This is a genomic window from Pseudoalteromonas sp. SWXJ133, from assembly GCF_015864365.1.
GTDB classification, from domain to species: Bacteria; Pseudomonadota; Gammaproteobacteria; order Enterobacterales; family Alteromonadaceae; genus Pseudoalteromonas; species Pseudoalteromonas arctica.
In genome coordinates this window covers 173,015-287,588 of sequence record NZ_JADYXJ010000002.1, presented here as the reverse complement: position 1 = coordinate 287,588, position 114,574 = coordinate 173,015, and the positions used below count along the sequence as shown (strand labels likewise).

106 protein-coding genes, 6 tRNA genes, 1 rRNA gene and 2 pseudogenes (1 of these 115 only partly in view) are annotated in these 114,574 nt (G+C 39.3%); 78 read left to right on the top strand and 37 right to left on the bottom strand.

The genetic code is table 11. The annotated features are described in order from the left end of the window. Positions 1–5 precede the first annotated feature (5 nt). Positions 6–120: ribosomal RNA gene (rrf, locus tag I6F40_RS02885) — 5S ribosomal RNA — on the top strand. Positions 121–472: 352 nt separating this feature from the next. Here the strand turns inward: rrf and I6F40_RS02880 are convergent. From I6F40_RS02880 to uvrD, 3 genes and pseudogenes are all read right to left on the bottom strand, one after another. Beyond that, a pseudogene (locus tag I6F40_RS02880) lies at positions 473–1,305 on the bottom strand (chemotaxis protein). Between the two features lie 100 nt (positions 1,306–1,405). Further along, positions 1,406–3,478 (bottom strand): GNAT family N-acetyltransferase, encoded by a 2,073-nt coding sequence (locus I6F40_RS02875; RefSeq protein WP_166376353.1) that lies wholly within the window; start codon positions 3,476–3,478, stop codon positions 1,406–1,408. Next, positions 3,456–5,621, bottom strand: a complete 2,166-nt coding sequence (gene uvrD / locus I6F40_RS02870; protein WP_007586555.1) for a DNA helicase II — start codon at positions 5,619–5,621, stop codon at positions 3,456–3,458. Before uvrD ends, I6F40_RS02875 begins: the two co-directional genes overlap by 23 nt. A gap of 303 nt (positions 5,622–5,924) precedes the next feature. On the opposite strand from uvrD, the gene I6F40_RS02865 reads away from it, so the two are divergent. From I6F40_RS02865 to I6F40_RS02855, 3 genes are all read left to right on the top strand, one after another. After that, complete coding sequence (locus tag I6F40_RS02865; RefSeq protein ID WP_002963009.1) at positions 5,925–6,149, top strand: hypothetical protein; 225 nt, start codon at positions 5,925–5,927, stop codon at positions 6,147–6,149. Positions 6,150–6,265: 116 nt separating this feature from the next. Next, positions 6,266–6,634: a YacL family protein gene (locus tag I6F40_RS02860; RefSeq protein ID WP_024592461.1), complete on the top strand. Its 369-nt coding sequence runs from the start codon at positions 6,266–6,268 to the stop codon at positions 6,632–6,634. 105 nt (positions 6,635–6,739) lie between these two features. After that, complete coding sequence (locus tag I6F40_RS02855; protein WP_007586550.1) at positions 6,740–7,363, top strand: dUTP diphosphatase; 624 nt, start codon at positions 6,740–6,742, stop codon at positions 7,361–7,363. Between the two features lie 15 nt (positions 7,364–7,378). Here I6F40_RS02855 and yrfG read toward each other — a convergent pair whose 3' ends face one another. Then, complete coding sequence (gene yrfG / locus I6F40_RS02850; RefSeq protein ID WP_166376354.1) at positions 7,379–8,026, bottom strand: GMP/IMP nucleotidase; 648 nt, start codon at positions 8,024–8,026, stop codon at positions 7,379–7,381. A gap of 61 nt (positions 8,027–8,087) precedes the next feature. On the opposite strand from yrfG, the gene nudE reads away from it, so the two are divergent. The 8 genes from nudE (at position 8,088) to I6F40_RS02810 (ending at position 12,657) form a co-directional block, all read left to right on the top strand. Beyond that, on the top strand, positions 8,088–8,660 hold the full coding sequence (gene nudE, locus I6F40_RS02845) for an ADP compounds hydrolase NudE (protein WP_007586548.1): 573 nt from the start codon (positions 8,088–8,090) through the stop codon (positions 8,658–8,660). Beyond that, complete coding sequence (cysQ, locus tag I6F40_RS02840; protein WP_166376355.1) at positions 8,653–9,456, top strand: 3'(2'),5'-bisphosphate nucleotidase CysQ; 804 nt, start codon at positions 8,653–8,655, stop codon at positions 9,454–9,456. Before nudE ends, cysQ begins: the two co-directional genes overlap by 8 nt. A gap of 136 nt (positions 9,457–9,592) precedes the next feature. Further along, positions 9,593–9,669 (top strand) — tRNA-Met (locus tag I6F40_RS02835). A 77-nt stretch (positions 9,670–9,746) separates the two neighbouring features. Further along, positions 9,747–9,823: transfer RNA gene (locus I6F40_RS02830), tRNA-Met, on the top strand. Between the two features lie 77 nt (positions 9,824–9,900). Further along, positions 9,901–9,977, top strand: a tRNA-Met gene (locus I6F40_RS02825). Positions 9,978–10,039: 62 nt separating this feature from the next. Then, positions 10,040–10,116 (top strand) — tRNA-Met (locus I6F40_RS02820). Between the two features lie 380 nt (positions 10,117–10,496). Continuing rightward, positions 10,497–11,111, top strand: a complete 615-nt coding sequence (locus I6F40_RS02815) for a trimeric intracellular cation channel family protein (protein ID WP_197192454.1) — start codon at positions 10,497–10,499, stop codon at positions 11,109–11,111. A 34-nt stretch (positions 11,112–11,145) separates the two neighbouring features. Next, positions 11,146–12,657 (top strand): YifB family Mg chelatase-like AAA ATPase, encoded by a 1,512-nt coding sequence (locus I6F40_RS02810; RefSeq protein WP_166376356.1) that lies wholly within the window; start codon positions 11,146–11,148, stop codon positions 12,655–12,657. Here I6F40_RS02810 and I6F40_RS02805 read toward each other — a convergent pair. Both I6F40_RS02805 and I6F40_RS02800 read right to left on the bottom strand, forming a co-directional pair. Continuing rightward, positions 12,654–13,358 carry a response regulator transcription factor gene (locus I6F40_RS02805; RefSeq protein ID WP_197192453.1) on the bottom strand — a complete coding sequence of 235 codons (705 nt, stop codon included), beginning with the start codon at positions 13,356–13,358 and terminating at the stop codon, positions 12,654–12,656. The genes I6F40_RS02810 and I6F40_RS02805 overlap by 4 nt on opposite strands. Positions 13,359–13,574: 216 nt before the next feature. Further along, positions 13,575–16,070: an alpha/beta hydrolase family protein gene (locus I6F40_RS02800; protein WP_197192452.1), complete on the bottom strand. Its 2,496-nt coding sequence runs from the start codon at positions 16,068–16,070 to the stop codon at positions 13,575–13,577. An 84-nt stretch (positions 16,071–16,154) separates the two neighbouring features. Between I6F40_RS02800 and I6F40_RS02795 the strand changes: the two genes are divergently transcribed. Continuing rightward, the gene (locus I6F40_RS02795) at positions 16,155–17,231 is read left to right on the top strand and encodes a hemolysin family protein (RefSeq protein ID WP_166376359.1); all 1,077 of its coding nucleotides are present in this window, start codon (positions 16,155–16,157) and stop codon (positions 17,229–17,231) included. A gap of 32 nt (positions 17,232–17,263) precedes the next feature. Here I6F40_RS02795 and I6F40_RS02790 read toward each other — a convergent pair whose 3' ends face one another. Further along, positions 17,264–18,475 (bottom strand): EAL domain-containing response regulator, encoded by a 1,212-nt coding sequence (locus I6F40_RS02790; protein ID WP_166376360.1) that lies wholly within the window; start codon positions 18,473–18,475, stop codon positions 17,264–17,266. A gap of 166 nt (positions 18,476–18,641) precedes the next feature. Here I6F40_RS02790 and I6F40_RS02785 point away from each other — a divergent pair, with 166 nt between their 5' ends. Next, complete coding sequence (locus I6F40_RS02785) at positions 18,642–19,658, top strand: metalloprotease (RefSeq protein ID WP_166376361.1); 1,017 nt, start codon at positions 18,642–18,644, stop codon at positions 19,656–19,658. A 55-nt stretch (positions 19,659–19,713) separates the two neighbouring features. Here the strand turns inward: I6F40_RS02785 and I6F40_RS02780 are convergent, their stop codons facing one another. After that, positions 19,714–21,024 (bottom strand): short-chain fatty acid transporter, encoded by a 1,311-nt coding sequence (locus I6F40_RS02780; protein WP_166376362.1) that lies wholly within the window; start codon positions 21,022–21,024, stop codon positions 19,714–19,716. Positions 21,025–21,193: 169 nt separating this feature from the next. On the opposite strand from I6F40_RS02780, the gene I6F40_RS02775 reads away from it, so the two are divergent. Further along, the gene (locus tag I6F40_RS02775; RefSeq protein ID WP_166376363.1) at positions 21,194–22,261 is read left to right on the top strand and encodes a potassium channel family protein; all 1,068 of its coding nucleotides are present in this window, start codon (positions 21,194–21,196) and stop codon (positions 22,259–22,261) included. Further along, complete coding sequence (locus I6F40_RS02770; RefSeq protein ID WP_166376364.1) at positions 22,261–22,458, top strand: PLDc N-terminal domain-containing protein; 198 nt, start codon at positions 22,261–22,263, stop codon at positions 22,456–22,458. The genes I6F40_RS02775 and I6F40_RS02770 overlap by 1 nt, the downstream gene beginning before the upstream one ends. Before the next feature lie 36 nt (positions 22,459–22,494). Here I6F40_RS02770 and I6F40_RS02765 read toward each other — a convergent pair whose 3' ends face one another. Beyond that, positions 22,495–23,529 carry a cytosolic protein gene (locus tag I6F40_RS02765; protein ID WP_165736102.1) on the bottom strand — a complete coding sequence of 345 codons (1,035 nt, stop codon included), beginning with the start codon at positions 23,527–23,529 and terminating at the stop codon, positions 22,495–22,497. 69 nt (positions 23,530–23,598) lie between these two features. Further along, positions 23,599–24,057, bottom strand: coding sequence for an EVE domain-containing protein (locus I6F40_RS02760; RefSeq protein ID WP_166376365.1), 459 nt, complete (start codon positions 24,055–24,057; stop codon positions 23,599–23,601). A 77-nt stretch (positions 24,058–24,134) separates the two neighbouring features. Here I6F40_RS02760 and tesB point away from each other — a divergent pair, with 77 nt between their 5' ends. After that, positions 24,135–24,992 (top strand): acyl-CoA thioesterase II, encoded by an 858-nt coding sequence (gene tesB, locus I6F40_RS02755; protein ID WP_002957902.1) that lies wholly within the window; start codon positions 24,135–24,137, stop codon positions 24,990–24,992. A gap of 21 nt (positions 24,993–25,013) precedes the next feature. On the opposite strand, the gene plsB is transcribed toward tesB, so the two are convergent. After that, positions 25,014–27,452, bottom strand: coding sequence for a glycerol-3-phosphate 1-O-acyltransferase PlsB (plsB, locus tag I6F40_RS02750; RefSeq protein WP_166376366.1), 2,439 nt, complete (start codon positions 27,450–27,452; stop codon positions 25,014–25,016). 422 nt (positions 27,453–27,874) lie between these two features. Here plsB and rpsJ point away from each other — a divergent pair, with 422 nt between their 5' ends. The 21 genes from rpsJ to I6F40_RS02645 all read left to right on the top strand — a co-directional run bounded on the left by rpsJ (position 27,875) and on the right by I6F40_RS02645 (position 44,080). Further along, a complete protein-coding gene (gene rpsJ / locus I6F40_RS02745; protein ID WP_002957900.1) occupies positions 27,875–28,186 on the top strand; it encodes a 30S ribosomal protein S10 in 312 nt (103 codons plus the stop codon). Between the two features lie 27 nt (positions 28,187–28,213). After that, on the top strand, positions 28,214–28,849 hold the full coding sequence (gene rplC, locus I6F40_RS02740) for a 50S ribosomal protein L3 (protein ID WP_002957898.1): 636 nt from the start codon (positions 28,214–28,216) through the stop codon (positions 28,847–28,849). A 17-nt stretch (positions 28,850–28,866) separates the two neighbouring features. Continuing rightward, positions 28,867–29,472, top strand: a complete 606-nt coding sequence (gene rplD, locus I6F40_RS02735; RefSeq protein WP_002957897.1) for a 50S ribosomal protein L4 — start codon at positions 28,867–28,869, stop codon at positions 29,470–29,472. Continuing rightward, a complete protein-coding gene (gene rplW, locus I6F40_RS02730; RefSeq protein ID WP_002957896.1) occupies positions 29,469–29,771 on the top strand; it encodes a 50S ribosomal protein L23 in 303 nt (100 codons plus the stop codon). Before rplD ends, rplW begins: the two co-directional genes overlap by 4 nt. 15 nt (positions 29,772–29,786) lie before the next feature. Next, positions 29,787–30,611 carry a 50S ribosomal protein L2 gene (gene rplB / locus I6F40_RS02725; RefSeq protein ID WP_002957895.1) on the top strand — a complete coding sequence of 275 codons (825 nt, stop codon included), beginning with the start codon at positions 29,787–29,789 and terminating at the stop codon, positions 30,609–30,611. 15 nt (positions 30,612–30,626) lie between these two features. Continuing rightward, on the top strand, positions 30,627–30,905 hold the full coding sequence (gene rpsS, locus I6F40_RS02720; RefSeq protein WP_004588689.1) for a 30S ribosomal protein S19: 279 nt from the start codon (positions 30,627–30,629) through the stop codon (positions 30,903–30,905). Positions 30,906–30,918: 13 nt separating this feature from the next. Next, positions 30,919–31,251 carry a 50S ribosomal protein L22 gene (gene rplV, locus I6F40_RS02715; RefSeq protein ID WP_002957892.1) on the top strand — a complete coding sequence of 111 codons (333 nt, stop codon included), beginning with the start codon at positions 30,919–30,921 and terminating at the stop codon, positions 31,249–31,251. A gap of 11 nt (positions 31,252–31,262) precedes the next feature. After that, positions 31,263–31,964, top strand: a complete 702-nt coding sequence (rpsC, locus tag I6F40_RS02710) for a 30S ribosomal protein S3 (RefSeq protein ID WP_002957891.1) — start codon at positions 31,263–31,265, stop codon at positions 31,962–31,964. A gap of 12 nt (positions 31,965–31,976) precedes the next feature. Then, the gene (rplP, locus tag I6F40_RS02705; protein ID WP_002957890.1) at positions 31,977–32,390 is read left to right on the top strand and encodes a 50S ribosomal protein L16; all 414 of its coding nucleotides are present in this window, start codon (positions 31,977–31,979) and stop codon (positions 32,388–32,390) included. Beyond that, on the top strand, positions 32,390–32,581 hold the full coding sequence (rpmC, locus tag I6F40_RS02700) for a 50S ribosomal protein L29 (protein WP_002957889.1): 192 nt from the start codon (positions 32,390–32,392) through the stop codon (positions 32,579–32,581). Before rplP ends, rpmC begins: the two co-directional genes overlap by 1 nt. After that, on the top strand, positions 32,581–32,838 hold the full coding sequence (gene rpsQ / locus I6F40_RS02695; protein WP_002957888.1) for a 30S ribosomal protein S17: 258 nt from the start codon (positions 32,581–32,583) through the stop codon (positions 32,836–32,838). The genes rpmC and rpsQ overlap by 1 nt, the downstream gene beginning before the upstream one ends. Positions 32,839–33,350: 512 nt before the next feature. Beyond that, entirely contained in the window at positions 33,351–33,818 is a 468-nt protein-coding gene (gene tsaE, locus I6F40_RS02690; protein WP_007586392.1) for a tRNA (adenosine(37)-N6)-threonylcarbamoyltransferase complex ATPase subunit type 1 TsaE, read from the top strand. A gap of 27 nt (positions 33,819–33,845) precedes the next feature. Next, positions 33,846–35,189 carry an N-acetylmuramoyl-L-alanine amidase gene (locus I6F40_RS02685; protein WP_166376367.1) on the top strand — a complete coding sequence of 448 codons (1,344 nt, stop codon included), beginning with the start codon at positions 33,846–33,848 and terminating at the stop codon, positions 35,187–35,189. Between the two features lie 36 nt (positions 35,190–35,225). Next, positions 35,226–37,073: a DNA mismatch repair endonuclease MutL gene (mutL, locus tag I6F40_RS02680; RefSeq protein WP_197192451.1), complete on the top strand. Its 1,848-nt coding sequence runs from the start codon at positions 35,226–35,228 to the stop codon at positions 37,071–37,073. Positions 37,074–37,083: 10 nt separating this feature from the next. Further along, positions 37,084–38,001, top strand: a complete 918-nt coding sequence (gene miaA, locus I6F40_RS02675; RefSeq protein WP_007586400.1) for a tRNA (adenosine(37)-N6)-dimethylallyltransferase MiaA — start codon at positions 37,084–37,086, stop codon at positions 37,999–38,001. A 78-nt stretch (positions 38,002–38,079) separates the two neighbouring features. After that, a complete protein-coding gene (gene hfq / locus I6F40_RS02670; protein ID WP_007586402.1) occupies positions 38,080–38,343 on the top strand; it encodes an RNA chaperone Hfq in 264 nt (87 codons plus the stop codon). A 15-nt stretch (positions 38,344–38,358) separates the two neighbouring features. Further along, the gene (hflX, locus tag I6F40_RS02665; RefSeq protein WP_007586404.1) at positions 38,359–39,648 is read left to right on the top strand and encodes a ribosome rescue GTPase HflX; all 1,290 of its coding nucleotides are present in this window, start codon (positions 38,359–38,361) and stop codon (positions 39,646–39,648) included. Between the two features lie 100 nt (positions 39,649–39,748). Beyond that, positions 39,749–40,918: an FtsH protease activity modulator HflK gene (hflK, locus tag I6F40_RS02660; protein ID WP_010554352.1), complete on the top strand. Its 1,170-nt coding sequence runs from the start codon at positions 39,749–39,751 to the stop codon at positions 40,916–40,918. A 5-nt stretch (positions 40,919–40,923) separates the two neighbouring features. Further along, positions 40,924–41,802: a protease modulator HflC gene (hflC, locus tag I6F40_RS02655; RefSeq protein ID WP_010554353.1), complete on the top strand. Its 879-nt coding sequence runs from the start codon at positions 40,924–40,926 to the stop codon at positions 41,800–41,802. 214 nt (positions 41,803–42,016) lie between these two features. Continuing rightward, complete coding sequence (locus I6F40_RS02650) at positions 42,017–43,330, top strand: adenylosuccinate synthase (RefSeq protein ID WP_166376369.1); 1,314 nt, start codon at positions 42,017–42,019, stop codon at positions 43,328–43,330. A 111-nt stretch (positions 43,331–43,441) separates the two neighbouring features. Continuing rightward, entirely contained in the window at positions 43,442–44,080 is a 639-nt protein-coding gene (locus I6F40_RS02645) for a tetratricopeptide repeat protein (protein ID WP_007586412.1), read from the top strand. Positions 44,081–44,150: 70 nt separating this feature from the next. Here I6F40_RS02645 and I6F40_RS02640 read toward each other — a convergent pair whose 3' ends face one another. Continuing rightward, positions 44,151–45,998, bottom strand: a complete 1,848-nt coding sequence (locus I6F40_RS02640) for a cation:proton antiporter (RefSeq protein ID WP_007586413.1) — start codon at positions 45,996–45,998, stop codon at positions 44,151–44,153. A gap of 871 nt (positions 45,999–46,869) precedes the next feature. Between I6F40_RS02640 and proB the strand changes: the two genes are divergently transcribed. After that, entirely contained in the window at positions 46,870–47,976 is a 1,107-nt protein-coding gene (gene proB / locus I6F40_RS02635) for a glutamate 5-kinase (protein WP_024610440.1), read from the top strand. Then, complete coding sequence (locus I6F40_RS02630; protein WP_166376370.1) at positions 47,973–49,220, top strand: glutamate-5-semialdehyde dehydrogenase; 1,248 nt, start codon at positions 47,973–47,975, stop codon at positions 49,218–49,220. Before proB ends, I6F40_RS02630 begins: the two co-directional genes overlap by 4 nt. A gap of 71 nt (positions 49,221–49,291) precedes the next feature. On the opposite strand, the gene I6F40_RS02625 is transcribed toward I6F40_RS02630, so the two are convergent. The 4 genes from I6F40_RS02625 to I6F40_RS02610 all read right to left on the bottom strand — a co-directional run bounded on the left by I6F40_RS02625 (position 49,292) and on the right by I6F40_RS02610 (position 56,293). Continuing rightward, positions 49,292–51,499 (bottom strand): two-component system response regulator, encoded by a 2,208-nt coding sequence (locus I6F40_RS02625; protein WP_166376371.1) that lies wholly within the window; start codon positions 51,497–51,499, stop codon positions 49,292–49,294. Positions 51,500–51,558: 59 nt separating this feature from the next. Continuing rightward, positions 51,559–54,777 carry an ATP-binding protein gene (locus tag I6F40_RS02620; protein ID WP_166376372.1) on the bottom strand — a complete coding sequence of 1,073 codons (3,219 nt, stop codon included), beginning with the start codon at positions 54,775–54,777 and terminating at the stop codon, positions 51,559–51,561. Further along, the gene (locus I6F40_RS02615; protein ID WP_197192450.1) at positions 54,777–56,039 is read right to left on the bottom strand and encodes an ABC transporter substrate-binding protein; all 1,263 of its coding nucleotides are present in this window, start codon (positions 56,037–56,039) and stop codon (positions 54,777–54,779) included. Before I6F40_RS02615 ends, I6F40_RS02620 begins: the two co-directional genes overlap by 1 nt. 178 nt (positions 56,040–56,217) lie before the next feature. Continuing rightward, positions 56,218–56,293 (bottom strand) — tRNA-Ala (locus tag I6F40_RS02610). 166 nt (positions 56,294–56,459) lie between these two features. Here I6F40_RS02610 and I6F40_RS02605 point away from each other — a divergent pair. Next, positions 56,460–56,855: a hypothetical protein gene (locus tag I6F40_RS02605; RefSeq protein WP_024592478.1), complete on the top strand. Its 396-nt coding sequence runs from the start codon at positions 56,460–56,462 to the stop codon at positions 56,853–56,855. Position 56,856: 1 nt separating this feature from the next. Beyond that, positions 56,857–57,357, top strand: a complete 501-nt coding sequence (locus I6F40_RS02600) for a prolyl-tRNA synthetase associated domain-containing protein (RefSeq protein WP_166376374.1) — start codon at positions 56,857–56,859, stop codon at positions 57,355–57,357. Here I6F40_RS02600 and I6F40_RS02595 read toward each other — a convergent pair. Next, complete coding sequence (locus I6F40_RS02595; protein WP_166376375.1) at positions 57,324–58,472, bottom strand: MFS transporter; 1,149 nt, start codon at positions 58,470–58,472, stop codon at positions 57,324–57,326. The genes I6F40_RS02600 and I6F40_RS02595 overlap by 34 nt on opposite strands. A gap of 198 nt (positions 58,473–58,670) precedes the next feature. Between I6F40_RS02595 and I6F40_RS02590 the strand changes: the two genes are divergently transcribed. The 4 genes from I6F40_RS02590 (at position 58,671) to I6F40_RS02575 (ending at position 61,852) form a co-directional block, all read left to right on the top strand. Continuing rightward, the gene (locus I6F40_RS02590; protein WP_002957867.1) at positions 58,671–59,210 is read left to right on the top strand and encodes a DUF2058 domain-containing protein; all 540 of its coding nucleotides are present in this window, start codon (positions 58,671–58,673) and stop codon (positions 59,208–59,210) included. A gap of 183 nt (positions 59,211–59,393) precedes the next feature. Next, positions 59,394–59,717: a c-type cytochrome gene (locus I6F40_RS02585; protein ID WP_002957866.1), complete on the top strand. Its 324-nt coding sequence runs from the start codon at positions 59,394–59,396 to the stop codon at positions 59,715–59,717. 165 nt (positions 59,718–59,882) lie between these two features. Further along, positions 59,883–60,650, top strand: a complete 768-nt coding sequence (locus tag I6F40_RS02580) for a class II aldolase/adducin family protein (protein ID WP_166376376.1) — start codon at positions 59,883–59,885, stop codon at positions 60,648–60,650. A gap of 26 nt (positions 60,651–60,676) precedes the next feature. Beyond that, positions 60,677–61,852: a mandelate racemase/muconate lactonizing enzyme family protein gene (locus I6F40_RS02575; RefSeq protein WP_166376377.1), complete on the top strand. Its 1,176-nt coding sequence runs from the start codon at positions 60,677–60,679 to the stop codon at positions 61,850–61,852. A 95-nt stretch (positions 61,853–61,947) separates the two neighbouring features. On the opposite strand, the gene I6F40_RS02570 is transcribed toward I6F40_RS02575, so the two are convergent. The 8 genes from I6F40_RS02570 to I6F40_RS02535 form a co-directional block, all read right to left on the bottom strand. After that, on the bottom strand, positions 61,948–62,319 hold the full coding sequence (locus I6F40_RS02570; protein ID WP_166376378.1) for a hypothetical protein: 372 nt from the start codon (positions 62,317–62,319) through the stop codon (positions 61,948–61,950). Between the two features lie 49 nt (positions 62,320–62,368). Further along, positions 62,369–63,208 carry an amidohydrolase family protein gene (locus tag I6F40_RS02565; RefSeq protein WP_166376379.1) on the bottom strand — a complete coding sequence of 280 codons (840 nt, stop codon included), beginning with the start codon at positions 63,206–63,208 and terminating at the stop codon, positions 62,369–62,371. Between the two features lie 10 nt (positions 63,209–63,218). Next, positions 63,219–63,947 carry an SDR family NAD(P)-dependent oxidoreductase gene (locus tag I6F40_RS02560; protein ID WP_166376380.1) on the bottom strand — a complete coding sequence of 243 codons (729 nt, stop codon included), beginning with the start codon at positions 63,945–63,947 and terminating at the stop codon, positions 63,219–63,221. Between the two features lie 21 nt (positions 63,948–63,968). After that, a complete protein-coding gene (locus I6F40_RS02555) occupies positions 63,969–64,457 on the bottom strand; it encodes an FKBP-type peptidyl-prolyl cis-trans isomerase (protein ID WP_166376381.1) in 489 nt (162 codons plus the stop codon). Positions 64,458–64,523: 66 nt separating this feature from the next. Next, the gene (locus I6F40_RS02550; protein WP_166376382.1) at positions 64,524–65,993 is read right to left on the bottom strand and encodes a LysM peptidoglycan-binding domain-containing protein; all 1,470 of its coding nucleotides are present in this window, start codon (positions 65,991–65,993) and stop codon (positions 64,524–64,526) included. Between the two features lie 55 nt (positions 65,994–66,048). After that, positions 66,049–67,071, bottom strand: coding sequence for an MBL fold metallo-hydrolase (locus I6F40_RS02545; protein WP_166376383.1), 1,023 nt, complete (start codon positions 67,069–67,071; stop codon positions 66,049–66,051). 63 nt (positions 67,072–67,134) lie between these two features. Beyond that, on the bottom strand, positions 67,135–67,440 hold the full coding sequence (locus I6F40_RS02540) for a cell division protein ZapA (RefSeq protein ID WP_166376384.1): 306 nt from the start codon (positions 67,438–67,440) through the stop codon (positions 67,135–67,137). After that, positions 67,440–67,670, bottom strand: a complete 231-nt coding sequence (locus tag I6F40_RS02535) for a cell division protein ZapB (protein ID WP_166376385.1) — start codon at positions 67,668–67,670, stop codon at positions 67,440–67,442. The genes I6F40_RS02540 and I6F40_RS02535 overlap by 1 nt, the downstream gene beginning before the upstream one ends. A gap of 238 nt (positions 67,671–67,908) precedes the next feature. Here I6F40_RS02535 and I6F40_RS02530 point away from each other — a divergent pair, with 238 nt between their 5' ends. Beyond that, entirely contained in the window at positions 67,909–68,748 is an 840-nt protein-coding gene (locus tag I6F40_RS02530) for a 23S rRNA (adenine(2030)-N(6))-methyltransferase RlmJ (protein ID WP_166376386.1), read from the top strand. Between the two features lie 105 nt (positions 68,749–68,853). On the opposite strand, the gene I6F40_RS02525 is transcribed toward I6F40_RS02530, so the two are convergent. Together I6F40_RS02525 and I6F40_RS02520 are read right to left on the bottom strand one after the other, a co-directional pair. After that, positions 68,854–69,672 (bottom strand): META domain-containing protein, encoded by an 819-nt coding sequence (locus I6F40_RS02525; protein WP_101164326.1) that lies wholly within the window; start codon positions 69,670–69,672, stop codon positions 68,854–68,856. A 121-nt stretch (positions 69,673–69,793) separates the two neighbouring features. Next, entirely contained in the window at positions 69,794–70,360 is a 567-nt protein-coding gene (locus I6F40_RS02520; protein WP_166376387.1) for a PhnA domain-containing protein, read from the bottom strand. Positions 70,361–70,551: 191 nt separating this feature from the next. On the opposite strand from I6F40_RS02520, the gene I6F40_RS02515 reads away from it, so the two are divergent. From I6F40_RS02515 to I6F40_RS02485, 7 genes are all read left to right on the top strand, one after another. Next, entirely contained in the window at positions 70,552–71,817 is a 1,266-nt protein-coding gene (locus I6F40_RS02515; protein ID WP_166376525.1) for an EAL and HDOD domain-containing protein, read from the top strand. A gap of 2 nt (positions 71,818–71,819) precedes the next feature. After that, a complete protein-coding gene (locus tag I6F40_RS02510; RefSeq protein WP_166376388.1) occupies positions 71,820–72,434 on the top strand; it encodes a paraquat-inducible protein A in 615 nt (204 codons plus the stop codon). A gap of 94 nt (positions 72,435–72,528) precedes the next feature. Further along, positions 72,529–72,891, top strand: a complete 363-nt coding sequence (locus I6F40_RS02505) for a hypothetical protein (protein WP_308304262.1) — start codon at positions 72,529–72,531, stop codon at positions 72,889–72,891. A gap of 114 nt (positions 72,892–73,005) precedes the next feature. Continuing rightward, the gene (locus I6F40_RS02500) at positions 73,006–74,373 is read left to right on the top strand and encodes a TolC family protein (RefSeq protein WP_166376389.1); all 1,368 of its coding nucleotides are present in this window, start codon (positions 73,006–73,008) and stop codon (positions 74,371–74,373) included. Next, positions 74,363–75,904, top strand: a complete 1,542-nt coding sequence (locus I6F40_RS02495) for an efflux RND transporter periplasmic adaptor subunit (RefSeq protein ID WP_166376390.1) — start codon at positions 74,363–74,365, stop codon at positions 75,902–75,904. Before I6F40_RS02500 ends, I6F40_RS02495 begins: the two co-directional genes overlap by 11 nt. Before the next feature lie 8 nt (positions 75,905–75,912). Then, positions 75,913–79,032: an efflux RND transporter permease subunit gene (locus I6F40_RS02490; RefSeq protein ID WP_166376391.1), complete on the top strand. Its 3,120-nt coding sequence runs from the start codon at positions 75,913–75,915 to the stop codon at positions 79,030–79,032. A 200-nt stretch (positions 79,033–79,232) separates the two neighbouring features. Further along, the gene (locus I6F40_RS02485) at positions 79,233–79,688 is read left to right on the top strand and encodes a hypothetical protein (RefSeq protein ID WP_166376392.1); all 456 of its coding nucleotides are present in this window, start codon (positions 79,233–79,235) and stop codon (positions 79,686–79,688) included. Between the two features lie 178 nt (positions 79,689–79,866). On the opposite strand, the gene I6F40_RS02480 is transcribed toward I6F40_RS02485, so the two are convergent. After that, complete coding sequence (locus tag I6F40_RS02480) at positions 79,867–80,373, bottom strand: glycine cleavage system protein R (RefSeq protein WP_007586460.1); 507 nt, start codon at positions 80,371–80,373, stop codon at positions 79,867–79,869. A 361-nt stretch (positions 80,374–80,734) separates the two neighbouring features. On the opposite strand from I6F40_RS02480, the gene I6F40_RS02475 reads away from it, so the two are divergent. The 7 genes from I6F40_RS02475 (at position 80,735) to I6F40_RS02445 (ending at position 89,376) form a co-directional block, all read left to right on the top strand. Beyond that, the gene (locus tag I6F40_RS02475) at positions 80,735–82,969 is read left to right on the top strand and encodes an ABC transporter permease subunit (RefSeq protein WP_197111559.1); all 2,235 of its coding nucleotides are present in this window, start codon (positions 80,735–80,737) and stop codon (positions 82,967–82,969) included. A 15-nt stretch (positions 82,970–82,984) separates the two neighbouring features. After that, positions 82,985–84,634 carry a phosphate ABC transporter permease PstA gene (gene pstA / locus I6F40_RS02470; RefSeq protein WP_197192449.1) on the top strand — a complete coding sequence of 550 codons (1,650 nt, stop codon included), beginning with the start codon at positions 82,985–82,987 and terminating at the stop codon, positions 84,632–84,634. 27 nt (positions 84,635–84,661) lie between these two features. Next, positions 84,662–85,489 carry a phosphate ABC transporter ATP-binding protein PstB gene (gene pstB / locus I6F40_RS02465; RefSeq protein WP_007586464.1) on the top strand — a complete coding sequence of 276 codons (828 nt, stop codon included), beginning with the start codon at positions 84,662–84,664 and terminating at the stop codon, positions 85,487–85,489. Between the two features lie 46 nt (positions 85,490–85,535). Then, positions 85,536–86,237 (top strand): phosphate signaling complex protein PhoU, encoded by a 702-nt coding sequence (gene phoU / locus I6F40_RS02460; protein WP_007586465.1) that lies wholly within the window; start codon positions 85,536–85,538, stop codon positions 86,235–86,237. A 150-nt stretch (positions 86,238–86,387) separates the two neighbouring features. Continuing rightward, complete coding sequence (locus I6F40_RS02455) at positions 86,388–87,065, top strand: TIGR00153 family protein (RefSeq protein WP_024600191.1); 678 nt, start codon at positions 86,388–86,390, stop codon at positions 87,063–87,065. Positions 87,066–87,104: 39 nt separating this feature from the next. Next, the gene (locus I6F40_RS02450) at positions 87,105–88,373 is read left to right on the top strand and encodes an inorganic phosphate transporter (RefSeq protein ID WP_197192448.1); all 1,269 of its coding nucleotides are present in this window, start codon (positions 87,105–87,107) and stop codon (positions 88,371–88,373) included. An 82-nt stretch (positions 88,374–88,455) separates the two neighbouring features. Next, positions 88,456–89,376, top strand: coding sequence for a hydrogen peroxide-inducible genes activator (locus I6F40_RS02445; protein ID WP_166376397.1), 921 nt, complete (start codon positions 88,456–88,458; stop codon positions 89,374–89,376). 24 nt (positions 89,377–89,400) lie between these two features. On the opposite strand, the gene I6F40_RS02440 is transcribed toward I6F40_RS02445, so the two are convergent. Both I6F40_RS02440 and I6F40_RS02435 read right to left on the bottom strand, forming a co-directional pair. Beyond that, complete coding sequence (locus I6F40_RS02440; protein ID WP_002957835.1) at positions 89,401–89,613, bottom strand: hypothetical protein; 213 nt, start codon at positions 89,611–89,613, stop codon at positions 89,401–89,403. 181 nt (positions 89,614–89,794) lie between these two features. Continuing rightward, positions 89,795–92,326, bottom strand: coding sequence for a two-component system response regulator (locus I6F40_RS02435; protein WP_197192447.1), 2,532 nt, complete (start codon positions 92,324–92,326; stop codon positions 89,795–89,797). Positions 92,327–92,513: 187 nt separating this feature from the next. On the opposite strand from I6F40_RS02435, the gene queA reads away from it, so the two are divergent. The 6 genes from queA (at position 92,514) to I6F40_RS02405 (ending at position 99,184) form a co-directional block, all read left to right on the top strand. Then, on the top strand, positions 92,514–93,545 hold the full coding sequence (gene queA, locus I6F40_RS02430) for a tRNA preQ1(34) S-adenosylmethionine ribosyltransferase-isomerase QueA (RefSeq protein ID WP_197192446.1): 1,032 nt from the start codon (positions 92,514–92,516) through the stop codon (positions 93,543–93,545). Between the two features lie 182 nt (positions 93,546–93,727). Further along, positions 93,728–94,855 carry a tRNA guanosine(34) transglycosylase Tgt gene (gene tgt, locus I6F40_RS02425; protein ID WP_197192445.1) on the top strand — a complete coding sequence of 376 codons (1,128 nt, stop codon included), beginning with the start codon at positions 93,728–93,730 and terminating at the stop codon, positions 94,853–94,855. Positions 94,856–94,880: 25 nt separating this feature from the next. Continuing rightward, positions 94,881–95,216, top strand: coding sequence for a preprotein translocase subunit YajC (yajC, locus tag I6F40_RS02420; protein ID WP_197192444.1), 336 nt, complete (start codon positions 94,881–94,883; stop codon positions 95,214–95,216). A gap of 19 nt (positions 95,217–95,235) precedes the next feature. Next, complete coding sequence (gene secD, locus I6F40_RS02415) at positions 95,236–97,095, top strand: protein translocase subunit SecD (RefSeq protein ID WP_197192443.1); 1,860 nt, start codon at positions 95,236–95,238, stop codon at positions 97,093–97,095. Positions 97,096–97,104: 9 nt separating this feature from the next. Beyond that, on the top strand, positions 97,105–98,052 hold the full coding sequence (gene secF / locus I6F40_RS02410; RefSeq protein WP_007586474.1) for a protein translocase subunit SecF: 948 nt from the start codon (positions 97,105–97,107) through the stop codon (positions 98,050–98,052). 322 nt (positions 98,053–98,374) lie between these two features. Further along, positions 98,375–99,184, top strand: coding sequence for a substrate-binding periplasmic protein (locus I6F40_RS02405; protein WP_165741554.1), 810 nt, complete (start codon positions 98,375–98,377; stop codon positions 99,182–99,184). Positions 99,185–99,237: 53 nt separating this feature from the next. On the opposite strand, the gene suhB is transcribed toward I6F40_RS02405, so the two are convergent. Beyond that, complete coding sequence (gene suhB / locus I6F40_RS02400; RefSeq protein ID WP_002957826.1) at positions 99,238–100,041, bottom strand: inositol-1-monophosphatase; 804 nt, start codon at positions 100,039–100,041, stop codon at positions 99,238–99,240. Positions 100,042–100,317: 276 nt separating this feature from the next. Between suhB and I6F40_RS02395 the strand changes: the two are divergent. Continuing rightward, positions 100,318–100,734, top strand: a pseudogene (locus I6F40_RS02395) (VOC family protein). 38 nt (positions 100,735–100,772) lie between these two features. Here I6F40_RS02395 and I6F40_RS02390 read toward each other — a convergent pair. Then, on the bottom strand, positions 100,773–101,441 hold the full coding sequence (locus I6F40_RS02390) for a LiaF domain-containing protein (RefSeq protein WP_007586484.1): 669 nt from the start codon (positions 101,439–101,441) through the stop codon (positions 100,773–100,775). Between the two features lie 328 nt (positions 101,442–101,769). Here I6F40_RS02390 and I6F40_RS02385 point away from each other — a divergent pair, with 328 nt between their 5' ends. From I6F40_RS02385 to I6F40_RS02370, 4 genes are all read left to right on the top strand, one after another. Further along, positions 101,770–102,336: a BON domain-containing protein gene (locus I6F40_RS02385; RefSeq protein ID WP_007586486.1), complete on the top strand. Its 567-nt coding sequence runs from the start codon at positions 101,770–101,772 to the stop codon at positions 102,334–102,336. A gap of 72 nt (positions 102,337–102,408) precedes the next feature. Continuing rightward, the gene (locus I6F40_RS02380; protein WP_002957822.1) at positions 102,409–102,567 is read left to right on the top strand and encodes a YqaE/Pmp3 family membrane protein; all 159 of its coding nucleotides are present in this window, start codon (positions 102,409–102,411) and stop codon (positions 102,565–102,567) included. A gap of 376 nt (positions 102,568–102,943) precedes the next feature. Beyond that, positions 102,944–103,441, top strand: a complete 498-nt coding sequence (locus tag I6F40_RS02375; protein ID WP_197175835.1) for a hypothetical protein — start codon at positions 102,944–102,946, stop codon at positions 103,439–103,441. Positions 103,442–103,696: 255 nt separating this feature from the next. Then, positions 103,697–103,773 (top strand) — tRNA-Ile (locus I6F40_RS02370). Positions 103,774–104,092: 319 nt separating this feature from the next. Here I6F40_RS02370 and I6F40_RS02365 read toward each other — a convergent pair. Continuing rightward, on the bottom strand, positions 104,093–104,422 hold the full coding sequence (locus I6F40_RS02365; RefSeq protein WP_002957818.1) for a 5-carboxymethyl-2-hydroxymuconate Delta-isomerase: 330 nt from the start codon (positions 104,420–104,422) through the stop codon (positions 104,093–104,095). A 207-nt stretch (positions 104,423–104,629) separates the two neighbouring features. Between I6F40_RS02365 and I6F40_RS02360 the strand changes: the two genes are divergently transcribed. The 6 genes from I6F40_RS02360 to I6F40_RS02335 all read left to right on the top strand — a co-directional run bounded on the left by I6F40_RS02360 (position 104,630) and on the right by I6F40_RS02335 (position 109,686). Beyond that, entirely contained in the window at positions 104,630–105,115 is a 486-nt protein-coding gene (locus tag I6F40_RS02360; protein WP_010553378.1) for a CreA family protein, read from the top strand. A gap of 29 nt (positions 105,116–105,144) precedes the next feature. Next, the gene (locus I6F40_RS02355) at positions 105,145–105,918 is read left to right on the top strand and encodes a hypothetical protein (RefSeq protein WP_165725125.1); all 774 of its coding nucleotides are present in this window, start codon (positions 105,145–105,147) and stop codon (positions 105,916–105,918) included. Between the two features lie 11 nt (positions 105,919–105,929). Further along, on the top strand, positions 105,930–106,568 hold the full coding sequence (locus tag I6F40_RS02350) for a LysE family translocator (protein ID WP_165727125.1): 639 nt from the start codon (positions 105,930–105,932) through the stop codon (positions 106,566–106,568). Positions 106,569–106,594: 26 nt separating this feature from the next. Further along, the gene (locus I6F40_RS02345; RefSeq protein ID WP_007586500.1) at positions 106,595–107,089 is read left to right on the top strand and encodes a gamma-glutamylcyclotransferase family protein; all 495 of its coding nucleotides are present in this window, start codon (positions 106,595–106,597) and stop codon (positions 107,087–107,089) included. Positions 107,090–107,104: 15 nt separating this feature from the next. Continuing rightward, on the top strand, positions 107,105–108,646 hold the full coding sequence (locus tag I6F40_RS02340; RefSeq protein WP_197192442.1) for a serine hydrolase: 1,542 nt from the start codon (positions 107,105–107,107) through the stop codon (positions 108,644–108,646). A gap of 122 nt (positions 108,647–108,768) precedes the next feature. Beyond that, a complete protein-coding gene (locus I6F40_RS02335; protein WP_166376403.1) occupies positions 108,769–109,686 on the top strand; it encodes a histone deacetylase family protein in 918 nt (305 codons plus the stop codon). Positions 109,687–109,699: 13 nt separating this feature from the next. Here the strand turns inward: I6F40_RS02335 and I6F40_RS02330 are convergent, their stop codons facing one another. The 4 genes from I6F40_RS02330 to purD all read right to left on the bottom strand — a co-directional run. Next, positions 109,700–109,993: a hypothetical protein gene (locus tag I6F40_RS02330; protein ID WP_197175838.1), complete on the bottom strand. Its 294-nt coding sequence runs from the start codon at positions 109,991–109,993 to the stop codon at positions 109,700–109,702. A 6-nt stretch (positions 109,994–109,999) separates the two neighbouring features. Then, complete coding sequence (locus I6F40_RS02325) at positions 110,000–110,809, bottom strand: DUF2797 domain-containing protein (protein WP_010553372.1); 810 nt, start codon at positions 110,807–110,809, stop codon at positions 110,000–110,002. A gap of 22 nt (positions 110,810–110,831) precedes the next feature. Then, on the bottom strand, positions 110,832–113,372 hold the full coding sequence (locus I6F40_RS02320; RefSeq protein ID WP_010553371.1) for an EAL domain-containing protein: 2,541 nt from the start codon (positions 113,370–113,372) through the stop codon (positions 110,832–110,834). A gap of 112 nt (positions 113,373–113,484) precedes the next feature. Further along, positions 113,485–114,574 carry the 3' portion of a phosphoribosylamine--glycine ligase gene (purD, locus tag I6F40_RS02315; RefSeq protein WP_165725127.1) on the bottom strand. It continues 194 nt past the right edge of the window, so 1,090 of the gene's 1,284 nt are visible here — the last part of the coding sequence; its start codon lies beyond the right edge, outside the window; it ends in the stop codon at positions 113,485–113,487.

The following is a 114,574-nucleotide window of genomic DNA, read 5'->3' as shown; positions in this document are numbered from 1 at the left end:
ATTTGCTTGGTGACAATAGCGTTTTGGACCCACCTGATTCCATGCCGAACTCAGTAGTGAAACGAAACAGCGCCGATGATAGTGTAGCATTTGCTATGTGAAAGTAGGACATTACCAGGCTCCAAATTAAAGAAACCCGTTACAGCAATGTGACGGGTTTTTTGCTGTTTAAAATTTAATAAATAGCCAAGAGCCCAAGCCGAACTCAGTAGTGAAACAAAACAGCTCGAAGGCGAGCCCCGGCCGATGATAGTATCCCATTTGCACTGTGGCTCTCCATCGCTGTGGGCACTACGACATTACACAGGCTTCAAATTGTAGAGAGTCCGAATCTAACGATTCGGGCTTTTTTACGTCTGCAGAAAAGTGAATTTGGACTCAGGACGCTAACTCTGTTCAATTACGATCTACCCAAAACGATCAATAGTTACCCTACTTTAGCATTTAAATTATAGAACTAAGTTTAAAGGTTTTAAAATAGCCCGTAGGCTTCAGTTTTTTCGCTTGCGTGCTTTTCTAATTGAGCAGGTTTAAATATTACGCTTGGATCAATTAATACACTGTGTTTTTCGGCGAGTTTGATTAGCCCACGCATCATATTTTTAGTTTGTGGATCTATATCAAAACCAATTTCAGTAAGCTTATCTAGTGGTTTTATGTCTTCTTTTTTATAGTCGATATTATCTTCGACCTTATCTACTAATAATCCAACATGCGGGTTTAAACCGTCCTTAGTGGTAAAAAGTCTAGGGTTATCTGTTCTTTGGCTGACTCAAACAAGCGCTCGAGCTGAATGAGGCTATTACGCTTAATTTTTTCGAGCAGAGCTGATACTTGTTTATAATCGCTTTGATTATGAGCTGATATAGCTTCTTTTACCGTTTCTAGCAATGATTGGAAAGGTTCGTTAAGTCGAGACATTGTTAGTTTTAAGTCTTCATTATCGGTGTTGAACTCTTTGTAAAACAGAACAAAATCTTGTAGTTCTGCATCATTGCTTGAAATAGAAGCCGAGCTATTTGATAAGTTACTTTGAAGGGTATTGAACCAGTTTAATAGTTTTTCTTGCCATGTTCTTAGTTGTTTTAGTACATGCGCATTACTTTGTTCGGTTGAGATATTATTTAAAATAATACCTAAATCAAACACAGGCGTTGGTATATCCATATAATCTTTAACACCAATAAAGCTTTTATTATTGTTGGGTAAAGTTGTTAGATTATTGTCAAAGCGCTCTGTTAATAAAATATCGAGTATTTTAAGTGAAATTGTTTTGCAGCCCACTTTAAAGTTTATTAATTCCATGCCTTTATCTTAATTTACCTGTTAATGCTTTAAGGATAGAACAAATTAAATAAATAGCTTAAAGATGGATAAGATTTAATAGAGATAAGGTGACTAGGGGTTATTTTAAGGCACTAGTGAAGTTTTTTACGACACGTTTAAATTGATTTTCAAGCTCCTTTTTTCCTAATAAATCTAACTGTTGAATCACTTTTTCATCGCTTTCGTTTTGAAGCACTAACTTTATTAGAAGTTGTTTATCAGGCCCTGTTAATAGAGATATACAAGAAGGAGACTGGTTTACTACCTGCCAAAGAGTCGCAGAGATACTAAATTGAGTGAAGTTACTGTTTACGAGCAAGGCTATTCGTTCGCGAGTCTCGGGGCTTACTAACTCATCGCTAAATCCTTCAATTAAAATACTTACAAGTTGCCAATCTAGTGTTTTAAAGTGTGTTAAAAGAGCATAAAAAAAGTCGTTTTTAAACTGCTTTTTCAAAGGTCTAATAATTGCACTTTTGTTGCTTAAGCATTTAACCACAAGCGCTGAATGTTCAGCTGTGCTTTTATCGCGTTGATAACCCAGTTTTACGGTATCAAACCCTTGTTTTTGCCAAAAGTTAAGTAGCTGCGCTGTTGCGCCAAAGCTTGCACCAAACCAACTACATTGGCTTTTTACTTGCGACTCGCAATAGCTAAGTAGCTTTTTACCAAAACCCATAGTGTGAGAACTCGGATCAATCGCTATTCGTACAACGCGAGCGCTCAACTGTGTTAAGTAGTCATTATTAAAACTAAGTTGTGAGAGGGTTTGAGCCATTAAATGACCCTGTGGGCGGCGCTCTCCGCTTATAACCTGTAGAGCAAGTTCTTCACTTAAACCACCTTCTATTGCGATTAAACATACACCAACTAATTGATTGTTAATTTTACTGATGAATATTCGTTGCGATGGTGCGTCTAGTAGTTGGCGTAAATCGTTTACACTACTTTGATAGTGAGCCAATGCAAGCAGGGCAATAACTTGTTGCAGTAAAGGCTCATTGTTTACAAGGGATTGCTGAGTTATTTCGCTATGAACTGGCTGCTCTAATTGCTCACTACTTAACTCTTTATATTGTGCACCGAGTGCAAGCAAGGTGCGAATGTGCTTCTCGAGGGGATCGTGTTTAGCAAAACGCAGTGGCTCATCAAGCGTTACAACTTTAGAGGCTTTATAGTGCGCTTTTATATAGTTACTAAAGCGAATGGTATAACCCCTACCATTGCCCTCATACCCAACCAGTGTACTTGCAAAGACTATACGAGGGTAATGAGCTAGCATTTTTAGCAGTAACGGTACAGGGATCGCGGCAGCTTCATCAATGAGTAATAAATCGCACTCAGGTAATGCATTTAATAACGCGTCAGGTGCAACGTAGTGCAAGTTGGCAAGCTGTTTATGTTCAGCGTTGTATTGAAGGCTCAGCTCGTTGGCTAAATGTTTAAAGCTACTATGGGTCGCTTTAAACTGAGTGCTGCAAATAATTACTTTTTTATCAGCTAATTTTGCGGCTGCTAAGCCAAGTGCTGCCGACTTGCCTCTACCTCTATCAGCATTAATGAGTAAAGGCCTGTTGGCGCGACCATTAGCTATTTTTACTATTTGTTCAACGCAGTTTTGCTGTGGTACATAATCAATTTTATTATGCGTAACAGAGCTGACGAGATTACTAATACAGCCATTTTTTTCACTAAAATGAAAAGCGGGTAATTGCTTAATAATAGCCGCGAAACGTTGATTAAATAAACTGTAGTCAATACTCTGACCGTGTGATTGCACTGTACTTAATGAGGGGTCTTGCCAAGAGGCTAAATCATTTAATTCGGGCAGTAATAAAAACAGTATACCGCCTGCTTTAACGGTGCCGGTAAGTGCTGCAAGTTTATCAGGGTGTAAACCACTAAAACCATCGTAAACAGCATGAGCAAATTCTTGCCCTAAAATTTGGTGAGTGCGAGTAGGCCAGTACGAATTTTTAATCGCGCACTGCTTTGATACAACAAGTGTATTGTTTTCATCTATTAATGAGTTAAGTAATTCATAACACCAAGCAGGGCTGCCCGTAATCAACACTAGCTGACGATGATACGCGCCAGCTAGTTGTTGTTCTAACTCATTTAGGTGAGCTTTATACAGCTTGTAATCGTGCATAGGCCGTTACTAACCATTTACTGCCAAGGTCGTCAAAGTTAACTTGTACGCGAGATTGCGCGCCACTGCCTTCGTAATTAAGTACGGTACCAACACCAAACTTAGCATGCAAAACTCGTTGCCCTAAGTTAAAGCCACTGTCTTCAAATGCGGCATGGCTAACTGATGCGCTAAAACGCCCGGCGGCAGGCGGGCGAGAAACCTGTGTTTTAATACGAATTTCTTCAACGCAGTCCTCAGGTATTTCGCGTAAAAAGCGTGATGGGCTATGGTATTTTTCTTGCCCGTATAAACGGCGACTCTCAGCATGGCTAATGTATAACTTATCCATTGCTCGTGTCATGCCTACATAACAAAGGCGGCGCTCTTCTTCCAAACGACCAGACTCTTCGTTACTTTGCTGAGAAGGGAACATGCCTTCTTCTACGCCCACCATAAACACTAACGGAAACTCTAAGCCTTTAGCTGAGTGAAGTGTCATCATTTGAACGGCATCTTCGTGCTCTTCTGCTTGTCCTTCACCTGACTCAAGTGATGTATGTGCTAAAAAGCCTTGTAAAGGCGAGCTGTATTCTTCGTCTTCAGGAAGTTCGTACTGGTCACATGCGCTAATTAGCTCTTCTAAGTTTTCTACGCGAGCACGGCCTTTTTCACCTTTTTCAGCTTGGTACATTGCCATCAAACCTGATGTTTGAATTGTGTACTTGGCTTGCTCATGCAAAGTTAGATCGCTAATTTTATCTTCTATTTGTTCAACAAGTTCTACAAACTTACTTACTGCACCAGAGGCACGACCAGATAAGTGCTGTTGTTCTACAATTGCTTTTGCGGCATACCAAAGCGGTAACGATTCTGCTCGTGCACAATCTCGTATATGGCTCAATGTTTTATCACCAATACCGCGTGCTGGCGTATTAATTACACGCTCAAACGCGGCATCGTCTTGACGATTACCTACTAGGCGTAAATACGAAAGCGCATCTTTAATTTCTTGTCGTTCGAAGAATCGCATACCACCATAAATACGGTATTTTAAGCCTTCTTGCAGCATGGCCTCCTCAAGTACACGAGATTGCGCGTTACTACGGTATAAAATTGCGGCATCTTGTAGGGCATTACCTGCATTTAACCAGCTTCGTAGTTTGCTACTTACAAAGCGTGCTTCGTCTAACTCATTAAATGCTGCATAAATAGAGATTGGCTCGCCGTCGTTACCGTCGGTCCACAAGCTTTTACCCATACGTTCTGAGTTATTTTGAATTAATGCGTTAGACGCTTTCAAAATAGTCGCTGTTGAGCGGTAGTTTTGTTCAAGGCGAATGGTTTCTGCACTGAAGTCAGTTAAAAAACGTTTAATGTTTTCGATTTTAGCACCACGCCAACCATAAATGCTTTGGTCATCGTCGCCTACAATCATAATGCTGTTAGTATCGCCAGCAAGTAACTTTAACCAAGCATATTGAATGGTATTTGTATCTTGGAACTCGTCTACGAGCATATGTGCAAAGCGTTGCTGATAATGACGTAGTAACGTAGGGTTATTTTTTAACACTTCGTAGCTGCGTAGTAATATTTCAGCAAAATCAACTAGGCCCGCTCTATCACAGGCCTCTTGATAGGCGGCATAAACACGCAGCATCATTTGCTCATTAATATCGTAGGCTTGAATATCTTTAGGGCGAAGTGCTTCATCTTTTTTGGCGCTTATGTACCAGCCAAATTGTTTAGCAGGCCATTTTTTATCATCAATATTCATCGATTTTAATAAGCGCTTGATCATCCGAAGCTGATCGTCAGAGTCTAAAATTTGAAAGGCTTCTGGTAAATTAGCTTCACGGTGATGAGCACGTAAAATACGATGCGATAAACCATGGAAAGTACCAATCCACATACCACCTACAGGCGCTTTTAGTGTTTCTTCAACGCGGCCACGCATTTCTTTAGCGGCTTTATTAGTAAAAGTAACTGCAAAAATACTGTAAGCGGAGGCTTGCTCAACTTGCATAAGCCACGCAATACGATGAACTAACACTCGTGTTTTACCAGACCCAGCACCTGCTAATACCAGCATGTTTTGTAGTGGGGCTGCAACGGCATCGCGTTGTTTGTCATTTAAGCCATCGAGTAATTGTGAAACGTCCATCGTTACGCCTTTTTAATCAATATTGTGGCCAGTATAACAGGTGTTTTTGTTAGGCTAAATAAAATACTGTTTTTATAAACAGCTATTTATAAAATAGTGTTCAAAACGAGTAACTTGCTAATTAATTGAGCGAATAGAAAAGTGCAAACACATAACAAAAATTGCTAATTTGACCTAAAGTTAGCAAAATTTACTAACTCTCTAAATCTAGACTAATTTAACTATTTGATTTGTAAGCTTTAATAAATTGGCATAGAGTGTGTAAGTAAATAATTATAAAATCAAATAAATACAGAGGTTAGTATGGCAGATCAAGGTTCTGGCGGTAACGTAATCGCAGCATTATGTAATATATTTTTTCCTGGTTTAGGGCAGTTAGTGCAAGGGCGTATTTTAGCGGCTATATTTTTTGCACTCGCTATTATAATAAGTTACGCACTAATTTATGTGCTTGTAGGCTTTGTACTTGTGCCTATTATTTACTTATGGTCGATTATTGACGCAGCGCGTTATAGATCGCGAAGTTAACGGTTTTCAAGTTGAGTAAAATAGCGCCCATGTGGCGCTATTTTACTTTATATGTCCTGTGGTTTACGGGCGTTTACGTATATAATTACCCAATTAAAGATTTACAGGCAAACCCTATGGAATATCAATTTATTCGCGACCCTATTAGTGGGCTACGTATTAAAATAAGCAGTGAACACGCTATTATTGGTCGCTGGCTAAACGAAGAAATAGGCAAAGACAAAGTAGCCATGGTGCAAGCGCTTATTGCATCGGTGAGTTCAAGCTATGAGCCGCTAACGCTAAAAGGCCAAGAAATAGATTTAATATTAACGAAAGACGAAGCATTATTTGAAGCCCATGCGCTTCATCAAGACAGCGAAGACCTAATAGCGTATCAAGATGACGATTTAGCGCTTGAAGAAAATGGTTTAAGTAGTGGTTGTGGCTTTGAAGATTTCATTGATTTAATTGATTCATGGCATGAGTTTACGACGTCACGATAAACATAACTAGCACACTAATAAAAATATACAGCAATGCACAATCAGCATTTTATCTGTATTATTACACCAACGAACATTACGCCAATCAAAACGACAGGAACTGATATGTCTGCCAATTTAAACAAGCTAGTAGTGATGCTAGAAATGCAAAACGCCATGAATACTAAAGTACATGAGCAATGGTTTACTCAAGGGTTTGAATGGTACCGCGCTATTTGGGTTGAGTGTGCTGAAATGTTGGATCATCATGGTTGGAAATGGTGGAAAAAACAAACACCAGATACTGAACAAGTTATTTTAGAGTTGGTTGATATTTTTCATTTTGGTCTATCGCTTAGAATTGACGGTGAAACTAGCTACGAAGACTTAGCAAAGCAACTTGAAACTGAGCTTAGCAATGCTCAACAAGCTGATGACTTTAAACAAACACTAGAGATATTGGCGGCGTCTGCTGTTGCTGATAAAACGTTTAATGCAGGTGCCTTTGCCGGCTGTATGGCGCAAATGGGTATGGATATTGATGATTTATATCGCGGCTACGTAGGTAAAAACACGTTAAACTTTTTCCGCCAAGATCACGGTTACAAAGATGGTAGCTATATTAAAGAATGGAATGGGCAAGAAGATAACGAGCATTTAGTTGAAGTAGTTAAAAGCCTTGATACAGAACATGCAGATTTTGCAAAGTTAGTATATCAAGGGCTAGAAGCGCGTTACCCAAAAATTTAAGTCACGTAAGTTGAGTTAGATAATCTTACGATAGTCGGTAACACTCAGGTAATCGGCTATTTCGTTATGCGGTTGTTGGCTATCAGGGTTAGCAACTGCAAGTAAGTGCTCAATGCCGTATTCTCGTGCGGCATTCAAAACCGGCACACTGTCATCTACAAACAAAGTGCGCTGCTTATTAAACCCTAAGTCTTTTTGTACTTGGTGCCACAAACTTTGTTGCTCTTTACTTACTCCATATTCATGAGTCGACACTACGCCATCTAGGTAGTTATCAATCGCTGTATGCTCAAATTTAAGCATGATACTCTCAGGGTGGGCGTTGGTAAGTAAAATTAACTCTTTGCCTGCTTTTTTAAGCTCAGTTAAAAAATGAGGTACGTCTTCGCGCATTTTAATTAAATGCTGAGATTCTCGTTTAAGCTCCATTATAGGCAAGCTTAATTGCTGCTCCCAATAATCTAAACAATACCACTGTATTTGACCGCTCACAGCTTGATAGCGTTTTAAAATATCTGCTTTAGCTGCATCTAGGCTAATGCCCCTTGCTAATGCGTGTTGCGCAGGAATAACGTTAAGCCAAAAATGACTGTCGTAATGTAAATCGAGTAATGTTCCATCCATGTCGAGCAAAACGGTATCGATTTTTGACCAATTTAACATAGGAATTTCAACTTATAAGGTTTATTATTGAACTAACTGCCATGATAGCAAATTAACGCCAATGACACAGAAAAAGCACCCAACACCACCACAAATCCTCAGTAACAATGTTGTCGCTAAAAGCCGCCTGTTTACTGTGGAGTCTTTAGAGCTAAAGTTTTCTAATAACGAAGAGCGCCAGTATGAGCGAATTCGCGGCGGTGGCCGGGGAGCAGTGATGATTGTTCCGTTAAGTGCAGACAACGAATTACTACTTGTACGTGAATACTGTGCGGGCACAAACGATTACCAGTTAGGTTTTCCTAAAGGATTAATCGATCCGGGCGAAACGCCAGAGCAAGCTGCTAACAGAGAGCTTAAAGAAGAAATTGGCTTTGGTGCTGAGTATTTTAAACCATTAAGAACAGTAACAATGGCGCCGAGTTACTTTAATGCCACTATGCATATTTTATTTGCTAAGCAATTATACCCACAAACCCTTATTGGCGACGAACCAGAGCCGCTTGTTGTTGTTAAGTGGCCATTAACTCAGTGGCAGTCATTATTAGACCAAGAAGATTTTACCGAAGCACGCAGTGTTGCAGCTTTGCTATTATTAGATAAGTATTTAGCATCTGGAGCTGCCGATGAATAAATTAATCGAACCGTGTATTGAATTAGCTGAGCGTGCTGGCGATGCAATTATGGCCATTTATAAAAAAGGCGATATTGGCCAACAAGAGAAATCAGATAACACGCCTGTTACCAAAGCTGATTTAGCAGCAAATGACGTACTGGTTGCTGGATTAAAAGTCTTAGCGCCCGATATCCCAATTATGTCGGAAGAAACACCTATACCTGCACTTGCCGACAGACAAGATTGGCAGCGTTATTGGTTGCTCGATCCGATGGATGGTACAGGCGAGTTTATTTTAGAAAGTGGCGACTTTGCAGTAAATATTGCATTGATTGAAAATAACCACCCAGTGCTTGGTGTTATTCATTGGCCTGCAAAAGGTGTGACCTATTTTGCTACAGCTAAAAATGGTGCCTTTAAACGTGAAAACTCAATTGATAAGCAAATATCTGTAGCGCCGCCAGAGAGCTTGACGCTTGCAGTGAGCCGCCGCCAAAAAATAGAAGCGGTGAGTCAGTATTTAAATAGTCAGTTTACAACTATTGCTATTGGTTCGTGTTCTTTAAAAGCTTGTACTGTTGCAGAAGGCAAAGCAGATTGTTTTTTAAGAATTGGTCCAACGGGAGAGTGGGATACAGGTGCTTCACAAGTTATTGTTGAAGAAGCAGGTGGTTGTATTACCGATGCAGAATTCAATCCGCTAACGTACAACCAACGCGAGAGTACTGAGAATCCTGACTTTATAGTAATGGGACATCCAGACTGGGAATGGCAAAAAATGATTAATCCGCATCAAAGATTGAGCGCAGAATAGTAATTTGATTGCTTTTTGTTCGGTTGAACAACTTTAATTAGTTTAGGCCTTGCATTAAATGTTTATTCCTATATAGTAGCGCTCTCTTCAAGGCAGGCTCGTAAATATTACGAAAATGTTTTAAAGAAATTACAGGCGCGGGATGGAGCAGTCTGGTAGCTCGTCGGGCTCATAACCCGAAGGTCGTCGGTTCAAATCCGGCTCCCGCAACCAATTTTCTAATGTTGGTTACTGTAATAACTCTAGCTTAAGAGATAAAAAAAGTAGTCGATAGACTTAAAATATACAGGCGCGGGATGGAGCAGTCTGGTAGCTCGTCGGGCTCATAACCCGAAGGTCGTCGGTTCAAATCCGGCTCCCGCAACCAATTTTCTAATGTTGGTTACTGTAATAACTCTAGCTTAAGAGATAAAAAAAGTAGTCGATAGACTTAAAATATACAGGCGCGGGATGGAGCAGTCTGGTAGCTCGTCGGGCTCATAACCCGAAGGTCGTCGGTTCAAATCCGGCTCCCGCAACCAATTCTTTAATTGGAAGCCAAGTTGTAATGTAAGCAACTTTAAACAAGTTTACAAATTTCAGGCGCGGGATGGAGCAGTCTGGTAGCTCGTCGGGCTCATAACCCGAAGGTCGTCGGTTCAAATCCGGCTCCCGCAACCACTGAAATTAAATATCTAAAAATTCAAAACAAAATCGCACTCTTTATTGAGTGATTTTTTGCGTCTGCAGTTTAATGAATTCCTATAATTATAAAACTCACCGTTACTACGCAAAACACTTTGCACAAGTAAGCGAAGGTCGTCGGTTCGCTTTTTACAAACTCAAGCTCCCGCAACCACTGAAATTAAATATCTAAAAATTCAAAACAAAATAGCACTCTTTATCGAGTGATTTTTTGCGTCTGGAATTTGGTAAAATACCTTATATTCTGCTTTATTTAATGACTTCCCTCTAATACCTATGACGTTTTACAAATAACTTATTTTTTAAAAAGAGTGTTTTATGTTAAAACGGTTAAAATATTTTAAGTAATAATACACATGACAGAACTTTATCACTGGTTTGATTTAATAGGCATTGCGGTGTTTGCTGTGTCGGGCACTTTGTTAGCGTACGAGAAAAAAATGGATGGCTTTGGTGTCGTCGTTTTAGCGACGGTAACTGCTATTGGTGGTGGTACAGTGCGAGATCTAATTTTAGATGTTCCTGTGTTTTGGTTACACGATCAAAGTTACTTTTTTGCCATACTAGCTTCAGTATTTGTTACAACACGCCTTATAAATAAACAAAAACCAATACCTCATTATATTTTACAAACAGCCGATGCGTTTGGTTTGGCTTTTTTTGCCGTAATGGGTGCACAAAAAGCGCAACTTGCTGGTATGCCGGATATGACAGCTGTAATTATGGCTGTAATTACAGGCTGCTTTGGTGGATTAATTCGAGACGTACTTGCCCGCGAAATTCCTATGCTATTAAAAGGCGAGCTTTACGCTATTACCTGTATTGCTGGTGGTACTGTTTACACGCTAAGTATAGGCTTTTCGTTAGTAACTGAAATGGCAATGGTATTAGGCATGCTAATGACCTTGTTGCTTCGTTTAGCTGCGATAAAATGGCAGATCACATTACACATTTTTAAATATCCTGACTAGACTGGTGTAATCACACCATTTACTAGGATAAGGAATGTCGTTAGCTCGTATATTTTCTCGTGCTCAGGTGGGAATAAACGCCCCCGAAGTTATTGTAGAAGTTCACCTAGGAAATGGTTTACCTGCTTTTCATATTGTAGGCCTCCCTGAAGCGTCCGTTAAAGAATCAAAAGACAGAGTGCGTAGCGCACTTGAAAACTCTCAATTTGGCTTCCCTGATCAGCGAATAACAGTAAATTTAGCCCCTGCCGATTTACCAAAAGATGGTGGACGTTTTGATCTTGCTATTGCTGTAGGTATTTTAGTCGCTTCAGGACAAATTGTGTGCCCTGACATTCATAAGTATGAATTTTACGGAGAACTTGCTCTTAATGGTGAGGTGCGTGGTGTAAACGCTATTTTACCTTCGGTACTTGCTGCAAAAGAGCAAGATCGTTGCTGCTTTTTACCTCTTGCAAACGACAGCCTAGCAAGCCTAGTTAATGGCGTTAAACGCAAAGCCGTAAGCTCTATTCAAGAAGTGTGGGGAGACTTACTTAATCAACAACCCTTGCCATTAAATATAGAGTACCCCGACTGCACGCAAGCCCCTGACTTTTTGCTCGATTTAAGCGATGTTAAAGGTCAGCCCGGTGCAAAGCGAGTACTCGAAATTGCTGCAGCTGGCGGACATAATTTACTTTTTTTAGGCCCTCCAGGTACTGGTAAATCGATGCTGGCCCAGCGAATGGCAACTATAATGCCTACTATGTCGGACGATGAAGCTATTTCGACAGCTGCGCTTTACTCTATTATTGGACAATCCATAGATTTAACTAATTGGCGACAGCGGCCATTTCGTAATCCACATCATACGTGCTCAGCTGTTGCTTTGGTGGGGGGCTCTTCAAATCCCAAGCCTGGTGAAATTTCACTGGCACACAATGGCGTACTTTTTTTGGATGAATTGCCTGAGTTCGAACGCAAGGTACTTGATTCACTGCGTGAGCCAATGGAAACCGGCACGGTTACTATTTCACGTGCAGCTAGGCAAATGGAGTTTCCGGCGCAGTTTCAGCTTATTACAGCATTAAATCCAAGCCCAACAGGGAGTCATACAGATAAGCGGGCAACTCCCGATCAAGTTATGCGTTATTTATCGCGCGTGTCGGGGCCTTTTATTGACCGTATTGATTTGCAAATAGAACTACCTCGTTTAACGAGTGTTGAACTACAAAGTACTCAGCCGGAGGAAAGTAGTGCTGAGGTTAGAGCAAGAGTTGAAGCGGCTTATTACCTACAACTAAAACGCCAAGGTAAGGTTAATGCGAGGCTTAATAATAAAGAAATGAGTGTGCACTGTGTACTGGCGCCAGCAGAGTTACAGTTTTTAGCCAGAGCAAGCGAGAAGTTGTCTTTATCGCCACGTTCTTATCATAGAGTGATTAAAGTGGCGCGTACTATTAGTGATTTAAAAGGGACTGAAAATATTAGTTTAAATGAGCTTAAAGAGGCACTTAATTACCGCGCATTTGAGCGCCTTATTGCGCAATTAACTAAGTATTAAATAGAAAGCATATACCCTTTACCACGAACGGTAACAATGCGTTTTTGATCTTTTTCGTCATTTAATTTTTTACGTAAACGACCAATAAGTACATCAACAGTACGATCGTTTGGACTCCAATCGGGCTGGCCTATTTCTTCTGATATTTTTTCACGGCATGTGGCTTTACCTGCATTACTAATTAAGCAAATAAGCACTTTATGTTCGGCTTCAGTTAAGCGTGATTCAACGCCTGCAGCGGTGATTAGTGTGCGGTTATCGGGATGAAGTTTAAAGTCAGCATATTCTATAAACTCTTCACTTTCGTCGTCTTCTTGATTAACGGCAACACGCTTATATAGCGCGCGCATACGTAGTTCTAACTCAAGTAAATCGACGGGCTTACAAATATAGTCATCAGCACCTTGTGCAAGGCCTGTAATACGGTCGGCTTGGGAGTCACGGCTCGATAATACAATAACGCCAATATTGGTAAGTGTGTTTAATTCTTTTGCGAGCTGAAGTCCATCGCGCTTTGGTAAAACAATGTCGATTATGGCCAATGATATAACACCGCCCAAGTTTACTCGCTGTCTTACAATGCTAAGTGCATCCGCGCCAGTTGGGTCAACTTCTATTGTAAATTCGGTATTTGCAAAGTGATTATGGATGCGTTTAACGAGTAATTCATCGTCTTCAACCAATAAAACATTAATAGCCATAGTACTTTATTTTGAATGCTTATAGCTTTGTATGGTAGCACCATTAGGTAAATGCTGAGAAGGGTGTTTGTTAGTTTTAGGTAACTTAATATTTCAAAGACATAAAGGACCTTATAGAAGGATGAGGTTAGCACCTTTAAACTAATTAAAAGGTGCTAAGTAATTAATACTACAATTAATAAATCTGTATTAAGTTGTTATTTGGAAGGGGTAGACTTAGTCATTTTTATACATTGAGTCCCACCATTGAGGTTCATCTTTTAGCTTTTTATCAAAGTATGCGAGCATGGTGTTCCACCAATCAAATCGTTTATCGCGTGCAATAATTTGGTGGTCAGCGCCTTTGTATTCGATTAACTCTACGTCTTTATTAAGTAGTTTAAGCGCAGTGTACATGGTTAAGCTTTCGCCAACAGGTACATTGGTATCGCTATCACCATGAAGAAGTAGCATAGGTGTTGTTACTTTGTCGGCATGAAATACAGGACTATGTTGGCTGTACAGCTCAGGGTTATTCCACGGGAAACTATTTTTTGATGCTTCACCAGAATATAAGTAACCCCACCAACCTTCACCCCAATACGAAGTAATATTAGAAATACCCGCGTGAGATATTGAAGCACTAAACATATCGGTTTTAGTTGCCAATAACATGGTCATGAAGCCACCGTATGATGCCCCTAAATTTCCTACCTTTTTACTATCAACATAGTTGTATTTCTTTAAAAAGGCTTGCGTGCCTTCGATAATATCGTCTGCAGTGTAGTCGCCCCAGGCATTAACATGCTGCGCTGAAAACTCTTGTCCAAACCCTGTTGCGCCAGTAGGTTGTACTACATAAACAACGTAGCCATTTTCTGCCCATAAGTTAAACGGGTAACGACCTGTAAAACCACGCGTAACTGGTGAAGTGCCGCCGTAGTAATACACGAGCGCCGGGTGCTTTTTAGTTTTATCTAAATTGCTAGGAATATAAACGCGGCCAGTTATTTCAACCCCATGTTTATTTTTAAAATTAAACTCTTCTAATGTAGGGAGTCGTGTATTTGCATAGCTACTTGGTTTTGAATCCCATATTAAATCTATTTTATTTTTACTTACGTTAAGGCGCTTTAGTTGTTGTGGCGCTAAAGCGTTAGTGCCACTTAATAAAATTTCGGTATTACGGTCGTGTGAGTAACTAAATTGTTCAACAATATCCAATCCTGTATTTAACTTTTTAAAGCGCTGTTTACTTAAATCAAATAGGTAAAGTGGTTGAGTGTCTTGCTCTGTTACTTTAATGAGCGCATCGCCGTTTTCTAAAACGTGCAGTTGGCCAATAGCAGAATCGAATTGTTTACTAAGTGCTTTTACGTTTTTACCGCCTTCAGTAAGTAGGTAAAGTTGCCCGTCGTAGTTATTAGCAAGCATTGCTTTTGGTAGAGCTCTACCTGCGCCATTTTTAAAGTCAGGGCCTGCAACTACATAAATATCTTTATTTGCGTATTTGGCTAAATTAAACGTTTTGAATTTACCAAGCGATGAAAGCTTGTTTGATTTTAAATCGAGTTCGGCTAACTCTGTTTCAGGGTGGGTTGATGCTTGCATTGCCATTACTGGGCGGCTCATTAATATTTTGCCACGGTTACTATTTGAATCTTCAAGGCTGTAAGAAAGAGGACCTTGGCTAAGTGCTTTTGTTAAACCACTTTTAGTATCAAGCATATAAATTTGGCTGGTGGTACGTGCATACGACCAGCGATCTTGTAGACCTTTATAGTGCTTGGTTAAGCTGTTAGTGCTCTCAGGTGATTTAGACCAGCTAAACAAAAGACTGGTGTCGTTATAAAAGGTAAAGCCATTGGCTCCTTCTAAATCGTTTGCTAATGTTTTTATTGAGAAGTTTTTACGGCTAAGTTGTTTAAGCTCACCATTTAACAAATACACTAAATATTGGTTATCTGGACTCCAAATAATGTTACTTGGTTGGCCTGCTTCGAAGCGATAAAGCGTTTGATTATCTGAATCTTTAAGTACAGTAACTGTATTTGCTTGGTTTTGTGTTTTATCGCTATAAGTGCGAGTAGTAGTAACGTACTGCTTAGCATTAGGTGCGAGTGATAATTGGCTGATTGTAGGGGCATCAAACAATTGCTTTGCAGATAAGCGTTTTGTTTGTGAGGCGCTAAGCGTAATTTTATCAACGTCGCTTTTAGGTGCAAAATCAAGCATTACGTCGTGCCAATTAGCTACTTGTTGGGCTACTATTAAAATAGAGTGAGTACTGTTATTTAAAGCTAACTTATAGCTATTTTTATCGCCTGTTTGTAGTTCGCCATTAATAAATAACTGACCTTGCTCAATCCCTTTTAAGGTAAGCGTACCTTGTGTAAAGCGGGTTGTTTCAATATTAAATTTTAGTGCCTGTAACCCACCTAAAGTGAGCGCATTGATTTTATTAAACGGCTGCCAGTTTTGTTTTTTCCCAAATACAGAAAAACTATCTGAGTCTGCTTGTAGTTGCGGCAATAGGTTATTAATAATGGCATTGCCATGAGGTGTTTGAAAAGGCTTTAACTGCATGTCTTCGGCAAGTGGGCCGATAAACTGAATTTTTGATTTATCCAATGGTGCAGCTATTGCAGCAAAGCTTAAGCTGCTAAGCGTTAAAAGAGTCGCTGCATGCTTAAATAGCTTATTTTGATGACACCATGGTGCGCTAAATTTCATTATTATGCCTATTATTATTGGAAGTTTGGCCAAATATAGCATGTATTGATACCATGCTCACATATCCAATATAGAGGAGAGAAAGTGACTTTACTGATAGTTTATATGGTAGTGGCGATTGTTATTTCGTTTTTATGTTCTGTGATGGAGGCTGTGTTATTAAGTATTTCGCCCAGCTATGTTGCATCACTTAGGAAAGAGCACCCTGAGCTGGCTAAACAGCTCGAAAAGCTTAAAAACAATATAGATCAGCCTTTAGCTGCTATTTTAACTTTAAATACGGTTGCCCATACTGCGGGTGCTGCTGGGGTAGGCGCACAGGCAGCTGTCGTGTTTTCCGATGCGGCTGTAGGTATTGCATCAGCCATTATGACATTCCTCGTATTAATCCTTTCTGAAATTATCCCTAAAACCTTGGGGGCTAATTACTGGCGAGCTCTAACGCCAAGTGTTACTTACGCTTTGCGGTTTTTAGTTATATCGCTAAAGCCTTTTGTATGGTTTGCACAAAAGCTAACAAATTTAATGGGTCCAACGCACGATGAGGCTTACTATATTCGTCAAGAGATAGAGGCAATGGCTGATATAGGTACGGAGTCGGGTGCATTACATCAGGATGAGTCCGAAATAATTCGTAATTTATTGCATTTTAGGCATGCAAAATTATGCGATTTAATGACGCCTCGAACTGTAATTTTTAAAATCCACAAAGACTTAACAGTGAATCAGTATTTAAACGATCACGGCTCGTCGTCATTTTCTCGTATATTGGTATTTGATAAAGACAGCGACGATATTGTTGGGTTTGTGCATAAAAACGATATTATGCTGGCATTTCATCGTTTAGGTACCGATTACAAAATTAGCAAATTGATTAAGCCTATTTATACGGTGCCGAGTTCTCAAAATGTATCGTCGTTACTGCAAACTCTTTTAACAAAGCGCACGCATATATGCCTAGTTGTAGATGAGTACGGTGACGTGCAAGGTATTGTAACGCTAGAGGATATGATTGAAGCTTTAATGGGGCTAGAGATTGTAGATGAGCGTGACCAATCTACTAATATGCGCGCAGTAGCAAGGCAGCGTTGGCACAAACGTTTAGCAAGTAGTGCGCATATAGTCAGTGAAGAAGATAAACACACTCGGGGTGATAATTAGTTAACCAGCCCCGATTAAATATTAATACCGCTTTAAGCGGGGCTGCCATCAGTTTTCAGCCAATCTTTAGCCCAAGATATAAATTCGTCTTGTGGTTTAGGACGACTAAATAAAAAACCTTGTATGGCTAAGTTTCTTCTATAATGCCTCAAATAAACGAGCTCTTCTGGTCGTTCAACACCTTCTGCCACTAAATCTAAATTATCTTTACTTGTAATATTAAATAACGAACTTACAACTACTTGAGAAAATAAATCTGTTTCTATATGGCTAATGAGTGAACGGTCTATTTTAATTTCAGTAAAAGGAAGGTTTCGAAGCTGATTCATATTAGTAAAACCAACACCAAAGTCGTCTAGCGATATACCAAAGCCATGCATTCTTAATCTGTTTAGTGTTTCTAATTGCATGAGACTTGAGAGTGCATGTTGTTCTGTTATTTCTATAATTATATTACTAGGCGTGAGTTGGTTTAGTTCTAAAATGAGTAGTAATTTATTAGGACAGTTTAGATCGTCGAGCTGAGTTGGCGATAAGTTAAATGCCATCTTAAAATCATGACCTAATTGTGATTTCATATTTTTGAATTCGCTGGTGGCCTTTTCAAAAAGAGAAAATGTAATTTGATTAATTAAGTTGTGTTTTTCGGCTGTGTTTATAAAACGGTTAGGTAAAATAATATTGCCGTCTTTACTTGATAAAATACGCGCTAAGACTTCAACACTTTCAATTTTATTGTTATCGGCGTTTATTTTTGGTTGATAAAAAGGCGTTATTTCATCGTTTTTTAATGCATTAATAAGCTCATCTTTTGAAATGGCTGACTCTTTTAATAAAGTGTGACTGTTTAATTGCGCCACTTTAGTAAGTAACCTACTTACCTGAGACAGTTGCACTGGCTTTGAAATATTACCAATGAGGTGAGCGTTATGTTGTTTCGCGAGATTGGCAGCTAAACTAATAACTTTATGATCCATTTCAGAAACAATAATTATCCCGCCTTGATAATGTAACTCTCCTAAATGACGGATTAATTCCATGCCGTCCATTTCGGGCATATTGAGATCAGTAAAAATAGCATCAAAATAGTTAATATCCTCTCTTACTTTTTCAAGAGCTTCTTTTGCACTCAAGCACGTAGTTATAGTGTTAGACATACCCAATTCGTTGAGTATGGCTTCCATAACGATCAAAATTGCTTTTGAGTCGTCAACAACTAAAATGTTAGGCACTATTTTGTTCACTGTTATCCCTTTCAATGTATAGTTTATGATTACTATAAAAGTAGTAGTGTTTTTTTACTTTGTCAGTATCAAACGCTTTTATTTTGAAAATAGTTACCGAGCACCTTTACTCGTGTTTTTAAGTTGATTAGGTATACTAGCGCCATTGTTTTAAACGGTCTTAATTATGATAAGAATAGATCTTACTTTAGCCGAGCAGCCATTTTCGCTTATGGTGTCTGGGCAAAAAATTGTGCAGGTATTTCATGCGCAACAAGCCATTACCTTTGATAATCCTCGTGAAAATTACTATCAGTTTACTTACGACAACAAAGTAATCGGTATTGATACAGCGGCAGTGGAAGATCAAAGTATTGCGCTATTTGTCGATGAGCAATTTGCGACACAACTGGCGCTACCAGCGCCGGTAAACGCGACACCTAAAAAAGGCTTTTTAGGTTTGGCTGCATTAGGTTTTAAGCTTTTTAAAAGTGCTAAGATAATTAAAGTAGTGCTTGCCGGGGCTTCTGTTGCAGGCTATGCGTGGTTATTTAGTATTGAATTTGCACTAATGCTGATTGGGTGTTTAGTTGTACATGAGTACGGCCATGTGCGAGCAATGAAATATTTTGGTATAAAAACCAAAGGTATTTATTTAATCCCGTTTGTTGGTGGGCTAGCTGTAAGTGACGATAAAATAACGACTCGCTGGCAAGATGTAGTTATATCGCTAATGGGGCCCGCGTTTGGTTTAATAACCTCGGTGTTGGGTGTGGTTTTGTATTACGCCACCGAGATGGAGATATTTGCAGGTGTTGCGGTTCTTAGTGCGTTATTAAATTTATTTAATTTATTACCTATTTTACCGCTTGATGGCGGGCATGTATTAAAAAGTATCAGTTTTTCAATGCGCTCATGGATTGGTTTAAGCGTATGTTTACTTGGTGTATTTTTTGGCTTATGGCTGAGCTACACATTTGGCTTAATGTTATTGGTATTCTTTTTGTTTGTAGGTGCGCTGGAAATTGTATTTGAATGGCGAGGCCGTCATTATTCACATTTAATGCCACTAGATAAATATGGCCAAGGCTTTTCAGCGGTTATGTATGCAGTTGTAGTAGCTGGACATGTAGCTGTAATGATGCACTTTGCCGATTCAGAAAATCCAATATTGAGTCTGCCGATGACTATTTTATCGAGCTAGTATTTATCATTCTAGGTAAAAGCGGGCTGTAATATTTGTTACAGCCCGTTTAAAATTAATAAAAGCTCAATACCAGCGATATAAAAACCCCAGTTACAAACAACTGCACAACACAAAACCCCATAATATCTTTTGCTTTTAAGCCTGCTATTGCCAATACGGGTAATGCCCAAAAAGGTTGAATTAAATTAGTCCACGCATCACCCCATGCAACGGCCATTGCAACGCGAGATATATCGGCACCTAGCTCTTGCGCTGCGGGTATTACAATGGGTGCTTGTACAGCCCATTGGCCACCGCCAGAGGGAACAAACATATTAACGAGCCCTGCACTTATAAAACTAAAAAATGGCAAGCTATCAGCATCTGCAACGGCAATAAAGCCACGTGATATCTGTTGTGCTAATCCGCTATCAACCATTACCGCCATGATGCCGGCATAAAAAGGAAATTGAATAACAATGCCAGCCCCGCTTGGAATTGCTTGTTGCAGACTGTTAAGTAAATTATGGGGTGTTTGATGCAGCGTAATAGCTAAAAACAAAAATACGGCAATAACGCTATTAAGGTTTAAGTTTCCGCCAGCAATAAAAAAGTAATAACCTAAATATGCCAAGCCTAATAAGCCAATTGCCATACCGAGTAGTTTACTTTGTTCCAAATGTTGGGCGGGTCTGGTTATTGTTGTGGGCTTAGGTGTTGTCTCTTGTAAAAGAGCTGGGTCGATATATACGCTTTCTTGCTCGCTTGGCAGCATATAGCGATTAACGAGCGGCATAATAATGAATAAACCAACTAATATGGTTATATTAAAGCCCGCAAATAAAGTGTGCTCTGTACTAATAATACCAATGCAGGCCTCTGAAAAGTGACCATCGGTTGCGATAGTTAAAGGAATCGAACCCGCTAATCCGCCATGCCATACAACAAAACCTGAGTAAGCGCTGGCTACTAATAATCGATAATCAACACGAGTATGTTTAGCAATTGCTTTGGCAAAAAGGGCACCAATAACTAAGCCAAATCCCCAATTTAACCAACTCGCTAAGAGCGAAATAAGCGTTACTAATATAATTGCTTTAGGTGCGGTGCTTGCAAATGTTGCTAGTTTTTCTAATAACTTACTTATAGGTGGCGTACTTGCCAACATGTAGCCTGTAACTAACACCAGTAGCATTTGCATAGCAAAGCTTAATAAGTTCCAAAACCCACCTCCCCACGCTTGTAATACTTCAATGTTGGTTGCGGTTGTAAATAAGCTCGCACTAATAAGGGTGATAACTGTCAGTAAAATTACAAATATAAAAGGGTCGGGAAGATAACGCTCTACAATTTTAGTAAAAGGGCGGGCTATTTTATTAAGCATAAGCACAACTGTTTTGGTTATTATTTTAACGCTAATTAATCATGAAAAATCACCATTGGCAAACAGCATTTAGTCTTATATTAGCGGTTAAAAGCTTAAACATTGCTTAAAAGTATCGCTTACAGTAACGTACTGTTTATAGATAATTTACTAACGAAGACTTTGTATTATGCCGGTGATATTTAAAAGGCTAGCGTTACTTTTTCGCGCTCATATAGATCAGTTGAGCTGGCAAGCAGTGGCATTAGCTATTTTGACTCATATGCTATTAACATGGAGTTTACTATTTATAGCGAATGAGAAAGCATTAACCTCGCTTACTACCTTTTTTTACTATTACACAGTAACAACATCAACAGTGGGATATGGTGACTTTAGTCCAACTACTGATCTTGGTCGTTGGGTGGTTGCATTAATACAAATTCCATTTGGTTTAGCTTTATTTGGTGTTTTGCTAGGAAAAGCAGGACAAACTGTTACTTACTTAATTAGGCGCGCTATGACTGGTGATAAAAACTTTGCCCACAGTAACCACCATATTATCATTTTTGGTTGGCACGACACTCGTACAAAAAAGATGATTGATTACATTTTGGCAGATACGAAACGTACTGACCGTCGTATTTTACTCGCGGTAACAGAGCAAATGGATCATCCTTTTTTAGCTAACGAAAGCGTTGATTTTGCACGTTTAACGAGTTTTACAAATTTAGCTGAACTAGAGCGTGTAGCTATTCGTAGTGCTGATAAGGTGATTATTGATGGTCAAGATGACGACCAGACATTTACGACAGCCCTGCGCATAAGTCGCTTAGTAAAAGATGATTGTCATATAAGTGCTCACTTTTTAGATGAAACCAAAGTTGAGATGATGTTAGAGCATTGCCAAAATGTAGAATGTAGTAGTGCAAAATCAGCTGAGATATTAGTACGCTCAATGCAAGATCCAGGTTCGAGCCGTGTGCAAGAGGAGCTGCTATCTACTTTGCACGGCGATACACAATTTAGCTTGAAAGTATCAAGTGGCTGTAAAGATATGGAGTTTGGTACTTTGTTTCATCACTTTAAGCTTGAGCATGATGCAATACTGTTAGGTGTTGCTCATAATCTAAGTGCGCAAAATATGGATTTAAACCCACCATTAGATTACAAAGTAAATGAAGGCGATATTTTGCACTATATATCGGTAGAACGAGTATTAAGTAGTGAAGTAGACTGGTCGAGCCTAGAGAAATAATGAATGAAGTTGTATTTTTAATTGTTGTTTTAAGTGCTTACATGTTGCCTGTCGTTATTGTACTCAACAGTAAGCGTACACAGGGCCATGAAAAGAATGGCTGGCTAATGGGAATCATTGTATTTTCTTGGTTAGGTTTAATGATGTACTTTACCATTGTGCCCAAGCATAGGCACAAAAAGAAAAAGGCTAAATAGAGTAGTTAGCCTTTATAGCCAGCTTTTGCTGGAATACTACTCTTCTAGCTGTTTAAGTTTATGCTCAATTAGAGGGTCGTCAGGTAGCAGTTGCTGGGCGACTTCTAATAGCTGAATAGCATCATTAGGGTGCTGATCTTGGTGCTTAAGTGCCACATCTATTAATGGCTGAATATCAATTTTTGCTTGATGCTCTTGTACATACACTTCTTTTTCATCAGCTAAAATTTTATGCGCTGTACTCAATAATGCTAAACGATGGGGGGAGTCTGCATTAGCCGTATTGAGACTTTGATAATAATCTTCTTTTAAGCGTAAGGTTTTGGTTTGCAGGCGAAACTGTGCAATATCGATTTGCTGATGTTGAATGAAATCAACGGCTACTTGCTTATAAAACCCAAACTTATTCAAATATGTAGCGTGTGTGCCATGTCCCATACCAAATACTCGCAAGTGAGTTAACTGCTTATAGCGCTTGGCGTGCATTCGGTCTATACGATTAGTAGGATCGTAAATAATATAGCCTTGGGCATCTCCTAAATCTAGATCGTGATAATCTTGTTGCCAGTCAAACTGCTGAGCTATATCGGTACTAGAGCGGTCATCCCACGGTACTAATTCTTTATTTTTAGTACTTACCGGGTGAAAGAACAGTACTTGGTTTAGCTTTAATAGTTTAGCAAAAGCGCCAACAGCAAATCCGCCACGGCTTAAGCCATAGCCTAATCGACAATTAAACGGCGTAAGTAATGTTGATAATTGCTCGAGAAAAAAGATTAAATTACGATTACGAAACCAATTACTTTTACCTAAATGCTGAAAAGCGATTACGTTTACGTTTTGTTTTTGAGCTAAGTGATAACCCCATGGTGCAAAATCAGGGTGAAGATCTTGCTCTTGCACGTTAGTGCCTGCGGGTGAAAAGGTAAAAAGCAGGGGCTTATTAACGTCAACAAAATCATACTTAACAAATACATCGCCGAGTAAATCACTACCCGTCATGGGTAATCGAGTTTGTTGCTCATTGCGCGGGAGAGTTAACCATTCATCTAACCAATACAGTAATTTCATTAATCCTCCAGCTATAAGTCAGCGTAGATCATATCAAACTCAATGAAATTAGGTCAAACCGAGAGGGTGTTACTGCGCCATTTTGATTATTTCATCCCAGTCATTTTTAGTAACAGGCATTATCGATAGTCGTCCGCCCTTTTTAAGTGCGATATCAGTAATATTATTATTGGCTTTAATATCTTTAAGGCTAATTAATTTTTTTAAATGGCTTTGGTAAGTAACTTCAACAACAACCCAGCGTGGTTTGTCGCTGGTGGCTTTTGCATCGTAATAGTCGCTACTTAAATCAAATTGAGTGGGGTCTGGGTAGGCATCGTGTGTCACTTCGGCAATACCCGCTACACCTACGTGTTTACAGCTTGAATGGTAAATCATCACTGAATCACCGACCTTAACGCCATCACGCATGAAGTTTCGCGCTTGGTAATTACGCACGCCTTCCCAAAGAGTCGTTTGTTTTGGTGCGTTTTTTAAATCATCTAATGAAAACGCATCGGGTTCAGTTTTAAATAGCCAGTAAGCCATAACAGTATTCCTAACAAATATTTACTTCCCACTATTGTATAGTATCATTTGGATACTAGGGTAATGAGGAAGAAGTAATGAGCCAAGTATTAGATGATTTATTGTCGTTGTTAACACTTGAAGAAATTGAGCAAGGTTTATATCGAGGACAAAGCCAAGATTTAGGCTTTGGTGCTGTGTTTGGCGGTCAAGTTATGGGGCAGGCGCTTTCTGCCGCTAAAGAAACTCTACCTGAGGGGCGTATAGTCCATTCATTACATTCTTACTTTTTACGCCCAGGCGATCCGGCTAAACCGATTGTTTATGATGTAGAAACTATTCGAGATGGTAAAAGCTTTAGTACTCGTCGTGTAAAAGCAATTCAGTACGGTAAGCCTATTTTTTATATGACCGCATCATTTCAGGGTGAAGAAAATGGTTTGTCACATCAAGCTACAATGCCTGATGTACCCGCACCTGAAGAATTACGTTCATCACTTGAATTTTACCAAGATAACGCTTCGCATATCCCTGAAGTCATCCGTAATAAGTTTACGCGTGAAATGCCAATTGAAATGCGACCAGTTACTTTTCATAACCCGTTTAAACCAGAGGTTATGGAGCCGGTAAAGCATATTTGGTTTAAAGCTAATGGTGAAATGCCAGACGATCAGCGCATCCACAATTACTTATTAGCATACGCCTCTGACTTTGAGTTTTTACCAACAGCATTGCAGCCTCATGGTGTATCGTTTATGCAGCCAAATATGCAAGTAGCTACTATTGATCATGCAATGTGGTTTCATCGCCCATTTAGAATGGATGATTGGATTTTGTATTCAATTGATAGTCCAAGTGCGAGTAATGGGTGTGGTTTGGTACGCGGGCAGTTTTTTGATCGCCAAGGCAACTTAGTTGCCTCAACAATGCAAGAAGGGGTTATGCGTCAGCGCTAACCCCCTTTTATAGATATAGTACTAGTTACACTGATCTTGTACTATATCGCTGATTGACTGCCAGACGCGTGCTGGCAGTAATGTTTTAAGGTGTGCGTAGGTTTCGCAAAGTTGTGTACTGCCTACTAAGCCTTTATCACCCTCTGTTATTAACGACTCGCCACGTAAGTTTTCGATAAAACTAACAAGTACTTTTTTATCAAAAAACTCAGGTGTTTTAATGCCATGCAGTGTGCCTAAACGTTGCGCTAAAACTTGGCTTTCTCGCTCTAGCTCAGCTTTTTCAATGCCATCACTTGTTTGAATAAAACCAATCACAATAGCGTATCGTTGCAGAGTAAAGCTAAGTGCTCGCCCAAGCATTTCAAGCTTAGCTAAGCAGTCATTACCGTTTGTTATATGAATGTTATCGCCATCAAACTCAATTAAGTTTTGATCTGCAAAGTTCGCTAAAATACGTGTAATGTAGTTTTCATCAAGAGGCTGTAAATACCACTCTTTGGCAAACAACGGATAAAACGTTTTTACAAGTTGCTGGCATTGCTCAATAGTTGTGCTGTGTTGTTTAAATAGATGTAGTGCAATTAAGCTTGGTACTGCAAACAAGTGCAAAATATTGTTTCGGTAGTAATTAAACAGTACTTTTTCTTTATCGCTAATAGTAATAATTTCGCCAAATTCATCACTGATAACTTCAAACTTATTCAGCTTTAATGCATGCGTTAGTAATTGCTCTGGTGTTTCGTCTGGCGCGGTTACTTTATCGCTATAGCTGGCATCACGCTGTAAACGCAGATAAAAATCAAGTTGTGCTAATAGCTTTGGTTTACTCAATGCTTGTTTATCGTTAACCAGCAATATCATCGCTAGTAAGTTAACCGCATTAAGCGCCGCTGCATTATTAATTTTAACCATTACTTGGTCGGCAAGTTTAGTTACTTGTGGCGCTAACCATTGCGGCTTTTGCACATCGGTAGGGTGTATTGAATCACGCCAATCAGGTTGGTTATCGTTTAAGTATTGGTTAATCGAGATTGGATCACCAAAGTTTAAATTACCACGACCGTAGTTTTTGAGGTTTTTGATTGCCTTAAAAATACCAAATATAGATTCGCCTTTTTTATCTTTTCCATCCAGCTCTTTAAGATAGGTGTTAATTTCCATTACATGCTCGTAGCCAATGTACACAGGAACGATAGATATTGGTCTGTCTATTCCGCGTAGCATTGCTTGTAATGTCATAGATAGCATACCTGTTTTAGGTGGAAGTAAGCGCCCAGTTCGGCTTCGACCGCCTTCCGTGTAAAACTTAACAGAGTAACCTTTAATAAACAGTTGGCTTAAATACTCTTTGAATATGGCAGAATAAAGTTTATTGCCTGCAAACGAGCGACGAATAAAGAATGCCCCAGAGCGTCTAAATATGCCACCGGCAGGGAAAAAGTTAAGATTTATACCTGCAGCTATATGTGGTGGAACTAAGCCTAAGTGGTAAATAGAGTAGGTAAGCAGTAAGTAATCCATATGGCTGCGATGACAAGGCATATAAATAATTTCATGGCCTTTATCTGTTAGTTCATGAATTTGTTCTGCGTGTTTAATATCAATACCGTTATAGAGCTTATTCCATAACCAAGTTAAAAATCGTTCAGCCACACGTATCATTGCTTCAGAGTAATTAGCCGCTATCTCATCAAGTAGCTTAAGTGCATTTTGGCGGGCTTCGGTTTGGCTAATATTTTTAGCTTTAGCTTCATCTTGAATTGCTTTTTTTATTGTAGGTGACGCTAATAATGAATTAAATAATTGCTCACGGGATGGCATTTTAGGGCCTGTAGCTGCTAGTTTTTGGCGCTTAAAATGAACTAGCGCTACACGCAGTAATTTATGTGGTAACTCACTTACGTCGGCTTTTTCATTGACTAAAAGCGATAAGTCGAGTGGTTGGCTAAAGCGAATAAAATTGTCGCGTCCTGAAAACAACACCACAAAAAGCTTTCTAAACCAGCTAGGAGTTAGAGAGTGCGTAATTAAAGTGCGTAGTCCCGGCTTTTCTTTTCCGGGGTCGCGACCCCATAAAATAGTAACAGGAACCACTTGTACGTTTTGCTGACCGCTTTTTATTAAGTACTCAATAATTTGTTTACTCTGGGCTAAAGCATTTGTTGGCTTAGCTTCATCACCAAACAATGGTGGTGGATTTTTAATACCAATAAAACGGTCTAAATCTTGGGTACCTAATACTTGTTCTTCAGTTGGGCTAGGTAGGCCATTTTTTTTACACGCATGTGCGAGAGCCGCTAAATCAAATCGTGAATTTAAACGCACTATATAAAATGTAGGGTACTCAGGGTTTAGATCATACTGTTTAATCGGATTTTCTGGCAGCACCTTGCTTTTTACAAATAAGCGGCTAAATCCAGCAGACATAACATTTAAACAATAATTTAAAATACGCATCGACTCACCATATTGAGAGTATTAAGGGCAAAATTAGCGCAGTAGGATACCATAATATCTAAAAATCCCTTAGTTCGCGTAATTAAATTAAGGTGTTAACTTGTTTATTGACTAACAGTAGAGTTATTAGTTCAAGTACAGCTAGCAAGCATGTATGGGTGCTTATTTAATCAAATTTATAGACATTGTATTGTTTCTAAATAGTTGTTGCATTTATCACCAATACCTCTATAATACGCAGGCTTTCAAAATTCCTCTGGGAACTAGAAAGGATAAATTAAGCTTGGATTTCAAGCTAATAAACAGGAGTTCCGATTTGGAACTCAACGTAGATATAATCAAACAGCCGACATCTTAAGTTTTAAGATTGTTTCGGTCGTTTTTTTATGCTCTTTTATATGCTCTTTATATTGAGGTTAAGAATGTCAAATCAACGCATTCGTATTCGCCTAAAAGCTTTTGACCACCGTTTGATTGACCAATCAACGGCAGAAATCGTGGAAACTGCGAAACGCACTGGCGCACAAGTACGTGGTCCAATCCCACTACCTACACGCTTTGAACGTTTTACTGTACTAACTTCACCGCACGTTAATAAAGATGCGCGTGATCAGTACGAGATCCGCACCCATAAACGTCTGATAGACATCGTAGAACCAACTGACAAGACTGTAGACGCGCTTATGCGTTTAGATCTTGCTGCTGGTGTTGATGTTCAAATCAGCCTGGGTTAATCGAAAGATTAGAGAGGTTTTAGGAAAATGGCATTAGGTCTAGTCGGTCGTAAAGTGGGTATGACACGAATCTTCACTGAAGATGGTGTATCTATCCCTGTGACAGTTATTGAAGCGACACCTAACCGCATTGCTCAGATCAAATCTGACGCAACAGACGGTTATAACGCGCTTCAAGTAACCGCAGGCACTAAAAAAGCAAGTCGTGTAAACAAAGCTAAAGCGGGTCATTTCGCTAAAGCTGGTGTTGAAGCGGGTCGCGGTCTGTGGGAATTCCGCCTTAACGGTGGTGAAGGCGATTTTGAAGTAGGCGCTGAGCTTACTGTTGAATTATTCAACGAAATCAACAAGGTTGACGTAACCGGTACTTCTAAAGGTAAAGGTTTCCAAGGTGGTGTTAAGCGCTGGAATTTCAGCATGCAAGACGCTACACATGGTAACTCTCTATCTCACCGTGCTCCTGGTTCAATCGGTCAAAACCAATCACCTGGTAAGGTGTTTAAAGGTAAGAAAATGGCCGGTCATATGGGTGCTGAGCGTGTAACGACTCAAAACTTAGAACTAGTTCGCGTTGACGCTGAGCGTAATTTGCTTTTAGTTAAGGGTGCAGTACCTGGAGCTATTGGCGGTGACGTTATCGTTAAACCAGCTGTTAAAGCATAAGTCCTGGAGATTTAGTGATGGAATTAGCAATTAAAGACGCTTCTGGCGGTCTTGAAGTTTCTGAAGCTACTTTTGGACGTGAGTTTAACGAAGCATTAGTACATCAAGTAGTTGTTGCATACGCAGCAGGTGCTCGTCAAGGTACTCGTGCTCAGAAGACACGTTCTGAAGTAAGCGGTGGTGGTAAAAAACCATGGGCTCAAAAAGGTACTGGCCGTGCACGTGCCGGTACAATCCGTAGCCCAATTTGGCGTTCAGGTGGCGTTAGCTTTGCAGCTAAACCACAAGACCACAGCCAAAAAGTAAACCGTAAAATGTACCGTGGTGCGATTAAAAGCATCTTATCTGAATTAGTTCGTCAAGAGCGTTTAATCGTTGTTGAAAGTTTTGCTCTAGCAGCACCAAAAACTAAAGAACTAGTTGCTAAGCTTAAAGAACTTGAGCTTAAAGATGTTCTTATCGTGACTGAAGAAGTAGATGAAAATCTTTTCTTATCGGCACGTAACCTTTATAAGGTTGACACACGTGATGTAGCTGGTATCGATCCTGTAAGCTTAATTGCTTTCGATAAGGTACTTATTACAGCCGCTGCTGTTAAGCAACTTGAGGAGGCGCTAGCATGATTCGCGAAGAACGTCTTTTAAAAGTGATCCTTGCTCCACATATCTCTGAAAAAAGCACAATTGCTGCTGAAGAAAACAATACTATTGTTTTTAAAGTAGTAAATGACGCAACTAAAGCTGAAATTAAAGTAGCAGTTGAGAAGCTTTTTGAAGTAGAAGTAACTGGTGTTCGCACACTTAACGTTAAGGGTAAAACAAAACGTACTGGCGCACGTTTCGGTCGTCGTAGCGACTGGAAGAAAGCTTACGTTACTCTTAAAGAAGGCAGCGAGCTAGACTTTGTCGGCGGCGCCGAGTAATAAGGGGATAGAATTATGGCACTTCAAAAGTGTAAGCCTACTTCTGCGGGCCGTCGTCACCTAGTTAAAGTGGTTAACTCTGATCTACATAAGGGTAAGCCATACGCACCACTTTTAGAGAAAAACTCTAAATCAGGTGGTCGTAATAACAATGGTCGTATTACGGTTCGTCATATCGGTGGTGGTCATAAACAACACTACCGTTTAATCGATTTTAAACGTACTAAAGATGGCATTCCAGCTACTGTTGAACGTTTAGAATACGATCCAAATCGTAGCGCAAACATCGCTCTTGTATTATATGCAGACGGTGAGCGTCGTTACATTATCGCACCTAAAGGCTTAAAAGCTGGCGATGCAATCCAGTCTGGTGTTGATGCACCAATCAAGCCTGGTAATGCATTACCAATGCGTAATATGCCTGTAGGTTCGACTGTTCACAACGTAGAATTAAAACCAGGTAAAGGTGCTCAAATCGCACGTTCTGCTGGTGCATACGTTCAAATCCTTGCTCGTGATGGTCAGTATGTAACATTACGTCTTCGTTCAGGCGAAGTTCGTAAAGTTGAATCTGATTGTCGTGCGACTCTAGGTGAAGTAGGCAATGCTGAGCATATGCTTCGTTCACTTGGTAAAGCAGGTGCAAATCGCTGGCGTGGTATTCGTCCGACAGTTCGTGGTGTTGCCATGAACCCGGTAGATCACCCACACGGTGGTGGTGAAGGTCGTACATCTGGTGGTCGTCATCCTGTGTCTCCATGGGGTAAACCGACTAAAGGTGCGAAGACGCGTAAGAACAAGCGTACGGATAAATTTATAGTACGTCGTCGTACTAAGTAATATTGAGGAATAGCCATGCCACGCTCTCTCAAGAAGGGTCCTTTTATAGACCTACACTTGCTGAAGAAGGTAGAGAAAGCTTTGGAAAGCGGTGAGAAAAAGCCAATTAAAACTTGGAGCCGTCGTTCAATGATCATACCTAACATGATCGGATTGACCATTGCTGTCCATAATGGTCGCCAGCACGTACCAGTTTTCGTTTCTGACGAAATGATCGGTCACAAACTAGGTGAATTTGCACCAACTCGCACTTACCGTGGCCATGCTGCGGATAAGAAAGCGAAGAAACGATAAGAGGGGAAGATAAATGCAAGCATTAGCTAAACATAAATTCGCCTCTGGTTCGGCGCAAAAAGCACGTCTAGTTGCAGATCAGATCCGCGGGTTACCTGTAGATCGCGCACTAGAAATCCTGGCGTACAGCCCTAAGAAAGCGGCTGTATTAGTTAAGAAAGTACTTGAGTCTGCTATTGCTAACGCAGAGCATAACGAAGGTGCTGACATTGATGAGCTTCGTATAACAACGATCTTTGTGGACGATGGTCCTACAATGAAACGTATTATGCCTCGTGCTAAAGGACGCGCAGACCGCATCCTTAAGCGTACAAGCCATATCACTGTTATGGTTTCAGATAGCTAGGAGTATAAGTAATGGGACAAAAAGTTCATCCTACTGGTATTCGCCTAGGTATATCTAAACCTTGGGTTTCTACCTGGTACGCGAGTTCAAAAGATTTCTCTGCACAGCTTTTTGGCGATCACAAAGTTCGTACATTCCTTACTAAGGAATTGAAAACGGCTTCTGTGTCTAAAATCGTTATTGAGCGTCCAGCAAAATCAATCCGTGTAACAATTCATACGGCTCGTCCGGGTGTTGTTATCGGTAAAAAAGGCGAAGACGTAGAAAAATTACGTCAAGCGGTAACTAAAATCGCTGGTGTACCTGCTCAGATTAATATCTCTGAAGTACGTAAACCAGAACTAGATGCACAACTAGTAGCAGACGGCATTGCCTCTCAACTAGAACGTCGTGTTATGTTCCGTCGCGCTATGAAGCGTTCGGTACAAAATGCAATGCGCATCGGTTCTAAAGGGATTAAAGTTGAAGTTAGCGGTCGTCTTGGCGGCGCTGAAATCGCACGTTCAGAATGGTATCGTGAAGGTCGTGTACCTCTACATACTCTTCGTGCTGATATCGATTACGCAACTTCTGAAGCCTTAACCACTTATGGTATCATTGGTGTTAAAGTTTGGATCTTCAAAGGCGAAGTTATTGGTGGTTTACCACTAGTACAAGAGCAAGAGAAGCCAGCTAAACGCGCACCAAAGAAAGCCAAGAAAAGTGCTAAGTAGAGGTAGCGACTAATGTTACAGCCAAAACGTACAAAATTCCGTAAAATGCACAAAGGCCGCAACCGCGGTTTAGCGCAAAACGGTAACAAAGTAAGCTTCGGTACTTTCGGATTGAAAGCAACTGGCCGTGGCCGTATGACTGCTCGTCAAATCGAAGCAGCTCGTCGTGCTATGACGCGTCACGTGAAACGTCAAGGTAAAATCTGGATCCGTGTCTTCCCTGACAAACCGATTACAGAAAAACCTCTTGAAGTTCGTATGGGTAAAGGTAAAGGTTCTGTTGAATATTGGGTTGCTGAAATTCAGCCTGGTAAAGTACTTTACGAAATGGAAGGTGTTTCAGAAGAGCTTGCTCGTGAAGCGTTTGACCTTGCTGCTCGTAAATTGCCATTCAAAACAACTTTCGTAACTCGGACGGTAATGTGATGAAAGCTAGCGAACTAAAAGACAAAAGCGTAGAAGAGCTTAATGCTGAACTTCTAGGACTACTTCGTGAGCAATTTAATATGCGCATGCAAGCTAGCACTGGTCAGTTAGCTCAGACACACACGCTAAGAACAGTACGCCGCGATATCGCGCGTGTAAAAACAGTTATTAACCAGAAGGCAGGTCAATAATGAGCGATAAAATTCGTACTCTTCAAGGCCGTGTAATCAGCGACAAGATGGAAAAATCTTTCACTATCGCTATCGCACGTTATGTGAAGCACCCAATTTATGGGAAATTCATTAAACGTACGACTAAGTTACACGTACATGACGAAAATAACACAGCAAAAGCGGGTGACGTAGTTACTATCCGTGAATGCGCACCAATTTCTAAGAATAAATCTTGGACTTTAGTAGACGTTATTTCTAGTCCAAAACAAGCTTAATTTTTTAATTAAGTTAGTTTTGTAAAAAAAGCCCTGGCAATTAGCCGGGGCTTTTTGTTTTCTGGAACTGTCTTGTCCTGAAACGTGTTTACACATTTAGGGCTTATTTTATGAAAACTATTAAAACTAAAGACGTTAAGCGAGTTGGTATTATCTTTTTATCAGAAATACAAAAGCATGCAGAGTAGTTATTTGGGCTTGTGTCATCAACTACGTTGTTGCCATATACTTTTTAGTATCAGAGCTAGTGGCTGAATCATAAAAGCTAGATCATAAGCTTACATATCTCAGTAACTTTTATGCTTGCTATAGGCATCTAAGCCGTTGTGTTACTTTTCTCTTACTTTATTTCAATGTTACAGTTTTAAGGTATCGAAAATAGACATCCATACACAACTTTCATCATCAGCTTATCTGGTTTTTTTATGTCTAAAACCTCAATTTATCGCCTTAAACTAATATTCTGGTATGATTGGTAAATATGCGCTTTTGAATGAATTTTTGAGGTAGTAATGACGCGTAGTTTTGAATTTCATTTGACTGATGAAGTAGCCACGGTCGCAATGGGTAATTGCGTTGCTGATATTATAGAGCAAGGTGCGGTTATTTATTTACATGGTGACTTAGGCGCTGGTAAAACAACGTTTACTCGAGGTGTAGTGCAAGGCTTTGGACATACAGGCAAAGTTAAAAGCCCAACGTATACACTTGTTGAACCTTATGAACTCGAGCGCGCAAATGTTTATCATTTTGATTTATACCGCTTAGGTGACCCTGAAGAACTAGAATACATGGGAATACGCGATTATTTTTCACCAGATGCAATTTGCGTTGTTGAGTGGCCAGAAAAAGGTGGTGAATTTATTCCTGTGCCTGATTTAGATATTACTCTCAGCTATATGGGTAACGAACGTAAAATTGTTATTAATAGCGCCAGTGAGCGTGGTGTAGCAATTGTCGAAAAACTAAATAACAAATAATAATATAGTTAAGGCAGTAATTATCAAATGAGCCGAGGTGTAGTTAAACTCTTTATTTACCTTATGGTTATTACCATAAGCTTGCCGCTGTGGGCCAAAAATACAATTAATAGTGTACGCGTATGGCCGTCCCCTGATAGTACGCGTGTGGTATTTGATTTAAATGATAAGCCTGACTTTAGCTATTTCATGCTTAAAAACCCAAGCCGCTTAGTAATTGATTTAGAAAACACTAGCGAGTTAAAAATACTACCAGGTGTACCACCAAAACATCAAATAGTGAGCAAGCTACGCTACTCAAAACCTAAAAATAAGCACAGTGTTCGGTTAGTGTTTGAATTAAACGCACCAGTAAAGCCAGTTGTATTTGCTTTAGCGCCTACAGGCCCTTATAAAAATAGGCTCGTTGTTGATTTATACAATAAAAGCCAAGCTGCCACAGTTGTTTCTCCTGCTCAAACAGCAGCTAAAAACCGCCAGTTAAGCCAAGAGCGCGATATTGTGATTGCAATTGATCCGGGTCATGGCGGCGAAGATCCAGGTTCAATTGGTCCCTCTGGCACGTACGAAAAAACAGTAACACTGCAAATTGCAAAACGTTTAGAGCGTATGATTGATGGTGAACGTGGGATGATTTCGCGCATGGTACGAAGCGGTGACTACTTTGTAAAACTTAATACGCGTACCAATCGTGCTCGTGAAAAAAAGGCCGACTTTTTTGTCTCTATTCACGCTGATGCATTTACGAGCCCGGGACCAAATGGTGCCTCGGTTTGGGTGTTGTCGTTAAGGCGTGCTAATTCAGAGATAGGTAAATGGATAGAAGATAAAGAAAAGCACTCTGAGCTTTTAGGTGGCGCTGCGGATGTAATGAAAGATGCCGCTAACGAAAAATACTTAGCGCAAGCATTACTTGATATGTCGATGGATCACTCTATGAAAACCGGCTTAAACGTAGCTGACGAAGTGATTAAAGAGCTACGTAAAGTTGCTAAGCTGCATAAAAAAGATCCCCAACATGCGAGTCTTGCTGTACTTAAATCACCAGATATCCCATCAATTTTAGTAGAAACAGGGTTTATATCTAACCCACGAGAAGAAAAGCTGCTTAAAAGTGCTAACCATCAAGAGCGTTTGGCTAAAGCTATATTTACTTCAATTAAAAATTACTATTTAAAAAATCCACCTGATGACTCTTTATTTGCTAAATTAAAGTCGCAATATCCAACAAAGCACAAGGTACGCCCGGGTGAATCTTTAAGTATGTTGGCGAGTCGCTATGGCGTTACAGTCAACAAATTAAAACAAGTTAATAAGCTTAGCTCTAATACTTTGTTTATTGGGCAAGAGCTCGATATACCACAAAGTTAGTCATTATTATTAGCGCAATGCTTGCTAGGAAATCTCATGAATATTGAAATATTACCCGCGCGTTTAGCTAACCAAATTGCCGCAGGCGAAGTGGTTGAGCGCCCAGCGTCGGTAGTAAAAGAGCTAGTCGAAAACAGTTTAGATGCTGGCGCTACACGTATTCAGATAGATATAGAGCGTGGCGGTCATAAGCTTATTCGGATACGTGATAACGGTTCAGGGATAAGTAAAGATGAGCTAACGCTCGCGCTTTCTCGTCACGCTACGAGTAAATTAAAATCTCTAGATGACCTTGAAAATATTTGTTCACTTGGTTTTAGGGGGGAAGCGCTTGCGTCAATTAGCTCTGTATCGCGTTTAACGCTGAGCTCAAAACCAAAAGATCAAGAAGCTGCTTGGCAAGCATTTGCAGAAGGTCGCGATATGGCCGTGCAAGTAAAGCCAGTAGCGCACCCTGATGGCACAACCATTGAAGTAAAAGATTTATTTTTTAACACCCCAGCTCGTCGTAAATTCTTGCGTACCGAAAAAACTGAATTTAGCCATATTGATGAGTTGATAAAGCGCATTGCGCTTAGTCGCTTTGATGTCTCTATTACACTAACTCACAACGAAAAAGTAGTAAGGCAGTATCGTGCGAAGACAGATCCCTCTCAGGCTATTACACGTGTAGCGCAAGTTGCAGGTAAGGCTTTTGCTGAGCAAGGTTTGCATATTCAATCAGGAGAGGGTGGCTTACAGCTGCATGGTTGGGTGCTACCTGTAGGTTCAGCTAATACGACTCAGTATACTTATGTTAATAATCGTATGATGCGCGATAAACTTATTCTGCATGCTATACGCCAGGCATTTGAAGAAGTAAGCGGAACACAAGAATTACCCGGTTTTGTCATTTATATTGATATAGACCCTCGGCAGGTTGATGTAAATGTTCATCCAGCTAAGCATGAAGTGCGTTTTCATCAAGGGCGCTTAATTCATGACTTTATATTACAGGCTATTAAGCAAGTGGTAGTGCCGCTGCAAGGTGAGTTTACGAATGAACCGCTTAGCTCTGAGGTGGAATCTGCGCCTGTATTTATGGGGTCAGCGCATAGTAGTTCTAATGATACAAAAGCGGATGGAGTATTTGATTACCCTAAATCGCAATTACAGCCCTCTTACTCTGGAAGTGCTGGTAGTTCGTCATCAGGTACTAGAAGTGTTGGCGGTGGCGGGGCATACCGTGCTACACCAAGTACAAGCCATCATGATGTAAACGCGTTTTATCAAGGTGTGAGTGAGCAACACGCTGCGCATTTTGATAATGTAGCAAACATACCTGTAGCACAACACCAGTTAGAGTCTGCGCATAATGTTTTAAAGACAGTTTCAATCATCAGTGTTAATGAAGGTGCGTGTGTATTTAGTGTTGAGCAGCAATTGTATTGCTCACATTTCAAATATGCATTGGTAGATGATTGGCATAATCAAATTAAAGAGTCCGGAAGTTTAGAAGGGAAAGCTCTTTTGCTGCCCGTAAGAGTAAACTTATCAAAAGAAGATTGCTTACTTATAGAAGCTCAGCAATCGTGGTTTACTTTACTTGGTTTTGAACTCGTAATAGAAAAACAGTTTGTAATGGTTAAAAAATTGCCAGCGTGCTTATATTTACTTGATGTAAGTACAGCGATAGGTGAGCTACTTGATGGGTGTAAAGCAGGGCTTGAAAATATAGAGAATTGGTTAGAGTGGCAGATAAAATGTGTACCTCCCCGGTTTTATTTAAGCAATGTGTTTTTAGCGCAACAAATGCGCTTACAAAATAATCCGCAAACTATTGAACGCTTACGCGAAAAAGCAGTTAAAATAGAGCTAAATCACTATTTAATGCAATTAGATTAAGGTATCAGTGTTGAGTAATTTACCAGTCATATTTTTAATGGGTCCAACTGCTGCTGGTAAAACAGCATTGGCAATCTCACTGTGCGAGCATTTAAATACAGAAATAATCAGCGTTGATTCAGCGTTAGTGTATAAAGATATGAACATTGGTACTGCAAAACCCGATGCAGAAGAACTTGCTAAAGCTCCGCATCATCTGATCGACTTACTTGACCCGAGTGAAACATATTCAGTTGCTGATTTTAGGCGCGATGCAGTACAAAAAATTGACGAATTTCATAGACAAGGTAAAGTGCCTGTATTGGTTGGAGGTACAATGTTGTACTTTAAATCTTTAATTGATGGTTTATCGCCTTTGCCTGAAGCAGATACAGTAATAAGATCAGAGCTAGAAGCACAAGCTAAAGAATTTGGCTGGCCTCATTTATATAAAGAATTAGTTAAAGTTGACCCAAAAGCAGCCGAAAAAATAAGTGAGAATGACTCACAAAGAATTAATCGAGCTTTAGAGGTTTACAGGTTAACTGGTAAGACCATGACTGAGTTGCAAAAGCAAAAACAGCCGGCTTTACCTTATACTTTTCATCAATTTGCGATTGCACCGCAAGAACGTAGCGAATTACATCGCCGAATTGAAGAAAGGTTTAAAATAATGATTGATCAGGGGTTTGAAAATGAAGTTTCGACCCTATATCTACGTAAGGATTTACACCCCAATATGCCTTCTATTCGTTGTGTTGGTTATAGACAAATGTGGGATTACCTTGCGGGTGAAACAAGCCATGATGAAATGGTTTTTCGTGGCATCGCAGCAACACGTCAATTGGCAAAACGTCAGTTAACGTGGCTTCGTAGCTGGCCTGATGTTACTTGGTTAACAACGGGTGACGAAGAAAACTTGCATCGTGTAGTAAGTTCGCTAAGCTAGTAGTAGTTGAATATTGTTTTTTATCAAATAAGTTCAGCCACTTAATTATAATAACACCTAGAACGAAGGAACAATAACATGGCAAAAGGCCAATCGTTACAAGACCCATTTTTGAATGCACTACGACGTGAGCGCATTCCAGTATCAATCTTTTTGGTAAATGGCATAAAATTACAAGGCAAAATTCAGTCATTTGACCAATTTGTTATTTTACTAGAGAACACCGTAAATCAAATGGTTTATAAGCATGCAATTTCAACAGTTGTCCCTGCTCGCGCAGTTAACTTCCAAGCAGTTCAAGGGAGTGAAGACACTGAAGAACCAGAAGCTGGTAACTTTTAATTAGGAGCATAATGTTTGTTTGACCGCTATGAATCCGGCGAACAGGCAATTTTAGTTCATATCGACTTACCTAAAGAAGGGGATCGTGAAGATCTTCATGAATTAGAAATGTTGGTATCTTCTGCTGGTGTTAGTAGTTTGGCGGTTGTGCAAGGCAGCCGTCAAGCACCACATCCGAAACTATTCGTCGGTACCGGTAAAGCAGAAGAAATAGCTGAGATTGTCAAAATCCACAATGCAGATGTCGTAATTTTCAATCATCAACTCAGGCCGTCACAAGAGCGTAATTTAGAGCGTGTTTGTCAGTGTCGTGTGCTTGATAGAACGACGCTAATTCTTGATATTTTTGCCCAACGTGCACGTACCCATGAGGGTAAGCTGCAGGTTGAATTGGCACAACTTCGCCATATGTCGACTCGATTAATTCGGGGCTGGACCCATCTTGAACGCCAAAAAGGCGGGATTGGTTTACGTGGACCTGGTGAAACCCAACTTGAAACAGATAGACGATTACTTCGTGCCCGAATTCAAAATATCCGTGCGCGTTTAGCTAAAGTAGCAGTGCAACGCGAACAAGGTAGGCGAGCTCGTACTCGTAACGAAATACCTACGGTATCGTTAGTTGGCTATACCAATGCGGGTAAATCTACATTATTTAATCGAATTACGAATTCAGATGTATATGCGGCCGATCAGTTGTTTGCAACGCTTGACCCGACTCTACGTAAGCTTGAATTAGGTGATGTTGGTCCTGTTATCTTAGCTGATACAGTGGGCTTTATTCGTCATTTACCGCACGACTTAGTTGCTGCTTTTAAAGCAACGCTAACTGAAACTCGTGAAGCTGATTTACAGTTACATGTAATTGACGCAGCAGACTCTCGTCTTCAAGAAAATATTGAACAAGTACAATCGGTGCTTAAAGAAATTGAAGCCGATGAAGTACCACAGCTATTAATTTATAATAAAATTGATGCGCTGGATAACGTAAGCCCACGTATTGATCGAGATGACGAAGGCCAACCTATAAGAGTATGGCTTAGCGCTCAGACTGGTGAAGGGTGTGAATTACTTAGTGAGGCTATTAGTGAACTGCTTGCTAAGAAGATGTTTAACGAAACATTATTTCTTACGCCATTGTATGGTCGCCTAAGGGCTGCATTGTTTAGTTTAAATGCAGTACATGAAGAACGCTTTGATGAGCAAGGTAATTGGCTGTTAGATGTTAGAATGCCAATGGTTGAGTGGAATCGTTTAATTAAAGAATTTGGTCCTGAAATTGCTGGTTTTATCAACCGTAATTAAAAATTGACGTTTTAATGTCGGTTTTTGTATGAGAAACGCGGTAGATTTGTTAGATTTAACACAATTTCCTAATTTATTTAGATAACAATGGAGTATAGCTATGGCCTGGAATGAACCGGGTAATAATGGCAATGACAAAGATCCGTGGAATAATAAAGGCGGACGTGATCAAGGCCCACCTGATTTAGACGAGGTGTTCCGCAAGTTTAGTAACAAGTTCGGCGGCTTATTTGGCGGGAAAAAATCCGGCAATGGTAGCGGCGGTGGACTTGGCGGAGCCGGTATTTCATTCATACTTATTATCGCCGTTATTGTATGGGCGTTAAGTGGTATTTATACGGTTAAAGAAGCCGAGCGTGGTGTGGTTCTTCAATTTGGTAAATATGACCGAATTGCTGATCCTGGTCTGCGTTGGAAAATGACGTTTATTGAAACGGTAATCCCAGTAGATATTGAAGCAGTTCGTTCATTATCGGCTTCTGGTTTTATGCTTACTGAAGACGAAAACGTAGTGAGCGTTGAGTTTCAGGTGCAATACCGTGTTATTGACCCATACCTTTATGAATTTAGCGTAACTAACGCTGATAGTAGCTTAGAAGAAGCACTAGATAGTGCACTACGTTACGTTGTGGGCCATGCAAAAATGGACCAAGTATTAACTAATGGCCGTGAGGTTGTTCGTCAAAATACATGGGATGAGCTTAATAAGATTATCGAACCATATAACTTAGGTTTAATTGTTACTGACGTGAACTTTAAAGACTCTCGTCCGCCAACTGAAGTTAAAGATGCATTTGATGATGCGATTGCTGCACAAGAAGATGAAGAACGTTTCATTCGTGAAGCAGAAGCATATGCTCGTGAAATTGAACCGCGTGCTCGTGGTCAAGTAACGCGTATGACTCAAGAAGCGGAAGGTTACCAAGAGCGTATTACATTAGAAGCACAAGGTGAAGTAGCTCGTTTTGAAAAGCTATTACCTGAATATCAAGCAGCTAAAGAAGTTACTCGTGAGCGCTTATACATTGATGCAATGGAAGAAGTGTTAGGGAGTAGTTCTAAAATATTGGTTGATGTTAAAGGCGGTAATAACATGCTTTATTTACCACTTGATAAGATCATGGATAAGCAAGGGACAGCAACACGTGTTGCACTTCCAAGCTCTAGTGATATTCAAGATTTACGTAATAAAGTAAATACGTCGCGCAATAGCTCTGTTAATAGTGGCAATGACCGCTTTAACAACGACCGCTTCAATGATGGGAGATAATCATAATGAAAAACTTTAGTTTAGTAATACTATTAGCTGCCATTGTTATGTCTTTCTCATCGGTATTTGTTGTACCTGAAGGGCAAAAAGCAATTGTAATGTTATTTAGTAAAGTACAAAAAGACAGCGACGATCAAGCGATTGTATATGGCCCAGGCCTACAATTTAAGGTGCCATTTTTTAGCCAAGTACGTCGCATTGATGCACGTATTCAAACGCTAGATGGTGCGCCGGATCGCTTTGTTACTAGTGAGAAAAAAGACTTAATTGTTGATTCGTTTGTAAAATGGCGTGTTAATGACTTTAGCGCTTTTTACTTACGTGCCCGTGGCGATAAGCAATATGCTGAAACGCTACTTAAACAAAAAGTAAATAATGGTCTTCGTACAAACTTTGGTACACGTACAATTCGCGAAATTGTATCGGGTGAGCGTAGCGAGTTGATGGAAGAAGCGTTAGTACAAGCTTCTGAAAGTGCACGTGAGCTTGGTATTGAGGTGCTAGACGTACGTGTTAAGCAAATTAACCTACCACAAGAAGTGAGTAGCTCTATTTACCAACGTATGCGCGCTGAGCGTACTGCTGTTGCAAAAGAGCATCGTTCTGAAGGTCAGGAAAAAGCCGAGACTATTCGTGCGGGTGTTGACCGTCGTGTAACAGTAATGCTTGCCGATGCAGAGCGTAATGCGCGTTCTGTACGTGGTCAAGGCGATGCTGATGCCGCAGGCATCTATGCAAGCGCGTATAACAAAGACCCTGAGTTCTTTAGTTTTGTGCGTTCGCTTGAGGCTTACAAAAAGACTTTTAAAAATAAGCAAGACGTTATGGTGCTTTCACCAGATAGCGACTTCTTCCAATATATGAAAGGCGCTAAAGCTCAATAGGCTTTACGTTAATTATTTAGAAGTTAAAAAGCCTCGCATTTGCGGGGCTTTTTGTTAAACACAGTCTAGTGCTTTAAATCACTGTTATTTATGTGGTTATTAGCTAATATTTGGATATAACAAATGCGCGCAGAAAAAATAAGCTGAACAGGGGTGATCTTTACTTTAGTTTTCTGGTAAAATCTCGTCCTAATTTTCTCTAAGTGAATTTACGATGGGTAAAAACGTTGTTGTATTAGGCACCCAATGGGGTGACGAAGGAAAGGGTAAGGTAGTTGATCTCCTTACAGACAAAGCATCTTTAGTAGTTCGTTATCAAGGTGGCCACAATGCGGGTCATACTTTAGTTATCGAAGGTGAAAAGACGGTTCTACACCTTATTCCATCGGGTGTATTACGTGACAATGTTAAATGTGTGATTGGTAATGGTGTAGTTTTATCACCAGAAGCGCTAATGAGAGAAATTGGCATGCTTGAAGAACGCGGCGTACCAGTACGTGAGCGTCTTTTAATAAGTGAAGCATGTCCGCTAATCTTGCCTTTCCATGTTGCATTAGATGTAGCCCGCGAAACTGCTCGTGGCGATAAGCCAATTGGTACAACTGGCCGTGGTATCGGTCCTGCGTACGAAGATAAAGTGGCTCGCCGTGGTTTACGCGTAGGCGATTTATTTAATCCTGAATTATTTGCAGCTAAATTAAAAGAAGTTCTTGAATACCATAACTTCACTTTAGTTAACTACTACAAAGTAGACGCTGTAGATTTCCAAAAAACGTTTGATGATGCAATGGCTGTTGCTGATATCTTAAAAGCAATGGTTGTAGATGTAACTGAGCTTTTAGATCAAACGCGTTTAGCAGGCGAAAACATTTTATTTGAAGGTGCACAAGGTACGTTACTTGATATCGATCACGGTACTTACCCTTATGTAACATCTTCAAATACTACAGCTGGTGGCGTTGCGACTGGTGCAGGTTTTGGTCCATTAAACCTTGATTACGTTTTAGGTATTATTAAAGCGTACACTACACGTGTTGGTTCAGGTCCTTTCCCTACAGAGCTTTACGACGGTCTTGGGAAACAAGATCCAGTTGGTAAGCACTTAGGTGATAAAGGCCATGAGTTTGGCGCTACAACAGGTCGACTTCGTCGTACTGGTTGGTTAGATGCAGTGGCTATGCGCCGTGCGGTTCAAATCAACAGTATTTCAGGTTTTTGTTTAACTAAGCTTGATGTTTTAGACGGCTTAGAAACGCTTAAAATCTGTATTGGTTACAAGCTTGAAGATGGCACAGTTACTAACGTAACACCATTAGCAGCTGAAGGTTACGATAAAGTAACGCCAGTATACGAAGAAATGCCAGGTTGGTCAGAAAACACTGTTGGTGTAACGAGTCTTGACGGTTTACCAAAAGCTGCGATTGACTACATCAAGCGTATTGAAGAAATTACGGGTGTTCCAATTGATATTATTTCTACAGGTCCAGACCGCGTAGAAACTATGGTACTTCGCAACCCGTTTGCGTAATTACCATTAGATTAAAAAAAGCTGCCTAGTGCAGCTTTTTTTGTATCTAAAATTCACCTTGGAACGATCTTTGTATATATTTTAATAAGTTTATTTTTATAAGTGGTGAGCATGCGTTTATTTTACCGTAATTGCGTATTAAGGCTTTCGTTAATTCCGCTGTCTTTATTTATAGCAACCAACAGCTTAGCTACAGAAAGCCCTGCTGCTGTACCGCTGTATACAGAATCTGAGCTAATTGCGTTAATAAATAAAAATACGCATTTAGCGCGGGTAAAGGCAGATGATTGCCAGTTAGTGCAAGATATAGAAGCACGAGCCAATAAAATGGCATTGCCGTCTTATCAATTTTTATACGGCGATATGCTGGCTTATAACGTGTGCGTGGATCGTAATGTAGAGTTAGGTGTGTATTACATGCGAAAAGCGGCTGAACAAGGCTTAGCGGCAGCGCTAGAGCAGTTAGGGCGTTACTACGACACCGGGCGTTTAGTTCAGCAAGATAAAGCAATGGCAATTACGTATTTGCGTGAAGCGTCGTCGCAAGGCAATTTAAAAGCACAACTACGTTTGGTTAAATTATTTAATGATGGCTATGGCAGCCCGCGTGATTTTGAAGATGCATACCGTTGGCTATTTAATTCTATGGTCGCAGATAAAGCGACTCATAAAAAAATTGAGCGAGCGCTGACTAAGTTAGCGCAAAAAATGCCAGATAGTGTGGTTGCGCGAGCTCGCCTTCCTATTTAATGGCTCTTAAAAAACAAAACCCTAACTTTTTAAGTTAGGGTTTTTCAGTTTTTACAGGTAATAAAAGTGTTTAACTTTCTTCTTTAGCCTTTGTTTGCGGGTCTTTTAAGACCGACATTTTAGGCGGCTGTAATGCAACAACACGCTCGCCTTCTTGCGGCGGTTTTTCCATGTTGATTGTAAACGGTCTTAGCTTAATTGGCGTATCGTCGTCGCTGTCTTTATCACCTTTAAGAATAAACAAAGGGATAGCCTCAGGGTTCATTTCTAGGTATTGCTCCCAGCTAAACTCATCCGAGATACGTGTTGAACTAACCTTACCGCCTTTAGCTATGATACTGCTCAAACGTGCGTATGAGCCTTCGTCGCCAAACAATATTTGTCTAGATAAAAACGTTGCACTGTCTTTATTTGCTTTAGCATGCGACGTTGATGAGCGAAGCGAAAATACATTTTTTTCATTAAGTAAATGCGAAAAGTATTGAACGCCTAGCGCATTATGATGACGGTTTGGCGATAGCGCTAAGACACTGCGAATAGTTGTTAGAGGTAAGTAGCGTTCAGCATGCTCTGATTGCGGGTTACCATAATAACAAGCTAAGCCATCCATACGTGCCATTCTGCAGTTTTCCCATGCAGGATCTGAAAGGTGAACCGGAATATTCTGCTCTTGTAAGCCACGTCCAATTGCACGCGATACATGGTTTGCACCAATAATTAATATTGTGTTTGGCGATGGTTGGCGTACACCTAATAGCTTGGCAACAGGGATGGCTGTTAAGCTTTGCAGCACAACCGTAATGATGATCACCGTAAATATAAGTGGCACCATCTTTTCAGCATCAGCAACGCCAGCTTCCATCATACTTAGTGCAAATACCGACCCAACGGCTGCGGCAACTATACCGCGTGGAGCAATCCAGGCAAGTACCAAGCGAGACTTCATTGGTAAGTCAGTACCAAAGGTCGAAATAGCAATACACAGTGGGCGTGCAACAAAAAGCACAATAGCTAAAAATATAAATACATCGCTGTCGAGCATCATCAAATCAGAAAGCTGTAAACGTGCTGCAAGTAAAATAAACAGCGTTGATATTAATATCATCGACAAGTCTTCTTTAAACTCAAGTACAGAATCTATTTCTAAATCGTCTTGGTTCGCAAGCCAAATACCAAATACAGTTACTGCTAATAAGCCTGATTCATGGCTTAAATAGTTTGATACAGAAAAACTAATAAGGACTAGTGCTAAAATTCCAAACTTATGTAATTCAAATGGCAGCCACTCGCGACGCATTAATAGGGTTGTTAGCCAACCTGCAGCAACACCAATACTTAAACCAACACCCAGGGTTTTAACTAAAGCAATAATAGTATGACTAAATACTTCGCCTTGGCCTACAAGCATTACAGCTTCAAATACCAATACAGCAAATAATGCGCCAATTGGGTCTATTACAATACCTTCCCAGCGAAGTATGCGGTCTATGTCTTGTGTTGGACGCATTGAGTTTAATAGCGGTGCTATAACGGTAGGGCCAGTAACAACGAGTACTGCGCCTAGTACCGCAGCAACACGCCAATTGAGCTCAAGCAACCAGTAGGCGCTTAAGCTAATAATAATGCAGGTAGTAAGCATACCGATTGAGCAGAGATTCCTTACAACTTTTCCTATCCCTTTTAATTCTCTGAAATGCAGAGTTAAGGAACCTTCAAATAAAATGATGGCAACGCTTAGTGATACTACCGGAAACAGTAAATCACCTAAAAGTGCATCAGGGTCTAAAACACCACTAAATGGTCCAAGTAAAAGACCAGTAAGCAATAAAAAAAGAATAGCGGGTACTCTAAAAGCCCACGCGACCCATTGGGCAAGCACAGAGCAAAGTGCGATACCGGCTATGTAAATTGCTGACATAGATTAAGAATTCCTTATTTATGACGATATGTTTAGAAAGTATAACTTTTGTTAATTATTAATACAGGGGTATACACCGGAAACTGAAATATTACTAATCAATTTTAGCTGCTTATAAAAGATTAGTAGGCTTAAATTATTTAGCGAGAACTTAGCCAGCTTATTTTAAAGTGTATTAATTGTTTAATTTATTGAATTTTAATAACAATATAAAGGGTATGAGTGTTTCGTATTAACTTAGTTCGAATTCTAACCTTGATTTTAAAGGGGTATTTGGTGTATTATACTTCGTGTTCTAATAATTAGTCATCTAACCAAGTTTATTGAAGATAAAACAGGCTTGTTAATCTTAACGTCATTTTTAATCTTTATAATCATGAGTTAGTAATGTTTCTAGTATTTGAGCATTACAAAATATCATTTGCCGAATTCTTGGTATGGTTTTGCCGAACAAGTTTATTTAATTATTTAAGTAAATAAAGGTTTGAGTTGAACTATTACTTTCAATATTTAGCCCCTCATCGTGGCGGTTAAATCTCGGTCCTTTGGTCTTCACCCTATCTGTTGGTGTATCAGACTTTAGAGGCTCTATGTATGTTGTTAATAAAAAAGCCACACACAGCTTTTTACAGCGATGCATAAACAACACTTTTAAATTTTTTGATTAGTGCTGCTCAATATTATTGGGTTGTTGCTACTTTATACTTAACCTCAAATCTAAACTTCTTGTTTTAGATATGGCTTTTGCGTGTGTGTAAAAAAGTGTTGCCTAAATGACAAGACAAATTCGAAGCTATGTTTTATACCTAGCTACCTAGTTTTAGCTTATCGAGTAAAGATGAGCGCAGATAAAATGGAAAGTTGAGCTCTTATGCAAAAGTTAAATTGGCGACGTATCGTACTTAAAGTAGGTAGTGCTTTAATTGCACCAGATCAAGATGGCTGTCGTTCACGCTACTTACTAACTATCGCACAGTTTATTGTTCGTTGTCGTGCCCGTGGTATTGAAGTTATTTTAGTTTCATCGGGTTCTGTAGCAGCAGGCGCACACTTATTCCCATCGGATAAGCCACGAACTGTTGTTATGAAAAAAGCAATGGCGGCAGCAGGTCAAACTGAAATGATGGCAATGTGGGATCGATTTTTTGATTTCCCTTCAGCGCAATTATTACTAACACATGGTGATTTACGTGACCATGACCGCTATCAGAGTATTCGCGAAACTGTATTTACCTTACTAGAGCACGGTGTATTACCTATTATTAATGAAAATGATGCTGTAACGACCGATGATCTAAAAGTAGGTGACAACGATAATTTATCAGCGATGGTAGCAGCTGCGGCAGATGCAGATGCATTATTAATATTTTCAGATGTTGATGGCTTATACGATAAAAATCCAAATTTACATGATGATGCAGTTCTATTGCCTGAAATAAAATCAATTGATGAATCTATTTATGCTATGGCAGGATGTGCTACAAGTTCAGTAGGCACGGGCGGTATGAAAACCAAAATAGAAGCGGCAGAAAAAGCGACTTCACATGGTATCGCAACGTATATTATAAATGGTTTTAAAGAAGAAACATTTACACAGCTATTAGCAGGTGAGAACCCTGGTAGCATATTTTTACCTTACGAAAAACCAATGCAAGATTCTGTTCATTGGATGACACACACAGCAAACGAGCAAGGCGAAGTTGTTGTTGATGGATCATTCGATGAATCATTAGAAGGTGAAACTGGCTGTATTCGCGGCGATGAAATAATGGAAGTGCACGGCGAGTTTGCCGTTGGTGATACTATTTTAGTTCGTAGTGAAGATGGCACTCGGTTAGCGAAAGCGACCGCAAATTATAGTAGTTGTTTGTTGAACTTTATTGCAGACAACGAACAAAGTGAATTCAGTGAGAAAATGCAGGATTCAATTGGACCTGTAATATCTGAGAAATATATCGCATTATTGGAGAAGTCATGAGCTTAATTACAGACATTTCACGTCAGGCAGCTAAAGCTGCATTAACACTTGCTTTACTCGATACCGAGACAAAAGATCAAGTATTAACAGAGATTGCAGCAGCACTTAGAGCTCAAAAAGCATTTATAATCAAAGAAAACGAAAGTGACCTAAGCGCAGCGCGCGACAATAATTTAGCAGCCTCAATGATCGACCGCTTAACGCTAAACGATGAACGTATTGAAGCTATGGCAGAAGGCATTGAAGTAATCGTAAGCCTAGATGATCCTGTTGGTCAGCTACGTGATATCACAGAGCGTCCAAATGGCATTAAAATTCGTAAAATGCGCGTACCTCTTGGCGTTGTATGTATGATTTACGAAGCACGCCCAAATGTAACAGCAGACGCTGGCGCATTATGTTTTAAATCAGGTAATGGCGTAATTTTACGTGGCGGTAAAGAAGCACTTAAAAGTTCGCAAGCTATCGCAAGTGTAATGCACAGCGTACTTGAAAAGCATAACTTACCAGTATCACTTATTTCAGTAATTCCAGATCCAGATCGTGCACTATTAATGGAATTAATGCAGCAACGTGAAAGCATTGACTTAATAATTCCACGTGGCGGTGAAGGCTTAATTAACTTTGTAACTGAAAACAGTACGATCCCAGTAATTCAGCATTACAAAGGTGTTTGTCATCTATATGTAGATAAAGATGCAGATCTAGAAATTGCGCTTAACTTACTACTTAACGGAAAAACACAACGTACGGGTGTTTGTAATGCACTAGAGGGCTTAGTAGTTCATCAAGATGTTGCAGATGAGTTTTTAAATCTGTGCGCAGTTGTATTACGCCAAGAAGGTGTAAAAATAAATGCCGACAGCCTTGCAGCTAAATACTTCGATAATGCAACTGTTTTAGCCGATAACGAATTTGGTGAAGAATATCTAGACCTAGAAATCGCTATTCGCGTTGTTCCAAGCTTTACAGCAGCGGTTGAACACATTGCGCAGTTTGGATCAAACCACACTGAAGTAATTTGCACTAAAAATGAAGCCGCTGCAGAGTTATTCCAGCGTAGTGTAGATGCTTCTGTAGTGATGGTTAATACATCATCTCGTTTCTCTGATGGCTCACAACTGGGTTTAGGTGCAGAAATTGGTATAGCAACCTCTAAGCTTCATGCGTACGGTCCAATGGGGCTTGAGTCACTGACTACTGAAAAGTATTTAGTTAATGGAGTAGGCCAAGTTCGCGAGTAACCGCAAACTTAGGTTCATAAAAAGCCGAGCATATTCATGCTCGGCTTTTTAGTTTATAAATTACGCTAGGGCTACGTCAGCTTTTTAAGCCAATCGCTTGCAGGTTCAGGTCTATGTAAATAATAGCCTTGAAGAATAACTTCTGGATATTCCTGCAATAAATCAAAGTGGGACTGGTTCTCTACGCCTTCAGCTACAACCTCTAATTCGAATAAGCGACCTAAGCTTACAATCATATCAATAATTAATTTATCGTTATTATCAGTCGGTGCTTCTAAAACAAAAGAACGGTCAATTTTTAGTTCTTGTATTGGTAATTGTTTTAGATAAGTTAAGCTCGAATATCCAGTACCGAAGTCATCAATTGATACTCTTACACCTAACTTTTTAAGAAGGTGAACAGCACTAATTGCTGCTTCCATATGATTAAGTAAAGTACCTTCAATAATCTCAATAGTCAGCTGTTGAGGATTAATGCTATGCAGTTCTATTTGTTGGCTGATGAAGTTTAAAAACCGAGGTTCATGAAAATGTCTGCCACTTATATTAATTGATAGGTTTAACTCAGGGTGAGTTTTACTAAGTTGCGTTAATATTTCAAGTGCATTTGAAGTTACCCAGCAATCTAAGTCATAAATAATATCAGACTCTTCTGCAATCGGTATAAACTCTCCAGGACTAATAAAGCCTTTTTGAGGATGTTCCCACCTTAATAAAACCTCTGCACCTTTAAGCGTTTGATTTCTGTCAAATTGAGATTGCAAATAAAGGGAAAGTTCATTTTGAGTAATTGCTTTACGCAAATCTTGCTCTATTTCAAAACGGCGTTTTGCTTGCTCGCCAAATGAAGTATCAAAAAAGGTAATTCTGTTACCGCCTTTCTCTTTTGCTTTATAGCAAGCAGCCTCACAGTTTCGGATGGTTTCTATAGCGCTTTCCCATTGATCTTCTCGAGGGAAAATATACGTACCAATACTTACAGTTAAACTTACTTCTTGTTCATCAACGAAGAAAGGCTGATTTACGGCAATCAATAACTCTTGAGCTTTTCGCTCTGCAATAGCTTGAGCCCTAACTCGGCCAATACCTTTATCAAGTGTGCACAACGCTGTAAATTCATCACTGCCTAGGCGTGCAATGACATCTTTTTTATCAAGATGAGAATGAATACGTTTGGTAAGCTTTTTAAGTATTTTATCTCCGGCAAGTAAACCCAATCCATCATTAATTGAGCGAAAGCTATCAATATCAATAATATAAATATAAGCGTAACTTTTTTCTGCCGTGCAGATCTGAAGCCGTTGCTCTAATTGTTTTAAAAATCCGTTACGATTAGGTAGGCCGGTAAGTTCATCATGCCATGTTAGGTAATCTATTCGCTCTTGAGTAACCTTTAAACTAGATATATCGCTAAATACACCAATGTAATGAACGTTTGTATCTTGTTCGCTTTTAACCATACTCAGTGTTAGTAACTCGGGATAAAGCTCGCCATTTTTACGTCTTGTGACTAGCTCTCCACTCCAGTAGCCTGCTTTATTTGCATGATTCCATACTTGATCAAAACTAATGCTTGGGTGGTTATTTTGCTTTATATCATGTAATTGCATCTGCAGAGAATCAGCCTCACAATAACCAGTAATACGGCAGAATGAGGGGTTTACAGCAATTATTTTACCATTACTGTCTGTAATAACCACGCCATCTGCTGTACCAGTTAAAGCTTGATAAAATAACTTTTGCTTTGATGAAAGCTGCTTTAACTCTTCTTCACGTTGACTTAATTCTAGTGCTAGAGATTCAATTTCGAGGAGCTTATCGTGCAGGTCAAAGTTTTTTTCTATTAATCTATCAAGCATTCCTTGCGCCGTTATGTGGGTGCGAATACGAGCTCTAACTAATGCCAATTTATAAGGCTTGTGTATGTAATCAATTGCGCCCATAGCAAAGCCTTTTTCTTCCGACTCTTCCTCGGTAAGCGCAGTAACAAATATGACGGGGATCCCTTTAGTATTTTGTTTCGCTTTAAGTATATTGCATACTTCGTAGCCGTCCATGCCGGGCATCATTATGTCTAATAAAATCAAGTCAGGCCGAGTTGACTCAATAAAGATCAAAGCCTGCTCACCACTAGTAGAAATACGTACATCGTAATCAGTTAAAAGTCCTTCTACTAATACGTGTAAATTACTAGGTTCGTCATCAACAATAAGAATTAAAGGTTTATGTTTTTGAGCTGTTATTAATCCTGTATTGTTAGCGAGATAATTTGAATGCACTATGTATCCTTTTTTGCGTTCTTTACAATATTAAATCTAGTTCAGGTTAGTGGTTATGCCTAATTTTTATTATCGTTTCTATACTTATCAATAAGCTCAATTACTAACGCGTAGTTAAAATGTTCAATTGCTTTTTTGAGCTTAAATAGAGAGTGGTCTCTATCATATTGATTCATTTCTAGCTGTCTAACCAAATTGCTAGGTACGGGGCGAGCCGTTAATGCTAATGAGTATATATTATCAATAACCGAGTCTTCGTTTTCTAGTTCATGTAGCTGTATATGTTCTTTTTTAAAGCTGTCAGCTATCAAAAATTGTTTTACAGCAAAAAGTGTAAGTATTAATTGTTCATTAAAATGAGATAAGTTAATACTCTGCTCATCTATTAAGCTTTTCTCAACACTTTGCGTGCTTTGTTGCAGTAGCTCCAAGCCTAATGTGCCGGCCAACCCTTTGAGTGTATGTACTAGTCGAATTAAGCTTTCTAACTCTCCATTTTTGATTAATATATCAGCTTCAATCGAAAAGTCATTGTAATCGTTGACAAACTGAGTAAATAATTTAGCTAGCAATTCGTCATTGTTTTCTAGGTTTTCTTTTGCTAAAGGCAGGTTTATAGTGCTCAGAGATTCGCGACTTTGCAGATACTTTTCTATACTTTCGTAAAGCGCATCAAAAATAATCGGTTTTCCTAAAAAGTCATCCATACCCGCTCTAAACGCTGCTTTTTTATCATTAGGATCTGCGGCTGCCGTAATTGCAATTATGGGAGTTTTGTAGCCTCGCTCTCTTAATATGCTTGTTGCTTCTAGTCCGTCCATAACTGGCATTTGAACGTCCATAAAAATAATATCGATGTCATGTTCATCTACTTTTTGTAATGCATCATGCCCATTGTTAGCAATGATCACGGTCATATCTAATCTTGCTAAAAGGGCGGAGGCTATTTCTTGGTTAATTTTATTATCGTCCACAACTAATGCATTAAAACCCGAGAATTTAGGATGAGGCTTTAATTGCTTTTCTTTAAAATTATTTGGTGAAAGTTTTCTTAAAATTTCTACTTCACTATTTTTATTACCAATAATTATAATGTCTATATTTTCATTTTTTTCAATTGGCTCAGGAGACTCTTCATCGGTAATTAATAAAATAAGTGTCAATTTTTCACTAGCGTTTTTATTTTGAGCGTACAGTTGTTGTAAAATAAAGTTATCGTTGAGCTCTTTTTGCTCTATCGACATTATTACAATACTAAATGGGCCACTAGGCTGAGACATTTTTGCAATGGCTCTTAATGGTTCTTGTGTTGTTTCTGTCGTTATATTTATATCACTTAGCAAGTCCATTAATCTTTTAATTTGCTCATTATCGGGGCTAATTAATAAGGCGTGTTTTTTAAGCTTTTGTTGCTCAGATAAAGTAAAGGGTAGAGTAAAGAAAAACTCGCTACCTTGATTAATCGTGCTCCTTACTTGTATATCTCCGCCCAGCAATTTAGTTAATTGTTTGCTTATAGTGAGTCCTAACCCGGTCCCACCATACTTTCTTGTTGTGCTTGAATCACCTTGCGAGAAAGACTGAAATATAATTTTTGATTGCTCTTCAGTCATCCCAATACCCGTGTCTTTTATACTAAAGCGAAGGTTTATTGTTTTTTCGTGTTGAGATGTCGCTTCTATAATTAATGATATTTCACCATGCTCAGTAAACTTAATTGCGTTACCTACACAGTTATTTATTATTTGGCTTAAGTGCATTGGGTCGCCAATAAGTTCAAGTCCTGCATCAACGTGTAAAGTAAAGTTTAATAACAAGCCTTTTTGCTTGGCGTTTGTTGAGAATAAATTTTGAACGTTAGAAACTATAGTATGTAAGGTAAAAGGGATTTGCTCTAACTGGACTTTTTCTGATTCTAGTTTAGAAAAATCCAGAATGTTATTTAAAATCTGTAATAAATTTTGAGCACTTGAAAGAGCTTTATCTGCGTAGTGTTTTTGCCTTGAGGGAAGCTCGCTGCTTTGTAAAAGTTGCAACATACCTAATATGCCATTCATTGGGGTGCGAAGTTCATGACTCATATTGGCTACAAAATCTATTTTTGTTTTATTGGCTTTATCAGTTTGCTCTATAGCACTTGTCAGGTCGGCATTCATTGCCTCCATTTGGGAATTTAATACGCGGGTTTCGTTGAGTAGCTCTTTGGTTTGCTTATTTTTTAAATATAAAGCATTAGCTGCTTTTATTACCGACGCTATTTCAGTTTGATTTTGGCTGTTATTTGAAATAGTTACTGGCTTTTCGCTATTCATATCTTTAAGTAATAAAGTGAGCTGAGTAATTGGTTTTATAACCGATCTAAAAATAAAATAGCTTAAAAATAAAATGATTAACATAATTAAAACGGCAAATATATTTGCCTGTTCTGTATTTTTTGTTAAGTGGTTACTTAGTAGTTTTTCTGTTTTGGTTAGTTTATTTTTTTCTATATTTTTAATTTCATTAGTTAAATACAGCAATTCGTTTTCTATGCCTGTAAGCACTACATTTACAGAAAAAGTGTAGCTACGGGTGAGTAATACAAGTTGGTTATAAGCCTGTTTTAAGCGTGTTGTTTTATTGGAGAGGGATTCATTTATTACAGAGGTGCTCGTTAGTTTTTTATGTAAGTGATTTAGGTTTAGTTTTACATTTTGTGCTTCATCAAAATTAGGTTTATAGAGGTAGCTTATAATTGCGTGTTTTAAATTACTTATTGTGAGTAAAGCATCGTTTAAAATAACTTTATTACTATCGCTTGAAGACCCTTCTAAATTACTAATTGTTACTTGTAAGTCATCTATAGGCTTTTTGAACTGAGTAGTGTAAAGGAGTTCGCGTTTTTGTCTGTTTACGACAACTTGGCCAAATGCAGCTTGGTAATTATTTAAATACTCGCCAAGACGTACTAATGAGTTATTGTACTGTGCTGTGTGGTTTAAATCGTTTTCTTTTAGTTGATTAAGGTTTAGATTTGCCTTATTTAAATAAAAATTAAATTTGGTAATGGTATTTTCATTTGCATGGTCAATAAATGAAATTGCATGCCATTGCAAAGAGATAATATCGTTTTCTAAGAGGTTCACAACTTCACTTTGAATAAGCGCGTTATGCTGCGACTTTTGTAAGTTAAGTAAGAACTTTTGCGAATAGTTAAACAAATAGCTTTGCAAAAGAAGTAATCCAATCAGCGGACACAAAGCTAAAATTATTTTTGATTTTATTGAACGTATTATCATTATCGGCTAATCAACTCATACCATTTTTGCAGACTGTAGTCATAGGTTGGCATAACTGTGTTCCATACTGCTACATTGCTAAAGCGTTTATGGTAACTACCGCCGTTACGTTGCTCACCTGCTTTTACTGCTACGTCACCATTTGTATTTAATAAATCTATGCTTGTTGCTTTTCCACCGTACCAGTAATCCCACTCAGCTGGAGATAGGAGGAGTTTAGATCGTTGTGGGTTACTAATGTAATAACCTTGGCGAGCAATAAATGCACCAGGCCAGCCTGAAAGCCACCAATTCATATAATCGTAAGCTGCATCTTTTACGCTACTTTGTGTTTGTGACGATAAACACATAACACCATGCCAGCCTCGGTAGCCTTCTTTTGGCGCAGCAAAACGAACATTAATATTTTGGCTGTTTAACGCAGAGACGGCAGGCGAAAACATACTTTCTATATGGGCTCGCTTACTTTTCATAAATTCAATCGACTCAGGAACCGAGTTCCAATAGCCACTAAAGTGACCTTGGCGTTTAAAGTCGAGTAATATACTAAACAATCTATCAAGTTCTGGGCGAGTCATCGCACCTATATTTTTAAATTTTATAAGCCCTTTACTTTGCGCTGCTAGGGCTAGGTCAAATAGTCCAATGGTAGGCGCATTTACGATAGCTACTTTACCTCTGTTCTCGTCATCAAGCAGCCAACTCCAGCTTTCGGTTTCGTATGCTATAACGGGCTTAATAAAATCGGTGTTGTAACCAAAAGAGTCAACATTATGCACATAAGGTAAAAAGCTAATATGATCGCTTTCTTGTGCGCTTAATGTGCCATCGGGTTGAACATTTAATAATTTATAGGGAGCATCACCTGCACCAATACTTGCAGTTTCGGTTAATTTTCCCGTTTTAGTAAGTGGATTTATCTCGTTAAAGTAGGTGAGTCGTTTTTTTTCTATTGGCTGTATAGAACCTGCATCCCAAAGCACATTAATGCTGTTTGACCATTGTTCGTATAAATCAAAGGAGCTAGGGTCCATTGATGCCTTTTGCAAAACGGCAGCGCTGCCTGCGGGAGTAAATTCTATATTAATACCCAAGTCACTCATCGCTTGTTTGCGGATAGCCTCTTGGAGTGTTACATGCGTACCAAGCACTCTTAATGTGACTTTTTTTCGGGCAAAAACATAAGGCGCATGTGTTATTGCACCAGCTGTTAAACCTATAGCAGCTAGCTTTTTTAGCGTTGAACGCTTAGGGTTGTCCATGTTAAGCCTAAAGTACTAATGTGTGACATTATGTATAGCTAAGAACTTGTAAAGACACAAGTTGAATGGATAAATTTAAAATTATATAGAATGAGAAATTAAAATAGTAGGGTATCAAAAAATAATAAAACAATGGAAAAATAGAAAAGTAGAGCGAATTTGAAAAGGAGTAGGAAAGTGGTGGAGCTAAGCAGGATCGAACTGCTGACCTCCTGCGTGCAAGGCAGGCGCTCTCCCAGCTGAGCTATAGCCCCACATTCCTAAGTTACATATAATGTAACTGCTTGACTGCTGAGTTCCAAGCGGGACGAACTTTAAGTTTTTTTATAAAATTGGTCAAGTATTTTTTCGTAAATTTTCACTGTTTACGTCAATTTTTGTTAGACTCGGCTTAATTCAAAACTAAAACGATAAAAAACAATGAAAAAATGTGTTCTAGCGCTTATGGTTTTACTCGCTGGCTGTGCCTCAAATGATGAGCCGCCTTTTGAAATAAATAATAAACAGTTTCACGAAAAGCAAGATGAGCAAGGCAATAAGCTTTTTGCTTATGTTGTTTCGGTAAAAGCTAAGCATCGTGAAAACTTTAACCTAGACCGTGGTCCTAACAATAGACCAAGCCGTGGTGAGGTTAAGCAGTATATAGAGAAAGAGCATTTTGAAGAGTCGAGCATTCTAAAGTTACAGCTAGAAGACCAAGCAGTTGAATTATTAAATCAAGAGCTAAAAGAGCGTAAATACTGCGATAACAAACATGAAGTTAATGATGTTTTATGGCGAGATTTGAGTGTACAGCTAAGAGGGCGTTGTTTGTAATATGTTGCCTGATAAAACTAAGTTAGCAGAGCTTTTAGCGGACCTAAATATTACTTACGATGCAATAGAACATCCGCCGCTACATACTAGCTTAGCGGCTGATGAGTTTATGATTGAGCGCCCAGGTACTCGTCTTAAAAACCTATTTTTACGCGATAACGAAGGCAAGCGACACTTTTTAGTTATTACAGCGCACAATAAGCAACTCGACTTAAAGGCACTATCAAAGCAACAAGGGCTTTCACGCTTAGGGTTTGCATCGAGTGAGCGGCTAGCTAAATATTTAAAAGTGGCTCCTGGGTGTGTATCTATGTTGGCTCTTTTAAATGATAAGCAAAACGAAGTGAGCTTATGGGTTGACCAAGATATTTGGCACGGTGATTTGTTTCATTGTCATCCGTTTGAAAACACCCAAACATGGTTGCTTAGTAAAGCTGATTTAGAAACATTTTTTAATTACACAAAGCATCAACCGCGCGTTGTATTTTTACCCTCAAAATAAGCCCACATAATTAACGATAAACCACATAAGCAAACTGCAAGCAGCGTAAACATAAACGCTGTTTGCCCATGATGTTGGTATACCACACCGGGTAATAACGACCCCAATGCACCGCCACTGTAATAAAACGATACATATCCGCCATTAGTTACACTTGGCGGGGCTTTACTTATTTTATTAACGAGCGGTGCGGCAGTTGAATGAATCACAAACATAGCACCACAAAACAAAGTAAATGCGATTAAAAATAAGCTAAGCTGGTGGCTCATTAATAAAATAATACTCACACTATAAAAACTAAATACCGCAGTTAATAAATGCCAAGGCGAAGGGACTTTTTTAAGCAACCAAGGTGCAGCAATAGAGGCGAGGGCACCAACTAAATAACCACTGTAAACTAAACCTATGTCACGAGTATTGGTAATTAAAAACGTGTTTTGTAATATAAACGGTAAGTAATTAAGTAATGCAGCAAAACAAAAAAACATACAAAAAACGGCACCGTACACTTTAAGGATAGCGCCTTCTTTAAGTTGTTTAATGTAATCCAGAGGGGAGAGCTGCGACGGTGTAGCTGGGTTTGTAAAGCGAGAATGCTTAATTGTCAAAGCTAAGCAAATAAGCATAAAAGCAATTACGTAATAAAAGCTCTGCCAATTCCATAAGTCGCTAAACAAAGCTGCGAGCACACGTCCAAAGTAACCACCAACTATACTGCTACCAATATATAGGGTCATATTTTTTTGAAGTGTATCAGCGCTATAGCTCATACCTATATAGCTAGTCATTGCTGTTAAAGCTGCAGGGAGCGTTAAACCTTGTAAAAATCTGACTAATAATAAAAGCTCAAAGCTAGGTACATAAATAAAAAGTAAGCAGCTAAGGCCTAAAAGCACCATTGCAATACGTAATATAAGTAGTGGATTTATTGTTGCTAAAAATAAACCATAAACGAGCGGAGCAATGGCTAAGGGCAGCATAGTTGCAGTCATTAAGCTGCCAGCTACCGCAGGTGCTACATTAAATTCGCTCGCAAAAAGGCTAAGTAGGGGTTGCGGTGCATAAAGCACAAAAAATATAAATACCGAGCAAACGAGTAGATGAGGTAAACGCATTATATGGCTTGTGCATTTGCTGATTGGTTGCGTGGTATTGTATTAAAAATTGCTTTTAATTCATAATTAAAACCATAGTCATTGCGCTATATCATGGTTTGTTTTAACTAGTTTGCTAGATTAATGTCGATAGCGCTGTTATTTGAACTCGTTGGTGATTAAAATAGCGATAATATTAGTTTTTAGTGGAACAAAGCCATGGGTTCATTACAAGACCAATTGCTTCAAGCAGGATTAACAACATCGCATAATGCTAAAGTTGCTAAATCAGAAAAGCGTAAGCAACAAAAAAAGCAAAAGAAAGGGGCTACTAGCAACCCAAGTGATCTGCAAAAGCATATTCAACAAACCAAGCTAGAACAGCAAAAAAAAGCTGAAGAGCTTAACCAAACACGCCAAGTGAGCTTAAAGCAGCGTGAACAAGAAGCGCGTGTTAAACAAATTTTAGAGCACCACAACCAAGACGCTATTCGTGGTGAGCGCACATTTAATTTTACTTATCAAAACAAAGTAAAAAATATCGACGTGAACGAGAAAACGCAAAAAGCGTTATCGGGCGGTCGTTTAGCTATTTGTGTACTAGAAGGGCAATTTTACGTATTAGACGACGAACCAGCACGCAAAGTGGCTGAAGTTGACGAAAAGTATATTGTTTTTCATGTAGAGCCAGAAAACAAACCAAAAGATGAAGATGACCCGTACGCAGACTTTGAAGTACCAGATGATATAGTGTGGTAATAGTCTATTAAGGGTAAGCTCATTTTTATTTGCTAAAGTATATAAAAGTGAGACAGAAACGAGTTAGCGGTTTTTGGTTAAGTTGATCGTCTAGCGTCGTTTCGTACGTATGCTTTTTATTTGATTGTTTACTACAATCAATAGAACAGTTTTTCTAACCGTCAAAAAAGAAGAGTAAATACAATGAGCAAGATGAAAACACTACTATTAGGCGCGGGTATTACTTTAGCCGCAAGCTTCTCGTTTAATGCAGCAGCTGCCGATGGCGCTGCACTTTATACCGCTAAAAATTGTCAAACTTGTCATGGCGCTGAAGGTAAAGCACCAATTATGGGTATGTACCCTAAACTAAACGGTCAAAACAAAGACTATTTAGTAGCGCAAATGAAAGATATTAAGTCAGGTGCACGTAATAACGGTATGACCATGGCTATGAAAGCAATGGTTGCAACGGTAACTGATGAAGAGTTTGAAGCAATTGCAGATTACCTAGCTAACGTAAAATAATTTACGCAGTTATACCATTTTAATGCAATTGGTATTTTAGTTTTATAAACAGCCACACAATAGTGTGGCTGTTTTGTTTGGTGTTTGCTATAAAATAGAGACTGCTTTAGACTTCTAAACATCTGTTCGTACAGGTTAATAATGTACGTTTTTAAAAGGCTTATTATGTTTGATTTACCCCAACTCGATTTAAAAAATAAAGTATCGGCACAAGAGTGGCAACTGCGTATTGATTTAGCCGCGTGTTATAGACTGGTAGAGCACTTTCGTTGGGGGGATTTAATCTATACGCATTTATCAGCACGTTTGCCTGGCACCGATCATTACTTAGTGAATGCCTTTGGTTTAACCTTTGATGAAGTAACTGCGTCTAATTTAGTAAAGGTCGACTTAGACGGTAACATTATTGACGATACGCCATTTAGTATTAATCCTGCTGGCTTTACTATTCACAGTGCGATTCATGAGGTACGCGAAGACGCTCATTGTGTTATTCACCTTCATACCAAAGAAACAATCGCTGTCGCTACACAAAAAAATGGTTTATTACCGCTTAGCCAGTATTCAATGTTTTCACTGCCATCGCTTTCTTATCATGGCTACGAAGGGCTTGCAGTAAACGACGACGAGCGAAAAGTGCTGCAAGATGATTTAGGCAACACTAACCATATGTTACTGGTAAACCATGGGGGCTTAACAGTAGGCCCAACGGTAGGTGATGCGTTTATGCGCTTTTATGATTTACAGCGAGCGTGTGAAATTCAATTAGCGCTACAATCAAGCTCGCAAGAGGTGATTGAAGTACCGCAACCTATAATCGACAATATTTATAATCAAGCAAACGTAGTACACAGTGGTAGCACTGGCGGGCAACTTGCGTGGCCTGCTATGTTACGTAAAGCGTATCGACTTGACCCTAGTTTTGCAAAATAACCCATAGCGGTTAATAAGGAATTTTAATGAAAGTAAATCGCGTTGAAGTATTTGATATTCACTGTCCTGATAGACCTTCGTGGACACCTGTGTTTGTACGTATTCATACTGACGAAGGTATTAGTGGTGTTGGTGAAGCGGGCCTTGCATACGATTTAGGTCACAGTGCTGCAGCGGCTATGATTAAGGAAATGGCCGACGCCTTTTTAATCGGCCACGACCCGTTTCAAACAGAAAAACTATGGTCTCGTATGTTACGTGAGAGCTTTTGGGGCTTAGGTGGCGGACCTGTTGTATATGCTGCAATGAGCGCAATTGATACCGCGCTTTGGGATATTAAAGGTAAAGCGCTTGGTTTACCTGTATATCAATTATTAGGTGGTAAAGTTAACGACAAACTACGTACATACGCATCGCAATTACAGTTTGATTGGGATAGCGAATTTAAAGCGCTGGTACAGCCGCAAGAATACGCAGAAGCTGCTTTAAAAGCGATAGCTGAAGGTTACGATGCAGTAAAAGTAGATCCAATTCAGTACGATAAAGACGGTAATACTTATTACGACCGTACAAAAATAATTTCACGCACTGAAATGAAGCTATACCGTGCACGCATGCAAGCTATTCGCGAAGCGGTAGGCGACGAAGTAGATATTATTTTTGAATGCCACAGCTTACCGGGTGTTACAACAGCCATTCAGCTAGGTGAAATTGCAAAAGAGTTTGACTGTATGTATTTTGAAGAGCCAGTTAACTATTTAAACCATTCATTACACGCAAAAGTAGCTGATAAAGTGTCAGTGCCTATTGCTGGTGGTGAACGTTTGTATAATCGCTGGGGTGTACGTCCGTATTTAGAAGATCAAAGTATTGATGTACTACAGCCAGATATTGGTTTGTGTGGTGGTTTTACCGAAACCAAAAAAGTATGTGATTACGCTGATATTTTTGATGTGCGTATTCAAGCTCACGTATGTGGCGGGCCTGTTGCAACAGCAGCATCACTGCACTTAGAAACGGCTATCCCTAACTTTTTGATTCATGAGCACCATACTTATGCGATTAAAAAGTGGAACCGCGAGTTATGTTTACAAGACCCACAACCTAAAAATGGTTTCTTTGAAGTGTCAGAAGAGCCTGGGTTGGGTATTGAATTAAACGATGAGATTGTTATGCGCTCTCAACGCGTAGAAATAAAATAATGGCCTTTTAACCTAACTTTAGGTCATACATTAAAAAGCCGGTAAGTGATTAGTCACTTACCGGCTTTTACTTGTTTTGGCGGAGGTAAAGCTTGTTATAACTCGTTGATTTTACATTCCACGTCTTTAAGTTCAATAGTTGCTTTACTATCAAGGTGGCGTATATAGCACTGATTACCTTTAATCATCAATTCAAATTGATCGGGTGTATTGCGACTTTGCGTGTCGATAATATTATTACCATCCACATTGCTAAGGGTTACTGTACTGCTGGTTGTAAATACATAATCAGCTAATTGAGTCTCTTGCATATGTACAAGTGTTTTAATCGCTTTGCTAACAGCTGCTTTATTTGGCTTTGCTAGTAGAGCATGTTGCAGCTTAGGTGTCGGGTCTGGATTTTGAGATATGCAGCCATTGAGAAGAAGCGCTGAAAATACAACGATTAGTAAAAGGTACATTTTCATAAATTGGCCGTATTATCATAAAAAGAGAGTTTAATATAACTAGTTTTACTTACACTTGGTAGTAGTGCTTAGCGTTTGCATAGCTAAGGTCATGCCATGTCTTATCGTTTGAGCATAACGCCTTATGGCAGTGCCATAAGTTGTTGTAGCTTGTATTTATTTGGCACACAGGGAAGTTGCTAGCAAACATAATACGTTGCTGGCCAAAGTGATTAAAAAGAAAATTAAAACACGCTGCTTGTTGCTCGCTGGTGAGTTGTAGTAATTCAAAACCAGAGAATTTAATTGCTATGTTGTTATGTTGAGCAAGTAACTCAACACCTTGTCGCCAATCATTTAAATTACTCGGCAACCCTGCATGATTAATTATAATTTGAAGTTGCGGTAGCTGCTTAGCGTAGTAAGCTATTTGTTTGGTTATTTCGCTATTTTCAATATCAAACTGAGCTTCAAAATGCAGTCGGGTATCTGATAACGTTGTTAGGTTTTTAAAGCTATTAGCATCTAATAAACGCTTTGCGTCAGTACCTTCGGTTATATCTCTAATGCCACACAAACTCAGATGAGCTAAAGCTTCTAACGAGTTTATAAACTCATCAGCCGATGAGTCAATTTGGTTGTAGCTAATGGCTTTAAATGGAATACCTTTTAAATGCGAGTCTAGCCAGTTTAGCTCGTTAATAGGGGAGGTGTTATCGAATCCGGCTTCTATATGAACAAGCCCTACTAGCTCAAAGTCAGTACTTTTAACAAGTTGCTGTGCACTTACTGGCTGTTTAATTTTTTCTAAATTTGGCCATGCTGGTGGATAAGCGCCTTGTAGCCATGAGTATTGACCCTCTACTAAATTAAAAAAGTGTACGTGTGGGTCAATAATTTTTAGGCTCATTGCAGATTACTCATTGGGCAGTGTAGCCACCGTCAATGCTTTGCAGGCTGCCAGTAATAAAGCTGGCATCGTCGCTTGCTAAAAAGCTCACAAGAGCCGCAACTTCGTCGGCTTGACCTAATCGGTTAAGCGGTTGCAGACTTGCTTCCTCGGCAACTATTTCAGCTTTGTTTGCGCCACTTTTTGCACAGTACGCATCTATTGCGTTATGAAAAAGCGGGGTTTCTATTGTGCCAGGGCATACCGCATTTGCTCTAATATTAAAACTCGCGTAATCAAGCGCTGTTGTTTTAGCCATTGAGGCAAGGGCATGTTTTGTTAGGTTATACGCAAAAGAGTTTTGCTTCCCTATAATTGCCTGATCGGAAGCGATTAATATAATAGCGCCGCCATTTTGCGCTTTCATGCTTGGCAATACGCTTTGTATTGCGGCATAAGCGCCTTTAACATTAAGCGCAAAAAGTGCATCGAGAGTTTGCTCGTCGGTGCTTTCTATATTTGCGCTTAAGTGTTTTCCAGCATTAGAAACAAGTACATCAATACGTTTGCTTTGTTCACAGATAGTGTTGATACAGCTTTGTACCGCCGATACATCACTTACATCACACTGATGAAATATACCTATTTCGCTCAGCTCTATATCAAGGTTATGTACTTCATAGCCATTGTTTAGCAAACGCTTTACTACGGCTAAGCCAATACCTTTTGTACCACCTGTAACAACTGCAACTTTAGACATACTTACTTCCTTTATTGCTAACTAGTGAGAGTGACCACAGCCGCCTTCAGCGTGCACGTGTCCGTGAGAAACTTCTTCACTTGTTGCTTCACGTACCGATATAACTTCAACGTCAAACGCTAGCGTTTTACCAGCAAATGGGTGGTTTAAATCACAATCTGCGTTAAAACGACCAACTTTAACAATAGTAACCTGATGACGACCTTGGTTAGAGCTAACCATTGCTGTCATACCAGGTTTCCATACTTTAACGTCGCCTTGTAGGTGCTTTAACGGAATACGCTGAATTAAGTCATCAACACGCTCGCCGTATGATTCACTTGGCTCTAGAGTTACACTAAATTTTTCGCCAGCTTCTTTGCCTTCAAGTGCTTTTTCTAAACCAGGAAGCATGCCTTCGCTGCCATGAATGTAAGTAAGTGGCGCTTCGTTTTTGCTACTTTCAATTTGCTCGCCCGCTTCGCTAAGGGTGTAATGAAATTCAACTGCTGAATTTTTGCTAATTTGCATGCTTGTCTCTTCAAATAATAACTATGTTAGGGCGCAATTTTACGCGAAATATACTTGTTTATAAACTTAACGTGGCTGATTTAGTGTTTTTTGTAAATTTAGCAGAAAATCTTTTTTTGTTGGGGCTGCTTTTTGCTTCTCAGCCTGTGGTATAAACAGCACTAATTGAGTGCCTGGCTTTAAAATACTTGATGCAGAGAGTTTGTTCCATTTTGCCAAGTCGCTATGAGGTACATCGTAAAGCTGACTTATACTCCAAAGGCTATCGCCCGACTTAACTTCGTAATCTATTTCAATGGTGGGAATCGCAATCTCTTGGTGTTCTAAATAAGGGCTAATTTTGTAATCAACTGTTAATGTGCTTGGCAGGGTTTTAGGTTGTCCAACTAATAACTTTTCTCCAACGCCTATTAAATTATTATTTTTGTTATTAAGTTGTTTTAAAGCTTTTACCGACATACTAAAACGTCTAGCAATACCGTAAAGCGTGTCGTTTTGTTTAACGATGTACTCTCCAGCAAAGTTTGATTTAAAAAACTGACTTTTTAATAAGGCCTCTTGCCCTATAGGCAGCAGTAAAGTATGCGGCCCGTTAGGTGAGCTTTGATTTTTTAAATATCCCTGATTAATCGCGTGTAACTGCTTTGAACCTATACCAGAGAGCTTAGCTATAACCGAAAAGTCGAACTGCTGGCCTATATTCATCTGTGTTGTAAATGGCTTATATGCAAGCTTTGGGCGTTTAATGCCCTTTTGTGGATGCTTAACTAAATAGCTTAAAGCGAGTAACTTGGGTACGTAGTCGGCGGTTTCTTTTGGCAGGCTAAGCGACCAGTAATCGGTGCTTTTACCGCGTTTTTTGTTTTTTTCGATTGCGCGTTTAACGCGGCCCTCACCGCTGTTATAAGCGGCCAAAGCATGTAGCCAATTACCATCAAAGCGTTTATGTAAGTAGCTTAAGTAATCAAGTGCTGCATCGGTTGAAGCAAGTACGTCTTGGCGACCGTCGTACCATTGGTCTGACTTAACTCCAAAGTGATGCGCTGTTGCGCCAACTAACTGCCAAACACCAACAGCTTGCTGTGATGAGGCTATCGTTGGTCTAAAATCGCTTTCTACAAATGGTAGTAATGCGAGCTCCATAGGTAATTGCTTTTGCTCAATTTTTTTTACGATGTGATACAGGTAAGGCGCTGCGCGCTTACTCACAGTTTGTAAGTAGTTAGGTTGCTTTGCATACCAGCTGATACGCTTTTTTAAAGCGCGATTTTGATAAACCGTAAAGTATAGATTGTTGGCTATATGCACCCACAGATCGGTGGTTTTTGGTGGGCGCTTTTTTACGATTGTTTTTTTGAATTGAAGTGGCGTAACGTGCTCATTAACTTGGGGCGTTTGAGCTACTTCATCATCAATATCATAAGTATAGTCAGGCTCAAAATGAGTAAATATTTGTGGAGCTTCTTGTGGTTCTTGCTCCGTTGATTGACAACCAAATAACAAAATACCCAAACAACATAAAACCAAACTGCGCATAGTGATCACTTTTGTAAATTCCTTTTATTATTTTAACACAATCCGTTGTGTTGAGTTATTCTGCGTTTTTTGCGCGATTTAGACCAGCTTGTAAAAAGAAGTTGCTCGATTTTATATTAAGCGCTTCCTGTTTATAAGGCTCAATAACTGATTCAGGAAACGCCAGCATTAACTGCTCAATACTTTGATTTTTATTGTTTTTAACGTGCTCTGTTATGGCTGTTAAAAATGATAGTGGCTGTTTCAGCTGCTCTTTTGTTAATGTGCCGCCGTGCCCAGGTAAAATAATAGTGAGCTTTTCGTCGTTAATATATTGCTTAAGCAACGTTTGCCAACTTTTAAGTTCACCGTGTCCAGGGTAAGGAAGCCAGTCAACGATATCGCCACCAATAAGCACACTGCCATTATTAGCGGTAATAGTTAAATCGCCGTTAGTGTGGGCTTGATGCGGCTCAATGGTTACCTCAAAACCACCAAGGTCGATGGTTTTATGATTATCGATTATTATTTCGGGTTTGCTAAGCTGATACTCCTGCCAGCGAAAAAGTCGTTTTTTTGCAAGCTCTAACTTATTTCGCCATTTAGCTTGCTCTTCTTTGGGCACATTCGCTAATCGTTGGTAGCTCAGCTCAATGCTCTTTTCATAGGTGTCTAGTTTGTCGGTATATGCTGTTTGATAAAGGTTAAAATTTTTATTTACCTGCTGGTGAACAATGAGCTTGGCATCAGGATAAAAATTTTGCATAACCGCCATACCTAGCAAGTGATCGTCATGGTGGTGGGTAGCCATTAAATAGCATAAAGGTGTTTTAAGGCGTTTCTTTAAATCTTCAGCAAGTTGTTCAACTGCGGCAAAATTGGCGCTCGTATCAACAAGTAGGGCACATTTTTCGCCTTCAATTAATACTTGGTTAGAGTCGTAAAAGCGAAGCTTGTCTTGTTGCTTCAAAAACTGAATATGAGGGTTTATTGTATTCCAAGTGACGGCAGCATAGGTGCTAGGTACTATTGATAATAAAGTGCATACTAATAGTAAGTACTTACATGAAGTGGCTATGTTTGAAAGTTTTAACTTCATTTATTATCTCTACGCTAATATTAAATTACTTTAATAATAAATAAAAAGCGCAGAATGCGCTTTTTATTTTTGGTGTTTGGGGTCATTTGTCAAATGCAGACTGAGTTTATCAATCATTTGGTCTTGATGCTGTTGTTCAACAGTAGCCTGTGTTTTTGCTTCTAGCAATTCATGGCTCAAGTTTAATGCTGCCATTAATAGGGCTTTCTGATCGCTTCTAACAGTTGAGCGCTGTTTCATTTTCTCAACTAAGTCATTTAGATTTTTAGCTGCTGCTATTAATGCATCTTCCTGCCCTTCGGGGCAAGCAAATTGCTGCTCTTTACCTAGCAACTCAACAGTGACCCGCTGGTTTTGCAGCTCAGACATTAGCTAGCCTGTTGTGCGCTTTGTAACTTATCAAGAAGACCAGATAAAGTAGTGCTGGTATCTTTCTGTTTTTCTTCATTTTCTAGTGCTTCAAGCTGAAGTAATTCGTTGTCGTCGCTTAGTTTGGTATTCTGTTCTTTTAAAGTAACAACATCTGTTTGTAATTGGTTATTACGTTCGATTAAAGAATCGATCAGTTGTTCGAGTTGTTGAAGAGTAGTGTTATTCATAAAGACGCTCATATAACTGTAATTAATGTCATGCAAATGTAAAGCAAAGTGTGTTGATTTGCCAGCATTTACGGTGGTTTTAGCTGATTTTTCTTTTGCGTTAAGGGATAATTCAGCAGATGTGCTTTTTTGTTCAGAAATGGTTCACTTAAACACTCTCTTATCTTGGTGTAAGTTGCCAAAGCCTAGTGCTTATGGTTCACTTACGATATTAAATTGCGTATGGCGAAAATAAATAATGCTTAGTTACAGACACTCATTTCATGCGGGTAATCCTGCCGATGTACTTAAACACTTAGTACTGGCACAAGTGCTAAATTATCAAACAATTAAAGATAAACCGCTTGATTATATAGACACACATTCAGGTGCTGGCTTTTTTGAACTTGCAGCTGCCGATGCGCAAAAAACGCAAGAGTATCAAGATGGTATTGAAAAACTTTGGCATCATAAAAGTGAGCATGCTGAGCTTAATGAATACATTGAATTAATTAAGTCATTTAACGACACTGACGAACTTGCGTTTTATCCAGGTTCACCAAAAATTGCAGAGCACTACTTACGCCGCCAAGATAAGGGTTGGTTTTTTGAACTGCACCCGCGCGATTTATTATTACTTGAAGAAAACATGCAAGGTAAGCGATCTATTCGTGTACGTGGAGAGGATGGTTTTGCAGGTTTAGTTGGTTTATTACCACCAGCATCTCGCAGAGCGTGTGTGTTAATTGATCCTCCATACGAAATTAAAGATGACTACGAAACGGTTGTAAAAACCTTAGTTAAAGCTCATCAGCGTTTTGCTACAGGTACTTACATGATTTGGTATCCGGTTGTAGATAGAGAACGCATTGATAATATGGAGCAGGGCTTAATTAATTCAGGAATGCGCAACATTCAGTTATTTGAATTAGGCACTGAAGCGGATACTGACGTACACGGTATGACAGCATCGGGCATGATTGTAATTAATCCTCCATGGAAGCTAAAGCAAACAATGGATGCGATAATGCCTGAACTTGTTAGTTTGTTAAGTGAGCCAAGTGGTTTTTACCGAAGTGAACAACTCGTTGATGAGTAACTTTAAATAGCGCTTATAACGAATAATAAAATGCCCAGCTTTGCTGGGCATTTTATTTAAAATTAATACGAATGTGTTAGGTAATATATATAAGGGAGCTAAATATTAATTAAAATAAACCGCACTAAAAGTAGCAAGCGTATTACCGCGACTGTTTTTAAGTTTTAGTGATTCACCTGTTATTTCCCACTTTGAAGTTTTGCTAAGTACGTCAGACATAGCCGCTTCTTGGCTCATATTATCCGAGCACATCTTTTTTGTACTTGCTAGCTGACTAAGTGTAATTGTTTGCTGCTCGGTACTATAGCTTCCGCTAAAATTATTACAGCCTAAAAAGCCATTAACGCGGTGGTCTTTATTGAACTGAATGAATGGTTCTTTAGTTGTAACATTCACAGTTTGAGCATTTATTGTTATTGCTTTCCAGTAAGTATTTGTGAGTGTTACATCGGGTTTTTGAGTCGACACTTTTGAAAGCTCAATTTTATAGGGGGTAGTTAACTGTGATTCTGCAAACGGGTCATGATTTGTTGTACTTGTGTAAAGCACTTTGTCTTTATTTATAATTCTGGCGCTTAGGCTATAGCGATGTTTATCGCTAATTTTGCTGGCATCATAAATTAGCTCAACGGTAAATGGCGGGGCTTGGGTTACATCAATCACTTCTTGTGTGATTATATCGGCTTTTACATCCATTTTAGATACATTGGAAAGCGTAACTATTAATTGCGAGCCAGGGCGAAGCATACTGCGATCTTTGTAGCTAGCTTGGATAGTTAGGCTGGTTATTGCTTCTGCAATTTCTGTGTTTTCAGTCGATTTAGTTTGCTCACCGCAGCCAGTTACTGCAAAAGCGCTAAGCGCCAATAAGCCAATCCCTGCAACTGCCTTTTTACGCGAAGATACTGCTTGATGCTTTTCCATGTTGGTTATCCTTACTCAATATTATGTCCTTAGTGTATTACCTAGTTACTTAATCATTCCTTAACTTATTTTAAACATAAAAAAAGGCGCATTAGCGCCTTTAATAATTAAAAACAAACGATTATTTTTTAACAAACTTAGTTAAAATAACAATGCGCTGGCCGTCAACTCGCCCTTCAATATGTTCAGGGTTGCTGGTTAGGCCAATATTACGAACAGCTGTTCCACGTTTAGCGGTAAGGCTACTGCCTTTAACGTCTAAGTCTTTAATTAGGGTAACAGTATCGCCTGCTTGAAGTACTACACCGTTGCTATCTACATGCTTTAAATCGTCATCTTCAGCAAGTGATTTTTTAGCCCAGGTTAGCGTGTCTTCTTCAAGGTAAATCATGTCTAGCGCATCTTGTGCCCAGCCATTATCAGGCGCTAAACGCGAAAGCATTCTGTAAGCTACAACTTGTACTGCAGGAGTTTGGCTCCACATGCTATCGTTTAAACAGTGCCAATGTGTAGGCGTTATTTCGCTGTTATTCTCGATTTGATCTTTACATGTTTGACACGTGTAAATACATTTATCTGAGTGGGTTTCAGTTACCGGTGGTACTTCATAAACAGATAAGTTCTCGGTGGCTGCACACAATTCACATTGATTATTACTACGTTCGATTAAGGCTTTTTCAATACTCATGGGGCTCTTTCTGGTTCTGGTCGAGTTAACATTTGCTGCTATTATACTCCAAAACACGAGCTCTGTGCCATTAGTCCCTTAATTTTGTGTGGGTATATGCATAATTTAAATATTTCAATTTTGTCTATACGTAGATCTACTACTATAGTTATCGACTAGGTTTGGTTAATGTATTTAAAGAGGTTGTATCATTGAAACCATCGAGTAAAGTTCACGAAGACAAGTTACTAAAGCATCATGTTGCCAGACAGCCTATTCTTAATATTAAAAAAGAGCTTTTTGCATATGAATTGCTTTACAGAGATTCTGAAGAAAATGTATATCCTATAAATATTTCAGATGAGCAGGCAACTAGTCGACTTTTTTTCAATACCTTAATGCTTGTGGATTTTGAGAAGCTAACTGCTAAGCAGCGCGCTTTTATTAATTTATCTACGGATGCTTTGCTAAATGACTTTCCTAAGTTACTCAACCCGGCCGATACGGTGATAGAAATAGTTGAAAGGGCAAGTAATATTAGTTTGATTGCCCAAAGAGTGAAAGACTTAAAAAAGGATGGCTATGTATTTGCTTTAGATGATTATGATGGCGACGTTAAATGGCTTCCTTTACTAAAGCTTGTTACTTATGTAAAACTTGAAATTGATGCTCCTATCGAAAAAACAAATGTACGTATTAAAGAGTTAAAGTGCGAGTTCCCAGACATAAAAATCATTGTTGAACGAATAGAAACTTATGAACAATTTAAGGTGCTTGAAGGTTCAGGATGTGATTACTTCCAAGGATATTTTTTTGCTCGACCAGAAATGGTCGTTTACAGTGGTATTGAACCATCTAAAGTTACTGTATTTGAGCTTTTACGTTGTACTGCGAAAGAGCACCTTTGCTTTGAAGAGGTACATCAGCGCGTAGCTAAGGATGTAGCAATTACTGCTAGAATTTTAAAGCTGGCTAATTTTCGTATTGGTAATGCTAATTTACATATTACTTCTATCCCTCAAGCTGTGGTTTATTTAGGTGAGGATACAATTAGGCAATTTGTTCGAGTATTAGCGCTCAGTGAGCTTGGGCTCGAGAAACCGTCGGAATTAACAAAGTTAGCTTTGATGCGCGCGCAATCAATGTTGCTAATATTAAAGAAAGTAGATAAGAATTTAAGTCAGCAAGGTTACTTAGTCGGACTATTTTCAGTACTAGACGCTATTTTAGATGCCGAGTTAAGTATAATAATTAAAGAGTTTACCTTCGATTCAATTATTACAGACGCTCTTCTTTTTTCAAAAGGCAGCTTAGGTGAGTGCCTAAAGTTAGTTAGGCTTATTGAGAAAAAAGAATATAGCCAATTAAAGCCCATAGTATTAAAAATGAACTCTGATTTAACAGTAGAAGATGTTTATAGTTTCACTTTAGATGCAATGCTTTATAGTGATGAAGTTTTAGAGGCTATTGCAGAATAAATATGCGTAATTGGTTGTCGGTTATAAGTGTAGTGGTTGCTCTTTGTTTATTGTTTCCTGGTATTACAAAACCAGTATTAACAATAGAGGGCAACATAGATAAATCAAAACTAGCGCAAGCGGGTATTGAAATGCTGGCTGAAGAGGGCGATGGTCGAACTCGCAGTATGCTAATGATGTTCTCGAACATGCTAGGGCTTGATAAGTTAGAAGGCGAGATTAGCGCCTATAACAAAACACAAAGTATTTTAGGCACAGTTAAAGAGCTTGCTAGCAATAATAATTTATTTGTAGCCGCTTTAGTGGGTTTGTTTTCTATTGTTATTCCAAGCTTGAAGCTGCTATTACAATTGCTTTATTGTTGCCTACCTTTGAATGGGTTTAAGCAAAAGCTCGGTCTGGTTATTTGTGCATTAAGTAAGTGGAGCATGGTTGATGTATTTGTTATTGCATTAATAGTGACTTACTTAGCAGGTAACGCCCATGGTAAAAGTGGTGAGCTACTTGTTATGAATGCACGATTTGGTGAAGGGTTTTGGTATTTTAGCGCATATTGTATATTTGCAATTATCGCGAGTAACTTAATTAAAACACCTGCTAAACCGCAGTCTACATAATTAAAGTATTTGTGGTTGCCGTTAGGTTACCTTACAATCATTTTAAAGTTTATTAAAAGGCATAATGTTGCAACGTTTTTACTCTAGTTTACTCATGATAACTTTACTGCTCACTTTTGTGGGTCAGGCAGTTGCGTCTGTAGCTATGGTATGCGAAATGCCACATATGCCAACTAAAACAGCAACGCATGCCCAAATGCCAATGATACAAAGTAGTGATGCAACAGCTGTCGTTAGCATGTCTGAAAATATGATGCAGATGGATTGTTGCGACGACGAAAGTACGCCACAAAATGACTGTAAATGCCCTATGAGTGGCTGCGCTGCTAACTCAATGCTTAATGTTGATACTTTATTTAGCGTTACTTTACTTGAATCTGAAAAAGTAAATGTACGTGTATTTACTACACAAATTAATATACCTCGTTCACTCTACCGCCCTCCTATGTCTGCTTAATAGCAGGATAGGTGTATGTAAAAATTGCGGTAACCCCGCTTATTGGTAACTCCTAAAACACCTTTTTTGCTTCCTAATTTAAGATTTTCTTTTATTTTTTAGATGGAGCCGGTGATGAACCACGCTGTAAGTATTAAAGTCGTATTATGTAGTGTTGTGTTATTTAGCACCGCTGTTAATGCGCAAAATAACCTAAATACCGAAATACTAAAGCAAACTAGTAATGAGCAAACGCTTAGCTTAACGCAAGCGCTTAATTATGCGCTAACGTATGAGCCATGGCTAAAAGCGAGTGGCTACCAAGAAGATGCAGCAATAGCGCAAAGCATTGCCGCTGGCACCTTACCCGATCCTGTTTTAACGGTTGGCTTACTCAACTTACCTACTAACGGTTATGCGTTTGATCAAGAAGGGATGACGCAGCTTAAAGTTGATTTGAGCCAAAAGTTTAGCCGAGGGAATAGTTTAGCGCTTAGACAAAAAGCATTAGCACAGTCTGCTCAACAATACCCTTGGCAGCGCGCCGATCGCTTAGCACAAGTAAAAGCAATTGTGATTGAGTCGTGGTTAAACGCGTATCGTGCTCAGCGAAGTATTGCTTTAATTGAGCAAGATAAAGGGCTATTTACTCAACTTATTGACATTACCGAAGCAAGCTACGCAAGCACCTTAGGTAAAACACGTCAGCAAGATATTATTCGTGCGCAATTAGAACTCACCCGTCTTGAAGATAAGCTGGTTATGCTTGAGCAGCAATTTGAAAGTGCTAAAAACCGTTTAGCACAGTGGTTACCTATAAATATGCTTATGCAGCCTTTAAATACTGAGTTTACTAAAACCGCAGGGCTGGTTGATTTTGCGAGCCTTGAATTTAATGAGCTAATACAGTTGCTTATGGCGCATCCCGCAATTATTGCGATAGATAAAACCGTAACGGCAAAGCAAACCGAAGTTGCACTCGCTAAGCAAAGCTACAAACCTCAGATGGGCGTTAATGTGGGTTATGGTTACCGAGATGATACCCCGATGGGTGAGTCGCGAGCTGATTTACTCTCTGTAGGATTTAGCATTGATTTGCCATTGTTTACTGATAACAGACAAGATCAACAAGTTAAATCGGCTATTGCGAGTGCAGAAGCTATTAAAACACAAAAGCTGGTGGCGCTTCAAAAACTCAAAGGCATGTACTTTAAGGAGTTTAGCCAACTCGCTCGTTTGCAAAAACGCGATGCGCTTTATCAAAATACGTTATTACCGCAAATGTCAGAGCAATCTCAGGCAACACTAAATGCTTATACACGCGACGACGGGGATTTTTCTGACGTGATGCGCGCGCGTATTAGTGAACTTAACGCCAAAATTGATGCACTGAATATTCAAGTAGATCAACATATTATTACCGCCCGCCTAAATTATTATGCAAGTAGCTTAGACCCCCAAGTAATGAGCGAGCAAACTGGAGAATTACACAATGAATACTAATTTAAAGTTACTTGTTGCCGCCTTAGTTGGCGCAGGCGCCTTTGGGTTAATAGGCGGCTTAGTAATGCAGTTTTCACCTAGCAACTCGGCAATGAATGAACAACAAAGCGCTGACAAACAGCCCTTATATTGGGTAGCCCCTATGGATAGTAATTACAGGCGTGACGCGCCAGGGCTTTCGCCAATGGGAATGGATTTAGTACCTGTGTATGAAAACGCTAGCAACGCTCAGGATGGACCAGGTGCTGTAACTATTTCGCCTGCAGTCGTTAATAACTTTGGTGTAAGAACTGCCAAAGTAGAGCTTAAAACACTTCACAGCGATATAAATACTGTGGGTTATGTGCAGTATAACCAAGACCAACTTATTCACATTCATCCGCGTGTAGAAGGCTGGATTGAAAGTTTATATGTTAAAGCACAAGGCGCAGAAGTTAAAGCCGGTGAGCCTTTATATACATTGTATTCACCACAATTGGTGAACGCACAGGAAGAGCTTTTATTGGCAGTTAATCGTAATAATACCGTGTTAATTCGCGCTGCAAAGGCGCGTTTAGAGTCGTTAAATGTGTCTGATGGATTTATCGAGCGCTTACAAAAAAATAAAAAGATAATGCAAAATATAACTTTTTACGCAAAGCAAAGTGGTGTGGTAGATGAGCTAACAGTACGAGAAGGCTTTTATGTTAAACCAGGTACATCAATGATGAGCATTGCCCAGCTAGATGAAATATGGGTAGAGGCGGAAGTGTTCGAGCGCCAATCAGAACAAGTGAGCGTTGGTTTACCTGTAACGATGACGCTTGATTACTTAAAAGGTCAAAAGTGGGAAGGTAAGGTTGATTACATTTACCCCGCGCTTGATGCTAAAAACCGGACTCTGCGTGTAAGGCTCAGGTTTGAAAATGCAGATCATCGGTTAAAACCAAATATGTTTGCACAAGTGAGCATTCACGTTAAAGCGAGTAAGGCGCAATTTACAGTCCCTAAAGAAGCGGTAATTCGCACGCAGCATCAAAATCGTGTGGTTATTGCATTAGGTGAGGGTCGTTTTAAATCGGTAGAAGTTGAAGTTGGGCAAATTAATAGTAATGAAGCGGTCATTTTGTCAGGCGTAATGACAGGTGACACGGTAGTGACCTCAGCACAATTTTTAATAGACTCTGAGTCGAGTAAAAGCTCTGACTTTAAACGAATGGAAATACCTAGTTCTGGTATCAGCTCGGATTCTGGTTCAGACTCAAATATGAACATGGATATGCAGCCACAAAGCGCCACGGTTAACGGCACTATTAACGCCATAGACATACAAAATCGCATTATTAATATTAGCCGAGAAGCCATTGAAAAATGGAATCGAGAACCCGCCACAATGGACTTTGTATTAGCGCCAGATATTGATATTAGTCAGTTTGAAAATGCCCAGTATATTAATTTTACTTTTAGCATTATTAACGATGAATTTGTAATTACTAAAGCGCAAAACGCAGAGCCGATTGATCATTCTACTATGCAACATAGTTCTCACTAGGAGCCATTATGATAACAGCCATTATTCGCTGGTCTGTTAGCAATCGCTTTTTTGTGTTGTTGCTTACATTAATTTTATTGGGTGGAGGATTGTTTGCGGTAAAAAATACTCCCGTGGATGCCTTGCCTGACTTATCTGATGTTCAGGTCATTATAAAAACCACTTACCCGGGGCAAGCGCCGCAAGTAGTGCAAGACCAAGTTACATTTCCGCTCACCACAGCAATGCTTTCTGTGCCGGGTGCACAAACTGTAAGGGGTTTTTCGTTTTTTGGAGACTCGTACGTTTACGTTATTTTTGACGAAAAAACCGATTTGTATTGGGCGCGTAGCCGAGTACAAGAATACCTAAGCCAAGTAGCAAGTAGATTACCCGATAGCGCTACGCCAGAGCTTGGCCCTGATGCAACAGGCGTAGGTTGGATTTACTTATACGCACTAATTGATAAAACAAATAAACACGATATTAGTCAGCTACGAAGCTTACAAGATTGGTTTTTAAAGTTTGAGCTACAAACTGTGCCCGGTGTATCTGAAGTGGCTGCTGTTGGTGGCATGGTTAAGCAATACCAAGTCAATGTAGAGCCCGATAAATTACGCGCATATGGTATTCCGCTTAGCCTCATTCAAACCGCTATTCAACAAGGCAACCAAGAGATGGGCGCCTCAGTAGTTGAAATGGCTGAAGCAGAATACATGGTAACAAGCACAGGCTACATTAAGAGTGTTGCCGACTTGGAAGCTATTCCGCTTGGTATAAACGCTAACGGTACTGCGCTGCAATTACGTGATGTAGCCGATATTAGAGTCGGACCGCAAATGCGCCGTGGTATTGCAGAACTGAATGGTGAAGGCGAGGTAACCGGCGGCATTGTTATTATGCGCTATGGCGAAAATGCACAAAAAACCATTGAGCTTGTAAAAGCAAAATTAGAATCGCTTAAAAAGGGATTGCCAGAAGGCGTTGAAATAGTCCCTGTGTACGATCGCTCCAACTTAATAAATAACGCGGTAGATAATTTAACAAGTAAGCTAATTGAAGAGCTTATTGTAGTTGCCTTAGTGTGTGTGGTGTTTTTGTTTCATGTGCGCTCATCGCTGGTGGCGATTATTACGTTACCGCTTGGAATTTTAACGGCATTTATAATTATGTATTGGCAGGGGATTAACGCCAACATTATGTCTTTAGGAGGAATTGCAATAGCGATAGGCGCAATGACCGATGGCGCTATCGTCATGATTGAAAATATGCATAAACATATGGAAAAAACGCCCCTTACCAACGAAAACCGCTGGGAAGTTGTGGCTAAATCGGCGAGTGAAGTGGGTCCTGCATTATTTTTTAGTTTATTAATTATTACCGTCAGTTTTATGCCGGTATTTATTTTAGAAGCGCAAGAAGGGCGTATGTTTGCGCCACTGGCTTACACTAAAACCTATGCTATGGCAGCGTCTGCTGGGCTTGCGATTACCTTAGTGCCGGTATTAATGGGTTACTTTATTAGAGGTAAAGTCATTTCGGAGCAAAAAAATCCAGTTAACCGATTACTCGTCGCAGCGTATCGTCCACTACTTAACTGGGTGCTTAAATTTCCAAAAATGACATTGGTACTCGCGGTGGTTGTTTCTGTTATTGGCTTTTACCCGGTAAACAAAATAGGCAGTGAATTTATTCCGCCACTCGATGAGGGCGATTTAATGTATATGCCCACAACGTATCCAGGTTTATCGGTAGGTAAAGCGCGCGAAATCCTACAGCAAACCGACAAGTTAATTGCCACAGTACCCGAGGTTAAAACGGTATTTGGTAAAGTTGGGCGAGCAGAAACTGCAACAGATCCTGCGCCGCTTACAATGATAGAGACGTTCATTCAGTTAAAACCAAAAGACGAATGGCGCGAGGGTATGACTCTTGAAAAACTTAAAAAAGAACTCGACGGTTTGGTTAAGTTTCCGGGGCTAACTAATGCGTGGGTAATGCCAATTAAAACACGTATTGATATGCTCGCAACCGGTATTAAAACTCCCGTGGGCATTAAAGTTGCGGGACCAAAGTTGAGTGAAATTCAAAAAATTGGTCAGCAAATAGAAGTGCTTTTAAAAGATGTGCAAGGCACCGCATCGGTTTACTCAGAGCGAGTAGCCGGTGGACGTTATATAAAAGTAGATATAAATCGTGAAAAAGCCGCGCGTTATAGCTTAAACATTAGCGACGTACAGCAAGTTGTATCTACTGCAATAGGTGGTACAAACGTAACACAAACGGTAGAAGGGCAAGAGCGTTACCCTGTTAATTTACGTTATCCGCAAGCATACAGAGACTCGCCAGAAGAGTTAATGTTGTTACCTATTGTAACGCCTACAGGGCAGCGTATAGCACTTGGTGATGTAGCCGATGTATTTATTGAAGATGGACCGCCTGGTATAAAAAGCGAAAATGCACGTTTAAACGGTTGGAGTTTTATTGATATAGATGGCGTTGATATTGGTACTTACGTTGATCACGCTCAGCAAGTACTCGATAAAGACCTAATACTACCTGCTGGCTACTCAATTACGTGGGCTGGGCAGTATGAATACATGCAGCGCGCTAAAGACAAACTGATTTATGTATTACCACTTACATTAGCGATTATTATTGTATTGCTTTACCTTAATTTTAGAAGCTTTGCTGAGGTCACTATTATTATGGCTACGTTGCCACTGGCAATGATTGGTGGCGTATGGCTAATGTATTTAGAGGGCTTTAACTTTTCAGTTGCAGTAGGTGTAGGCTTTATTGCCTTAGCTGGGGTAGCGGTAGAAATTGGGGTCATTATGTTGGTGTATTTAAACCAAGCCTATCAAGAAAAGTGCCTCGAAGCAGAGCAAGCCGGAAAACCGCTTAGCTTAGTGCAATTACAGCAAGCTATCATTGAAGGAGCAGGGCTTCGAGTACGCCCGGTTATGATGACTGTCGCGACCATTATTATAGGTTTATTACCTGTACTTTATGGCACGGGCACCGGAAGCGAAGTAATGAGCCGAATAGCAGCGCCTATGGTTGGCGGTATGGGCAGTGCAATTGTACTCACCTTACTTGTTATTCCTGCGGTTTACTTGCTGTGGCGCAAACAAGGACTTAAATAATATAAAACAACAAGACTATAGAGCAATGCCGTTACTACCCACGCATTGCTCTATAAAAATTACCTATAATTTGTAAGTTGTTCTGTTAAAGAGCTAGTTATTATTAATATTTAAATTAACTAACTGTTTTTAAATAGCTTTTTAATTGGCACGCTTTACGCAGTGTATTACCTATACAGTCAACTAAGTAAGGAATGCACATGCAAGTTAAAACAATTAAAGAGGTATACGATTGGACCGTTTTGTTTCATACGCAAATGGCGGCTAATTTTTATAGCGTAAAGGACTTACTCGATGAACATAATGCAATGCTGGTGGACTACTACCTAGATTACGAAAAAAAACTCGCCGAAGATTTAGTCGGGTTTAAAGCGATAACTGAAATAAATACGCTCGATACGTACAGTTATGAATACTTTGCTAAAAATCCTGAGCTAATTACTTTTGAAGACATTAGTAAAGATCAGCAATTCGATGAAGAAGTCATTCAAGGCTATTTAGCACAGCAACATCAAAAAGTGATTGAGTTATATGAATACTTACTTGAACGCGCCGAAACCGAAAGTGGGCAAGAAAAGCTTCAACAAATACTAGAGCTTGAAAAGCAAGGTATAAAGCAAATGATGCAAAGTACTAATCGTCATATGGATATGTAGCTTTATAAAAGAGCGGGATTACTGAGTTTATCTCGCTCTTATTAGCTTTAAGGTGATTATTTAAATAGCTGATGCTTGTTGCATCGGCTTATTTTATGTCTGCGTTAAATAATCTGCAGAGCATTTTGATGGACTAAAGTGGTATGCGTGTCAGTTGTATGGCACGCATAAATGGAGGTTAAACTTCTTCCGTATCTACAATTAAATCACTTGTAATTGATTCCAATGCTTCAATAACTTCGTCTTTATCCATACCATTTGGCAAAGTAACGGTAGCAACAGCGCTAAAAATAGGCACTCCCCAATTAGGTGCACTTTGTTGTCTTGAATTTAAGTGAGTAATATTAGCGCCTTTATGACGTATTACACTTGCCAGTTCTTGAACAATACCAGGACGGTCGTTACCTGTTATAACTAGATTAATTTGCTCTAGTGTTGATGGTTCAATCTCTGTGTTTCCAGTTTCAATACGAACGTCTAACTTAGGTAACTTATTTAAAGCACTTTGTAATGATTGAAAATGCTCCTCAGCAACTTCAAGTTGAATAATACCTGCAAAATGACCTAATAAATGGCTTAAGTTACTACTAAGCCAGTTGCCATGATTTTGTAATACGACTGATGAGATGCTCTCTACTAAACCCGGACGATCTTTCCCTAAAATAGTTATAACCAACTGCTTCATAAATAATTCTCTTTTTAAGCCCAAAGAAAGTAAATGCATAGGCATTAAGTATGTTGTTGTACTTTTTTGTAAATATTTGATTTTAAATTAATAAAAGTGGATGTGGTTGTGTTTCTTCTACGCAGTATTAATCGTCATTATTATTTACTAAGTACTCTTTTAGTATTGACCTCGATAAATACTTTGTCCAATTATTTTATAATTTAGTTCACTTATAAATCATCGATTTGAAGTTAATTTAGACATTTATCTCCCTAGTATTATTTAAAACCGTTTTAAAGCGCTTATTGTTACCGTTGTAACAATACTGTCATCTTGATGAAATATAATTTATGCAACGTTAAGATTTAAGGGTGTTTTGATGACTTCAAATCCGAATAAGCCGACTTTTAATACGGATCGAAGCCGTCTATTTAAAGATCGGTTTGCTAAATTTGGGATAACCGCAGGTGGGATAATGGTATTGGTAGCGCTGCTATTAATATTCTTTTACCTTCTTTATGTAGTACAGCCAATTTTTGAATCAGCAAAAGTAGAAAAGCGCGATAGCTTTCATGTTGCTAATTCACAGCAAATAGTAGGTTTAGGCGTAGAAGAGCAAACTGAAGTAGCTTATTTACTAAGTCAGCAGGGTCAGGTTGATTTTTACAGTGTTGAGTCAGGTAGTTTTGGTAAAAAACTCAAAACACTTAATGCAGATTTACCAAGTGATGCAACAAGCTTTGCAACAAGCGCGCCTTTTCAAGGGCATTATGCGTTTGGTTTAGAAGATGGCACCGTAATGGTTGTTGCACCTAAATTTTTAGTTACCTTTCCAAATAACGAGCGTAAATTAACACCTCGCTTAGGTTTTCCTCTAGGGGAAATGGCTTTAGAAGTAGATGAACAAGGTGCAGCTATTAAACGCTTTGCATTTAGTCACTATGAAGACAAAACAGCGGTTGTAGCTCTTACAGAAGATAAGCGTGTATTATTTAGCAGCTTTATTGCTGAAGAGAATATGTTTACCGGTGAAGTAGAGTGGGTTGTTGAGCGTACAGAACTTGATGTTAATGGACGTGTAGACGAGTTATTAATGTCGCCAGATACAACACGTACTTTTGTACGTTCTGCTAATCAAGTGTATGTATACGATACGCGTGACCCAAGTGATGTAGAGCAAATTCAGTTGCTTTCGGCTAACGAAGAAAATGCAAATATTGTATCTGCACAACTGCTAGCGGGCGCAAACTCACTCATGCTTGCTAATGATAACGGTGAGATTTCGCAGTGGTTTGAAGTAAACACTGACACAGGCCGTGAATATCAAAAGATTCGCTCATTTGAAACAGCTAAGCAAAGTAAATTAAGTGTATTTACTGAGTTTTATCGTCGTACTTTTTTTACTACCGGCAATAATGGTGAGCTAGGTGTGTACTACACAACCAGCGAAGCAAAACTTTGGCAGGGAAAAGTAAGTGAAGGCGCAATAGAAAACTTTGCAATTGCACCACGTTCAAATGCTGCGTTAATTTTAGCGGATAATAAGCTAATAGTGTTAGACATTCATAACGAGCACCCAGAAGTTACTTGGTCAGCACTTTGGCAAGAAGTGTGGTACGAAGGTTACCCAGAGCCAGGTTATATTTGGCAGTCAACATCAGCCAGTGACGACTTTGAATCTAAGTTTTCACTTGTGCCAATTTCGTTCGGTACATTAAAAGCAGCACTTTATGCGATGTTGTTTGCTGTACCAATCGCGCTTTCGGCGGCTATTTACACGGCATACTTTATGTCGAGCAAATTACGTAAAGTGGTTAAGCCTACCGTTGAAATAATGGAAGCATTACCAACCGTTATTTTAGGTTTTTTAGCGGGTCTTTGGTTAGCCCCATTAATAGAAGAGCACTTACCTGCCATTGTTGGGTTACTCATATTATTACCTTTAGGTATGTTAGCGACAGGTTTAGCCTGGACTAAATTACCAACAAAAATACGCCATAGAATTCCTGATGGTTCGCATTCAATCATCCTTATTCCGGTCGTTTTACTTATTGGTTGGTTTTCGTTTGCTATGAGCGAATTTGTTGAACTTTGGATGTTTGACGGCAATGTACGTCAGTATTTAACAAATGAGCTAGGTATGACATTCGATCAACGTAACTCGCTTGTTGTAGGTATTGCGATGGGGTTTGCGGTTATTCCTACTATATTCTCAATTGCAGAAGACGCGGTATTTAGTGTTCCAAAGCATTTATCAAATGGCTCATTGGCATTAGGTGCAACGCAGTGGCAAACACTAATACGTGTTGTATTACTAACAGCAAGCCCAGGTATTTTCTCTGCGGTAATGATGGGACTTGGCCGAGCAGTTGGCGAAACCATGATTGTACTTATGGCAACCGGTAATACACCGATTATGGATTGGAGCATTTTCCAAGGTATGCGTACGCTTGCAGCAAATATTGCAGTTGAAATGCCAGAGTCAGAAGTAGGTAGTTCGCACTATAGAATATTGTTCTTAGCGGCCTTTGTATTATTCATATTCACATTCATTTTTAACACAGTCGCTGAGTTTGTTCGCCAGCAACTGCGTGAAAAATACAGCTCAATGTAAGCGGAGAGACATGACATGGTAAAGCAGTGGTTTAAGTCTGGTTCTCCTTGGATTTGGATGACCGGTGGTGCAGTGAGCATCAGTTTGATTTCAGTTTTAGGCTTATTGGCAATGATAGCCTGGAAAGGGTTAAGCTTTTTCTGGCCTTCAGAAGTTGTACAGTTTGAACTTGAAGGGTCGATTGCAAAGCAAACCGTTATTGGCGAAGTTTACGACCGTGAATTAGTACCAAAAACGCGTTTAGCCGCGACAGGTATTGATGTTAGCGGGTTTGAAAAAGAAGAAATAGAGCGCTTACTTATTAAAACAGGTAACCGCGAATATGTAGATTTAGATTTTCGTTGGATATTAGAAACCGACATAACAAATAAAGCAGCACCAGCGGCGCTTGCAGTATTTGAGCGTAGTAAAAACGGTAACTTTTATGGTTATGTGCAAAACGTTATTAAAGACGGTCAACCGGTTAATGGCGACAAAATAGAAGCACTACATGAGCTTGTTGAGCGTGCGGTTGATTTGAACGACGAAGCACTTGATTTGCAAAATGGCGACATTGGGCATATTAACTACGCACTTGAACGCTTACGTTTAGAAGAAAAAGGCTACTTACTTGATAACGCTCTCACTGATGAGCGTGTTGCTGAGCTTGCTCAAGCACGTGCTGAATTACGTGCAGAGTATGGTGTACTCGAAAAAGATTTATTTGCACTACGCAAACAAGCTAAACGTGACCACGTAACTGTAAAAGATATGCGCGGTGAAGTTGTTACGATACCAATGTATCAAGTACTTGATGTTTGGTTTCCAAACGATATGGGCTTTTTTGCAAAGCTAGGCCACTACTTTGTGCAACTAGGTAAGTTTGTATCCGATGATCCACGTGAAGCAAATACAGAAGGCGGTGTTTTCCCTGCTATATTTGGTACTGTATTTATGGTTATGCTGATGGCTGTAATCGTGACGCCGTTTGGCGTTGTTGCTGCAATTTACTTACACGAGTATGCCGCAAAAAATGCAATCACTAAAATGATTCGTATCGCAGTGATTAACTTAGCTGGTGTTCCTTCAATTGTATACGGTGTATTTGGCCTCGGCTTTTTTGTATACATGTTAGGTGGTAGCTTAGACCAATTATTTTATCCAGAATCGTCGCCAACGCCAGTATTTGGTACGCCAGGTGTAATGTGGTCTGCATTAACGCTCGCCATACTAACGCTGCCAGTTGTTATTGTATCGACTGAAGAAGGTTTATCTCGTATTCCAAGTACCGTACGTGATGGTTCACTAGCGCTTGGCGCAACAAAAGTTGAAACGTTATGGCGCATAATTATTCCAATGGCAAGCCCTGCAATTATGACAGGTTTAATACTGGCAGTTGCACGTGCTGCAGGTGAAGTTGCACCGTTAATGCTAGTAGGCGTTGTAAAAATGGCCCCTACATTACCACTTGATGGCAACTTCCCGTATTTTCACTTAGATAGAAAGTTCATGCACTTAGGCTTTCATATATACGATGTTGGCTTCCAAAGCCCTAATGTTGAAGCGGCACGCCCGCTGGTATACGCAACGGCCTTTTTATTGGTGTCGGTGATTATTACCCTAAACATAACGGCCATTGGTATACGTAACCATTTACGTGAAAAGTACAGATCGCTTGAACACTAATTAGTAAAGATTTTATAGGTAACAAAAATGATTACAGTCGCTCCAAAAGTAAACCAAGCTAATATAGGCCAGAAGTTAGACCTAGAAAATTTAACGGATGACCAAAAAGCGCTAGAGATTAAAGATCTCGATCTTTACTACGGTGATAAGCAAGCGCTTAATAAAGTAAATATGAACATTCCAAAAGGCCAAGTAACTGCGTTTATTGGACCATCGGGCTGTGGTAAATCAACTCTATTACGTTGTATTAACCGCATGAACGATTTGGTTGATATTTGTCGTATTGAAGGTGAAATATTACTTCACGGTCAAAATATTTACGATAAGAGCGTAGATGTAGCAGCACTTCGTCGTAATGTAGGTATGGTGTTTCAGCGTCCTAACCCATTTCCTAAATCAATTTATGAAAATGTGGTTTATGGCCTACGCTTACAAGGTATTAAAGAGAAGCGAAAGTTAGACGAAGTGGTAGAGCAATCACTTCGTGGTGCTGCTTTATGGGATGAAGTAAAAGATAGATTACACGATAGCGCGTTTGGCTTATCGGGTGGTCAGCAACAGCGTTTAGTTATTGCTCGCTCAATTGCAATTGAGCCAGAAGTTCTTTTATTAGATGAACCTACATCAGCACTTGACCCTATTTCTACTTTAGTAATCGAAGAGCTAATAAACGATTTAAAAAACCAATTTACCGTTGTTATTGTTACACATAACATGCAACAAGCAGCACGTGTATCTGATCAAACAGCCTTTATGTATATGGGCGAATTGATTGAGTACTCAGACACAAATACCTTATTTACTACACCAACGAAGAAAAAGACCGAAGATTATATTACCGGTCGTTACGGTTAATTAGCCCGTTGTAGCGTGTTGTGCAAGATTAAGAGAGAAGGTAACTATGGAACATAATATTAATAAACATATTTCTGGGCGTTTTAACCAAGAACTAGAAAATGTACGTAATCATGTATTAAGTATGGGTGGCTTAGTTGAGCAGCAGTTAAATAGTGCGCTTGATGCGGTGAGTCGTAACGATGCAGAGCTTGCTCAAAAGGTACGTCAGAACGATTATAAAGTGAATGCAATGGAAGTAAGCATTGATGAAGAGTGTACGCGTATTATTGCTCGTCGTCAGCCTGCAGCAAGTGACCTGCGTTTAGTGATTGCAATTGCTAAAACAATTGCTGATTTAGAGCGTATTGGCGATGAAGCTGAGCGAATTGCTAAAGTTGCATTAGACTCATTTACCAAAGATCAGCAAGATTTATTAGTAAATATTGAAAATATGGGCCGCCAGGTTTTAAAAATGCTACACGACGTACTAGATGCATTTGCCCGTATGGATGTGCAACGTGCATTTCAAGTACATAAAGAAGATGCAAAGGTTGACCGCGAATATGAAGCCATCACACGTCAAATAATGACTTACATGATGGAAGATCCACGCTCAATACCTAAAATCATGGACTTAGTCTGGTCTGTTCGCTCATTAGAGCGTATTGGTGATCGCTGTCAGAACATTGCTGAATACATTATTTATTTTGTTAATGGCAAAGATATTCGCCATACATCTCAAGAAGATATAGAAAAGTCACTATGATTTTTTATCTATCATTCTTTTTCATTAAAGCGGCTTAGTGCCGCTTTGTGTATTGCAAGCTTGAGTGAAGTAATAAAAAGCGTTCACAATCTTGGTTAATACTGTAAAATTCATGCTGCAAAGCATATCAATTTGATTAAAGGGTCAGTTATGCCTACAAACGCGTTTTTAGGGGTATTTGCAAAATCTCCTATCAAACCAATGGAAGAACACATCAAGAAGGTTCATCAAGCAAGTAAAGCTTTGATACCTTTTTTTAATCACGTATTTAAAGAAGAGTGGGTACAAGCAGAAGAGCTTCGCATCACGATTCGCAATTTAGAGCGTGAAGCTGATGACATGAAAAGAGATATACGTTTACAATTACCACGTGGTTTATTCATGCCGGTAGAGCGTACAGATCTTCTCGAATTAGTAACCCAACAAGATAAGATTGCTAATAAAGCGAAAGACATTGCAGGGCGAGTGATTGGTCGTGAAATGACCATACCAAAAGTTATGCAAACTGATTTCTTAGCTTACTTAACCCGTTGTGTAGATGCGACTAAACAAGCATCTAAAGCAATTAACGAATTAGAAGAATTGCTAGAAACGGGTTTTAAAGGTCGAGAAGTCACCTTAGTAGAAAAAATGTTAGTTGAATTGGATGCCATAGAACAAGACACGGACGAAATGCAGATAAAAGTACGCCGCCAGCTACGTGATGTAGAGGGTGAGTTAAATCCAATTGATGTTATGTTTTTGTACAAAATCATTGAATGGGTTGGCGAGCTTGCAGATATTGCAGAGCGCGTAGGATCACGTCTTGAGCTGATGTTAGCTCGTTAATTTAAAATCAGTTCAAACACGAAAGATTAAGGTTTTACAATGGATATCATTGCATCTTACGGCACGGTATTAATTTTAATTGCCGCAGCAGTCGGCTTTTTTATGGCTTATGGTATTGGCGCGAACGACGTAGCGAACGCCATGGGCACATCTGTAGGTTCAAAAGCGCTAACAATCAAACAAGCTATTTTTATAGCGATGATTTTTGAATTTGCAGGCGCTTACTTAGCAGGTGGTGAGGTTACATCAACAATTCGTAAAGGGATTATTGACGCCGCACCATTTGCAGACATTCCTGAACTTATGGTTCTGGGTATGATTTCGTCTTTATTTGCAGCGGGTGCTTGGTTATTAATGGCCTCGTTCTTGGGTTGGCCAGTATCAACGACTCACTCAATCATTGGTGCAATCATTGGTTTTGCGTTAGTTGCTGTTGGTACTGAGGCGATTCAATGGGATAAAGTAGGTGGTATTGTTGGTAGTTGGATTATAACGCCCGCCATATCAGGCTTTATTGCATACTTAATATTTATGAGTGCACAAAAACTTATTTTTAATACAGATGCACCACTAAAAAATGCTAAACGCTATGTACCACTTTATATGGGTTTAGCAGGTTTTATAATGGCCTTGGTTACAATTAAAAAAGGCTTAAAGCATGTTGGTGTTGATTTAGGTGCAGCCGAAGGGTACGCAATAGCAATAGCTGTAGCAGTTGTCGTTGCTATAATTGGTAAAATTGCTATTTCTCGTTTAAATATCGATCCAAAAGCAGATAAACAAATGCAATTCAACAATGTTGAAAAAGTGTTTGCTGTTCTTATGGTATTAACTGCATGTTGTATGGCCTTTGCACATGGTTCTAACGATGTTGCTAATGCAATCGGTCCACTAGCTGCTGTTGTAAATATTGTTGAAAACAATGGTGAAATTGCTAAAAAAGCGGCTATTGCTTGGTGGATTTTACCTCTAGGTGGTTTTGGTATTGTTGCGGGTCTTGCTATTTTGGGCAAAAAAGTAATTAAAACGATTGGTGAAGGCATTACGCATTTAACGCCTAGCCGTGGTTTTGCTGCTGAACTAGCCGCTGCTTCTACCGTTGTTATTGCATCAGGTACTGGTATGCCAATCTCTACTACTCAAACCTTAGTGGGTGCGGTATTAGGTGTAGGTATGGCACGTGGAATTGGTGCACTTAACATGGGTGTTATCAGAAACATTGTAGTTTCTTGGGTAATTACATTGCCAGTTGGCGCTGCCCTTGCTATTGTTATTTTCTACGTACTAAGAACCGCATTTGGGGTTTAACAAAAAAGTACTCAAAGACTTTTAGCTTGAAAAGATCTCAATGCCCTAGGTGTTGGGGTCTTTTTATTTGTGGAAAGAAAAAATGACCAATCTTCCAAGTATCAAACAGCTACAGTATTTATTAGCTGTTCATCAACATCAGCACTTTGGCAGAGCTGCCAGTGCCTGTTTTATTGGGCAATCTACTTTAAGCAGTGCTATTCAAAATCTTGAAGAAACTTTGGGTTGCCAGCTTATTGAACGCGAAAATCGCAGCCTTATGTTTACCAGTATTGGTGAAGAAGTTGTTGAGCGCTCTCGTAAAATAATTAACGATACAATTAGTTTAAAAGAGCTCACTAAAAGCTTTTTAACACCGCTGAGTGGTAAATTAACAGTGGGTGTTATACCTACAATTGCTAGCTTTATAGCGGCTCCGCTTTATCATTTTTGTAAAGAAACCTTTTGTGATTTAGAGCTGGTTTTAATAGAAGATACGAGTGATAAGCTACTGGATAAACTTGAGCATGGGCATATTGATTTAGCGCTACTTGCACTGCCATACGAAACCGATAAATTTCATACACAAGTATTGGCAAAAGATCAGTTTAGTTTAGTGCACCATAAGGACTACAGCGCTGCAAAGGGCGTAGTCGACTTTAATCTATTACCAGAGGCTAGCGTATTCTTACTCGAGCGTGAGCACTGTATGACAGGCCATGCGCTTAGTGCATGTCATTTAAACCGTGCTAGTTGTATTAACCCATTTGAAGCAGCAAGCTTGCATACATTATTGAGTATGGTTGAGCATCAGCTCGGGGTGACTTTTTTACCACAAATGGCGATTAACGCCGGAATTTTAGATAATAAAAATATGGTGGCAACACCATCACAAAGTGATGCATATAGAGATATTGGCATATTGTGGCGTAAAACTACGGGGCGGATCCGCGACTTTAAATTATTTAGTCAACAGCTTGAGGTATTTTTAAAGCGCCAATGCAGTTTAGATTTTTCTAAATAAGAATAGGAAATGAATGAAAGCAGCCTATAAAGGCTGCTTTTGATTTTGAAGATGGCTTTCAAAAGGCTCAAGTTCGGGTAAAAATAGTAAATAAATCCATACCACCAAGTTAAAGTAAGGCACGCAGCCTAATACAGTAAAAACCTTAACTGGGTAGCCTTTAATATTTGCGTAACGATAACACTGATACGCGATTGCAAAATGTATAATCAGTAATAACATAACTAGCTGTGTCATACCTTTCTCCTTAAAAGCTTAAATAGCTTTGAAACCCACTATAAATATCAGTACTACGCCGCCAAAAGGTAATGTCATGTTTTTAAAGTGAAATGCATTAAAACGCGCGACATTTTTTATTTGATACTGAAAGTATAGGCAAGAAAGGTAATATTGGTAGTAACAAATTGTTTAATTTTGTTTATTTTGGGCTAGCTTGTTGTTGGTAAAACGTTTTATTTTTTGAAATTTTTTCAAGTTCACTTTTTACTTTTTCAACAGGTACTGGGCGTGCAATAAAGTAGCCTTGTCCATAATCAACACCTATCTCTTTTAGTGCAAAAAATATCTTTTCGTTTTCAACGTACTCAGCTACAGAAAGCTTACCGAGAGACCGACTAATGTCATTTATTGCTTTTACTAACGCTAAGTCTATAGGGTCATTAAGCATGTCGCTTACAAATGAGCCATCAATTTTTACATGCTGTGCCGGAAGCTGCTTTAAATAGTTAAATGTACTAAAGCCAGTTCCAAAATCATCAATAGAAAAATGACAGCCTAAGCTATTAAGCTTCTCAATCATTTTACGAGTGGCTTTTAAGTTATTAATACTCGCAGATTCAGTTATTTCAAAAATTATCCGCGAAGGGGGCACGTTATACTTTTCAAGGTTTGATTCAATTAATGGCAATAAGCGTTCATCTAAAAATGATTGTGCTGACAAATTAATAGCAACTTGGTTTAACTCAGGGTGCTTAGATACACAAGCAACGGCATTACGTATAACGCATTGATCCATCAAAAATGTGTCGTTAAGCATTTCTAAAGAGGGAATAAACTGATTTGGATATACGAGTTCACCTTTGAGTTTTAAGCGTAAAAGCGCTTCAAAATAAGCAACTTTACACTCTTTAAAATCCCAAATAGGTTGGTAATGCAGTTCAATATTATCTTGCTGCAGTGCTTGTCGAATTTCGTGACCCCATTCAAGCCCAGTTTGAAGCGTATTGTTTTGAGCGTCCTCTTTTGAGTAGCAATGTACTAAGTTACGCCCTAAATTTTTGGCAATATACAAAGCAATATCGGCTTGTTTTAAACATTCATTAGGATCATTGTTTTGTGTAGTAATTTGAGTTAAACCGATAGAGCAGCTAATTGTGTATATCTGATCTTCTGATTTAAAAGCATGTTTTTCTATTGCGCTGCACACACCTTCAGCAATAAGGTGTGCATCCAGTAAATTCATATCGGTAAGTATGACTGCAAACTCATCGCCGCCTATTCGGCACACTAAATGGTCTTCGCCAATATTTGCTTTAAATAATTGCGCCACTTCTTTTAATACTATGTCACCTTGGTGGTGACCTTTGCTGTCGTTTATTATTTTAAAGTGATCGAGGTCAATATAAATAACAGCATGCTCTATGCCATCATACGTGTATTTATCTTGGCATATTTTATTAAGCTGTTGATCAAAGTAATAACGGTTATGTAAACCAGTTAATGGGTCATGGTGTGCTAAATGACGTAGTTGGATCTCTGCTTGTTTACGTTCGTGTATGTTGTCGATAGTGGCGGTTATGGTCGCGTTATTACGACTATTTTTGATTAGCTGTAATCTGCATTCGACCCAGATTAAATTGCCATTTTTATGGGTGAGCTTTACTTCTATTTGTTGCTGTTGCTCGCCACCATGTAAAATGTCATTAATAGTATAATTTAGTCTTCCTTTATCTTCGTTATTACAATAAGCGCTTAATGGGGTTTGTAGTGATGATTTAACACCAAAACCGCTTAATGTCTCCCATGCAGGGTTAATAAAACGAATATGCCCTTGCTGATCAAGCTCTAAAACAACCGTATTCAAATGCAATAAAATACGCTGATGAGCCGAAAATAACTCTTTGTAACGCACTTCGCTCACGCTTAGCTGCTCTACTTTGTAAGCAAACTCAGCATAACTCACCATAAAATCTTCACGTCGTGCGGCGTGGTCACACACTTTATTTAAAAATGAAGGGTCGTATGGGGCTCTAATAAAATCGGTAACACCAGACAGCAAAAGCTGCTCAGCGTAATCAGCATCATCACTTTCTATAATCGTAACAATAGCTTGTTTAGAATTGTGCTGTAGGATTTCTTCAACGAGTACACTCGAGCTCTCTGCACTTGATGTAGTGGCATCGAGTAGCACAATTGAAAACTGCTGTTGATTGTAAGCGTTTAGTGCTGCTTTGGCTGAGGTAACGTGAGTAATAGCAAAGTTTAACTTTAACTGTTCACTTATTTTGTCGGCCGTATTTTGAAGTGGCTCTAATAATAATAAATTTAGTCGGCTACTTTTTTCAAGGTGAGTAGATAAAACATTCGCAAGTACTTGAGGGAGCATATCTTTGTGCTCAAATGGTAGTACAGCATCTATCCCGTAGCTTCGGGCTGTTGTTTCGGCAATACGCTCACAGTAAATTGGCGGAATAAGTAAAATTGGGGTGTTTTTTGGTGTTTTTAATAATCCTGAGCGGATCATCCTCGAAAAGCGCCAGCCGTCAATTTTCCCAACATTAATGCCCGTTATTATAATATCAACAGGGTGTTGTTTTAAAAGCTTTAAAGCTTGTTGGCTATCTTGCGCATCAATAAAGGTAAATACATTTAAGCTATCTAAAGTGCCCTTAATCGCGCGACGTTCAGCACTACTTGCGTTTAATATTAGCAATTTAAGCTGGTTTGGCACGTGTTGAACACCCCTAATGTAACTTATAATAATTCAGCCGAACAAGAATAGTGACATTTAACTATAAGAACAAGAAAATTTAATGATAAACACGCAAACAAGATATTATAAGTTTGGCTGATTTCTTGAGCTTAATACCCGATACATATACACTTGGCGCGATTTTAAATGATGTGGATTACTAATTATGCGCGTGGCTGACTTTAGCTTTGACTTACCTGATGAATTAATTGCTCGTTTTCCTAAAGCGGACAGAACTAGCAGCCGTTTACTTACTTTAGATGGCCCAAGCGGAACTCTAGAACATAAAGTGTTTAGCGACATACTTGATTTAGTAAACGAAGGCGATTTGTTAGTCTTTAACAATACACGCGTAATTCCAGCACGTATGTTTGGTCAAAAAGCCTCTGGCGGCAAAGTTGAAGTGCTTGTAGAGCGAGTGCTTGATGAACATCGAGTATTAGCACATGTTCGCGCGAGTAAATCACTCAAGGTTGGTAACGAAGTTATTCTTGAAGGCAAAGCCAAGGCAATAATGGTTGCACGCCATGATACGTTATTTGAGCTTGAATTTGATCATAACCAAAACGTGCTAGATATACTTAATGATATTGGCCATATGCCACTGCCTCCTTATATTGACCGACCAGATACCGAAGCTGACCGTGAGCGTTACCAAACGGTTTATGGAGAAAAGCCAGGTGCAGTTGCTGCGCCAACAGCGGGCTTACATTTTGACGATAAGCTAATGAATGCACTGAAAGAGAAAGGTGTAAACATGGCTTTTGTTACTTTGCACGTAGGTGCAGGTACTTTTCAGCCAGTACGAGTAGATAGTGTTGATGAGCATGTAATGCATTCAGAGTACATTGAGGTGCCTGATGACGTAGTGCAAGCCGTTGCACAAACCAAAGCAAATGGCGGGCGCGTAATTGCGGTTGGTACAACTTCAGTACGTTCATTAGAGTCGGCAGCTAAAGTTCATGGCGGCAAATTAGATACGTATTTTGGTGATACTGATATATTTATTTTTCCGGGCTATCAGTTTAATGTTGTGGATGCCATGGTCACTAATTTTCACCTACCAGAATCAACGCTTATAATGTTAGTCAGCGCTTTTAGCGGGCAAGATAATATTATGGGTGCATACAATACGGCAATTGAACAAAAGTACCGATTTTTTAGTTACGGTGATGCGATGTTTTTAACACGCAAGTAACAGCTTATTATTTATTACTCAGTAAATAATACTGAAAATCCCAGCGACAAAGCTGGGATTTTTGTTTACGTAATAAGCAAAACTGAATTCATCGCAGCTAATAGTATTAATGAGGCAAAAAGGGTAGAATCGAGCGGTTAAATTATAGCTTGTTGGACTGTTTTTCTGACATTGAGGATGATATGAAATTTGAATTAGATTGTACTGACGGAAAAGCGCGCCGCGGCCGCTTGATTTTTGACCGTGGTGTAATAGAAACTCCAGCATTTATGCCTGTTGGTACTTACGGTACTGTAAAAGGTATGACGCCAGATGAAGTAAAAGCCACTGGTGCGCAAATATGTTTAGGTAATACCTTTCATTTAATGCTTCGCCCAGGTACTGAAATCATTAAGCAACATGGTGATTTACATGACTTTATGAATTGGGATTTCCCAATTTTAACTGACTCGGGCGGTTTCCAAGTATTTAGCTTAGGCGCAATGCGTAAAATCACTGAAGAAGGCGTGTTATTTCAATCTCCGGTAAATGGTGATGAAATTATGATGTCGCCTGAAAAGTCGATGGAAGTACAGCGCGACTTAGGCTCAGACATCGTTATGATTTTTGACGAGTGTACGCCATATCCAGCAACTGAAAAAGAAGCTAAAGATTCTATGGAGTTATCTCTTCGTTGGGCTAAACGCTCAAAAGAAGGGCATGGCGACAATCCATCTGCTTTGTTTGGTATTATTCAAGGTGGTATGTACCCAGAATTACGTGCACAATCACAAGCAGGCTTAGAAGAAATTGGTTTTGATGGTTATGCGTTAGGTGGCCTATCAGTAGGTGAGCCTAAAAACGAAATGATGAATATTCTTGATCATTGCGCGTTTAAAATGCCAGAAGATAAACCACGTTACCTTATGGGTGTAGGCAAGCCAGAGGATTTAGTTGAGTCGGTTCGCCGTGGTATTGATATGTTTGACTGTGTTATGCCAACACGTAATGCGCGTAACGGCCATTTATTTATTACCACCGGTGTAGTTAAAATACGTAACGCAGTACATAAAACAGACACAGGGCCACTTGACCCTGAGTGTGATTGCCATACGTGTGGGGACTATTCACGCGCTTATTTGCATCACCTTGATAAATGTAACGAAATTTTAGGTGCGCGACTAAACACAATTCATAACTTACGTTACTATCAACGTGTTATGGAAGGTTTACGTAATGCAATTAGCGAAGGTAAATTAGAAGAATTTGTACAAGATTTTTATGCTCGCCGAGGCCAAGATGTGCCAGAGCTAGCAGATATAAAAAATTAAACTTTAAAATTAAAGAGGAAGTATCATGAGTTTATTTATTTCAAATGCACACGCAGCAGCCGGCCAACCAGCAGCAAGCGGTGGTTGGGAAATGCTAGTAATGTTAGCTATTTTCGGTTTGGTTTTTTACTTTTTAATCTACCGCCCGCAAGCTAAGCGCGTTAAAGAGCACAAAAGCTTAATGAGTATGATGGCTAAAGGCGATGAAGTACTTACCCAAGGCGGTTTAGTGGGTAAAATTGTGAAGATTTCTGAAGAGAAAGATTTCATCGTTATCTCTTTAAACGAGCAAGCAGAAGTAACAGTACAAAAATCTGCAGTATCTGCAGTATTGCCAAAAGGCACAATGAAGTCGCTATAAAAATAATAAGGACGACCCCGTGTTAAACAAGTTTCCAGTTTGGAAGTATTTACTTGTTTTAGCTGTGGTAGCCATTGGCCTTTTATATGCCTCTCCAAACTTGTATGGTCGCGATCCGGCTGTACAAGTTTCAGGTGCTAAAGGCGCTGATGTAGATCTCAGTGTTGTAGACAAAGTAAACGCAATCCTTGAAAAAAATAATGTAACCGCTAAATCGACAATACTTGAAGATGGGCAAATTTTAGTTCGTTTAAAAAATGTTGAAGAACAGCTTAAAGCGCATGATTTACTGCGTGATTCGCTTAACGATGATTACATTTCTGCTATTAATATGGCACCTGCTCAACCAGCTTGGTTAAAAGCGGTTGGTGGTAATCCTATGAAGCTAGGTCTTGATTTAAGTGGTGGCGTACATTTCACCATGGAAATCGACATGGCAACAGCGGTAGATAACCAGCTTGAGCAAATGGAACAAGATTTCAGAAGCGATTTACGCGAAGAAAAACTACGCTACCGTAGTGTTCGCCGCGTAGCTGGCTCCGATCGTATGCGTGTAGAAATGCGTACAGAGGCAGATAAAGATGCTGCAGAGAGCTTCTTAGAAACTCGCTACCCGCTGAATGTCTATATTGATGACAGCAGTAACGATAAAGCATTTTTTGCGACAATGAGTGAGCAAAAACTCAAAGGAATTCGTGACTATGCTATCAAGCAAAATGAAACGATTATTCGTAACCGTATCAACCAAATTGGTGTTGCAGAACCTAACGTACAACGCCAAGGCGCTGAGCGTATTATTGTTCAACTACCAGGTATTCAAGACACTGCACGCGCTAAAGAAATTTTAGGCGCTACAGCAACACTTGAATTTCGTGAAGTAGACGAAAATGCTGATGCAAGTGCTGCTGCTCAAGGTCGTATCCCAGCGGGTACTGAAATGATTATGAGCCGCGACGGTTATCCTGTGGTACTTAAAAAACGCATCATCCTAGAAGGCAGCCATATTACTGGCGCGCAATCTGGTGCAGATGAATACCAACGCCCGCAAGTAAGTATTACGCTTGATAGCAAAGGTGGGGCAAAAATGAATGCCTTTACCAAACGTGCTATTGGCAAACGTATGGCAACGGTATTTATTGAGTACAAGCCATCAGGTAAAAAAGATGCAGACGGTAAAGCGCTTCCACCTATTAAGGTAGAAGAAGTAATTAACGTAGCAACGATTCAAGCACGTCTTGATCGCTCGTTCCGCATTACAGGTATCGATAACCCAGCTGAAGCACATAATTTAAGCTTACTTCTTCGTGCAGGTGCGCTAGTAGCGCCAATTCAAATTGTTGAAGAACGCACAGTAGGTCCAAGCTTAGGCCAAGAAAACATTGAAGCGGGTATGACTGCGGTTGCACTTGGTTTTGCGTTTGTACTTGTGTTTATGCTTGTGTACTACAAAGGCTTTGGTATGGTTGCAAACCTTGCGCTTGCGGCTAACTTAGTACTAATTGTAGGTGTTATGTCTTTAATTCCGGGCGCTACACTTACGCTACCTGGTATTGCTGGTATTGTATTAACGGTAGGTATGGCGGTTGATGCTAACGTACTTATTTTTGAGCGTATTCGTGAAGAGCTGGCCGATGGCCGCAGCCCTCAACAAGCCATTCACTTTGGTTACGATAGCGCATTTAGCACCATATTTGATGCCAACATCACCACGCTAATTGCTGCCATTATACTGTTTGCAGTAGGTACCGGCCCAATAGCTGGCTTTGCAGTAACACTTGCGATTGGTATTTTAACTTCAATGTTTACAGCCATTGTTGGTACCCGTGCGGTAATCAACTTGTTCGTTGGTGGTAAACGTATTGATAAACTTTCGATTTAAGGAGCTGACATGCAAATTTTAAGTTTGGGTAGTAGAACCCTTCGTTTCATGTCTCTTCGTAAAGTGGCTATGGGTTTTTCGACGTTATTAATTTTAGCGTCGTTTGCATCAGTTTTCGTTAAAGGTCTAAATTTTGGTTTAGATTTTACCGGCGGTACTGCGGTAGAAGTTGGTTTTTCACAGCCAGCAGACCTTAAAAAAGTACGTGCTGCGCTAGCTGATAATGGTTTTGCTGATGCATCGGTACAACTATTTGGTTCTAGCCAAGAGATTTTAGTTCGCTTAGCACCACGCGGTAGTGATGTTAAAGCTGAAGTGATTGGTAACCAAGTAATTGATGCGCTTAAAAAAGCAGATGACAGCGTAGTAATGCGCCGTATTGAGTTTGTGGGCCCAAGTGTAGGTGAAGACTTAAAAGAGCAGGGTGGCCTTGCCATGTTAACTGCACTTATTTGTATCTTAATCTACGTTGCATTTCGTTTTGAATGGCGCTTTGCTGTGGGTGCGGTAGGTGCACTACTACACGATGTTATTATTACTGTGGGTTTATTTTCGATATTAGGTTTAGAGTTTGATTTAACTATATTAGCGGCAATTCTTGCGGTAATAGGTTATTCACTTAACGATACGATTGTTGTATCTGACCGTATTCGTGAAAATTTCCGTAAAGTGCGCATTGACGATACAGTAGAAATTATTGATATTTCACTTACGCAAACACTTAACCGTACACTTGTAACCTCAATCACGACTATTTTAGTATTGATTGCTTTGTTTGCATGGGGCGGACAAACCATTCATGGCTTTGCAACTGCATTGCTGTTTGGTGTGTTTATTGGTACTTATTCTTCGATTTATGTTGCGAGTTCTGTTGCTATAGCAATGGGCGTAAGCAAAGAAGACTTAATACCAGAAGTAATTGAAAAAGAAGGTGCAGACCTAGACGCAATGCCGTAGTAGAGTCTCATTAAATAAAAACCGCTCCTATGAGCGGTTTTTTTATACCTGCAATTTATTAATTGTTCAGGCGTCTAAGTTTTCATTAGCGGATGTAACAGTGCAAGCTTACGAAAACAGTGCTAACTTTGTAGTGTGAATCGGTAGGACCTTTTTGCAATAATATATAAATCGCCATAGGTTAAGTCACCGGCCACTGAGGCTAAAATAAGCCAAGTGTTATCGCTCTAGTTATCTATTTATTTATGTGCTCAAGGGATGCTTTAGAAGTGTTTAGCCTTTCAGCCAATAATAGGTAATTTAAACAAAGCAGGTAATTATTATGTTACCAATAAAAGTTTCTATCAGTGTATTTAGTTTGTTTGTAAGTTTTTCACTTATGGCGCAAGAGCAAATAATTAATGTTGCTCAAAAGCAAGATACCCAAAACGCACGAGAAGAATACCTCAATGAGTTATTAGTACGTGCACTTGAAAGTGTTAACTACTCCGGTGTTATCCGAATGACCCCCATATCAGAACTGCAAAAGCGTAAGTTAATAAACCTAGATGATAACGAATTAGATATGTATTGGAGTATGAGCAGTCCAGAGCGAGAGGCGCTTGCTTTGGCGATAAAAATACCACTATTTAAAGGCTATATAGGTAAGCGAGCTTTATTAACTAATAAGCAAAACTTGGCGCGCTTTAAAAAGGTAAAAAATATTGAGCAGCTAGCTACGTTTTCGGCTGTACAAGGGCACAACTGGCCAGATACAAGAATAATGTCCTATAACGGATTACATGTAAGACCGCTTACTAACTACCAAGCCATGTTCACTTTAACGAGCCGTGGACGAATAGATTACTTTCCTCGTTCGTTTATTGAGGTTAACTCTGAGCTTGTTGAAAACAAACAAAGTAATTTAGTAATCGTGCCTAATTTATACATAAGTTATCCAACCGGTATTTATTACTTTGTGACTAAGAGTAAACCTGAATTAGCAAAGGCTGTTGAAGAGGGATTAATAGTGATGCAGGAAAGCGGTGAATTTGACGCATTATTTAATGAATACTTCGCAAAGGATTTAAATACACTACCTTATGCAAAAGGCAAAACGATAGAGATTAAGCTCGATAACCCTTATTTTTAGGCACAAAAAAAGGAGCCTGAGCTCCTTTTTAGCATGCTATTAATAGCATCAAATTAGCGAAGTAACGACTCAGTTAATACTGGACGAATTTCACGAATAATTGCTTGAGTCAATTTTGGTGAACCACAGATAATATTGCCGCTGTGGTTATAGTTATTACCACCAGCGAAATCTACAACCATACCGCCCGCTTCTTTAACCATAAGTTCGCCTGCAGCAGAGTTCCAAGGTTTTAAACCAATTTCAAAAAATCCATCAACACGACCAGCTGCAACGTATGCCATATCTAAAGCAGAACAACCTGCACGGCGAATGTCTGCAGTGTGTACAAACAATGCTTTAAACGCTTCAGTGTATGCATCCATGTGGTTTTTGTTTTTGAAAGGGAAACCAGTAGCAAGTACAGTGCCTGCAAGAACCGTAGTTTTGCTAACACGTAGACGTTTGCTGTTTAACTGAGTGCCTTGACCGCGAGATGCAGTGAAAAGCTCACCACGAATTGGATCATAAATAACAGCTTGGTCTAAACGACCTTTAACTTTAAGTGCGATAGAAACCGCGTAATGAGGGATACCTTTGATGAAGTTAGTTGTTCCATCGATAGGATCTACAATCCATTGGTAATCATCATCCTTGCCTTTATGCTCACCTAATTCTTCACCAACAATAGAGTGAGTAGGGTAAGACTGTAAAATAGTGTCACGAATTACGGCTTCGGCTTCTTTATCAATGTTAGTTACTAAGTCGTTAGCGCCTTTTTGTTGCACTTCAACTTTTGATAAATCTTCACTTGCGCGAAGTAAAATTTTGCCTGCGTTGCGCGCAGCGCGAACCGCAATGTTTAACATTGGATGCATGGTATTACCTTTGGGTTGTAAAAGAACGTTTATATATTTCAGCCGGCGTATTTTAGCGACTTTTGACATAAAGTAAACAATAAACCCCAAATACTTATGTTTGTTTTTTATACAAGATTGAAAAGTGTCTATATTTTTAAAAAATAATAATGAGCAATTAATAAGTCACTATGTTCCTTTGTGTGTTAATTAAATTGAATTAATTTTAAATAACGCTTTACCTAAAGTTAGCTTGAGGTTTTATCGTGCCCCTAACTTAATTGATAGGACAACATTATGTATTTAGAGCACGTAAACTTAGTCGCGAGTGATATAAATAGTATGCTTAAATTTTACCAAGCTGTATTTCCGCATTGGTCAGTCAGAAGTGAGGGCTGAGGCGATTGGCATGGAAAACCAAGACGCTGGGTACACTTTGGAGATGACACGCATTACATTGCGATAAGCAGTCATGGTGAGGGTGAAAACAGAAACTTATCGGGCCATCAAATTGGTTTTGCACACTTTGCTTATGTAACTAATAATTTAAGCGCAGTAGTAATGCGCTTAAATAAAGTGGGTTTTACAGTAAGCAAGCAAGGTAGCGAGAATCCTTTCAGAAAGAATGTCTACTTTATTGATCCTGCAGGGTTTGAAGTTGAGTTTGTAGAGTATTTAAGTGATATACCAAGCGAGCGAAATAACGATTTATAATAAAATACTAAGCAGCACGCTAAAGTGCTGCTACTCAATTATAGTGAGCGGTTATTATTACCCGTGCCAAACTGGGTTTTTAGCTCATTTGCAAAGCTCATAAATTTTTCTTTAATTGTGCGCTTTATTTTTACTTCAACCGATCCCATAACTGCCTTTCCTTCAATATGAATAGTAGGACCTTGGCGTTTGTTAAGTGATACCGATTTATTTTCAAGGCTACTTAAAATACAAAACATTTTAGACACTACATTTACATGCTCTGGTACGTAAATCTCATCGCTACCAAAAATACAGTTAACGTGAATAGTTACATTTTGATGCGCAAAAATGGCATCAGTAAAATCAAGTACCACCGATCCCATAAAGTTACTTAAATATATATTTTTTGGGACAACCCACTGACCGCTTCGTTCGTTAGAGCCTAAAATACTGCGTAATGTAAAATCATCATCACTGTTTTGCTGTGCACTATAATGTGGTTTAAATTGCGATTGTTTTTCTGCTTTATATTGCTGATCGGTATTAAGTGTTAAGTCTTCTACTAAGGCTAAAAGAGCGTCGTTATTAGGTGCATCCATCGCGCTATCGAGTCGTCTCTCAAATGCATCAACAGAAATAACCCCATGACTGTAATTATAAATTAATTGGTCAATTACTTGTTCGCGTACTTGCTCTATTGGGCGGTCTTCAACTTTTACAGACATGGGGCATTCCTTATTGTATTTACTATTGATACTGCTCTTGATGTTTGTATGCAAAGCACGCACCAAATATAATCACCCTAATTATCAGTAGGTTAATTTATAATGATGTTTTTTATTTTGTTATATTAACGATAGATTAACCAAAAATGCAATTATCTAGCTATTTTCACTATTTGAGAAATTTTTACCGAGTAGCCTGTAAATAGTTACACAACTATAGATAATGCCTCACTCCAAAGTAAACTCAACCTATTGAAATTTAAGTATAAATAAAGTTGGCCCAAAGCTCGCATTAGTTAAAGTGTCTTTAATCAAAAGGAGAAAGATTATGAAAACATTTAACAAGTCTATTATCGCAGCTCTAGTTCTTGGTACTACGGCTATGGGTGCCCAAGCAAACAGCTGGGAAAACGAAAGTAAAGATGCTTGGATTGATGGTAAGGCAGAAACAGTTCTACTTATGAACACTAATCTAAACAACTTTGACATTAACACTGATGTAAAAAATGGCAAAGTAGTACTTACAGGTAAAGTTAATAGCGAGCTTGATAAAGAGCTAGCAGAAGAACTTGTACTTAGCCTAGATGGTGTATCTGATGTTGATAACAGCCTTACTGTTGTTAAAAGCATGGATACCAAAGATAAAAGCAATGACATGATGGACGATGATGATAACGACCTAACGGACGCTAAAATCACCACTGTAATCACAACTCGCTTCCTGTTTGACTCAGAAGTAGGTGGTACAGACATTGATGTTGATACCGACAACGGTATTGTAACTCTGAACGGTTCAGTAGAGTCTGAAGCTGAAAAACAACTAGCAGTTAAAATTGCTAAAAATGCTGAAGATGTTCGTGACGTAGTTGATAAACTAGCTATTGTTGCTGAATAGTACAGTATAGTTAAGGCCCACTAACACTGGGCTTTACGCCTTTTTAATGCTTAATTTAAATGGAGTTTAGTCATGGATATTATTCGTATAATACTTTCAGTTTTATTACCGCCATTAGGTGTATTTTTGCAAGTTGGCTTAGGTATGCACTTTTGGTTAAATATTTTATTAACACTGCTAGGTTATTTCCCAGGGTTAATACATGCAATCTACATTATTGCGAAAAAATAATGACAGATTATATATTGTGTAAGCCGACTACTGAGGCCTAATGATAAAAGTGCCCCAGTACTGTTCGGCTCACAATATTAATTTTTAAAGTAAATATTTTTTATCAAAATCTAATTTTTAATTTACTCAAACTAAGTGATTTATTTCTTGTAACTCACTCCCAACATTCCCTCAGCCAAACCATTGTTTACTTCAATTAAGCTTTCTAACTAACAGTAGTGTTCTGATTCTGTATTGATGCCATTTAGGAAATCTTTAATATTAGTTTGTTTATATCTACAATACGCGGTTAATTACTCTATTATTTAGTGACAATATTACCATCACTTCTAGTGTTATCATTACACCAAGCTTTTACGCATATTGAGGTAGCTAATTGAATATTCGACTTATACTGTCAGGCGTTGTGTCATTCGTTTTTTATTTTAGCTGGGCCTACTGGGCGAACAGTTCTGCAGATATTGCTAAATCGGTCACGCTTCAAGCTGCATTAGTACAAGGTTTGTATAGTGGATTTGTAACGCTGTTTTTTACTTTTATTTTAGAAAAGGTCGTCAACAAGTATAAGTCTAGTTATGTATCGCTTGCGTTCGTAACTCCAATTATTTGTATGTTTCATTCTAAAACACCACAAAACGTAGCAATACGACAAAGCTTCAATAATGCAATTAACTCTAGCGCCTCGTATTTAGGTAACAAAAAAATAGCAGGTGTACTTTTTGCGCCTATTATTCCGATTACTGTTCAATCGAGCTTAGTGATTATGGTGAATGTAATTAATCAGACACCTAATTTGACACTTACAGTAGCCCCAAGCATATTTTTTACAGCCTTGTATGCCTACACATATATGTTAGCTTTACTTAAAAAGTAGAGCGTTAAATACAAAAGACTACATGTGGGAGGAAGGTTTTTATAATTTAATGCAGAGAATATCGTGGGGAATATCTTGTATTTTATGCTTATACCCACCTAAAAGATTACTATTTAAGCAGTTAGCTTACTGATTGTTAAAATAAAGGTGTTTGGTAGTGACAAGCACCTAAAAAGTTTTTATACTGCAACCCGCTTTAGTCGCTCTGTGACTGAACGCTTCAAAAATTAACTGCCTAGCAGTTATATAAAAGTTGGCCCCTTAGCTCAGTTGGTTAGAGCACACGACTCATAATCGTTAGGTCCCCAGTTCGAGTCTGGGAGGGGCCACCACTTTTGCAAACTTTCCAAAAAATACCTACTCAAATTATTTAAAGCTACATGAACTTAATATCGTGTAATTTATGATTCTTTATTTACCTCTAATAATAAATATAATTTAAATAAAGTTAATCCATAGATTAAGCTAAGCTTTCTTAAATTTGAAAGAGTGCGAATGCACTATTAAATTCCAGCGTTAGATCGGACGCTATTCATGCTCTGTTTTGTAAATGACAATGAGCTGCACCTGATTTTAGAATACAAAAAAGCCCCTATTGGGGCTTTTTACTTACTAGTGTTTACTTCTATTGCTCAAAACTACAAGAGTTAACTAATTTTTACGGTATATCTCATGCTCAATATCGTAAATATTTACGCTTAAACTGTCTGATGCTCTGCAGTATGTTTTTAAGCATGAAAGTAGCAGTTCGCTTAACATTTGTTTTTGCTCAATTGAGCGTCCCGCTAAAATATGTACCGCGATATGTATAAACCCTGATTTTCCTGCGCCAAGTTGATATTGCTGATAAGCAATAGCGCGTGTTTTGATGGTTTCTAATTCAAATAAGTTACTTTCGAAAGCGGTAGTGTGAATTTTTTCTACCAGTACTTGTGGTAAAACAGGGAGGTCTTCTGAGTGTTCAATAATAATGTGCGGCATTTAGGCGTTTCCTATTATGAGTTACTGCATGAGCGAGAGTTAATTGTATCAAATACAACAGGGTTCGCTAAACCCTGAGCTATCTAAAATCTTTACTTTAAACTAATTTAGTCGTATTTATTTTTGATGTTAGTATAAAAACAAACAGGTGAACCTTCGCTTAGTAACGTAGGTGCCAAGTTACTTATATATTAATTAAGGATAAGTATGAAATTACCACAAAAATTTAAACGTTTAGCTTTACTTACAGGTGCAGTTGTTACATTAAGTGCTTGCTCTGACGATGTTGCATCGGTAAGTCTGGGGTTATTTACAACTAAGGATGTTGTGGTTAATTCGCAGCAAGATCCAATCCTTGAAGGCGTTACTTGTCATATTAGTCATATAGAGGCTAATTTGGACTTTTCTGATCCCTCTGATATGTCTATAGCATGTCGTCAAACGGGTCCTATTACAGCGCAGCAGCTACAAAAAATAGACCGCAGTAAATCAGGTGAAGTGATATTCAAATCATCTAAAAGTATATTATTTAAATCACTAAAAGTGCGCCGTATTTACGATGCTGAGAATCGTACTTTATTGTACTTATCGTATTCAACTAAAGAATCCAGTGGTAGCCACCACCATGCACTATCAACAGTGCCGCTATACAATACTCAAGCGTGGGATTGGGCACTTACACAAAAAAACTAAACTAGCACTAAAACTTATAAGAGCACCTTATGTTAGCTTTATTTAAATCGGCACCTTTATTGGAAGATCAAGAGCAGCAATGGCTTATTGATACATTTATTTGGGCTGTAGAAAATTTTGATGCAGAGTTTTTTACAAAGCACACTCAAATAATACTGCCAACGGCCACTTTTTTCCCTGATTCGGTATCGAGCATTGAGGAAATGGCGAGTAATGTTTTTACCCGGGTTACTAATTACGCGGGTATGAATGCATGGCCTATTCAATTAGTCGCACCTCAGCAGTTACAACCGCAAGTTTTTCCGCACTTTGAATTTAGTGATGGAATACGTGGCGAAGGCAGCCATCTAATTGTGCCGCCAAGCCATAAGGTCAGTATCTCTTTTAATCCTAATCAGATTAATCAGCCACAAGATTTAGTGGCAAGTTATGCGGGTACTCTGGCCACCATACTTATTCATCACGTTGGGGTGCTACCGCCAGGAGGTAGGGAGTATTTACCACAAGCTGCCGACGCACTTGCCTGTTTTTTAGGATTTGGTGTGATGATGAGCAACACGGTGTATCAGTTTAAAGGCGGTTGTGGCTCTTGTTATAATCCATACGCTAACCGTGAAGCTAAGTTAAGTGAAACACATACGGTATTTATGCATGCCCTGATTAGCTACTTTAAAAACGATAAAGTGTCTAAAAAGCATTTAAAGCCGCATTTACGTGGTCAGTTTAAAAAAGCGCAAAAAGAAATTAAAGCATTGGTAAATAACTCGGCTAACCCGCTGTTATTAGCTTATTCGCCAAACTAGCAAGGATCTGCGTGGAATACTTAGATGAATTTTTACTGATTGTTATTGCTCATTTTTTTGCAGTAGCAAGCCCAGGGCCCGACTTTGCCGTAGTACTTAAGCAAAGTGTGCAACAAGGAAGGCGCAATGCATTGTGGACAAGCGCCGGTGTTGGCGCTGCTATTTTACTGCACGTTGCCTATTGCGTTTTAGGTGTTGCGCTTATTTTAACGCAATCGCCTAGTTTATTTATGGCGCTTAAGTATCTTGCCGGTGCATATTTAGCTTATTTAGGCGTACAAGCACTCAGAGCTGCAAAACCTCCAGCAAGTAATGAAGGCGAGGCTGCAAAAGATGTTGAAAAAAAAACCGTCCAAGAAGAATCCGTTTGGCTTGCTTTTAGGCGCGGCTTTTTCACAAATGCATTAAACCCAAAAGCCACGTTATTTTTTATGTCATTATTTACACTCGTGATTAGCCCAACAACACCGACTAGCGTACAGGTCGGTTACGGTGTGTACATGGCATTGGCTACTTGGGCGTGGTTTTCAATGCTTTCAATAATACTTTCTAGAAATAATGTAAGGGGTTTTTTCCAACAACGCGGTTATTGGTTTGACCGTGGAATTGGCGTTATTTTAATTGCTCTTGCAGTACGTGTTGTTATTTAACTTATTTAAAAAGTACAGGAGATAAAATGCCGTTATATAATTTTTCGTTTGGCTCCAATATGTCATCTAATCGTTTGTTAGCGCGCTTACCTAATGTAAAGCGTGTAGGAACAGCGGTACTTAAAGGTTACGAGCTAACTTTTGATATGCTATTTAAAGATGGCTCTGGCAAATGCAGTATTTGCCCAAGCGATAAAGAAGGCGCGCTGGTTTACGGCGTTATTTATGAGCTTAATGAAGATGAAAAAGTTATTTTAGATGGTATTGAGGGCGTAGGTTACGACTGCGTAGATATAGCCCCAACGCTTCTAACGGGTGAGACTGTAACTGCACATTGTTATATAGCTAATACCCATGACAGCGATGTACTCCCATACGATTGGTACATAAAACACGTTCATCGCGGATCACTTGAAGCGGGCGTACCAAAAGAATACAGTGATGCGATATTAAATCGCGCACAAAAAAGCGATACCAATCAAGAGCGCGCAGCAATTGAATTTGCAGTTCATCAAAAATAATAAAATAGGATTGATATGAAATTAACCAAACTTGCCGCAATTGCACTACTAGCAGGCACTTCGTTTAGTAGCTGGGCACAAGTTGATACCAACAAAATTGACGACGTTATTAAAGCGTCAATGGCGCGTTTTGACGTACCCGGTATGGCAGTCGCCATTGTTGAAAACGATAAAGTAATATTTGCTAAAGGCTTTGGTGTAACTAATCTCGATACCAACAAAAAAGTAAACAAAGACACCTTGTTTGGTATTGCTTCAAACACGAAAGCGTTTACAACAGCAGCGCTTGCCAAGTTAGTTGATGAGGGGAAGTTAAGCTGGGATGACCGCGTAATTGATCATTTACCAGAGTTTAAATTATACGACTCATACGTAACACGCGAAATGCGTATTCGTGATTTATTAAGTCACCGCAGTGGGCTAGGGCTTGGGCAAGGCGATTTAATGATTTGGCCAAGTACCGACAAGTCAGTTGATGAAATTTTAGCGGGATTACAGTATTTAAAACCAGCGAGCAGTTTTCGTAGTAAATACGCTTATAACAACTTGATGTTTGTTACCGCTGGTGAGGTGGTTGCACGTGTGTCGGGTATCAGCTGGAACGATTACATCGAAAAAAATATATTACAGCCGCTGCACATGGATAACTCACGCGCGGGATTTTCACGTATTCCAAAAAGTAATAAAAACTGGGCGACAGGTCATATTCCTATGGATGGCACGCTTCATCCATTTTTTGTGAATTACTTAGAAGATTTTAGAGGTGCAGGTGCCATTGCTTCAAGTGTAAGCGATATGAGCCAATGGCTTCGTACGCAATTAGCAGGCGGTAAAATGCCAAGTGGCGAGCAGCTGTTTAGCGAAAAGCAACAAGCGCAAATGTGGCACCCACATATTACGTCTATGGCGTCTAAAAGTGCGTTTGAATCGTATCATCAGCAGTTTAGGGGTTATGGGTTAGGTTGGAGTATTGAAGACTACCACGGCTTTAAAAAGCTAGGTCATGGCGGTGGTATTTTAGGGATGGTATCGCAAGTTACTTTATTGCCTGAGAAAAAACTCGGTATTGTTATTTTATCTAATCAACAAGCTTTCGGTGCACTTTCGGCAGTAACCCATGAAGTACTTGAAGATGCACTTGAGCTCGAAGATAAAGACTGGGTAGAGGATTTAGCTAAAAGTCATTTTGAAGGTAAACAACAGGCGTACGCTAATGCAAAACCAGAAGCCCCCGCTGACTACCAACCACAATTACCAAACATTAATTACACCGGTACATTACATGATGATTGGTATGGCGATGTAATTATTGAGCAGCTTGATAGTAAATTGCATATTGATTTTACGCATACTAAGCGCTTAAAAGGCACACTTGAGCATTACACTGGTAATACATTTATAGTTAAGTGGGATGAAAAGCTGCTTGAAGCGGATGCGTTTATTCGTTTTGAAATGAGCTCACAAAACCGTGTAAACAGCGCTAAAATGCGTGCAGTATCAACACAAATTACCGACTTTAGCTTTGATTTTAGCAACCTACATTTAAAAGCAAAATAGCTAATAACATTGATATTCAAGGTATCGATATTTAAAGTATCGATATACACCAAAGTCGCAAAGCCACCCGTCGGTGGCTTTGTTATATTAAGCATTCAATTTACTTTGGCTAGGAGCATTTTATGCGTACTGCAGTTATTTCACACCCTCATTGCCGTAAACATAAAATGATAGACGACCATCCTGAGTGCCCAGAGCGCTTAGATGCAATTACCGACAGGTTATTAGCCAGCGGTGTAGATGTTGGCTTAACACACCTGCAGGCACCTAAGGCCGAGCGTGAGCATTATTTACTTGCTCACGATGAGGCTTTAGTTAAACACGTAGAAACTACACTACCAACCGAAGGACTCGCTAATTTAGATGGCGATACGTGGTTGTGCCCCGATTCGTTTAAAGCGATTGAGCGGGCAGTAGGTGCCGGATTGTTAGCTGTTGACGAAATACTTGCTGATAAACTCGATGCTGCTTTTTGTTCTGTGCGCCCGCCAGGGCATCATGCTAATAAAGATTCATCATCTGGGTTTTGTGTGTTTAATAACTTAGCTATTGCCGTTAAGTACGCTCAAAGCAAAGGGGTTAAGCGCATTGCGATTGCTGACTTTGATGTACACCATGGGAATGGCACACAAGACATTTTTATTGATGACGAAAACGTACTGCTTTGTTCGTTATTTCAGTATCCGTTTTACCCAAATACAGCGGTTAAAAATAATAGTCATATAGTTAATTCACCTCTGCCAATTGCTAGTAATGGCGACGACCTAAAAGAGGTGTTTACTGGGCAATGGTTACCAAAATTAAAAGCGTTTAAGCCTGAATTACTTTTTATAAGCGCAGGGTTTGATGCACACCTAGAAGATGATATGGCGAGCTTAAAGTTTGTAGAGGATGACTACATTTGGCTTACCGAGCAACTATGTGGTGTTGCTAAAGAGGGCGGCTGCAAAGGTGTTATTTCGTACTTAGAAGGTGGCTATGCGCTATCAGCTTTAGGTCGCAGTGCTGTAGCGCATATAAAAGTGCTTACTGAGGTTTAAATAAAGAGAGTGTTTATAGCCCTAATAAATCAAACGCCTGCGCTGTGCTTAGGGTTTTGATTTTACCAAGGCAGCATTGTCCTTCATTTAATAAGTAAGCTGTAACAAGCTGTGCTAGCTGCTCGCCATTCAATTCAGGGCAAACAGTGCCTTGTAAATTAAGGAAGTCACCTTGCTTATTAAGTACTCGCACATCGCTTAGTTCACTTTGCATAACGCTGTGTAAGCACTCTTGTTGCTCTTGTTGGTTATGGGCTATCTCAAGCTCATTATAAATAACCAATAACTGTGGATAGCTGTTTAACATAGCCCGTTAGCCTACGGTTACTTCATAAGACGTAAATTTACGAATATTAATAACGCCTTTTTCAAAAATTAAGTACTGGCCTTTAATACCTTGTAAAACACCACTTACAACAGGGTCTTTATCAAAGTTAAATGAGCTGATTTTTGTTGGGTATTCGGTTACTGGAAAGTTTAAATCAACTACATCTTCATCAAGTTGTTCTATTGCTGTTGCGCCAAATAATTCACTGAGCTCGTTTAGCTTTTCACTAATTTGTGGGATCAGCTCGGCTGCAGCTGCTTTTAAGTCAATTGCTTCGTTTTGACCTTTTAGCATATTGCGCCAATTCGTTTTATCGGCAATAAATTCAGCCAATGCAACTTCCACTAAACCTGATTGCAGGCGAGTTTGCACTTTAAAAATAGGTAATGCCTGAGTCGCGCCTTGATCAACCCAACGAGTCGGTATTTGTGTGTGGCGGGTAATACCTACTTTTAACCCAGAGGTGTTAGCGAGATATACATAGTGTGGGATCATGCAGTTTTCTTCGCCCCACTGTGGCTCTCGGCAAGTGCCTTGATCGTAGTGGCAGGTTTCTGGTTTCATAATACACATATCGCAACTAGCGAGCTTGCGCATGCATACAAAACAGTGACCTTGAGAATAGCTTTTTTTGGTTTTTTTACCGCAGTTAGAACATAAAATAGTGCCACTAAAGGTAAGCGTAAGCTCCTTACCTATAAATGCATTTAAGTCTACTAGGTGTTCACCTACAGGTAAGTGATATTGTACTGGTTCGGTTAAGCTCGATTTTAATTTACGCAGTGTGCCTTGCATCTTTACTTGGCCCCTAAAGATGTTAAAAAGAGGAGTCTAACATTTTTAAGCTATATTGGCTTTTTAAGAAGTGTAAATAGTCGGTGTAAGGCAGTGCTTTTGCGTATAAATAACCTTGGGCGTAGTCAGCGTTCATATCTTTGAGTAAGTGATGGATTTCCTGGGTTTCTACCCCCTCAATTGTTATTGATAAATTGAGGTTATGCGCCATATCAATGGCTGTTTGTACAATAACCTGGTGAGTAGGGTTATTAGGTAAATCAAAAACAAATGACTTATCTATTTTAAGTTCACTAAAGTGATAATTGACTAAGTAGCTAAGTGACGCATAGCCTGTCCCAAAGTCATCCAGTACTACTTTAATACCTAATGCGGTTAGCTCATCAACTAACTTTATAAGTGCATCTTGGCTATCTACGAAGGCCGATTCGGTTAGTTCAAATTTAAGTAACTGTGCCGGCACTTGGTATTTAATTAAAATATTTTCTACTTTTTCGGCTAAATTATTTATAGTTAAGTTTTTAGCGCTTAAATTTACGCTAATTGTGTGCTCGTTATAGCCATTTTTTGTAAGCTTGACTATGTCTTTACAGGCTTGCTCTATTACCCACAGTGTTAGCTCGTTAATAATGCCTGTGTGCTCAGCAAGTATTATTAGTTCTTCAATTGATAAGTTGCTGTAAGTTGGGTCGGGCCAACGTAATAAAGCTTCAGCACCACTTACGTGGTTACTTAATAAGTTTATTTGAGGTTGGTAATAAAGTGCCAGTTGATTTGTTTTGATGGCTTGTTGCAGCTTAGCGGCTAGAGCAACGTCCATCATTAGATTATTACCGTTTGACGATGACCCAACTTGATTAACGCTACCTTTTGCTTTTTTAAGCGCTAAATAACCACGCTTTAACCAATATTCAAAGTCGTTACTCTTACCTGCACTACTAATACCTATACTGTAACTAAGCTGCAGGTTTAGCCCTTTAATTTCATATTGTTTTGGTAGGCTGCTAATTATTTTAGTCAGTAGTGCTTCTAGCATTTCTTGGTTTTGTGTTTTAGTAGAAATACAGGCAAATACGCCACTGCTTAAATCGGCTAAGCGTGGGCTGGTGTTTAAATCTGTTTCGAGGTTTGTAAATTCGCGTTCATGGCTGAGTTCTAATTCAAGCTCTTTGGCTACATGCTTTATAAGTGTGTAGCCCTGAGAAGAGGTAATAATTGTATTGAGCGAATTAAAGTGACGTATTTTTATTAAACATAAAGTTGTTGAGCGGTTTTGGCTTTGTAGCGCCATAAATGCTTGTTTTAGCTTGGAGCTATTAAGTAACTTTGTTTGTTGTGTGTGCGTGGCATGGTAAAGCGCACGTTCGCGCTGATACCTTACTCGGTCAGCTAACGCCATTGCCATTAAAATAACTTCGCACAAAATAGCCATTAAAAAGGCATGGCGCGAGGTAAAGCTATAAGCCAAAAAGCCAGTGAGCTCCATAGGCTGTATTACCGCACCAAATATCAGCGGTATCCACGAAAGTACATAAAACTTAGCCCACCTAAAGCCGCTACGTAGCTTGTTATAAATTAAAATAATACAAACAACGTATAAAAGTGCCATTACACAAAAAAACAACGGGGCTGCAATGTACTCAGGAATAAATAGACTAGCTATAGCCATTACTGACATAAACAAAAGCAGTTTTACGCTCATTTTGTATCGCCAGCAATTGTCCTTGTGATAGCGTAAAAACATAGTACAAAAGGCGAGAGTGAAAAATGATATTGCGTAGTTAAAAAATATGACTTTTTCGTGAATATATAACTGCCATTGCACTGGCCATAAATAAAATCCAAAACCAAGCACTGCACCCAATAAGGTTAACGCACTAATGATATAGCCAATATAAATTAAATAAACACGGTCTTTTATGCCAAAATAAAGCACCAAGTTATAAAGCGCAGCCATCAATAGCACGCCTACAAAAATACCCCAGATCCCAGTTTGAGAGCGCACTAAGTCAATAAACTCTTTATCACGATATAAGTTTACAGGTGTTTTACTTATGCCGACTGTGTCTATTTTCATTACTAGGCGCTGTGACGATTTTCTTTCTACTAAAAAACGAATATGCGGTACGCTGTATTCAAACAAAGAGAGGGCTTCTTCTTTATCGCCGAGTTTATATGTTTCAATTAGTTTGTTGTTTTTATCGAGGCGATAAACCGTAAGGTGATCGACCATAGGGTTGTCAAAATGTGCCACAACATTTTGCTTGTTAAGGCTTTTATTTTCTAAATCAAGAAACAACCAATAGTTTTGCTGGCTAAAACTCCATGGAACATCTGAAAATGGTTGATGAGTAAGTAATTCAGGTTGGTTAATGATGGTATCGAATGTTTTAGTTTTGGTTTCGTCAATATAGTAGGCGTAATCGAGGTACATTGGAGCCGTTTTATCAATTGTATATCGTGTAGGCACGACAAGGTTTGATGCCAATGTACTGATTATAAAAAATATAAATATCAGTATGGCAACAGCAATTGCATGGTAACGTAAAGTTCTTAGTTCCAACGTTAATTTACTTTTAAAAAACCTTTTAATTAGTGTAGCACTAAAAAAGCGCAGATAAACTGCGCTTTTGTAGTTAAATTAACTGGTTATACCAATGAATAGGTATTACAGGCTATTGCTCGCGTGCAATAGCACGGTAAGCTATATCAGTACGATATTCCATACCATCCCAGCTAATTTGTTTAACAAGCTCATAGGCGCGCTGCTGCGCTTCTGTAACAGTGTTACCAAGTGCTGTTGCGCATAATACGCGACCGCCTGCGGTTACAACGTCATTGCCACTTTGCTTAGTACCCGCATGAAACACTTTTTCACCCGCAGGGTAATCAACTTTTAGCCCCGAAATTGCATCACCTTTAGGGTAATCACCAGGGTAACCTTTAGCTGCAAGTACAACACCAACGGCTGCGCGTGGGTCAAACTTAATCGTTGTTTTATCAAGTTCTACACGGTTAGCAGCTTCAATCAATTCAACTAAGTCTGATTGTAAACGTAGCATCATTGGTTGAGTTTCAGGGTCGCCAAAGCGACAGTTGTACTCAATTACTTTAGGGGTACCTGTTTCGTCAATCATCAAACCTGCGTATAAAAAGCCGGTGTACGGATGGCCTTCGCTTGCCATGCCTTCTACCGTAGGGTAGATCACTTCGTTCATAATACGCTGGTGGATTTCATCCGTAACAACTGGCGCAGGTGAGTATGCACCCATGCCACCCGTGTTAGGACCGGCATCGCCATTGTAAGCGCGTTTATGGTCTTGACTGGTAGCAAATGGTAATACGTTTTTGCCATCAACCATTACAATGAAAGACGCTTCTTCACCCTCTAAAAATTCTTCAATAACAACACGGCTTCCCGCATCGCCAAAAGCATTACCCGCAAGCATATCGCGAATAGCATCTTCGGCATCGGCTTCCGTCATTGCTACAATTACGCCTTTACCTGCAGCTAAACCATCTGCTTTTACAACAATTGGCGCGCCTTTTTCTTTTAAATAAGCTAGGGCTGGGTCAATTTGTTCAAACGTTTGATAATCGCCTGATGGAATATTGTGGCGTGCTAAAAAATCTTTAGTAAACGATTTAGAGCCTTCAAGCTGGGCTGCGCCTGCCGTTGGGCCAAAAATAGCCATGTTATGTTCACGAAACTTATCAACAACACCCAGTACTAACGGTATTTCTGGACCTACAATAGTAAGCTCT

Bases quoted from the DNA above. Each gene is read 5' to 3' on its own strand.
- I6F40_RS02630 (WP_166376370.1), top strand. From the start codon at position 47,973: ATGAGCTTAATTACAGACATTTCACGTCAGGCAGCTAAAGCTGCATTA.
- I6F40_RS02480 (WP_007586460.1), bottom strand. From the start codon at position 80,373: ATGAAGCAGTTGGTTATAACTATTTTAGGGAAAGATCGTCCGGGTTTA.
- I6F40_RS02585 (WP_002957866.1), top strand. From the start codon at position 59,394: ATGAGCAAGATGAAAACACTACTATTAGGCGCGGGTATTACTTTAGCC.
- rpsC (WP_002957891.1), top strand. From the start codon at position 31,263: ATGGGACAAAAAGTTCATCCTACTGGTATTCGCCTAGGTATATCTAAA.
- I6F40_RS02550 (WP_166376382.1), bottom strand. From the start codon at position 65,993: ATGCGCAGTTTGGTTTTATGTTGTTTGGGTATTTTGTTATTTGGTTGT.
- I6F40_RS02540 (WP_166376384.1), bottom strand. From the start codon at position 67,440: ATGTCTGAGCTGCAAAACCAGCGGGTCACTGTTGAGTTGCTAGGTAAA.
- I6F40_RS02800 (WP_197192452.1), bottom strand. From the start codon at position 16,070: ATGAAATTTAGCGCACCATGGTGTCATCAAAATAAGCTATTTAAGCAT.
- I6F40_RS02620 (WP_166376372.1), bottom strand. From the start codon at position 54,777: ATGATAATACGTTCAATAAAATCAAAAATAATTTTAGCTTTGTGTCCG.
- I6F40_RS02450 (WP_197192448.1), top strand. From the start codon at position 87,105: ATGGATATCATTGCATCTTACGGCACGGTATTAATTTTAATTGCCGCA.
- I6F40_RS02525 (WP_101164326.1), bottom strand. From the start codon at position 69,672: ATGGAAAAGCATCAAGCAGTATCTTCGCGTAAAAAGGCAGTTGCAGGG.
- I6F40_RS02595 (WP_166376375.1), bottom strand. From the start codon at position 58,472: ATGCGTTTACCTCATCTACTCGTTTGCTCGGTATTTATATTTTTTGTG.
- I6F40_RS02565 (WP_166376379.1), bottom strand. From the start codon at position 63,208: ATGAGCCTAAAAATTATTGACCCACACGTACACTTTTTTAATTTAGTA.
- I6F40_RS02615 (WP_197192450.1), bottom strand. From the start codon at position 56,039: ATGGACAACCCTAAGCGTTCAACGCTAAAAAAGCTAGCTGCTATAGGT.
- plsB (WP_166376366.1), bottom strand. From the start codon at position 27,452: ATGCGTATTTTAAATTATTGTTTAAATGTTATGTCTGCTGGATTTAGC.
- secF (WP_007586474.1), top strand. From the start codon at position 97,105: ATGCAAATTTTAAGTTTGGGTAGTAGAACCCTTCGTTTCATGTCTCTT.
- I6F40_RS02345 (WP_007586500.1), top strand. From the start codon at position 106,595: ATGCCGTTATATAATTTTTCGTTTGGCTCCAATATGTCATCTAATCGT.
- I6F40_RS02780 (WP_166376362.1), bottom strand. From the start codon at position 21,024: ATGCTTAATAAAATAGCCCGCCCTTTTACTAAAATTGTAGAGCGTTAT.
- I6F40_RS02380 (WP_002957822.1), top strand. From the start codon at position 102,409: ATGGATATTATTCGTATAATACTTTCAGTTTTATTACCGCCATTAGGT.
- I6F40_RS02560 (WP_166376380.1), bottom strand. From the start codon at position 63,947: ATGTCTAAAGTTGCAGTTGTTACAGGTGGTACAAAAGGTATTGGCTTA.
- I6F40_RS02355 (WP_165725125.1), top strand. From the start codon at position 105,145: ATGTTAGCTTTATTTAAATCGGCACCTTTATTGGAAGATCAAGAGCAG.
- I6F40_RS02815 (WP_197192454.1), top strand. From the start codon at position 10,497: ATGACAGAACTTTATCACTGGTTTGATTTAATAGGCATTGCGGTGTTT.
- I6F40_RS02485 (WP_166376392.1), top strand. From the start codon at position 79,233: ATGCAAGTTAAAACAATTAAAGAGGTATACGATTGGACCGTTTTGTTT.
- rplB (WP_002957895.1), top strand. From the start codon at position 29,787: ATGGCACTTCAAAAGTGTAAGCCTACTTCTGCGGGCCGTCGTCACCTA.
- suhB (WP_002957826.1), bottom strand. From the start codon at position 100,041: ATGCATCCAATGTTAAACATTGCGGTTCGCGCTGCGCGCAACGCAGGC.
- I6F40_RS02500 (WP_166376389.1), top strand. From the start codon at position 73,006: ATGAACCACGCTGTAAGTATTAAAGTCGTATTATGTAGTGTTGTGTTA.
- I6F40_RS02325 (WP_010553372.1), bottom strand. From the start codon at position 110,809: ATGCAAGGCACACTGCGTAAATTAAAATCGAGCTTAACCGAACCAGTA.
- I6F40_RS02775 (WP_166376363.1), top strand. From the start codon at position 21,194: ATGCCGGTGATATTTAAAAGGCTAGCGTTACTTTTTCGCGCTCATATA.
- rpmC (WP_002957889.1), top strand. From the start codon at position 32,390: ATGAAAGCTAGCGAACTAAAAGACAAAAGCGTAGAAGAGCTTAATGCT.
- I6F40_RS02330 (WP_197175838.1), bottom strand. From the start codon at position 109,993: ATGTTAAACAGCTATCCACAGTTATTGGTTATTTATAATGAGCTTGAG.
- I6F40_RS02555 (WP_166376381.1), bottom strand. From the start codon at position 64,457: ATGCAAATTAGCAAAAATTCAGCAGTTGAATTTCATTACACCCTTAGC.
- I6F40_RS02575 (WP_166376377.1), top strand. From the start codon at position 60,677: ATGAAAGTAAATCGCGTTGAAGTATTTGATATTCACTGTCCTGATAGA.
- mutL (WP_197192451.1), top strand. From the start codon at position 35,226: ATGAATATTGAAATATTACCCGCGCGTTTAGCTAACCAAATTGCCGCA.
- I6F40_RS02645 (WP_007586412.1), top strand. From the start codon at position 43,442: ATGCGTTTATTTTACCGTAATTGCGTATTAAGGCTTTCGTTAATTCCG.
- I6F40_RS02855 (WP_007586550.1), top strand. From the start codon at position 6,740: ATGTCTGCCAATTTAAACAAGCTAGTAGTGATGCTAGAAATGCAAAAC.
- proB (WP_024610440.1), top strand. From the start codon at position 46,870: ATGCAAAAGTTAAATTGGCGACGTATCGTACTTAAAGTAGGTAGTGCT.
- rplD (WP_002957897.1), top strand. From the start codon at position 28,867: ATGGAATTAGCAATTAAAGACGCTTCTGGCGGTCTTGAAGTTTCTGAA.
- rplV (WP_002957892.1), top strand. From the start codon at position 30,919: ATGCAAGCATTAGCTAAACATAAATTCGCCTCTGGTTCGGCGCAAAAA.
- pstA (WP_197192449.1), top strand. From the start codon at position 82,985: ATGGTAAAGCAGTGGTTTAAGTCTGGTTCTCCTTGGATTTGGATGACC.
- I6F40_RS02860 (WP_024592461.1), top strand. From the start codon at position 6,266: ATGGAATATCAATTTATTCGCGACCCTATTAGTGGGCTACGTATTAAA.
- rpsJ (WP_002957900.1), top strand. From the start codon at position 27,875: ATGTCAAATCAACGCATTCGTATTCGCCTAAAAGCTTTTGACCACCGT.
- cysQ (WP_166376355.1), top strand. From the start codon at position 8,653: ATGAATAAATTAATCGAACCGTGTATTGAATTAGCTGAGCGTGCTGGC.
- I6F40_RS02760 (WP_166376365.1), bottom strand. From the start codon at position 24,057: ATGGCTTACTGGCTATTTAAAACTGAACCCGATGCGTTTTCATTAGAT.
- tsaE (WP_007586392.1), top strand. From the start codon at position 33,351: ATGACGCGTAGTTTTGAATTTCATTTGACTGATGAAGTAGCCACGGTC.
- I6F40_RS02600 (WP_166376374.1), top strand. From the start codon at position 56,857: ATGTTGCCTGATAAAACTAAGTTAGCAGAGCTTTTAGCGGACCTAAAT.
- I6F40_RS02590 (WP_002957867.1), top strand. From the start codon at position 58,671: ATGGGTTCATTACAAGACCAATTGCTTCAAGCAGGATTAACAACATCG.
- I6F40_RS02640 (WP_007586413.1), bottom strand. From the start codon at position 45,998: ATGTCAGCAATTTACATAGCCGGTATCGCACTTTGCTCTGTGCTTGCC.
- I6F40_RS02545 (WP_166376383.1), bottom strand. From the start codon at position 67,071: ATGAAGTTAAAACTTTCAAACATAGCCACTTCATGTAAGTACTTACTA.
- rplW (WP_002957896.1), top strand. From the start codon at position 29,469: ATGATTCGCGAAGAACGTCTTTTAAAAGTGATCCTTGCTCCACATATC.
- I6F40_RS02455 (WP_024600191.1), top strand. From the start codon at position 86,388: ATGCCTACAAACGCGTTTTTAGGGGTATTTGCAAAATCTCCTATCAAA.
- yajC (WP_197192444.1), top strand. From the start codon at position 94,881: ATGAGTTTATTTATTTCAAATGCACACGCAGCAGCCGGCCAACCAGCA.
- hflK (WP_010554352.1), top strand. From the start codon at position 39,749: ATGGCCTGGAATGAACCGGGTAATAATGGCAATGACAAAGATCCGTGG.
- I6F40_RS02785 (WP_166376361.1), top strand. From the start codon at position 18,642: ATGATAAGAATAGATCTTACTTTAGCCGAGCAGCCATTTTCGCTTATG.
- hflC (WP_010554353.1), top strand. From the start codon at position 40,924: ATGAAAAACTTTAGTTTAGTAATACTATTAGCTGCCATTGTTATGTCT.
- I6F40_RS02605 (WP_024592478.1), top strand. From the start codon at position 56,460: ATGAAAAAATGTGTTCTAGCGCTTATGGTTTTACTCGCTGGCTGTGCC.
- phoU (WP_007586465.1), top strand. From the start codon at position 85,536: ATGGAACATAATATTAATAAACATATTTCTGGGCGTTTTAACCAAGAA.
- I6F40_RS02440 (WP_002957835.1), bottom strand. From the start codon at position 89,613: ATGACACAGCTAGTTATGTTATTACTGATTATACATTTTGCAATCGCG.
- rpsQ (WP_002957888.1), top strand. From the start codon at position 32,581: ATGAGCGATAAAATTCGTACTCTTCAAGGCCGTGTAATCAGCGACAAG.
- pstB (WP_007586464.1), top strand. From the start codon at position 84,662: ATGATTACAGTCGCTCCAAAAGTAAACCAAGCTAATATAGGCCAGAAG.
- I6F40_RS02365 (WP_002957818.1), bottom strand. From the start codon at position 104,422: ATGCCGCACATTATTATTGAACACTCAGAAGACCTCCCTGTTTTACCA.
- I6F40_RS02530 (WP_166376386.1), top strand. From the start codon at position 67,909: ATGCTTAGTTACAGACACTCATTTCATGCGGGTAATCCTGCCGATGTA.
- tesB (WP_002957902.1), top strand. From the start codon at position 24,135: ATGAGCCAAGTATTAGATGATTTATTGTCGTTGTTAACACTTGAAGAA.
- I6F40_RS02510 (WP_166376388.1), top strand. From the start codon at position 71,820: ATGCGTAATTGGTTGTCGGTTATAAGTGTAGTGGTTGCTCTTTGTTTA.
- I6F40_RS02385 (WP_007586486.1), top strand. From the start codon at position 101,770: ATGAAAACATTTAACAAGTCTATTATCGCAGCTCTAGTTCTTGGTACT.
- I6F40_RS02810 (WP_166376356.1), top strand. From the start codon at position 11,146: ATGTCGTTAGCTCGTATATTTTCTCGTGCTCAGGTGGGAATAAACGCC.
- rpsS (WP_004588689.1), top strand. From the start codon at position 30,627: ATGCCACGCTCTCTCAAGAAGGGTCCTTTTATAGACCTACACTTGCTG.
- I6F40_RS02685 (WP_166376367.1), top strand. From the start codon at position 33,846: ATGAGCCGAGGTGTAGTTAAACTCTTTATTTACCTTATGGTTATTACC.
- I6F40_RS02475 (WP_197111559.1), top strand. From the start codon at position 80,735: ATGACTTCAAATCCGAATAAGCCGACTTTTAATACGGATCGAAGCCGT.
- I6F40_RS02360 (WP_010553378.1), top strand. From the start codon at position 104,630: ATGAAATTACCACAAAAATTTAAACGTTTAGCTTTACTTACAGGTGCA.
- I6F40_RS02340 (WP_197192442.1), top strand. From the start codon at position 107,105: ATGAAATTAACCAAACTTGCCGCAATTGCACTACTAGCAGGCACTTCG.
- rplP (WP_002957890.1), top strand. From the start codon at position 31,977: ATGTTACAGCCAAAACGTACAAAATTCCGTAAAATGCACAAAGGCCGC.
- I6F40_RS02865 (WP_002963009.1), top strand. From the start codon at position 5,925: ATGGCAGATCAAGGTTCTGGCGGTAACGTAATCGCAGCATTATGTAAT.
- I6F40_RS02490 (WP_166376391.1), top strand. From the start codon at position 75,913: ATGATAACAGCCATTATTCGCTGGTCTGTTAGCAATCGCTTTTTTGTG.
- I6F40_RS02580 (WP_166376376.1), top strand. From the start codon at position 59,883: ATGTTTGATTTACCCCAACTCGATTTAAAAAATAAAGTATCGGCACAA.
- I6F40_RS02770 (WP_166376364.1), top strand. From the start codon at position 22,261: ATGAATGAAGTTGTATTTTTAATTGTTGTTTTAAGTGCTTACATGTTG.
- tgt (WP_197192445.1), top strand. From the start codon at position 93,728: ATGAAATTTGAATTAGATTGTACTGACGGAAAAGCGCGCCGCGGCCGC.
- nudE (WP_007586548.1), top strand. From the start codon at position 8,088: ATGACACAGAAAAAGCACCCAACACCACCACAAATCCTCAGTAACAAT.
- I6F40_RS02445 (WP_166376397.1), top strand. From the start codon at position 88,456: ATGACCAATCTTCCAAGTATCAAACAGCTACAGTATTTATTAGCTGTT.
- I6F40_RS02405 (WP_165741554.1), top strand. From the start codon at position 98,375: ATGTTACCAATAAAAGTTTCTATCAGTGTATTTAGTTTGTTTGTAAGT.
- I6F40_RS02535 (WP_166376385.1), bottom strand. From the start codon at position 67,670: ATGAATAACACTACTCTTCAACAACTCGAACAACTGATCGATTCTTTA.
- I6F40_RS02805 (WP_197192453.1), bottom strand. From the start codon at position 13,358: ATGGCTATTAATGTTTTATTGGTTGAAGACGATGAATTACTCGTTAAA.
- I6F40_RS02390 (WP_007586484.1), bottom strand. From the start codon at position 101,441: ATGTCTGTAAAAGTTGAAGACCGCCCAATAGAGCAAGTACGCGAACAA.
- hfq (WP_007586402.1), top strand. From the start codon at position 38,080: ATGGCAAAAGGCCAATCGTTACAAGACCCATTTTTGAATGCACTACGA.
- I6F40_RS02765 (WP_165736102.1), bottom strand. From the start codon at position 23,529: ATGAAATTACTGTATTGGTTAGATGAATGGTTAACTCTCCCGCGCAAT.
- queA (WP_197192446.1), top strand. From the start codon at position 92,514: ATGCGCGTGGCTGACTTTAGCTTTGACTTACCTGATGAATTAATTGCT.
- I6F40_RS02505 (WP_308304262.1), top strand. From the start codon at position 72,529: ATGATAACTTTACTGCTCACTTTTGTGGGTCAGGCAGTTGCGTCTGTA.
- I6F40_RS02335 (WP_166376403.1), top strand. From the start codon at position 108,769: ATGCGTACTGCAGTTATTTCACACCCTCATTGCCGTAAACATAAAATG.
- uvrD (WP_007586555.1), bottom strand. From the start codon at position 5,621: ATGGACGTTTCACAATTACTCGATGGCTTAAATGACAAACAACGCGAT.
- I6F40_RS02495 (WP_166376390.1), top strand. From the start codon at position 74,363: ATGAATACTAATTTAAAGTTACTTGTTGCCGCCTTAGTTGGCGCAGGC.
- I6F40_RS02875 (WP_166376353.1), bottom strand. From the start codon at position 3,478: ATGCACGATTACAAGCTGTATAAAGCTCACCTAAATGAGTTAGAACAA.
- I6F40_RS02650 (WP_166376369.1), top strand. From the start codon at position 42,017: ATGGGTAAAAACGTTGTTGTATTAGGCACCCAATGGGGTGACGAAGGA.
- yrfG (WP_166376354.1), bottom strand. From the start codon at position 8,026: ATGTTAAATTGGTCAAAAATCGATACCGTTTTGCTCGACATGGATGGA.
- rplC (WP_002957898.1), top strand. From the start codon at position 28,214: ATGGCATTAGGTCTAGTCGGTCGTAAAGTGGGTATGACACGAATCTTC.
- I6F40_RS02520 (WP_166376387.1), bottom strand. From the start codon at position 70,360: ATGAGTATTGAAAAAGCCTTAATCGAACGTAGTAATAATCAATGTGAA.
- I6F40_RS02570 (WP_166376378.1), bottom strand. From the start codon at position 62,319: ATGAAAATGTACCTTTTACTAATCGTTGTATTTTCAGCGCTTCTTCTC.